This is a genomic window from Streptomyces pactum, assembly GCF_002005225.1.
Classification (GTDB): domain Bacteria; phylum Actinomycetota; class Actinomycetes; order Streptomycetales; family Streptomycetaceae; genus Streptomyces; species Streptomyces pactum_A.
The window spans coordinates 686953-798861 of sequence record NZ_CP019724.1 but is presented as its reverse complement, the minus strand read 5'-3'; the positions used below and the strand labels follow the sequence as shown (position 1 = coordinate 798861).

Below are 111909 nucleotides of genomic sequence, written 5' to 3'. Positions count from 1 at the left end.
CGGCGGGACCAGCAGGCGGGCTCGGTGCGTCCACTGCACCGCGGCCGCCACCGCCCCCGTGACCAGCAGCGTCCAGGCCATCGCGGACAGCACCCGGCGCGTGAGCAGCCCGGCGAGGGTGCCCACGGTCAGGCCGAACAGCGCGGCGGCCACGGTCGCGGGGCCGGAGCCGGTCAGCGCGGGGGCCTCGTACCAGAAGACGCCGTAGCTGCGGTTGACGGCGGGTTCCCACCACCACCGGAACAGCAGGGCCAGGCTCCCCGAGAGCGCCACCGTGCCCACCGCCGCGAGGGCGAAGCGGGAGGCGAACCACTGGGCCCGGCTCACGCCCTGGGTCAGGACCATCCGGTGGGTGCCCAGTTCCCGGTCGCGGCCCAGCAGCGGCGCGCCCCAGAACATACCGACGAGGACGGGCAGGGCGATGTTGAGCCCGCCGAGCAGCCTGAGCGGCTCGACGTCCAGGAACCGGGGCAGCCCGTCCCCGGGCCCCGAGCAGTACAGCGGTCCGGGGCCGCAGTGGTCGAACAGCCCGCTGCGCAGGTCGTCGAGCATGCCCGAGCGGAAGTACGCGGCGAGCGCGGCGGCGGCCACGAGGACGGCGGCGCCGCAGACGACCAGTACCCGCTGCTGGCGCCAGGCCAGCCACAGCGTGCCCTTCACGCCGCCTCCTTCGTGCTCTCGGCACCGGAGCGGAGGTGACCGAGCAGGATCTCCTCCAGGCCGGGCCGCTCCACGTGCCAGTCACCGCCGAGCGGGCCGCGCGGCCGCACCAGGGCGGTGAGCTGCCGTCCGTGTGTCCGGCGGTGCACCACGGCGTGCTCCCGCAGGGACGGCTCCCCGTCGATGTGTCCGGTGACCAGGGTGTGGCCCTCGCGCAGCGCGTCGGTGTCCTCGCTCAACTCCACCCGGCCGGCCCGCAGGAGCACCACCCGGTCGCAGGTCTGCTCCAGGTCGGGCAGGACGTGCGAGGACAGCACGATGCTCACCTCGCGGTCCGCCGCCTCGGCCATCAGGGTCGCCATGATCTCCGCGCGCACCACCGGGTCGAGGTCGGCGAGCGGTTCGTCCAGCAGCAGCAGTTCCGGCCGCTTGCCGAGGGCCAGGGCGAGCGACACCCGGGTGCGCTGCCCCGGGGACAGTTCGCCGACCCGGGCGGTCAGGGCCGTGCCGCCCTCGCGCACCACCCGCTCGGCGACCGGGTGGTCCCACGCGGAGTTCAGCTTGCCGCCCATGCGCAGGGTGTCGGCCACGGTGAAGCGGGGGTAGAGCGGTCTGTCCTGGGTGAGCAGGGCGACCCGGGTGCGTGCCGCGGCCGTGTCCGGCGCGGTGTCCAGCACCCGGATCTCCCCGTGCGTGGGCCGCAGCAGGCCGCCGGCGAGGTGCAGCAGCGTGCTCTTGCCCGCGCCGTTGCGGCCGACCAGGGCGGTGATGCTGCCCCGGGGCACCGTGAACCCGCAGTCCCGCAGGGCCCAGTCGCCGCGTGCCCGGTAGCGGAACCCGAGGTCCGTGGCGTGCAGCGCGGCGGGCACGTCAGGCCCGGTCATGCGTCCTCCTGTTTCCGTCCCCGGTCATCCGGGTCGTGCTCGTGTCGTTGGTGCTCGTGTTCGTCCAGGGCCGCCGTGACCAGGGCGAGGACGTCGTCCCGGTCCAGCCCGGCGGACCGGGCCCGTGCCACCCACTCGGCGAGATCCGTACGCAGGGGCGAGTCGTCCTCCGCGCCTGGCCGCGCCAGCGACCGGGTCACGAAGGTGCCGAGCCCGCGCCGCGACCGGACCAGGCCGGCCTGTTCCAGGTCGCGGTAGGCCCTGAACACGGTGTTGGGGTTGATGGCGGTGGCGGCGACGACCTCTCTGGCCGTCGGGAGCTTGTCCCCGACCCGCAGCACACCCATCCGGAGTGCCTGTTCGGTCTGCCGCACGATCTGTACGTAGGCGGGGACGCCGCTCTGCCGATCGATCCGGTACTCGACCACGTCACCTTCCATGCTTTCATTAATTCATTAGTAGAAGCATGATCAGGTGGTGCGCGGAAGTCAAACGCGGAGACCGGATTGGACTGTCAGTCCAACTGCTGGACGTGTAGTCTCGGACTCTCCGACGCCGAGCAGGGAGGCCGCTGGTGAGCGAACCGAAGCTGGACGCCGAACGCGACGCCGTCCTCGCCGCGCTGCGCCCGGTCGTCGACGGAATCGCCGCGACCTTCGGCCCGGTCTGCGAGGTGGTGCTGCACGACTACCGGCAGCCCGACCGGTCGGTCGTGTCCGTCGCCGGCTCGGTGACCGGGCGGACGGTGGGCGGGGCGATGAGCGAGATCGGCCTGCGCGTACTGGCCCGCGGCGACGAGGCGCGGGACGAGCTGAACTACGTCACGCGGACGGGCGACGGCACCCTGCTGAAGTCCTCCACGATGGTGCTGCGCGACTCCACGGGCGCGGTGTTCGGCGCCCTGTGCGTCAATCTCGACGTGACCGCCGTGGACCGCGCCCAAGCCCTGCTGGGTGCCCTCGCCGGATGCGCGAGCACCTCCGCCGACCCACCGGCGACCACCTTCGGCGACGACATCGACGCCGTGGTCGACGCCATCGTGGAGGCCCACCCGCTGCGCCGGGACCGGAGCTGGGCGGCGCTGGACCGCGCACAGCGCCTGGAGCTCTTCCGCGACCTGGACGGGCGCGGCGTGTTCGCCGTACGCCGCTCGGTCGAGCAGGTCGCTGCCCGGCTCGGCATCTCCCGGGCCTCCGCCTACAACTACCTCTCCCAGGCCCGCAGCGCGGCCGCCCCGGCCGCCGGCTCCGACTCCGCTGGAGGACACGCGTGACGACCACCACCCCGCCGGTCACCCTCGACGACGTCCGCTCCGCCGCCGCCCGCCTCCGGGGCGTCGCGCACCGCACCCCGGTGCTGCGCTCGCGCACCCTGGACGCCCTGGCCGGCGCCGAGGCCCTCCTCAAGTGCGAGAACCTCCAGCGGGTGGGCGCCTTCAAGTTCCGCGGCGCCTACAACGCCGCCTCCCGCCTCACCCCGGAGCAGCTCTCCCGGGGCATCGCCGCCTACTCCTCCGGCAACCACGCCCAGGCGGTCGCCCTCGCCGCCCGCGAGCTGGGCACCACGGCCGTGATCGTCATGCCCGAGGACGCGCCGCCCTCCAAGCGGGCGGCCACCGCCGGCTACGGCGCCGAGATCGTCACCTACGACCGCTACACCGGCGACCGCGTCGCCGTCGCCGAGGCCCTGGCCGCCGAACGCGGGCTGACTCTGATCCCGCCCTACGAGCACCCGCACGTCATCGCCGGACAGGGCACGGCAGCCCTCGAACTCGTCGAGGAGACGGGGCCGCTGGACGCGCTCATCGCCCCGGTCGGCGGCGGCGGACTGATCGCCGGGAGCGCCACCGCCGTCAAGGGCCTGCACGCCGGCACCCGGGTGATCGGCGTCGAACCGGAGGCCGGCGACGACACCAAGCGCTCCCTGGAGGCCGGCCGGCGTGTCACCGTCCCGGTCCCGCGCACCATCGCCGACGGCCAGGCCCTGCACACCCCGGGCGAGCTGACCTTCTCCCTCAACCGGCGGCTGCTCGACGGGATCGTGCTGGTCTCCGACGACGAGATCCGGGACGCGATGCGCTTCGCCTTCGAGCGGCTGAAGACCGTCCTCGAACCGAGCGGCGCCACCCCGCTGGCCGCCCTCCTCACCGGCCGAGCCGGCCCGTTGCCCCGCCGGGTCGGCGTGATCCTCTCCGGCGGCAACGTGGACGCCGAACGCTTCGCCCGTCTGTGCGGCACGCCCCGCTGACCCCGCGTGTCCTCCCGATGGCGGCCCCGAGTTGACAGGGGGACGATGGGGTGGTGGGGCAGGGAAAGGAGGAGCGTCATGCTCGACATCAAGACGCTCGACAAGCCGGACGAGCGGCGCGATTTCCCCCGTGGACACCTCGAGGCCGTGCACCTGGCGGGCCTGGACTTCGCCGTGGCCACCTTCGAGCCGGGCTGGCGCTGGTCGGAGTCCGTGGCGCCGCTCGCGGGCACCGACAGTTGCCAGGTCCACCACAACGGTTACGTCGTCCAGGGCCGCATGCGCATCCGCATGGACGACGGTGCCGAGAGCGAGGTGGGCCCCGGCGACGTCTTCGTCTGCTCGCCCGGGCACGACGCCTGGGTCGTGAGCGACGAACAGTGCGTGGTCCACGACTTCGCGGGCGGTATGGCCAGGGAGTACGCCAAGGCCGAATAGCGTCACACCGGCAGCAGCCGGGTCACCAGCGCGCCGAGCCGGCGTACGTTGCGGCACTCGTGCATCTCCACCAGCTCGGCGTACGCGGGCGCCGCCGAGTCGCCGGTGCCCCATCGGGAGTGCTGCTCCGGGTTCAGCCGGCACCGGTGTCACGTGAACGGCGAAGAGCGGGAGGCACGGAGCGGGGAGAGGCGGCTGCCTCCTCCCCGCCTCCGTACCTCCCGAGCCTCCTCCGCCTTGCGCTCACGCGGCCGGCGTCACCGCCCCGACCGCCGGCGTGCGCAGCACCCGCCGCGCCGTCCCCAGGCTGGTCCCCAGCGTCACCGCCGCCGACACCGACACCATGGCGAGCCAGACCCCGGGGAACGGGTCCGGCAGCACCTCGTCGGTACGCACGACGGTGAACGGCACCACCCCGGCCAGCGCGGCCACCGTGCCGAAGAACACCCCGGTGAGCGTGAGGATGACGCCCTCGGCGCCGACCACGCGCAGCACCTGTCCGGGCGTCGCCCCCGCCAGCCGCTGCTGACCGAACTCACGGGAGCGGTACGTCGTCGCCGCGTACAGCGAGTTGACCAGCATCACGCAGACGAACACCGCGATGATGCCGACCACCGTGAGGTTGAGCGTCTCCAGGTTCTTGGCCTCGACCGACTTGACCAGGCCGGAGGCCTCCACGGCGTCGCTCTCCACCGCCTGCATGGTGACCGTCGCCGTGGACACCGCGGTGAACAGGATGAGCGACACCAGGATCCCGGCGATGTGATCGGCCCGCTCGCGCAGATTGCGCACGGCCAGCCAGCCGCTCGCACCGTTCAGCGGCAGCCGGTCCAGCACGCCCTTCAGCAGCCGCGGCGCCATCAGCGCGAAGCCGACCGACAGCAGGATCGCCCCGTAGGCCGGCGGCGCCATCAGCGCCTCGTCCGTTGTGGACAACAGGAGGGTGGAGCAGGCACCCGCCGCACCGGTGACCAGCGCGGCGTACGTCAGGATCCGCCGGGCCCCCGCCCGTTCCCTGCTGCCGCGCGTCACCCGCCGCACCGCCAGGAACGCGGCGCCCGCCGACGCGAGCAGCGTGATGTCCACGCCGCTCAGCAGCGCGATCGGACCGAAGGAGTACTCGACGGACCGCGCCACCTGGCCGCCGTCCTGGAACATCCCCAGCAGTGCCCGGCCACCGAGCATCGCCGGACCGATCGCCAGCGCCGCGCCCACCAGTGCCACGGCCACCGCCTCACCCACGACCATCCGCCTGATCTGGGCGGGAGTCGCCCCCGAGCAGCGCAACAACTCCAACTCGGCGGCCCGCTGACGCACGTTGACCGTCAGCGTCGAGGCCACGGCGAAGAACACCAGCAGGGTCCCGTAGCCGCCCACGACCCCCGCCGCCGTGCCCAGCGTCTCCGAGCTGACCGGGTCCACCCCGTCCTGTCCGGCCGTGTCGTGCATCGAGTTGAACATCATGATGACCACCGCGCCCAGGAACGCGGACAGCAGCGTCGCGAGGAACCGTCCGGGACGTCGCCGGATCGACCGCAGGGCCAGTGCGAACATCGTTCACACCCCCGTCGGCACGTCGTCGCCCAGGTGCGCCAGCCGCTCCGCGACCGCGTCCGGCGTCGGGGCGTCCATCCGTCCGGCGAGCCGGCCGTCGGCGAGGAAGACGACCGAGTCGGCGTAGGAGGCGGCCACCGGGTCGTGCGTCACCATCACCACGGTCCGGCCGTGCACCCGCACCGCCTCCCGCAGCAGCAGCATCACCTGCCGCGCGCTGCGCGTGTCCAGTGCGCCCGTCGGCTCGTCCGCGAAGATCACCCGGGGTTCGGTCACCAGGGCACGGGCGATCGCCACCCGCTGCCGCTGACCGCCGGAGAGCTGGTCGGGCCGGTGACCGAGCCGGTCCCCGAGACCGACGGAGGCCAGCACCTCCCGGGCCCGCCTCCGGTCGACGCGGCGGCCGGCCAGCTTGAGCGGCAGCACCGTGTTCTGCGCCACCGTGAGCGTGTCCAGCAGGTTGTACTGCTGGAACACGAAACCGACCCGGCCGCGCCGGAACTTCGTCAGCTCCGCCTCGCCGCCCCCCGTCAGCTCGGTGCCGTCCACGCACACGATGCCGCTGTCCGGCCGGTCCAGACCCGCCGCACACTGCAGCAGCGTGGACTTGCCGGAGCCCGATGGACCCATCACCGCGGTGAACGTGCCGCGCCCCAGGCTCAGCGTCACCCCGTCCAGCGCGGTCACGGCGTTCTCCGCGGTGCCGTAGGTCCTGGTCACCTTGACGAGGCGGAGCGCCTCGGGGGCGGGGCCCGGGTCGTGGTCGCCTCGTGCGCCGGTGCGAAACATCGTCATCACCTTCCGTGCGGCACGCCCTGTGCGGTGCCTCGCCGACGACGCTACGGAGCCGGGGGCCGGGCCACACTGGGCGCAGGACCCGTATCGGGGGGTGTACTCAGTGACACCCCGCCCCGGCATGCGTCACGATGATCGCCATGACCGACGGAATAACGTGGCTCGCCGAATCCAAGTGCGTCGACTTCAGCGGCCACAGTGTGCACGCGTCCCGCGAACTGGCCCCCGAGGAACTGGTGTCGCGGATCGCCGAGAGCGCCTTCGACGCGAAGTACACGGCGCGCCACATCGGCGAGCTGACCGGACGCCAGGTCAATGACCTGCTGGACGACCTCTACGGCGACGTCTGGGACGGGCTCGCCCTGCGCTACGGACGGGACGGCGACTGGTCGTTCGCGGTCTGCTACGGCGGCTGGATGGGCGAGATGGTGAACCAGGCGGCGGTCTCGCACGGCGGAGCCCACGTCTTCCACCTGGAGTACGAGGAGGAGAACGGCAAACCCGTGCCGCCGCACTTCGCGTACTTCCACGACGGGGAGTTCGCATGCGGCTTCAACCTGCACCTGGACCGCTCATGGGGCTACGCCGGCGTCGACGGAAAACCCGAGTGGGTGCGCCGCGTCGAACCGCTGCTGACTGCCGTCGGACTTCCCGACGAGGACGCCGACCGTCGGCTCGTGCGGCGCACCGCACTCGACATCCTCGGGCAGGTCTTCGGGCTCGCGCTGCCCCGGCACCGGATCGTGGAGGGCACTCTCGACTCGGTGGTCCTGGAAGACGCCGACTGACCTCTTCGCTCAGTCCTCCACCAGCACCACCTCCAGCGTGCGCGGACCGTGCACCCCCTCGACCCGGTCCAGCTCGATGTCACTCGTCGCGGAGGGACCGGAGATCCAGGTCGACGGGCGCGACGGATCGAGCCGTTCGAGGGCCTGGGGCACGGACGAGACCACCTGGTCCGGCACCCGTACGACGCAGACGTGGTGGTCGGGGACGAGGGTGATGCGGCGTCGGCCCTGGTCGGGGGAGCCGTCCAGGACGATCGTCCCCGTCTCGGCGACGGCGACGGCGCAGCCCGTGACCACGCTGTCGACCCGGTCGAGTTCGTGCGCAGTGCTCTCCGCGCGGTCGTGGACCCGGGTCGCGTCGACGGCCGCCAGCCAGCCGGGCGGCAACCCCGGCGGCACCACCACGCTCCGCGAGCCGCGAGCGGCCAGGAGCCGCATCAGCAGGTCGGGCAACTGCCCGTCCGCGCACCGGTGCACGGTCGCCCGGTAGTCCGCCAGGTTCTCGGCGAGCAGCTCCACCGTCTCCGCGACGGTCCGCCGGCCGTGCTCGCGCGCATAGCCCCGCGTGACGGCCCGCTCGTACGGCGGGTCGTCGTCCGGCACGTCCGCGAGGGCGCGGCGCACCCGCCCCAGGATGCGCTCCCTGCTGCTCATTTCGCCCCGTCCTTGCCACCGTGCGTGCGTTGCCACCAGTCCCGGAACGGTTCAGCGGGCACCTCCGGGAGGTCCCGGCTGCCGCTCCACGCGCGGCCCGGTCCCGGAAGGGTGCGCGGATGGAGGCGGCGGGTGCGCGACGCCAGCCGCTGGCCGGTCCGCAGCGCGCCGGGGTGCGTGAACGCCCACTGTGCCGCCCGCATCGCCGCCCGCTCGGCGGCATGCCCCTTCGCCGGTTTCAGGACGACCTTGTTGCCCTGCCGGACGGCAGGCCCGCCCTGGACCACCCGCTCCCGCAGGTGCACCAGCACCTCGGGGATGTCGATGGCGACGGGGCACACCTCGTAGCAGGCACCGCACAGCGAGGACGCGTACGGCAGGGAGGCGTCGATCTCGCTGCCCGTGCCCCGGAGTTGAGGGCTGAGGATGGCGCCGATCGGGCCCGGGTAGACCGAACCGTAGGCGTGTCCGCCCGCCCGCTCGTAGACGGGGCAGACGTTCAGGCACGCCGAGCAGCGGATGCAGCGCAGCGCCTGGCGGCCGACCTCGTCGGCGAGGGTGTCGGTGCGGCCGTTGTCCAGCAGGACCAGGTGGAAGGTGCGGGGGCCGTCCTCGTCGGTGGTGCCGGTCCACATGGACGTGTACGGGTTCATGCGCTCGGCCGTCGAGGAGCGGGGGAGGGTCTGCAGGAAGACCTCCAGGTCCTGCCAGGTCGGCACGATCTTCTCGATGCCGACGACGGAGATCAGGGTCTCGGGCAGGGTCAGGCACATCCGGCCGTTGCCCTCGGACTCCACGACGACGAGGGTGCCGGTCTCGGCGACCATGAAGTTGGCGCCGGAGATGCCGACCTTGGCGCGCAGGAACTTCTCCCGCAGGTGCAGCCGGGCCGCCTCGGCGAGTTCGGCGGGCGTGTCGGTCAGGTTCTCGGGTGCCGGGCGGCCCCACTCGCCCATCTCGGAGCGGAAGATGTCCCGGATCTCGCCGCGGTTGCGGTGGATCGCCGGGACCAGGATGTGCGAGGGCCGGTCCTTGCCCAACTGCACGATCAGCTCGGCGAGATCGGTCTCGTAGGCGCGGATGCCCTCCGCCTCCAGCGCCTCGTTGAGACCGGTTTCCTGCGTCGCCATCGACTTGACCTTGACGACCTCGGACTCGCCTGTCGCCTTCACCAGGTCCGCGACGATCCGGTTGGCCTCTTCGGCGTCGGCGGCCCAGTGCACCGTCCCGCCGGCCGCCGTGACCGCCTCCTCCACCTGCACCAGATACCGGTCCAGATGACGCAGCGTGTGGTCCTTGACCTGTTTCCCGGCCTCGCGCAGCGCCGCCCAGTCGTCCAGCTCCGCCACCGCGCGGGCCCGCTTGTCGCGGATGGTGTGCGTGGCGTGGCGCAGATTGCCGCGCAGCGTCGAATCGCGCACGGCGGTGCGCGCGGCCTCCGGAAAGGCCGGCATTCCCACGAACATCCCGCTCATACGGTCACCGCCTCCTCCGTGCCGGCCAGGATCTCCGCGATGTGCACCGGCCGCATGCCCGTCCGCAGCCGCGTCATGGTCCCGCCGATGTGCATCAGGCAGGAGTTGTCGGCCGCGCACAGCACCTCGGCGCCGGTGGACTCGGCGTGGCGGACCTTGTCCGCGCCCATCGCCGCCGACACGTCGGGGTTCTTCACGGCGAAGGTGCCGCCGAAGCCGCAGCACTCCTCGGCGCCGGGCAGCTCGACCAGCTCCAGCCCCTTCACCGCCTCCAGCAGCCGTCGGGGCCGGTCGCCGAGGCCGAGGCTCCGCAGCCCGTGGCAGGTCGGGTGGTACGTCACCGTGTGCGGGTAGTACGCCCCCACGTCCGTGACCCCCAGCACGTCCACCAGGAACCGCGTCAGCTCGTACGTCTTCGGCACCACCGGCGCCAGCGTGGCCGCGAGCGTGTCCCCGCGCCCCTCCGCCCGCGCCCGCTCGCCCATCCGCGGATACAGCTCCCGCACCATCGCCCCGCAGGAACCCGACGGCGTCACGATCGCCTCGTAGTCCTGGAAGACGTCCGAGAAGTGCCGGGCCAGCGGCTCCGCCTCGTGCCGGTACCCGGTGTTGTAGTGCGCCTGCCCGCAGCAGGTCTGGGCCATCGGGAAGTCGATCTCGACGCCCAGTCTGGTCAGCAGCTTCACCACGGCACGGCCGGTGTCCGGATACAGCGTGTCGTTGACACAGGTCAGGAACAGGGCGACACGCATCGCGGCTCCTCGTGATCGGTCGGCTCGAACGTCGTGATCATCGGATGAACCGCAGGGTAGTCGGCATGACGGGGCCGGGGGAGACCCCGTTCACCGGTCGGCGGGTCGGGCCGGGGCCACTCGCCGGCTTCCGCCTGCCCGCCTGACGGGGACCTTTGTGCGGCGGCGCGGGTAATGTGAAGTGCTCCCGGCCGCCCCGCGTCCCTGATGCGTTCCCCAGCCCGACCCTGGAGGTCCCTGCCCGATGGCCCATTCCGTGGGTATCAAGGACGTCGCCCGCGCCGCCGGAGTATCCGTGGGCACGGTCTCCAACGTCATCAACCGCCCCGACACCGTGGCGACCGAGACACGCGCGCGCGTACTGGCCGAGATCGACCGGCTCGGCTACGTCCGCAGCGAGTCCGCGCGCCAACTGCGCGCGGGCCGCAGCCGCATCATGGGGCTGCTCGTACTGGACATGGGTAACCCCTTCTTCGTCGACGTCGCGCGCGGCGCCGAGCGGGCCGCGCGCGACGCCGGGCTCGGGGTGATGGTCTGCAACAGCGCCCAGAACCCGGCCGAGGAGGCCGAGTACCTCTCGCTCTTCGCCGAGCAGCGGGTCCGCGGTGTACTGCTGACCCCGGCCGACGCGACCGGCCGCAACATCGAGGGCTTCCGGCGGCACAGCATCCCCTTCGTGCTGGTCGACCGTGTCGCCGAGGGCACCACCGAGTGCTCCGTCTCCGTCGACGACGTCGCGGGCGGCGCCCTGGCGGTACGCCACCTCGTGGACGCCGGACACCGCTCCATCGCCTACGTCAGCGGCCCGCCCGCTCTCCACCAGGTGCGCGACCGCCGCACCGGCGCCCTGCGGGTGCTCGACGAGGCCGGACTCGGTCCCGGCGCGCTGCGCGAACTGCCCACCGAGCGGCTCGACGTCGCCGCGGGCCGGGACGCCGGTGCCCGCCTCCTCGGCCTCTCCGACCGGCCGACCGCCGTCTTCTGCGCCAACGACCTGCTCGCCCTCGGCGTTCTCCAGGCCGTGTACGCCGCCGGGGTCGCGGTCCCCGACGACCTCGCCATCGTCGGCTACGACGACATCGAGTTCGCCGCCGCCGCGGCCGTCCCGCTCACGTCCGTGCGCCAGCCGGCCGTCACCATGGGCGCCATGGCCGCCGAACTGCTCCTGGAGGAGACGGAGGCGGAGGGCGGGGACCGGCCCCACACGCACCGGCGGGTCGTGCTCCAGCCCGAACTGGTGGTGCGCCGCTCCAGCCTCGCCGCCCGCTGACCCGTCGTTCAGCACGATTTTCCCATCCCGGGGGTCGGTGGCCGCAGAACCATGTGCTGAACTGGGACACGGCCGAAAGATCCGTCCGCATGGTCCATCCGCCCCGGGAGCCCCGTTGAGCGTCAGCTACCGCCAGCCCGGCGTCGTCCTCACCGACCGCCGTTTCACCGTGCCCCTCGACCACGCGAACCCCTCCGGGGAGACGATCGAGCTGTACGCCCGCGAGTGCGTCGCGAGTGACAGGACGGGCCAGAACCTGCCGTGGCTGGTCTACCTCCAGGGCGGCCCGGGCTTCGGGGCGAACCGTTTCATCGGACGCCCCGCCTGGCTCGGCCGGGCCCTGAAGGACTACCGGGTGCTGCTCCTCGACCAGCGCGGAACCGGCGCCTCCACGCCCGCCAACCGCCAGACGCTCCCGCTGCGCGGCGGCGCCGCCGCACAGGCCGACTACCTCACCCACTTCCGCGCCGACGCCATCGTCCAGGACTGCGAGGCGATCCGCCCCCAGGTCACCGGGGGCGCCCCCTGGGCCGTCCTCGGCCAGAGCTTCGGCGGCTTCTGCACCGTCGCCTACCTGTCGCTGGCCCCCGAAGGGCTGAGCACCGCCCTGATCACCGGCGGCCTGCCCTCCCTCGACGCCCACGCCGACGACGTCTACCGGGCCGCCTTCCCCCGCATCGAGCGCAAGGTCGTCGCGCACTACGCCCGCTACCCGCAGGACGTCGAGCGCGCCCGGCGCATCGCCGACCACCTGCTCACCCACGACGTGGTCCTGCCGAACGGCTACCGGCTCACCGTGGAGGCCTTCCAGTCCCTCGGCATCCTCCTCGGCGGCAGCGAGGGCAGCCACCGTCTGCACTTCCTCCTGGAGGACGCCTTCGTCCGCACCCCGAGGGGACACGAGCTGTCCGACGCGTTCCAGGAGCAGGCGCAGGGTCTGCTGTCGTACGCCGGCCACCCCCTCTACGCCCTCGTCCACGAGGCCATCTACGGCCAGGACGCGCGCCCCACCGACTGGTCGGCCGAGCGGGTACGCGCCGAGTTCCCGCGCTTCGACGCCGCCAAGGCCCTCGCCGGCGACGAACCGCTGCTGTTCACCGGCGAGTCGGTGCACCCCTGGATGTTCGACTGCGACCCGGCGCTGCGCCCGCTGCGGGAGACCGCCGAGCTGCTCGCCGCCCGCACCGACTGGACGCCGCTGTACGACCCGGCCCGCCTCGCCGCCAACGAGGTCCCCGCCGCCGCGGCCGTCTACCACGACGACATGTACGTCGACACCGGCCACGCGCTGACCACCGCCCGTGCCATCCGAGGCCTTCGCACCTGGGTCACCGACGAGTTCGAGCACGACGGCGTACGGGCCGGCGGCCCCAGGGTCCTGGACCGGCTGCTCGCGCTCGCCCGCGACGAGGCCTGAACGGCGGCGCGCGAACGGCGGCGCCTGAATGGCGGCGCCTATGGCGGCGCCTGAACGGCGGCGCCTGAAGAACGGGTGGGATGTCAGTGGCACGCGTTAGTGTGCGGACATGACGGAGCCGACGACCACGCGACTGGAGCCCATGCCCGGCGACTGGCGGCGCGCCCTGGCCGTCGTCGCCCACCCGGACGACCTGGAGTACGGCTGCTCGGCGGCGATCGCGGCCTGGACCGACGAGGGACGTGAGGTCGCCTACGTCCTCGCGACCCGTGGCGAGTCGGGCATCGACACACTGGCGCCCGCCGAGTGCGGCCCGCTGCGGGAGCGCGAGCAGCGGGCGAGCGCGGCCGTCGTCGGGGTGAGCGAGGTGGAGTTCCTCGACCACCGGGACGGCGTCATCGAGTACGGCACCGCCCTGCGCCGCGACATCGCCGCGGCCATCCGCCGGCACCGGCCCGAGCTGGTCCTCACCCTCAACCACCGGGACACCTGGGGTGGTGTCGCCTGGAACACCCCGGACCACGTCGCCGTCGGCCGGGCCACGCTCGACGCCGCGGGCGACGCCGGCAACCGGTGGATCTTCCCGGAGCTGACCGAGCAGGGCCTCGAACCCTGGGACGGCGTGCGCTGGGTCGCCGTCGCCGGGTCCTCCTCGCCCACGCACGCCGTGGACGCCACGCCGGGGCTGGAGCGCGCGGTCCGCTCCCTGCTGGAGCACCGCACCTACATCGGGGCGCTGACGGACGAGGACCCGGAGACGTACGTGCGCGGCTTCCTCGTCGGCTTCGCCGAGTCCGCGGGGAAGCGGTTCGGCGGGAAGCCGGCGGTGACCTTCGAAGTCTTCGGACGGTAGCGGCATGGCGGGGGGCCGAGGGAGCCAGGAGGAGCGCAACGTGCAGGGGGAGCAGGGCGTGCAGCAGGAGCGGGACGTGCGGGGGCACCAGCGACTGGCGGAGCGGTTCGAGGAGCACCGGGGGCAGCTCAAGGCGGTGGGCTACCGCATGCTCGGTTCACTGACCGAGGCGGAGGACGCGGTGCAGGAGGCGTGGCTGCGCCTCGACCGCACCGGCGCGGACGGCATCGACAACCTCGGTGCCTGGCTGACCACGGTGACCGGCCGGGTCTGCCTGGACCTGCTGCGCTCACGCACCGCGCGCCGCGAGGAGCCGATGACCGAGGGCTTCGACACCTTCGTCCCGGATCCCGTGCTGAGGGCACTGCCGCAGGGCGATCCGGAGCAGGAGGCCCTGCACACCGACTCGGTGGGGCTGGCCCTGCTGGTCGTACTGGAGACCCTGGAGCCGGCCGAGCGGCTGGCGTTCGTGCTGCACGACATGTTCTCCGTGCCCTTCGACGACATCGCGACCATCGTGGAGCGCAGCCCGGCCGCCACCCGGCAACTGGCCAGCAGGGCCCGGCGCCGGGTCCGGGAGGCCACGCCCGCGGCCGACCCCGATCTCGGCCGGCAGCGGCAGGCCGTCGAGGCGTTCCTGGCCGCCAGTCGCGCCGGCGACTTCGAGGCTCTGGTGTCCGTCCTCCATCCGGACGTGGTGCTGCGGGCCGACGCCGGCGCGCTGGCCTCGGGAGTGGCGGCGTCGAAGGTGGTGCGGGGGGCGCGTACGGTCGCCACCGGGGCGTTCCACTTCCGCCACCTCGCCGGTCTCGCCCGTCTCGTCCTGGTCAACGGCACCGTCGGCACCGTCGCCGTGTCCGAGGGGCGTCCCCGTTCGGTCACTTACGTGACCGTCGCCGACGGACTCATCACCGGCCTCTACATCCTGTCCGACCCGGAGCGGCTGGCCCGACTGGACCTGCCCGGCCTGGAGGCCTGACCGGCGCCGCTCACCGGGCCGGGGGCCGCCGCGGCGCCGTTCACCGGGCCGGGGGCCGCCGCGGTGCCGATCCGCCGGCCGGGAACCGCCGCGACGCCGACCCCGTCGGCGCCCGTCCAAAGGGTGCCGATCCGTGCGGGGCCCACCCCGTCGCCGCCGGCCTCACCGGTGCGGATCCGCGGGGCGCGGACCTCATCGGCGCGGACCCGCGCGACGCCGACCTCCGGGGGCACGGGCCTGGACGGTGCCTTCTTCCCGGCCCAGCGGCGACTCACCGCGGCCCGGGGCGGCGCCGGAACCAGGCTGCCGGCGTCGGTCAGTCACCCCTGCCGTGCACTGGACAACGGGGTTGCGAGACGGGGGCCTCGGCGACGGGGGCGCGGTCCGCGGTCGCCCCGGGCCGGCCGGCCGGCGCCCGCCGGTCCAACCGCAGCCGCAGCCCCTCCGGCATCAGCGTCAGCCGCTCGGTCACCCGCAGCCGGTAGTCCGGCTCGGGCCGCAGCTCGTAGCGGCGCAGCAGCAGCCCGAGGACCAGCGTCGCCTCGTGCAGCGCGAACTGCCGCCCGATGCACGCCCGCGCACCCGTCCCGAACGGCTTGTAGGTGTGCGGGGCACGCGACCGTACGGCCCTGGCGTCGAAGCGGTCCGGGTCGAACCGCTCGGCGTCCGGCCCCCACACCTCCGGGTCGCGGTGCAGCATCCCCGTGAGCACCAGCGCCCAGGCACCCCGCCGCATCGGATACGTCCCGCCCAGCACGGTGTCCCGGCGGGCCTCCCGCGCGAAGGCGGGCGCGGTCGGCCACAGCCGCAGTGCCTCGTCCAGCACCCGGCGCACGTAGCGCAGTTTGGCCACCCGCTCGTACCCCGGCGCCTCGGTGCCGTCCCATACGCGGTCCACCTCGGCGCGGGCCCGGGCCGCGACCTCGGGGTGCTGCGCCAGGTAGTGCAGGGCGAAGGAGAGCGCGCCCGAGGTGGTCTCGTGCCCGGCCACCAGGAACGTGATGACCTGACGGCGGACGTTCTCCGGCGACAGCCGCTCACCGGTCTCGGGATGGGCCGTGTCCAGCATCCGGTCGAGCAGGTCGCCGTCCCCGTGGGACGCCCGGCGGGCCCGGACCAGGTCGTCCACCGTGCGGTTGAGGTAGGCGATGTCGGCGGTGTTGCGGCGGTTCGCGCCGCGCAGCAGCCAGGGGGCCAGCGGGGCCGGCACGGTGTTGAGGCGCTGCGCGTAGGTGAGCGTGCCCACCATCGCGGTCACGAAGGGATGGAGCCGGGCACGCTCGAAGGACCCGAAGTCGTGCCCGAACCCGGTGCGCGCGATCGTCTCCAGCGTCAGCTTGGTCATGTCACCGGGCACGTCCACCGCCCGGCCCGCCTCCAGGGCCCGGTCCCAGTGGTCCGTGAGCCGGCCGGCGACGTCCAGCATCATGACGTGGTAGCCCGCCATGGCCTCGCGGCTGAACCCCGGTGCCAGCACGTCGTGTGCGAGCTGCCAGTTGGGTTCGTGGTGGTAGGCCGTGAACAGTCCGTCCCCGGCGACCGGCCGCAGATTGGCCACACCGAGCCCCACGTGCTTGGCGAACCGCTCCTCGTCCGCGAGGTCGGCCACCAGCCCGGCGCCGCACACGAACACGAACTCCTTGCCGAAGGCCCGTCGCCGGAATATCGGCCCCAGCCGCCGGGCGTAGCGCAGCGAGTCCTGCATCGGGGTGCGCCTGCCGGCCTCGACCACGTCCCCGAGCAGGGGGAGCCGGTACGGCGGACGCGGGATGCGGCGGAGTTCGGGCCAGCCCAGCTCGGCGCTGCGGAACCCCTTCGGCAGTCCGTCGCGTGCCGTTCCCTTCGTCGTCTCCGCCATGACGCGATCTCCCTTGACGCAGCGGCGTGTTGCACGTGCCGAGGCGAGCGTGTTGTACATGGATTCAATAGCGCGCCTCAGTCTCGTCCCGTTGTTGAACCGACGTCAAGTAAGGTGCGGGCATGGCCGCGAACCAGGGGGAGCGCACCCGCCGCCGGCTCAGCACCGGGGAGCGACGGGAGCAGTTGCTGTCGGTGGGCGCGCGGCTGTTCTCGGAGAGCCCCTACGACGACGTGTGGATCGAGCAGGTCGCCGAGATCGCCGGCGTCTCCCGCGGGCTGCTGTACCACTACTTCCCGACCAAACGGGACTTCTTCGCGGCGGTCGTCGAGCGCGAGAGCGCGCGCATGCTGCGGATGACGGCGGCCGTGCCCGGCGTTCCGGTCCGGGAGCAGCTCGCGGACGGACTCGACGCGTACCTGGAGTACGTCCGGGCCCACGCGCACGGCTACCGCGCCTTCCACCGCGCCGACGCGACCGGGGACCGGGCGGTGCGCCGGATCTACCGGCAGGCGCTCGCGGCACAGGAGCGGCAGATCCTCGAAGCGCTGTCCGCCGACCCCGAGTTCGGCCCGGCCTTCGAGGAGCGGACCGACGTACGGCTGGCGGTGCGCGGCTGGCTGGCGTTCACCACCGCGGTCTGCCTGGAGTGGCTGCGGGATCCGGAGTCGCCCCGTGAGCAGGTGCGCGACCTGTGCGCACGCGCTCTGCTGGGTGCGATCGCGCCGTGAGCGCCCCCGTTGCACTTCGAAACACGCTGTCAGGCCGCTGAAGTGCGCTCTCCGGTGCGCTGAAAAAGTCTCGCGAAGATCGGGCGTCCTGGTTGGCGCGCGGTCCGATCTCCGCTAGGTTAGGTGAGCCTTACCTAATGAATCCTTGCCCAACGAACTGACGAAGGAGGTCGGGGATGGGTGACAGTCACGCCTGGACGGCCGCGCCCGCCGCGGCGGAGCAGGCCCGCTCCGTACTCGCCGCCGCCTGGTCCTGTGCGGTGACCGCGGAGGGCGGCCGCGAGGAGTTCGTCGGCGCGCACTCCGTGGCCGAGGACGGCCGGGTGCTGCTGCACGTGCCCGAGGACAGCGCCCTGCTCGCGGCGGCGGTCTGCGCGCCCCGGGGCGAGCCGTCCGCCGTGCTGGAGTTCGCCGACGTGGCGCCCGTCCCGGTGCGGGGCCGGATCAGGGCCCGGCTCTGGCTCGCGGGCTGGTTCGCCCTGGAGGACGGCCACCTGGCGTTCACGCCCACGCGCGTGGTGCTGCGTCAGCCGTCCGGTGCCGTGGTCGTCGGCCTCGACGAGTTCGCCGCCGCCGGGCCCGACCCGCTGGCCCTGGCCGAGGCCCGGCTGCTGACCCATCTCGCCGACTGCCACGGGGACGCGGTGGAGCGGCTGAGCCGGCTCGTCGACGCCGACAGCCTGTACGGCGCGGTCCGGGTGCGGCCGCTCGCGGTCGACCGCCACGGACTGACGCTGCGCATCGAGCGCGCCCGCGCGCACGGCGACGTACGACTGCCCTTCCACGCGCCCGCCGACGACATCGCGCAGCTCACGGAGCGGATACACGTGCTGCTGGCGCAGGCGGGCGCCGCCTCCTGCCCGCGGGCCCTGCAGCGGCAGCGCACAGACGGCGACGGGTGAGGCCGGGGGCCTTGCCGGCGCCGGCCGGTGGGCGACCGGGTGCCGCGACCCGCGCCTCCCGGCGGCCCCGTGGCTACCAGTCCCCGTCCTCCACCGGTGCGCCCGGTGCGTCCTTGAGTGGCCGGACCTGCTGCGGTGCGGGCGCCTGCCACGGCTCGTGGTCGTCCCCGACCCAGTCCCCGACCGGCTTGACCTCCTGGAGCGGCTCGGTGGGCGCGAGATCGAGGGCGTCCTGGTCGAAGTAGTCGTACCAGGGCAGTCCGGCCCGGGTGTAGGCGGCTCGGTCCACGGGGGACGGCGGCGGCGCCTCGCCGGTGATGCGCCGCCATTCCGGGGGCGTCACCAGATGTACGAAGACCCGGCCGGCGGGCCGCTCGGCCCAGTCCGTCAGCGGCCGTTCGTCGCGGTAGACCTCCTGCCGCATGGAGCCGCCGACACCGAGCCCCATGGCCGGCGCGGACCGGGGGCGGGCCGCGCCGCGGGCGGCCGCGCCCGGCGCGGCGGGGGCCGACATCGGCATCGGCGCGCCGAATGCGCCGCCACCGCCCGACCGGGCCGCCCTCCGCGCCATCTCGGCCCGGCGCCGCTCCTCCTCCCGCCAGCGGGCCAGCTCGGCGTCGCCCAGCGGGAAGGCCTGCAACTGGACGCCTCCCCAGACCTCCTCGCCGGTGACCTGGCCCTCGACCGTCGCACCCATGCCGAGCGGTACCGCCACGAACTGGCGGACCGTGCCCGTCCCGGAGTTGATGCCGTCCAGCCAGGGCTGGCGGGGGAGCACCACGTAGTTCTGCGGGTCGCGGGCCAGCCGGTCGCTCCAGGGCTTGCCCGAGACCGCGCACACCTTGCCCACCCCGACCTGGAGCGCGGCGGGCTCCGTGGTGCCGGCGAAACTCAGCCACATGGCCTCGCGCAGGTACACCGGCAGCAGCACGCCGCCGCGCGCCCGCCACGCCTCGGGCACGGTGCCGGCGTAGTCGGCGACCCGCCGGACCGGGAACTCGCCGAGCCCCGGCGGCAGCGGGTGGGTGCCCGTCTCCGGCAGTCGCAGGGTGCGGATGAAGCGGACCGACGCACCCCCTGGCAGCAGCAGCCGGTTCCCGTCGATCCGCACGCTGGTGTCGGTCATCCGTACGCCCCCACTTCCGGTTCTCACTGTCCTCGGCCTGTCCTCGGCCCGTCCTCAACGAGAACGACGCGCGGCGGCGCCGCGGTTCCGCCTCCTGAGCCGCGCCCGTACCCGGTCCCGCAGCCGGGTCAGCCGGGGCATGCGTTCGCGCTGCTCGCGGGTGTGGTGGTCCAGCTCCTCCAGGAGCCGGCGCGAACGGTGCTCGGTGTCCATCTCGTCGATGATGCGGTTGACCTCGGTCAGCACGGCACCCTGCAACTGCCACTGCCGGGCGTCGCGCTGGACCTCCTCCAGGAGGAGCTGGGCCAGCTTGTCCCGGGTCGCCGCCGCCTGTCGCAGCTCGGTGGTGAGGCGCTCCTCCGCGGACTCGGCGTTGGCGCTGGCGCTGGTGGTGACCAGGACGGCGAAGCTGACCACGGCGTCGGCGATCTCGGACAGGAGCTGCTGGAGGGTGGTGCCCGTCTCGGGCGGGAACAGCGGCTCCGGTTCACGTTCCTTCGCGAGGTCGGTGAAGGTGCGGGCGAGGACCCGCATCACCACCGTGCAGATCTCCAGGGTGTCCAGACCCGTGCGCAGCACCACCCGGTGGAGCAGCCCCTCGCGTACGCGGGGGTTGAACCGCAGGCTGTCCTCGGCCTGCCGGAGGTCCTCGTCCACCTCGCCGATGTCGTGGTCGAGGCGGCGCGCCTCGTGCAGCCGGGCCGCCGCCTCGTGGAACGGCGTGCTGTTGGCGGCCTCCTCGCCCATGCGCAGCATCAACTGCCGCACCCGCCGGGCCAGCCCCTCGATCGACTCGCCCGCCTGCTCCACCCACACCGGAGGCGCGAGGAGCAGGTTGAAGGAGAGTCCGACGATCGCCCCGATCAGCGTCTCCACCACCCGGGCCCACGCCAGGCTCCCGTGCGAGGTCACACCGAGCACCAGCATCGCGCTGATCGCCACCTCGGCCACGAACTCGTGCGCCCGCACCAGATGCCCGACGCCCAGCGCCGCCACGATGAGCAGGGCCAGGCTCCACCAGCTCAGCCCGACCAGTTGGCTGAAGGCGATGGCGACCAGGACACCGGCCACCACGGCGTTCACCCGGCGGAAGCTCATCTTGAGCGTGGCGTACAGGGTGACCTGGACGACCAGCAGCGCGGTCAGAGGCGCGGTGAGCGGTGCCGCCGACTTGTCGGGGGTCAGCCGCACCGCGATCACATAGGCGATCGAGGCCGCCGCGGCCGAGCGCAGCGCCTGCACGACCATGGGGTCCCGGAGCCACTTCACCCGCCGCAGCGCCGTCACCGCGGTCTCACGTACATCCCGCATCCTCGGGCTGTTCCCCTTCCCCAGGCGCATCGAACGTATCCGGACAGGACGGTAACCGGACAAAGGGGGTGGGAGTGCTTCTCACGCGCCGTACGGCGCCGTGCATCCGAGATCTTCAGGCGGTCACCTTGGAGACGAAGGCGGACAGATTGCCGAGCGTGCGGGCGATCTGTTCCTCCAGGCTGAGGCTCTCCTCGAAGCGGCGGCCGCTCTCCGGTGCCTTCTTGCCCCGCAGATAGAGGGAGCAGGCGAGGTCGGTGCACATGTACAGGCCGACCGAGTTGCCCTCGCGGCCGGCCGGGCCCGCCTTGTTCGCGGTCATCAGCGACACCCCGCCCCGGGGGTGGGTGGTCAGGCACAGCGCACACATGCTGCGCTGGAGGAAGCCGCGTCGGACCGGCTGGAACCGCAGGGCCACACCGGTGAGGCGTTCACCGTGTTCGGTGACCAGATAGCTTCGGTCGGGCGCCCCGGGATCCCGCCACCCCAGGAAGTCGAGATCGTCCCAGGGGTGCTGGCCGAGGTCGCGGGGGACGGTCAGCCGTTTGGCCTCGCCCTTCGAGCAGTTGACGAAGGAGCCGCGGATGTCCTGCTCGGTGAGTGCTCTCATGGGGGTCTCTCATGGTATGGGGAGGCGTCCGGAACCTAGGGGCCCTAGGTTTTCGCCTAGCGTAGATAGCCGGAAGGCGGAGAGGCCAGTGGATTTCGGCGAACGCGAGTTCATAGCATGAATTAAGGAGAGAGGGAAGTCGCCGTCGGTGGCCCGGCGGGGGTATGTTGCAGACAGACCGGGCACGGCAGGGGAGGAGCCACATGGCGGGGCGGAACGGGCGCACGGTGCGCGACCTCAGGAGGGCCAACCGTACGGCCGTGCTGCAACGGCTCTACTTCGACGGCCCGCTCAGCCGCTTCGAGCTGGGCCCGGCGACCGGCCTGAGCTCCGGCTCCGTCAGCAACGTCGTCGCCGACCTGGTCGCCGACGGCCTGGTGGAGGAGGCCGGCAGCGTCGACTCCGACGGCGGCCGGCCCCGCACCCTGCTGCGCGTGTCCCCCGGCAGCGGCCATATGATCGGCGTGGACGTCGGCGAGACCCGGGTCCGCGTCGAACTGTTCGACCTGACGCTCACCGAACTGGCCAGGGCCGAACGTCCGCTGACCCAGCAGCGGTACGACGTCGAGGTGATCGTCGGCCACATCCGCGACGGCATCGCCGAGGTCCTGGCCACGGCCGGGCTCGCGCCCGAGCGGCTGCTCGGCGCCGGGGTCGGCGTCCCCGGCATCGTCGAGCAGACCCCGGACCGGGGTGCCGTCGTGCACGGCCAGACCATCGGCTGGGACGCCGTCCCGCTGGAGGCCCTTCTCCGCGCCGGTTCGCCGCTGCCGGACACCGTCCCCTACCTCATCGACAACGGTGCCAAGACCCTCGGCCAGGCCGAGATGTGGTTCGGTGCCGGACGCGGCGCCCGCAACGCGGTCGTGGTCCTCTTCGGCTCCGGCGTGGGCGCCAGCCTCGTCACCCCCGAGGCCGACCACGGCCGGGCGGTGGAATGGGGGCACCTGACGGTCCGGGTCAGAGGCCGCCGCTGCCGCTGCGGCGCCCTCGGCTGCCTGGAGGCGTACGCGGGCGCCGAGTCGCTGCTGGCCCGCTGGCGGGAGGAGGGCGGCCGGGTGCCCTCCGGGACCGACGAGGAGACCGCCCTGACCGCGATGCTCGCCGCCGCCTATCCGGCCGGCGACGAGGCGGCCGACCCGGTCGCGCTCGCCGTCCTGGAGGAGACCGCCGAGTACCTGGGCGCCGGCCTGTCCGATCTGATCAACCTCTTCCAGCCCGAGCGGATCCTCATCGGCGGCTGGGCCGGTCTCCAGCTCGGCACCCGCTTCCTGCCTGCCGTACGCCGCCACGCGGTGTCGTACGCGCTGCGCCACCCCGCCGGCAAGGTGACGGTCGACCTGGGGCTGCTCGGTCCGGACGCGGTCACCGTCGGCGCCGCGATCCTGCCGCTGGCCGACTTCTTCTCACGCGGCGGCCGACGCCCCGAGCCGGCCCCCGAGTACCCGGTCGCCGCCTGGCGTACCGCGCTCGCGGAGCGGGCGCCGCACTGAGGTTTCGCCGGTCGCCGCGGAGGTACCCGACACCGCTCGGACGACCATGAGGACCGCGGAAAGGGAGTGCGCCGTGACCGACCACCGCCTCGAAGGGCCGGGCGAGAACGGTGCCGCCCCCGTCCCGCGGGACATGCCCGACCAGCAGGCCGGCACCGGCGACGACCCGTGGGAGGCCGCCGCGCCCACGCGTGAGCAGCGCGAGCAGGGCCAGCGCCCCGAGGGTGACGAGGACGCCGGCGGCACCGACGACACCGGCGACGGCGCGAGGGGACCGACGGACGAGACGGCGCAACCGACGAGCGGCGGGGCGGAACCGGCGGCCGGACCCGCGACCGACGTTCCCGACACGGACGAGGCGGGGACCGGCCGGCAGGGCGCACCGCACTCGGGCGCCGTACACCCCGAGCATCCGGTGCCCGACGAGTCCTCGGGCTGAGCGCGCGGCACGGACGGCGTCGCGGGCCAGGTGGCGGGGCGGGGCGGGCCTGTGCCCGCCCCGCCCCGCGTCGCCACCTGGCCCGCGACCGCCTCCCCGCGCTCAGCCGACCTTGCGCCCCCGCAGCGGTTCCGTGGCCGCGCCCGCGCCCTCCCGGAAGCCTCGCAGGAACTCCTCCAGCACCTCCGTGGACTCGTGCTCCGGGCGCCAGCCCAGCTCCGCCCGCGCCCGCGTGCAGTCCATCAGCGGCAGCCGCAGCACGGCGTCGAACAGGTGCGGGGAGGCGGGCAGCAGATGCAGGCCCCACGCGGCGGCGATCGCCGAGCGGGCCGCGGTGCGGGGCAGCCGCACCGGACGCACACCGAACATCTCGCCCAGCAGTTCGGCGTCGACGGGCGGCTCGGCCGCGAGGTTGAAGGGCCCCCGGGCGTCCTCGGCGCGCGCCGCCAGCCGGTAGGCGTTGGCCGCGTCGTCGGTGTGCAGGGCCTGCACGCGCAGCCCGGGGACGTCCGGCAGGAAGGGCAGGAGCTCCGGACGCGCCAGCGGACCCGGCAGGAACTTGCCGCCGAAGATCCGGCGCTGCTCGCTGGCCGACTCCCGCTTGAAGAGGAAGGCCGGCCGCATCCGCACCACCCGGATCCCCGGGTGGTCGCGCTCGAAGGTGTCCAGGGCGCGCTCCAGATAGGCCTTCTCGCGGCAGTACGCGGCGTCCGGCCAGCCGTGCGTCGGCCAGGACTCGTCCACCGCGTGGTTCTTCGGACCCGGCGAGTACGCGCCGACCGACGAGGCGTGCACCAGGGCCGGCACCCCGGCCGCGGCCACCGCCTCGAAGACCCGGATGGAGCCGAGTACGTTCGTGCGCCAGGTCGTCGCCGGATCGTGCGTCGGCTGGAACGCCCAGGCCAGATGCACCACGGCGTCGGCGCCGGCGAAGTGCCCGGCCAGGTCGGCCCGCTCGGAGGCCAGGTCGACCGCGGCCCACTTCGTCTTCGGGGGCGACCACTCGGGAAGGCGCCGGGCCAGCCCCGTCACGGAGGCCACCGAGGAATCCTCCGACAGAAGCCGTACCACGCTGGTGCCCACGTTGCCGGTGGCACCCGTGACCACGATCCGACTGCCCGTTGCGCTGCTCACCATGCGCTCCTCTCGGCCGCTTGCCCGCAGGGACGTGACCGGGTACCCGCCTTGTCGCCGGGGCACGCAGGAAGAAGCCCCGATCGCGACGGGGGAATCACGATCGGGGCGGTACGAGGTGGATACGGACGGCGGTCGCCTCTCGGCGAAAGGCTCCACAGGGCTTCAGCCGAACGATCGTCCCTGTGGGCAATAGGTGAGGCCCGGGGACACTGTCCCGTCCGTATCCACGCCCTTTTCAACGGGGGAGGGGCTGCCGGTGTTCCACCGTCTGTCGTGTTTTGGGGTGATGTGGGTCACTGCTTCTGGGGCTCGGGCACGATCTCGGCCCACAGGTTCTCGGCCTGCAGCAGCAGCGTGCCCAGGACCGCGGCCGGGGCGGCCCCTTGCCCGGCGTGTTCGCGCAGCCCTTCCTGCAAGCGCTGGTGGAGTTCCTTCATGGTCGCCTCCGTCGCCTCCTCCGGGCGGGCCTCACCGATCTTGCCCAGCAGCCGGTCGGCCTCGGTGAGGCAGGCGTCGCCGATCAGGTACAACAGGCGCGCGCACAGGTCCAGCACCGGTCCCTCGGGCGGAGTCGGCGTTCGGTGTTCGTCGGCCGCGACCGCCAGCGTCCGGGTCAGTGCCGTGATGTGGCCGGTGACGCGATTCCAGCGCTGGTCCTCCTCCTGGGGCGGAACGGCGGTGGGCGCACGGTTGAGCATGCGCAGCGGGCCGTAGGTCAGGCGCAGGCTCTCCTGGCTCCACGACCGTGCCGACTCCAGTGCCTCCACCCGCCGCTGGAGTCGCGTGGAGGCGCTCGACCAGCCGCTGGCGGTCTGCGCGTCCCACTCGCTCTTGCACATGTCGTCCGCCACGGAGCGCAGGACGTCGCCCGCCTCCCGCGCCAGAGCCGACAGGTTCTCCCGTACGTCACGCAGATGGATGGGCGGCAGCACGAGGGCGTTGACCGCCACGCCGATGAACGCCCCGAGCGCCGCCTGCCCCAACCGGTGCCCGACCGCCGAGGCCGACACGGCTGTTCCCGAGACCAGGACGAACACCGCGGTGGTGGCCGCGTAGATGCCCTGCTGGCCGAAGCGGGACCAGTTGGCGATGAGCATGAGCACCGGCAGCGACAGCGCCAGTGCCCCCGTGTTGTCGTCGGTGAGGACCTGCGCCCCGGACGCCAGCAGCGCCCCCGCGCAGATCGCCGCGAACTGCTGCGCGGCCAGCCGGACCGAGCTGTAGACGGTGGCCTGGACGAGGACCAGCGCCACCCAGGGCGCCATCAGAGCCATCGGGTCGTCCATCCAGACCCCGGCCACGAGCCACGCCAGCAGCGCCGCGCCGGCGGCCTTCAGCGACTGGACGACAAGGTCGCGTTCGCGCCCCGGTGCCCGCAAGGCGGCACGGGCGGCCCGTCCGACCGAACAGGTCTCCCGCCACACCGCGTCCCAGGGTCGCCAACCCCACAGGCGCTGCCTGCCCGTTTCTGTCACTGCGGTCATGCGGTACCGGGTGTCCACGTATCGGGCCGGCACAGCCGGGTGTGACCTACGGCTCGGCGGCTCATGCGAACGGGCTCTCCTCGAGCGAGGCCAGCAGGGCGGCCGGGTCGGCGTAGACCGCGTCGGCGCCCGCCTCCACCAGGTCGGCACGGGGCAGACCGCCGCAGAGCACCGCCACACAGCGCACCCCGGCCCGGCCGCCCGCGCGCATGTCCCACACGGTGTCGCCAACGAAGACCGCCCGCTCGGCCGGCACCCCGGCGAGTTCCAGGGCGTGCTCCACCGGCTCGGGCGCCGGTTTCCCCGCGTCGACGTCGTCGGCGCTCGCGGTGGCGGCGATCGCGTCGTCCGCGTCGATCGCCCGCCGCAGCGCCTCCAGCTCCGGGCCGCCCGCCGAGGTGGCGAGGACCACCTTCCAGCCGTCGCCGGCCAGGCGGCGCAGCAGCTCACCGGCGTCCGGCAGCGCCGGCAGACGGTCGAAGTACTGCCCGTACAGCGCCTTGTGGGCGGCGCTCAGCCGCTCGTCCTGGTCCGTGTCCCGGTCCTCTCCCAGCAGGTGCCCGATGAGGTCGGTGGAGGCGAGGCCCACCGCACGGTGTATGGCGTGCATCGGCACCCGGTGACCCGCCTGCCGGAACGCCTCCCACCAGGTCGCCACATGCAGGTGATTGGTGTCGACGAGGGTTCCGTCGACGTCGAACACGGCCGCCCGTTCCATGCACTGTTCCCTTCCTGGTCCGTGGATCGCCCGGCGGGTACCACGTCAGCGGCCCGTCACTCCGGCCGGTGTACGGCCCTGGCGGGTCCAGGCCAGCAGCTCGTCCGGGGACCACGTGGTGACGACCCGCTCGGCGGGCACGCCGCACTCCTCCGCTCGCGCGCACCCGTGGATCTGCCAGTCCAACTGGCCGGGCGCGTGCGCGTCGGTGTCGATGGAGAACAGCACGCCCGCGTCCACCGCACGGCGCAGCAGCCGACGCGGCGGATCGAGCCGCTCCGGCCGGCTGTTGATCTCGACGGCCGTGCCGGCCTCCGCGCAGGCGGCGAACACCTCGTCCGCGTCGAACTCCGACTCCGGGCGACCCCGCCCGGTCACCAGCCGCCCGGTGCAGTGCCCGAGGACATCCGCGTGCGGATCGCGTACGGCGGCCACCATGCGGCGGGTCATCGCGCGGGCGTCCATCCGCAGCTTGGAGTGCACCGACACCACGACCACGTCGAGCCGCTCCAGCAGCTCCGGCTCCTGGTCCAGGGAACCGTCGTCGAGGATGTCGCACTCGATGCCGGTCAGCAGCCGGAACGGCGCCCAGGTCTCGTTGAGCGCGGCGACCACGTCCAACTGCTCGCGCAGCCGCTCGGGGGACAGGCCCCGCGCCACCGTCAGCCGCGGCGAGTGGTCGGTCAGCGCCGCCCACTCGTGCCCGAGCGCCGCCGCGGCCCGGCCCATCTCCTCGATCGGGCTGCCGCCGTCGGACCAGTTGGAGTGCAGGTGGCAGTCGCCGCGCAGTCGCTCCCGCAGCCGCTCACCGCCCCGGGCGAGCGGGGCCCCGGCCTCGCCCTCCAGCTTCTCCAGGTAACCGGGCACCTGCCCGGCCAGGGCCTCGCGCGCCACCTGGGCCGTCCTGGGTCCGACGCCCTTCAGCGACTCCAGCGAAGCGGCCCGCTCGCGCAGCTCACCGGCGGGCAGCTCACCGAGCACCCGGGCCGCGGTGCGGAAGGCGCGTACGCGGTACGTCGGCGCCTGGGACCGCTCCAGAAGGAACGCGATCCGCTCCAGCGCTTCGACGGGCTCCATCGCCACCTCCTCCTTCGGCCTCTCCGGCACGTCCAGGGTTCCCCAGCAACCCGGGGCCCGCACCACGGGCCGAGCGGTTTGCGCGTACCGCACCCGGGTACTGCGATGCCCGCGCGCAACGCTCCGTGGAGCCGCAGGCCGGGGAGCGGCGGATCCGGGAGTGCCGAGGAGTGCCGAAGAGGAGGCCGTTCATGCCCAGCCCCAGCTCGTCCGACCGAAAGGTGGCCGTCATCACCGGCTCCGACTCCGGCATCGGCCGCGCCACCGCCGTACGCCTGGCCGAGGCGGGCATGGACGTCGGCGTCACCTGGCACACCGACGACGAGGGCGCCGAGCGGACCGCCGAGGAGGTCCGTGCCCTGGGACGCCGGGCCGAGACCGCCCGGGTGGACCTGGCCCGGCTGCCCGAGGCCGCGGACACGGTCGACGAGCTGTTCGAGCGGCTCGGCCGGATCGACGTCCTGGTCAACAACGCCGGGACCGGCACCGCCACGCCCTTCCTCGACCTGCGCCTGGACGACCTGCGGCACGTCCTGGACGTCGACCTGGCCGGCCCGTTCCTGTGCGGGCAGCGGGCGGCCCGGCGCATGATCCGGCAGGGGGAGGGCGGCCGGATCGTCAACGTGACCTCCGTCCACGAGCACCAGCCGCGGGTGGGCGCCGCCCCGTACTGCGCGGCCAAGGGCGGCCTCGGCCTGCTCACCCAGGTCATGGCGATCGAGCTCGCCGAGCACGGCATCACGGTCAACGCGGTGGCGCCCGGCGAGATCGCCACGCCGATGACCGGCCAGGAGGACACCGACCCGCACACCGAGCGCCGGCCCGGCGTACCGCTCGGCAGGCCCGGTGACGCCCGGGAGGTCGCCGCAGTGATCGCCTTCCTCGCCGGTCCCGACGCCTCGTACGTCACCGGCGCCTCCTGGAGCGTCGACGGCGGCATGCTCCGGATGGGCCCCATGGCCGGGTCCCATCTGACGGGCGACGACTGGCGGCGGCCCTGAGGGACCGCCGCCGCCCGCCCGCCCGCTCACCCGGCCACCACTGCGGATTGCGGCCTACCCTCGAGGCATGACCGAAATCGAGAGCCCGCACATCGGCAGCCCGCGGATCCTCGTGCTCAAGGTGCAGCCGGGCACGCCGCCGTTCCGGATCGTGGAAATCGACGGCCAGGTGGTCGGTGAGGCCAGGGCCGTCACCGACGTACTGGAGGCCGCCGCGGCCTTCGGTATCACGGTCCACGACCTGGACGACCCGGACGTGGTCCGCTGGGTGGGCGGGGACAAGTTCACCTGGATGCCGCACTAGGCGCCCGCGGGTGCCTCAGGCGACCGTCCACTTCTGGTTGGCGCCGCCCGTGCAGGTCCAGATCTGCAGCCGGGTGCCGTTGGCCGAGCTGTTGCCGGCGGCGTCGAGGCACTTGTCGGCCTGTGGGTTGACGATGTCGCGTGCCGCGGTGACGACCCACCGCTGGGCGGCGCTGCCATTGCAGTCCCACAGTTGGACGACCGTGCCGTCCGCCGTGCCTCCGGCGTTGACGTCCAGGCACTTGCCGAGCGCCCGGATCGTGCCGTCGGAGCCCACCGTCCACCGCTGGGCCGCGGTGCCGTTGCAGTCGTAGAGCTGTACGGGCGTGCCGTTGGCGGAGTTCGCCGCGGCGACGTCCACGCACTTGCCGCCGAGGCCCGTGATCGCGCCGCCGGCCGACGAGTCGCCCGTCGTCACCGAGACGTGGTCCACCACCAGCGACTGCGGGAAGACCGTGGAGGCGTCCGGGTCGCCGGGCCAGTAGCCGCCGACCGCCAGGTTGAGGATCAGGAAGTACGGCTTGTTGAACACCCACTGCTTCCCGCCCAGGTCGGCCGGGGTGCGCCGCTGGTAGACGTTGCCGTCCACCGACCAGGTGATCGAGTCGGGCGCCCAGTCCACGGCGAAGGTGTGGAAGCCGTCCGCGAAGGCCTGGCCGTTCGGCAGGGTGTAGCCGGCGCCGATGCCGCCCGCGCCGGAGTAGCCGGGGCCGTGGATGGTGCCGTGCACGGTGGAGGGCTCGAATCCGACGTTCTCCATGATGTCGATCTCGCCGGAGTCCGGCCAGTTCACCGGGGTGCCGAGCATCCAGAACGCGGGCCACATGCCCTGCCCGCGCGGCACCTTCATCCGTGCCTCGACGTGCCCGTACTGCGCGGTGAACTTCCCGGAGGTGTTGAGCCGGGCCGAGGTGTACTGGCAGGTGCCGTACCAGCACTGGTAGTTGGCCGGGTTCTCCTTGCGTGCCGTGATGACCAGGTGGCCCTGGCCGTCGAGGGCCGCGTTCTTGTTGCCGGAGGTGTAGTACTGCCGTTCGTGGTTGTTGACGTTGTCGCCGGTCTCGATCTGCCACTTCGAGGAGTCGACGGCCGCACCGGCCGGTCCGTCGAAGGTGTCGGAGAACGTCACGGCCGCCGCCGAGGCGTCGGCGGCCCCGGCGGTCTCCGGCTCCGCCTGGGCGGGGCCGCTGACCAGGGACGCGGCCAGCCCGGCGGACAGGGCGGCGGCGAGGAGACATCTGCGGAGCAGGCGTGGACGGGCCACGGCTCTCCCTTCCGTACGGCGTCCGGGGACGCCGACCGAGTGGGGGGGTAGGGGTGTCTCCTCTTGATTTAAGTAGTGAGCTAAGTGACGGTCAATACCCTGGTACGGACCATGTGTTCCCCTCTCTCAGGTGCGGGGCCGTCGCGCGTGCACCGCGCGGCTCATCCGCCGGCCCAGGAGCAGGTAACCGACCAGTGCGCCCGTGGTGTTCAGGATGACGTCGTCGATGTCGAAGGCCCGCCCGGTGACCAGGGCGCCCTGCGCGCATTCCACCAGCAGCATCACGACGGCCGTCAGCAGCAGCACCCGCAGCAGCCCGCGGGTGCGCGGGGCGACGACCGGGACCAGCACGCCGAACGGCACACCCAGCGCGATGTTGCCGCCGATCTGCTTGACGGCGTCCCGCAGCGCGGGCTGGTCCAGATAGGCCTGCAGCGAGCGGCCGGGACGCATGTTGGTGTGCGTCAGCGCCTCCGACGCGGGGGAGGGGTGCAGGGTCAGACGCGCGAGGACGACCGCGAAGGCCACCATGAAGGCGAACGCGCAGACCATCGCCAGCAGGCGCAACACGAGGGCGAGCGGACGTCGTTCGCGTGGGTCGGCCTCAGCGGCCTTGGCGGTGCGGGGGCGCAGCAGGGAGCGCGGCCCCGAGGCGGCACGAGCCATTCGGTCCTCCAGTCGTCAACTTCCCCGCGTGCTAGGGCGGTTACCCGTGAAGCCGTCGAGGATGCCGGGTAGCCGTTCAGGGCCCGTAGACCACCCGCACCTCCTCGAAGCCGAGGGAGTGCAGCAGCCCCCGGAGCATCGCCGTCGTGTTGTTCTCGGCACGCTCCTTCAGCTCGCTGTCCTTCGCCGCGTCGGCGATGTGCCGGGCCGCGAGCTTCTGCACGGCCTGCTCGCCGTTCGGGTTGTCCGAGAACAGGTCGCCGAGGCGGTCGAGGAGCCCCCGCTGCTTGGACACCGCGTAGGAGCGCTCGGGGTCGAGGGCCGGCTCGCCGAGTGCCGCGTGCGGCAGCCGGAGCGTGGCCGACGTGCGGTCGCCGTCGACCCGCACGTCGGCCTCGTCCACCCGGCCGAGGTCCACGAAGGCGTCGACGGTGCCCGCCCCGACGTACAGGGTGCGGGTGCCGCGGATCGCGTCCGGCAGGAGCTTGGCGTCCTTCTCCAGGTCCACGACGACCTGGAAGTTGCCGGAGGCGGCTTCGTAGCGGCTGATGTCCTGGACGGACTTCAGCAGCGCGGGGCCCGAGCGGTCCTGGGTCTCGGTGCCGAAGAGGTCCTTCAGCCCCGGTACGAGGCTCAGCCGGAGCCCCGCGAACAGCACGACGAGGACGAGCACGATGGCGCTCAGCACCTTTGCCCAGCCGGGCATGCGCCGCGGGAGGTTGCTGATCGGAGTCGTCATGGCGTCGGCCCTCCTTTCTACTGTCCTGATGCCCTCCATCTCCCGGGCCAGGCAGGGCGGTTGACGGAAGGTGGCGGGTGAGGGAGCGCGAAGGGGGCGTGCGACGGTTCAGCGCGGCGGCCCGAGCGGACGGTCCTTCGAAGGCCGGGACGACCACACGGCCTCCCCGCGGGTGAGGCCGGGCAGCCCCAGCTCGGCCTCCCGCACCCGCCGGGCCGGCAGCTCGCCCGCGATCAGCCAGACCGGGTCGCCGCCCGTCGTACCGGTGAAGACCGCGCCCAGCGAGGCGAGCCGGCCCGTCACGGCGGCGAGCGCGTCCGGCGGGACCTCCGCCTCGAAGGCGTGGTACGGCTCGTACAGCAGCGTCCCCGCCCGCCGCAGGGCCCGGCGCAGCACGATCGGGGTCAGCCCGCGGAAGTCGGCGGCGGTGCTCACCGGGGAGCTGAAGCCGGAACGGATCAGCGTCACCCGGTAGTCCGTGACCTCGGCGCCGGTCAGGCCGCTCAGCAGGGTGGCGTGCACCGTCTCCTCGACGGCCTGGTGGAAGGCGCGGGGGAGCGCGCCGAGTTCCGTCTCGTAGGCGAACACCCCGCCCGAACCGCGCGGCCCGGGGTCGACGCGCAGCCCGATCGTCGCCCAGTACCGGGTGCGCTCGAGCCACGGCATCTCCTCCACGGCCTCGCCGGTGCCGGCCGGGCGCTCCAGGAACCGGACCCGGCCCGGCGCGAACTCCGCCTCGACGCCGAAGTCCTCCGCCAGCGTCGCCGCGAGCACCTCCATCTGGACCTCGCCGTACAGGAGCAGCGCGGTGGCGCCCGACGCCGCCGGGCGGGCGTGCAGCAGCGGGTCCTGGTCGGCCAGCGCCAGCAGGGCGGAGCGCAGCGGCGCCGCCTGTTCGGGACGCCGGGCCCGCACCACGGTCTCGAGGGTCGGCGGTGCGAACTGCGGGGCGCGGCCGGTAAGGTCGCCGAGCCGGTCGCCGACGCGCAGGCCGCCGGGAACGGTGAGCGCGGCGATGTTCCCCGCGGTGAGCGTCGCCGCCCCACCGACCACGTCCAGACGCGTCACCCGGCCGGGGACCTCGGTGGTCCGCCCGTCGGCCTCGCGCCGCAGGAACGTCAGCCGCCGGCGCGGGCGGACCTCACCGGCGTACAAGCGCAGGTACGCCGTCCGCTCGCCGCCGGGTCCGGGGCGCACCGCGAAGACCGTGCCGCGCGGTGCCGTGGGGCCCGCCGTGGCGGGTGCGGCGGCCGGGACCATCCGGACCAGACCCTCGACCAGCTCCGAGACACCCTGGCCGCCGAGTGCGGAGCCGTGGTACAGCGGGTGGAACGAGCCGTCGGCGGTGCGGGCGGCGAGCGCGGCGAGGAGGTCCCCGGCGGCCGGCTCGGGGCCGTCCACCAGCGCCGCCAGGAGGTCCGGGTCGACCTCGGCGAGCGCCTCGGCGGTCCGCTCGTCCGGCGGGCGGGGTACGACGCGGGCGTGCGCGGTGCCGGCGCCCGTCACCCGGGTCAGCGGCGCGACGTGCGGCGTCAGCAGCCGGCGGATGTCGGTGAGCAGCTCCTCGGTGCGCGCGCCGGCCCGGTCGATCTTGTTGACGAACACCAGGGTGGGCAGCCGCAGCCGCCGCAGGGTGCGCATCAGCACGCGGGTCCGCGCCTGTACGCCCTCCACTGCGGACAGCAGCAGCACCGCGCCGTCGAGGACCTCCAGGGCGCGCTCGACCTCGGCGACGAAGTCGGAGTGTCCCGGGGTGTCGATCAGGTTGACCTGGGTGTCGCCGACGGTGAAGGCGGCGACGGCGGAGCGGATGGTGATGCCGCGGCGGCGTTCGATCCCGCCGTCGTCCGTACGGGTGTCGCCGGCGTCGACGCTGCCGAGCCGGTCGATGGCGCCGTGGTCGAACAGGAGCCGTTCGGTGAGGCTGGTCTTACCGGCGTCGACGTGGGCCAGGATGCCGATGTTCAGGGTGTTCGGAGTGTCCGGGGTGTCCGGGGTGTTCTGAGTGTGCATGCGGGGTCGAGTCCTCGATGACCGTGAGCCGGAAGGGGCGCTGGGCGATGTCGAGGAGTCGGCGCATGCGAGGGGGTCCTGACCTGAGGAAACACGGACGGCGCCATCATGGCCCCACCCGCCGGGCCCGCCGCAACCGGATATCCGTAAGCTGAGGTCCCCCGGCCGGTAAGGATCATGCTAGGAGCGGTCCGTGCGAGACATCGCCGTGTTCAGCGGTAGTGCCCATCCCGAGCTGGCCGAGGAGGTCTGCGCACATCTGGGCGTCCCGCTGAGCCCCACCCGGGTCAGCCGGTTCGCCAACGACTGCCTGGAGGTACAGCTCCAGGCCAACTGCCGAGAACGGGATGTCTTTCTGGTCCAGCCGCTGGTCAAGCCGGTCCAGGAACATCTCGTCGAGCTGTTGCTGATGTGCGACGCGGCCCGCGGGGCGTCGGCCGGCCGTATCACCGTCGTCATGCCCCACTACTCCTACGCCCGCTCCGACAAGAAGGACGCGCCCCGCATCTCGCTGGGCGGGCGCCTGGCGGCCGACCTGCTGGTGGCGGCGGGCGCGAGCCGGGTGCTCGCCATGACCCTGCACTCGCCGCAGGTGCACGGGTTCTTCTCGGTCCCGGTCGACCACCTGCACGCCCTGCGTGAACTGGCCGCGCACTTCGGTCAGTACGACCTGTCCCGCACCACGGTCGTCTCGCCGGACCTGGGCAACGCCAAGGAGGCCGCCGCGTTCGCGCGGATGCTCGGCGCCCAGGTCGCGGCCGGCGCCAAGCAGCGGTACGCCGACGACCGGGTCAGCATCAGCGCCGTGATCGGGGATGTCGCCGGGCGCGACGTCATCGTGCTCGACGACGAGATCGCCAAGGGCAGCACCGTCCTCGAACTCCTCGACCGGCTGCGGGAGGCGGGGCCGCGCACGATCCGGGTCGCCTGTACGCACGGGCTGTTCGCGGCCGGGGCGCTCAAGCGGCTCAGCGAGCAGCCGGACGTGCTGGAGATCGTGTGCACCAACACCGTGCCGGTGCCGGCCGACGACCACACGGAGAAGCTGCGGATCCTGTCCATCGCTCCCGCGCTCGCCGAGGCCGTGCGGCGCATCCACAACGGGGAGTCGGTCAGCGCCCTGTTCGACGCCCCGCCGGCCGGCTGACGCCGAGGACCTCCTCCAGGGCCGGCCGCGGCGGCAGTAGTTGTGCCAGGCCGGTGATCCGCAGCATGCGCAGGGTCAGCGGGTGGGTGCACACCAGGTGCACCCGCCCGCCCCGGTCGAGCACCCGGTGCCGCGCCCGGTACAGCAGCCGCAGTCCGGAGCAGTCGAAGAACTCGACCCCGCTCAGGTCGAGCACGACCAGGGCGTCGGGGCGCTCCGTCTCCCGGTCCAGGTGCGGGGCGATCTCCGCGGCCGACGCGATGTCGATCTCGCCCCGGAACTCCAGCACCGTGTGCCCCCGGTCGCGGCGAACGCGCAGATGCCGGGTGGGCGACGCGGATTTCTGCCGCACGACGACCGTGCCTCCAGCCTGTTCCGGGGGCTCAACTACCTACTCTGCTCGGAAAGTTACCCCGATCGAGCGAGTTTGAGCATGTTCGATTGACATATGTCATCGAAATCTCACACCCGGCGGTCAGTCGACGACGAGGACCAGCTTGCCCGTGGTGCGGCCGGTCTCGCCGAGCGCGTGTGCCTGTGCCGCGTCGGCCAGCGGGAACGTCTGCGCGACCGTGGCCCGCAGCTTCCCCGACTCGACCAGGCCGGCGATCTCCCGCATGTCCGCCCGGTCCGCGTCCACGAGCATCCGCACCGCGCGCACGCCCAGCCGTTCGGCCTCCGCGTAGAACTCGTCCGTGCCCACCGGCAGGATCGACACCACCACCCCGCCCGGCCGCAGCACACGCAGCGAGCGCAGGGACGTGTCGCCGCCGATCGTGTCCAGGACCACGTCGACGTCCTTCACGGCCTCGGCGAAGTCCGTCTCCCGGTAGTCCACCGCCTCGTCCGCCCCGAGGGAGCGCAGGAACGCGTGCTTGCCCGCGCTGGCGGTGCCGATCACGTGGGCGCCCCGGGCCTTGGCGATCTGCACCGCCACATGGCCGACACCGCCGGCCGCCGCGTGGATCAGCACCCGCTGTCCCGGCTGGACGTCCGCCCGCTCCACCAGTGCCTGCCACGCCGTCAGTGAGACCAGGGGGAGCGCGCCCGCCTGGACGTGGTCGATTCCGGCCGGCTTGTGGGTGAAGGTGCGCGCGGGAGCGGTGACGTACTGCGCGTGGGAGCCGTGGCCGAACGGGTACGACAGCATGCCGAACACCTCGTCGCCGGGCCGGAAGGCGGCGACGCCGATCCCCACCGCCTCCACCACGCCCGAGACGTCCCAGCCCAGCACGAACGGCGGCTCGCCGAGGAAACCGCCGTTCGCCCGGTGCTTCCAGTCGGTCGGATTCACGCCGGCGGCACGCACCCGGACCAGCACCTCGTTCGGGCGCGGCTCGGGACGCTGTGGCCGTACTTCCTTCAGGACCTCGGGACCGCCGAGGACGTCCTGGCTGATGGCTCGCATGGTGTTCACGTCGCTCATGGTCACCCAGCTTGCCTTGCTCCGCCCGTCGGCGAAACAGCGCGGTCTCCTCCTGGCGGACCGTGACGGAATCCTCACTTCCGCAGGGCCGTGGAATTGATCTTTTAACCATCCCAACCGATAAGCTCCCTGTCGGCGCTGCGAGTTGACACGATCCGACGGGTCGGCTCGCGTTGCGGACTCATGAGTGCGGTCCCCTTGCACGCCCACCCCCCCCGTTCGATCGTTTTGCTTTCGAAGGATGCAGATGGAACTCGCCACTCCGCCACCGGCGGCGCGGGCCCCTGTCGCCTGGTATAGCTGGTGGCTGATGCCACTGGGCCTGGGAGGCGGGACGGTAGCCGCCACGTTCATGAGCTCGGAACGAATATCCGCGGCCGCCGCCGGTGTCGTCGCGACGGCCGCCGGTACCGTGTGCGTACGCCTCCTCCTGCGCACCCGGGCGCAACTGCGCCGGAGCGAGGACGCCCACCGCGCCGCGCAGACCGAGCACTCCCGGCAGTGGCAGCAGCACGTGGCCGGCCTGGAGCGCAAGTCCTCGGCCGAACGCGCCGGGCTGGAGGCACAGCTCACCGAGCAGGCGCGGACACACGAGGCGCGGCTGGCCGAACACGGCCAGGCCTACGAGGACCGGCTGGCCGAGCAGGCCACCACGTACGAGACCCGCCTCGCCGAACAGAACGAGCTCTGGCAGGAGCGGTTGAGCCACCAGCTCGCCGCGGTCGCCCGGCTCGCCGACGAGCAACTGCCCGACGCGATGCGCAGGCTGCGCGCCGGGGACGCCATCGACGACATCCTGCCGACCGTCGAGCAGTGCGCCAAGGTCGGTGCCGACCTCCAGGCCGAACTGCGCAAGGTGCTCAGGACCGCGCTGATCGGCGTGGAGGCTGAGTTCGACCGGTCGACCTCCGCCGAACAGGCCGTCATCGGCGTGGGTAACCGCATCCACGTCCTGACCAGCAAACTCCGTGGTCGGCTGCACGAGATGCAGGGTGAGCACGGGCGGCTGCCGGCCGTCGCCCGGGGCCTGATGGAACTCGACCAGGCCATCGGTCCCGCCGACTGCCTCGCCGCCAGCATCGGTGTGCTCGGCGGCTCCGACCGCCCGGGACGGCAGTGGCAGGAGCCGCAGCGCCTGCTGAGCGTGATGCGCGGCGGCATCGGCCGGATCAAGGACTTCCACCGCGTCCAACTGCGCCATCTGCCCGAGCTGGGTGTCGACGGCGGCCTGGTGGACCACCTCACGCTGGTCTTCGCCCACCTGCTGGACAACGCCGCGCGCTACTCACCGCCCACCGAGCCGGTGATCGTCTCCGGCAAGGAGGTCCCCAACGGTGTCGGCATCGAGATCCAGGACTCCGGCAAGGGCCTGAGCGAGGAGAAGAAGCGCGAGGCCGAGCACGCCCTCGCGGGCACCTCGCCCGGCCCCGGCCTCGGCGGCATCTCGGAGGACGCCAACATCGGTCTCCGCGTCGTCGGCGCCCTCGCCCGCCGTTACGGCATCCGGGTGACCTTCGCCGACTCGCCATGGCTGGGTACCTCTGTCGTAGTCGTTGTGCCGCACAAGTACTTCGGTCCGCTGCCGGTGGCCACCGGCGCCACCGCGCCGGAGGCGCCGGCCGCCACGGCACCACCCGCCGCCGAGACTCCCGCACCGGCACCGGCACCGGCACCCGCGCCCGCCGCCGTTCCGGCCCTCACCGCCGACGGCTCCGGCGCCGTGGAGACCACCCCGGGCGGACTGCCCCGCCGCCGGAGCAGGCGCGGCGAGCCGGCCGCCGGACAGGCCCCGGCCCCCGCGCCCGCCGCACCCACCGACGGGACCGGTCCGGCCGAACGGGGCCCCGTTTCCGCCGTTCCGCCGGACGCCTCCTTCGCCGGCCTCGCCGCGTTCGCCACCGCCGGACGCGGATCCGGCGTGGTGGCCGGCGTCCTGCCGCCACCGGAGACCGCCGACGTCCGTGACACGACCACCGGTGGCGCGTCCACCGAGCACCGCACTGAAGAGAGCGACTAGTCCCCATGACGCACCAGGGAACCGACGTGAGCTGGGCGCTCCGCGACCTTGTGGAGAGCATCCAGGAGATCCGCTTCGCCCTCGTGGCCTCCAGCGACGGCAAGGCGATCACCTCCTACGGGGCCGAAGACCCCGACGACGTGGACCGTTTCGCCGCCGTGGTGGCCGGACTGCAGGCGCTGGCCCAGCCGGTCGCCGAACAGTTCCCGCAGCACGCGGGACAGTTGCGGCTCGCGATGATCGAAGTGGACGGCGGGCACCTCTTCGTCGTCCGCGCGGGCCTGGAGACGTATCTCGGCGTCCTCGCCCGCGAAGGCCTCGACCAGGGCCTGCTCGGCCATCAGATGCGCGACCTGGCCCGCAGGATGGGTGAACTCCTCGGCACCACTCCGCGCCAGGAGGAGCACTCTGGATGAGTGCTCCCCGCCGACCGACCGATCCGTCCGGTCTCGAGCGCTACTACGTCCTCACCGGAGGGCGCAGCGGGCCGGGCGGTTCGGCGTCGACCCTCGACGTGGCGACCCTCGTCGTCTCCCGCGCCGTTCCCTTACCGGGCATGCAGCACGAGCACGAGGAGATCCTCCGGCGTTGCCGTGAACCGCTGTCGGTGGCCGAACTCGGCGCCCACCTCCACCTGCCCTTCAACATTCTCGCGGTGCTGCTGTCCGACCTGCTCCAGGCAGGCCGCATCGAAGCCCGTGATCCCATCCCGGCACTCGACGCCGGCCGCGGGCCCGACCTCGCGCTCCTTGAGGAGGTACTCAGTGGACTTCAAAGGCTTTGACCAACCGGGGTCACCGACGGCCGGGGACACCCGCTCGGTGAAGGTGATGATCGCCGGCGGATTCGGCACGGGCAAGACCACCATGGTCCGCTCCGTCAGCGACATCAAGCCGCTGACCACCGAGGAGACCCTCACCCAGGCCAGCGCCGGCGTCGACCACCTCATCGGTGTCGCCGACAAGACGCAGACCACCGTGAGCCTGGACTTCGGCAAGATCAGCCTCAACGACACGCTGATGCTGTACCTGTTCGGCACCCCTGGCCAGGAGAGGTTCTGGTTCCTGTGGAACGGCCTGTTCAAGGGTGCGCTCGGCGCGATCGTCCTGGTGGACACGAGGCGGCTGGCCTCCAGTTTCCGGGCGATCGAGGAGATGGAACGGCAGAAGGTCCCCTTCGTCATCGCGCTCAACGTCTTCCCCGACTCCCGGGACTACCCCGTCGAGGAGATCCGGGACGCCCTCGACATCCCCCCGCACACGCCGGTCGTCGCCTTCGACGCCCGCGACCGCGCCGCCAGCCGCGACGTGCTCGTCACCCTGATACGGCACCTGAAGGACCGCTCGGCCGCCGCCCTGGAGCCACGATGAACGACGACCAGACCCCGTCCGGCGCCACCGGCGGCGGCTGCCCCGTCGCGCACGGCCCGGGTGTCACCCGGCTCTACGGGCCCGAGGCGGCGACCGACCCGCACGACATCTACGAGCGGCTCCGCAAGGAGCACGGCTCCGTCGCGCCGGTGCTGCTGGAGGGAGACGTCCCCGCGTGGCTGGTGCTCGGGTACCGGGAGAACCGGCGGGTGCTGGACAACCCCCTGCAGTTCAGCCGCGACTCGCGGATCTGGCGGGACTTCCGGGACGGCCGGGTCGAGGAGACGTCCCCGCTGGTCCCCATGGTGGGCTGGCGTCCCGACTGCGTCTCCCAGGACGGCGAACCGCACCGCCGGCTGCGCGGGGCGGTCACCGACAACCTGTACGCCGTGGCCGGGCGCGGGATCCGCAGGCACGCCACGCACTTCGCCAACAAGCAGATCGACGCCTTCGCCGACACCGGCCGCGCCGACCTCGTGGCCGACTTCGCCGAGTACCTGCCCATGCTGGTCCTCACCCGCGTCTTCGGCCTCGCCGAGCAGGAGGGGCGCGACCTCGCCGAGTCCAGCGCACAGGTGCTCAAGGGCGGTGCGGACGCCCTCACCCACAACGAGCGCATCATGGGCATCCTCGGCGAACTCGCGTCGCGCAAGCGGCGGGAACCCGGGTCCGACTTCACCTCCGGGCTCATCGAACACCACTCCGGTCTCGACGAGGACGAGATCGTCAACCATCTGCGCCTGGTGCTGATCACCGCCCACACCATGACCAGCAACCTGCTGGCCCGGACGCTCCAGCTCGTCCTCACCGACACCGCGTGGCTCTCCGGCCTGGTGAGCGGGCAGCTCAACCTGTCCACGCTGGTGGAGGAGGTGATGTGGAACCACCCGCCGCTCGCGGTGCTGCCGGGCCGGTTCGCCACCGCCGACCTGGAACTCGGCGGCTGCCCGGTCAAGGAGGGCGACCTGCTCGTCCTGGGCCTCGCGGCAGGCAACCACGACCCCGAGGTCCGCCCCGACAGCGCCGTGTCGGTCCAGGGCAACGCCTCGCACCTCGCCTTCAGCGCCGGCCCCCACGAGTGCCCGGCGCAGAACATCGGCCAGGCCATCATCGAGACGGCCATCGACGTGCTGCTGCACCGTCTGCCGGGCCTCCGCCTGGCGGTTTCCCCGGCCGAACTCACCTCCACGGCCTCCACCTGGGAGTCACGGCTGGACAGCCTGCCGGTCGAGTTCGCCGTATAGCGTCCGCCGGCGCGGACCGCGTCGCACGGCGCCGCCCGCCCGGCCGGGAGCGTCCGGCCGGGCGGCGCGCCCGTCTCACACGGCCAGCAGGTCGTCCACCGAACCCCGCCCGGCCAGTTCGGCCGTGGCGACCGGGCCCTCCTTGGCCGCCGCGTACCGGCCGGTGGTCAGCGCCCACTCGTAGTTGCCGTTGATCCAGTGCTGGATCGCCTCGACGCCCATCGCCACCCGGGACCGCTCGTCGGCGTCCAGCCCCAGCTCGTCGCACATCAGCGGCACGCGGCCCTCGAGGGCGACGTACTCCTCGAGACAGGCGGTCGTCATGCGGTACGCCTCGTCGGCGGCCTCCTGCCAGGAGCAGCCGCGTTCCCGGTGCAGCACGGCGATGAGGTTGTGGCCGTCCCCGCGGCGGCGTTCGCGCTCGAAGGAGTGGATGTCGTTCATGAACCCGATGGTGTCCGCGGCCAGGTCCCGCATCCGCTCCATCAGCGGATGCGCCATCGCCGCGGCCGGCACCTCGAACCCGCGGCTGCGCTCGCCCGCGTCGATGCTGTGGTGGATGCCGACCGTACGGCGCCGGAAGACGGTGTAGTCGTCCAGCGTGAGCGTCCCGGCCCGGCCGTGGGCCGCCAGGTCGACCTCCTCGCAGTGCGCCACCAGGAAACGCCCCCAGGAGGCGGCGAACCGCGACCTCCAGGTCAGGGACATGCCATCCGAGAGCCGGTCCCAAACCTCTGACCAGGCCAGGGTGATGGGGCATGCCACCCGTGGCGGGGTACCCGCCGGACGCAGCGGTGTGGCGATGAGTTCCCGCGCCACCTCCGCTATGCGCTCCGCGCGGTCCGGCCGGCCGGCGTCGAACTGGTCGTCGAAGAGGAAGGCGAGGGAGAACCAGTTCATCAGGACGACCATGTCGTCCGCCGACGCGTGGGGGTACGTGCGGGCCGCGGCCTGAGCGAGGTCCCACGACTGGTACTCCTCGAACCCGGCCCGGCTGCGCACCAGCCCCCGCTCGCGCACCCATCGCAGATGACGGTCACGTGCCTGGCTGAGATGCGGGCTGACGGGAGTGTCGAAGGGGAGGTCGAACCGGACGTCCTGAGGCATGTGCATCCTTTCGGGAGACGGAACGCGGAGTCCCCCCGTGCCCTGCGAGCGGGCGCCCGCCGGGCCACCCGCGCACTCGAACTGGGCTTCCCGATACGAAAGTTGAACCGAGAAGCAGTACGAGGCTGCCCCGACTGTAAATGATCTACACGGCGCCCGTTCGTGATCTTGGTAACTGCCCATGTCTCATGAGCCGCGTACACTCGCCGGCCCCCGCCGCGGACGTCAGTGTCGTCCGCGTGGCCGCCGCGACCGGACCGGGTGGATCGCGGTCACCGCACTCCTCGGAGCAGTCGTGCCGCCGGCTACCTTGTCTGATACGCAGGGAGTCAGGGGACCCGGGTCCGCGTCGGTATCGGGCTTCGACCCGGGCGCCCTCGCCACGCCCCACCTGTGCTTCCGGGTCCATCCGCAGCGGATCCAGGCGTGGTGCGAGGCCGACGGGCTCGCAGGGCGCGAGCCGATGCGCGACGGACGGTGGCTGCCGACCGAGTGAACCGGCCGGGCCGGGATATCCGCAAGGTACAGGGCGCGGGGCACGACCGCCCCGCACCCCGAATCCTTCGGAGGAGACATGGCACTGGTCAACGCGGGCGTCGTGGTGCTCGACTGCGCCGAGCCCGAGAAGCTCGCCGAGTTCTACAAGAGGCTGCTGGGAGCGGAAGAGAGCGAGGCGACCGCCAACCGGATCGAGATCAGGTCGGCGGACGGCTTCCGTATGGCGTTCCGACGGGACGTCAACGCCACCCCGCCGAGCTGGCCCCGGCCCGAAAACTCCCTCCAGGCACATCTGGACTTCTGGGTGGATGACCTGGACGAGGCGGAACGCGGCGTCGTCGAACTCGGTGGGCGCCCCGTGGACGCGAAGGACGCACTCGGGGTGCACGAGGAGCGTGGCTACTCCGACCCGGCGGGCCACTCCTTCACCCTGCGGCGTACCGCGCCGACGGCACCCAAGCAGGGCTAGCGAGCGCCTGCCGGGTGCCGTCGGTGACGGGGGAGGGGCGGTGCCGCCGGTGCGGTCAGTCGCGTCCGCCCTTCCCGCCGACCGGCCAGACACCGGTCGAGCGTTCGATGGCCTTGGCGCCGGTCCGGTCCACGGCACTGCGCACCGCGGCGAAGATGGCGCCCTGGATCGCGGCGGCGAGCAGGATCTCCCCCCAGCCGCGGTCCGGGTCCAGCGCGTCGGGCGCGTCGTCCTCGTGCCGGACCACCTTCCATGTCTTCTGGAACGCCAGCCCTGCCAGCGTGCCGCCCACCCAGCCCAGCGCGAAGCCGACGGGCTTGTAGGCGAGGGGGAGCTTCTGCTTCTTCTTCTTGGCCACGTGGGACTCCTTGTGTGTGCGGTGATCGGATGGGCGGCGGGGCCGGTCGTGGGGTCAGGGCCTGCCCCGCACCAAAACCGCCTCGCCGGCGGGGACCGGCCCCGGCGGTGTGCCCTCGCCGAACGGCCGGCCGCCCAGTTCCTGCCGGTGGTGGGGCGTGAGCCAGCCGGACAGGTCCGGGCCCATGGGCACGATGGCGGTCGGGTTGATGCCGGTGTGCACCTGGTAGTAGTGGCGTTTGATGTGGTCGAAGTCGACGGTGTCGCCGAAGCCGGGCGTCTGGAACAGGTCGCGGACGTACCCCCACAGCACCGGGTTCTCCGTCAGCTTCCAGCGGTTGCACTTGAAGTGGCCGTGGTAGACGGCGTCGAAGCGGACCAGTGTCGTGAACAGCCGGATGTCCGCCTCGGTGATCGTGTCGCCGACCAGGTAGCGCTGCCGCTCCAGCCGGGGTGTCAGTTGCTCCAGACGCCGGAAGACACCCGCGCACGCGGCCTCGTACTCCTCCTGGCCGGTCGCGAAGCCCGCCCGGTACACACCGTTGTTGACGTCCTCGTAGACGCCTGCCATCACCTCGTCGATCTCGTCGCGCAGCGCGACGGGATACAGGTCGGGCGCGCCCGGCCGGTGCAGGGACGTCCACTCGGTCGCCAGGTCCAGGGTGATCTGCTGGTAGTCGTTGGTGACCAGCTCTCCGCTGGTTACGTCCACGATCGCGGGCACGCTGACCCCGCCCGGATAGCCGGTCTCCCGCCGGTCGTACGCCTCGCTGAGGTAGCGGATGCCGAGGACCGGGTCGCGGCCGTCCGGATCCAGGGTGAAGCGCCAGCTTCGGTCGTCCTGGACGGGATCGGCGACCGCGAGGGACAGGGCGTCCTCCAGACCGAGCAGCCGCCGCGAGACCAGGGCGCGGCTTGCCCACGGGCAGGCACGGCTCACCACCAGCCGGTACCGGCCGGGCGCCACCGGCCAGCCGTCCCGGCCGTCCGCGGTGATCCGGTCCGCGAAGTGGCTCCTGGACCGCTTGAAGGACTTCCTGCCGTAGCCGCTGTTGCCGGGCGTCCCGCCGTCACCGCTCATGGACCTGCCTCCCAGTCGTTCGTGTGCCCTGGTGGACGCGTTCCCCGTTTTCGGCCGTCGGCACTGGTGGGCCACCCACAAGGAGGTGTGAGCCACGCCGGCCGGGGGCATTCGGCCCCTCGTGAGTGGGACAGACCAGGAAGAGAAGCCGGGCCTGAAGACCGGCCCCGACAGCGAACACGACACCGAAGGCGGCATTGCGGGCGGCGTTGCGGGCGGTACTGAAGGCGGCGCCGCACGCGAGGCCGATCGCGAGGCAGGCGGGAAGGCCGACCGCAGGACACGTGTCACCGTGCTGGTGGCCCTGGCGGCCAACCTGGTGATCGCCGTCGCCAAGGCGGTGGGCGGATTCGTCGCGGGCTCGCCCGCGCTGCTGTCGGAGGCCGCGCACTCGGTGGCGGACAGTATGAACGAGGTCTTCCTCCTCGCCGCACTGCGCCGCAGCCGCCGCCCCGCCGACCGGCGGCACCCCTTCGGCTACGGCAAGGAACGGTTCTTCTGGTCGCTCCTGGCGGCCGTCGGCATCTTCGTCATGGGCGGCTGCTTCTCCTTCTACCAGGGCGTCGAGGCCCTGCGCACGGGCGCTCAGGAGGACCTCGGCGGCTACGTGGCCGGGCTGGTCGTGCTCGGTGTCGCCCTGCTCGCCGAGGGCGGCTCCCTGCTGCGGGCCCTGCACCAGGTGCGGCGCCAGGGCGGTGTCGCCACCGGGCTGCGCGACCCGGCCCTGCGTACGGTCGTCGCCGAGGACGGCACCGCGGTGCTCGGCGTGACGCTCGCCATGACCGGCATGGTCCTGCACATGGTGACCGGACAGGTGGTGTGGGAGGCATGCGCCTCGCTCGCGATCGGCGCGCTGCTCGTGTTCGTGGCCTACCGGCTGGGCCGCGAGGCCCGCGACCAGCTCATCGGCGAGGCCGCCGATCCGGAGGCCAGCGGCCGGATCCGGTCGCTGCTGCGGGCGCAGCCGGAGATCGACAGTGTCGAGGCGCTGTTCACGATGAAGACGGGCCTCGACTCCGCTCTGGTGGCCGCGCGCGTCGACCTGGTGCCGGGCCTGGACAGCGAACGGGTGGAAGAGGTCGCGGTACGCATCAAGAGGTCGATCGCGCGTACCGTTCCCGAGGCGCGACAGATCTTCCTCGACGTCACCGACCGGCCCGCCCGGGAGGCGGACGAAAGCCCCGCCGCGACGGGGGAACGCGGCGGGGCCTGAACGACGTGTTCCCCTCCGGTGCCGGTCCATGCACGCGGATCCGGGAAACTTCCGTTCAGCTCTCTTCGGCCGCTTCCAGGACGAAGACCGGGATATCCCGGTCCGTCTTCTTCTGGTAGTCGGCGTACGGCGGATACGCCGCGACGGCACGCTCCCACCACTCGGCCTTCTCGGCGCCGGTGACCTCACGGGCCGTCATGTCCCGCTTCACCGGGCCGTCCTGGAGCTCCACACGGGGATCCGCCTTGACGTTGTGGTACCAGACCGGGTGCTTGGGCGCCCCGCCCAGGGAGGCGACCACGGCGTAACGGCCTTCGTGCTCGACGCGCATCAGCGGCGTCTTGCGCAGCTTGCCGCTCCGCGCGCCCAGCGTGGTCAGTACGATCACGGGCATCCCCGTGTCCATCAGGGTCGTGCCCCGCGTGCCGCCCGAGCTCTCGTAGAGCTCGACCTGTTCACGCACCCACTGCGTCGGGCTGGGTTCGTACTCGCCCTCAAGAGGCATGGCATCCGTCCCATCGTCGCGTCTTCTGCGTCGGACTCACACCGCGGTGCAACACCGGGCGGTGCGGGTTCCATCCCTACCCCATCCGGCCCGTCCGCTTCCGGCAGCCGCGCAATCGCCCCGCGCGTCATCGCGCCGCCGGACGCCCCGCGACACGGTCGTCGCCGTTCGCACGACGACCCCCGCCACCGGAGGCCGGCGGCCCACCGAGATCCCGGCGGTGCGGACACCCGGGCCGAGCGCGTCCCGGCCGACGGGGAGACACCGTGGTGCTCGGCGAGATCCGGCAGGCCGCCGAGGCCGCCGGGCGGCCCTATCGAGCCATGTCCGCCCTGCACCGACCGTGCGGGCCGGTCTCGCCGTCCGGCACCACGGGTACGGGGACAGCCCCGCCGTGGCCCGGGCGTTCAGGGCGGAGGCGTCGGCAGGCCGTCGCGGCGGCGATCCCCGGCCAGTCCGCCTCCGTCGCCGATCTGGCCGAACTTGGCGTCGCCACATAGGTGCCCAGGGCATCTAATGAAGATCGGCACGACGCACTCTTCGTCTGCGAGGTCTTCCATGCCGGACACGGACGCAACGCTGAAAGCGGGTCCGACGCCGGACCGGGAACCAACGCCCGGCCGGAACGCGACGCCGGACCGGAACGCGACGCCGGACCGGGACGCGACGGAGGCCGTCGCCTTCCCGCAGGACCGGACCTGCCCCTACCACCCTCCCGCCGCCTACGACCCGCTGCGCGCCGCCCGGCCGCTGGCCCGGATCACCCTCTTCGACGGCCGTCCGGCCTGGTTGGTGACCGGCCACGCCGCCGCCCGCAGGCTGCTGGCCGACCAGCGGCTGTCCACCGACCGCACCCGCGACGGCTTCCCCGCCACGTCGGCGCGCCTGGCGGCGGTACGCGGCCGAAAGACCGCCCTGCTCGGCGTCGACGACCCCGAACACCGCAACCAGCGCAAGATGGTGCTGCCCGACTTCACCCTCAAACGCGCCGCCGCCCTGCGCCCGCACATCCAGCGGATCGTCGACGAACGGCTCGACGTGATGACCGCGCAGGGCCCGCCCGCCGATCTGGTGACGGACTTCGCGCTGCCCGTGCCCTCGATGGTGATCTGCGCGCTGCTCGGCGTCCCCTACGCCGACCATGACTACTTCGAGGAACAGTCCCGTCGGCTGCTGCGCGGTCCCCGCCCCGCCGACACCCAGGACGCCCGCGACCGACTGGAGGCGTACCTGGGCGAGTTGATCGACCGCAAGCGCCACACACCCGGCGAGGGCCTGCTGGACGACCTGGTCCGGCGGCAACTGGGCGAGGGTGCGGTCGACCGGGAACTGCTGGTCGCGCTGGCGGTCATCCTGCTGGTCGCGGGCCACGAGACGACCGCCAACATGATCTCGCTGGGCACCTACACCCTCCTGAGCAACCCCCGGCGACTGACCGAACTGCGCGAGGACCCCTCGCTGCTGCCCGGCGCGGTCGAGGAGTTGATGCGCGTCCTGTCCATCGCGGACGGGCTGCTGCGCATGGCCACCGAGGACATCGACGTGGACGGGCAGACCATCCGGGCCGGCGACGGGGTCGTCTTCTCGACCTCCGTCATCAACCGCGACGAGACCGTCTACCCCGAGCCGGACGCCCTCGACTGGCACCGCCCGGCCCGCCACCACGTCGCCTTCGGGTTCGGCATCCACCAGTGCCTCGGCCAGAACCTGGCCCGCGCCGAACTGGAGATCGCCCTGCACACCCTCTTCGAGAGGCTGCCCTCGCTGCGCCTGGCCGCCCCGCCTCAGGAGATCCCCTTCAAACCCGGCGACACGATCCAGGGGATGCTGGAACTCCCCGTGTCCTGGTAGGAGGCTCGGCATGGACATCGGCATCGACAAGGACACCTGCATCGGCGCGGGCCAGTGCGCCCTGACCGCTCCCGACGTGTTCACGCAAGACGACGACGGCTACAGCACGGTCCGGCCCGGCCGGGAGGACGGCGGCGGCAGCGCCCTGGTGCGGGAGGCGGCCCGGGCGTGCCCCGTCGGCGCCATCACCGTGTCGCAGACGGTGCGCTGACGCCGGCGGCGTCCGGCGCCGGGAAATCCGCCCCGGCGGCGTCCAGCAGCACCCGCGCCGCCTCACGCGCCGACCGGGCCGGTTCCGTACCGCCCGTGACGCCCGCCGTCACCATGGCACCCTCGGCCAGCAGGAAGAGCTGCCCGCCCACCGCGGCGGGCAGTCCCGCCTCGCCCGCCAGGCCGTCGAGAAACGCGCGAAACGCCCCCTTGTGCGCCCGCACCCGGTCCGCCACCGGGGCGGAGGTGGCCCCCAGTTCGCCGTACGCGTTGATCCACGCGCAGCCGCGGAAGTCCGGCTCGGCGAACCACTGCCCGAGCCAGTCGAAGACGGCCAGGATCCGGGACCCGGGCTCCTCGTACCGGTCGACGTGCTCCGCCAGCCGCCCGCGCCAGCGCACGTCGCGCCGTTCCAGACAGGCCACCACGAGCTGCTCCTTGGCCGGGAACAACTGGTAGAGGCGTTTGAGCGAGACGCCGGAGGCGCCCCGGACGTCGTCCATGCCGACGGCCTGGACGCCCCGCCCGTAGAAGAGCCGCTCCGCCGCGTCCAGTGCCCGCTCCCGGGCGGCCTCGCTGTCCATGGGGACCTCTTTCCGACGTGTGCCTCGAAGCGTTCCTTGACGTGAGAACGGTCGTTCTCCTACGGTAGCAGCCACCTGGAGAACGGTCGTTCTCCATCTGTCCGCACGGAGGTTCAGCCATGACGACCGACCGGCCGCCCCTGCCGCCGTTCACCCGTGAGACCGCCGCCCGAAAGGTGCGGGCCGCCGAGGACGCGTGGAACACCCGCGATCCGCAGCGGGTCGCGCTCGCCTACTCCGAGGACTCGGTCTGGCGCAATCGCGACACCTTCCTCGAGGGCCGTGCCGCCATCGTGGAGTTCCTGACCGCCAAGTGGGCGCGCGAGCACGAGTACGCGCTGCGCAAGGACCTGTGGGCCTTCGACGGCAACCGCATCGCCGTCCGCTTCCAGTACGAGTCCCGCGACGCCGACGGCCGGTGGTGGCGCTCCTACGGCAACGAACTCTGGGAGTTCGACGAGCACGGCCTGATGACCCGGCGGGAGGCGAGCATCAACGACGTACCCATCGAGGAATCGGACCGCCGCATCCACGGCCCGCGGCCCGTTGAGTAGGGTTCTGGGGTGAGCGAACAGGCCCGGAACGCCGAGCAGTCCGAGACCGCGGAGAAGCCGGACGACCCGGAAACGCCGGAGAAGCCTGCCATGGCGGAAGCGGCGGAAGCGGCGGAGAGCCCGGGGAAGCCCTTTCTCTACGTCGTCGTCTGTGCGGCGGGCGTGGCCGACGGCGTCAGCAAGCTGATCACCGCGGCGCAGGAGCGCGACTGGGAGGTCGGTGTCCTCGCCACGCCGGTCGCCATGGGCGGCTTCTTCGACACGGCCGCCGTCGAGGCGCAGACCGGCCGTCCCATCCGCTCGGCCTGGCGCCGCCCCGAAGACCCGCGGCCCTTCCCGGCACCGGACGCCGTCGTGGTCGCGCCGGCCACCTTCAACACGGTCAACAAGTGGGCCGCCGGCCTGGCCGACACCCTTGCCCTGGCCACCCTGTGCGAGGCGTGCGGCCTCGGCGTACCCGTCGCCGTCCTGCCGTGCGTGGGCGACGCGCTGGCGTCCCATCCCGCGTACCGGGAGAGCCTGGACCGGCTGCGCGGGATGGGTGTGCGCTTCGGCGACCCGTACGCCGGGGAGGCGGGCGAGGACGGCGGCCGGCCGGAGTTCGCCTGGGAGCGGGCGCTGGACCTGCTCGAACAGCGCTGACCCGCCCCGTTTTCGAGCCCGCACGAAGACGTACGCTCGCCCCTGTACCGATGATCCCGAAGACAGGAGCAGCAACGATGCAGTACGTGAAGCTCGGTTCGACGGGCCTGGACGTGTCGCGGATCTGCCTGGGCTGCATGACCTACGGCGATCCCGGCCGCGGCGCGCACGTGTGGACCCTCGACGAGGAGGCCTCGCGTCCGCTGATCCGGCAGGCGCTGGAGGCCGGCATCACCTTCTTCGACACGGCCAACGTCTACTCCGACGGCACCAGCGAGGAGATCGTCGGCAAGGCGCTGCGCGACTTCGCCCGCCGCGACGACATCGTGCTCGCGACCAAGGTGCACGGCCGGATGCGGCCCGGACCCAACGGCGCCGGACTGTCCCGCAAGGCGATCGTGACCGAGATCGACCACAGCCTGCGACGCCTGGGCACCGACTACGTCGACCTCTACCAGATCCACCGCTTCGACCCGCACACGCCGGTCGAGGAGACGATGGAGGCGCTGCACGACCTGGTGAAGGCGGGCAAGGTCCGCTACATCGGGGCCAGTTCGATGTACGCCTGGCAGTTCTCCAAGATGCAGTACACCGCCGAGCGGCACGGCTGGACGAAGTTCGTCTCGATGCAGAACCACTACAACCTCCTCTACCGCGAGGAGGAGCGCGAGATGCTGCCCCTCTGCGCGGACCAGGGCGTCGGCGTGCTGCCCTGGAGCCCGCTCGCCCGCGGTCGGCTCACCCGGGACTGGGACACCGCCACCGAGCGCAGCGCCACCGACGACTTCGGCGGCACGCTCTACCAGGACGGTGACCGTTCCGTGGTCGAAGCCGTCACGCGCATCGCCGCCGACCGCGGCCTGCCGCGGGCGCAGGTGGCCCTCGCCTGGCTGCTGCACCAGGACACGGTCGCCGCGCCGATCATCGGTGCGTCGAAGCCGGGGCACCTCGAGGACGCCGTGGCAGCGGTCGAGGTGACGCTCGGTGAGAAGGAGACCGAGGAGCTGGAGCTGCCCTACGCGCCCCACCCGATCGCCGGGCACTGATGCCCGGCTCCGCGTGTCACGGGCCCGTTCCGGGCTCCAGGGCGGTGACGGAGACCGACGACTCGTGGCCGCCCACCGGGACCTCACCGGCGGTCCACTTCACCTTGAGCGGGTCGTGTTCGTCCGGCGGGGTGACGAGCAGCGCCGCCGGAGTCGCGGTGCGGGCGCCACTGATCTGAGGGCTGGAGAACGACAGCCCGGCCCACGCGCTCTCGCCGGCTGTCAGCGTCACCGTCCGCGGCGACGAGGGCGCGCGTTCGGGGTCCGGGCCCAGTTGGCTGCCGGACGCGTCGACGAAGGCGGCGCCCGGATAGCCGTACAGGGTGCAGGTGCGGTCGGAGGTGTTGGTCAGCACGACCGGGAAGTTGCGCTGTCCGGCCCCCGGGTCGACGCGGCCGACGGCGGCGCGGAGCTCGGAGGTGTGGCAGCGGCCGTCGGTGCGGGCGGAGGCGGAGGCTGATCCGGCGGTGTCGCTGGGCGCGGTGGTGACCGCCGGCGCGGTGGCCGTGCGGGTGACGGTGCCCGTGTCCGGACCGGTCGAACGCGGGGCCTTGGTGGGTTGTGGGGCGCTCGACGTGCTGCTCTCGCTGCCGCAGGCGCTCAGCAGACCGAGAAGCGCGACCGCGCTCGCGACCAGGGCCGTGCGGTGTACGGGCTGGGACGTGTTCGGCATCGCTTCTCCACACTCCCGTCAGGTTCTCGCGCACGGTCCGCACCGCGAGGCGGGGCCGTACGCCGTGTGTTGTCGAGTGTCCCGCCCTACGGCCCCGGAAACGGCGGGCGCGCTCCGGACCGGGGTGCAGTCCTCCGGGTCACTTCCCCGGCGCACTCCTGCGGCGCCCACCTCCGGCTCACTCCTCGTCGAGCAGCCCCGGCCCCGCCCACCTCCGGCTCACGCCTCGTCGAGCAGCCCCAGCTCCGCCCAGATCGTCTTGCCCTCGGTCGTGTGCCGGCTGCCCCATCGCTGGGTGAGCTGGGCCACCAGCAGCAGCCCGCGGCCGCCCTCGTCCCAGGTCTTGGCCCGGCGCAGATGCGGCGCCGTGTGGCTGGTGTCGGAGACCTCGCAGATCAGCGTGGCCGTGTCGTGGATCAGGCGCAGCCGGATGGGCGGGGAGCCGTACCGGATGGCGTTGGTGACCAGCTCGCTCACGACGAGTTCGGCGGTGAAGGAGGCCTCCAGCAGAGTCCAGGCGGACAACTGCTCGACGACCTGCTTGCGGACGGGTGCCACCAGCGAGGGGTCGGCCGGGATGTCCCAGGTCGCGACCTGACCGGCGGGCAGGCCCCGGGTACGGGCCAGCAGCAGGGCCACGTCGTCGGCGGAGCTGCCGGACGGGAGCAGGGCGTGCAGCACCCGGTCGCAGGCCGCGTCCAGCGAGTCGGCGGGGGCCGCCAGGGCCTCGCGCAGCAGCGCCTGACCGGCATCGGCGCCCCGTTCCCGGGTCTCGACCAGTCCGTCGGTGTAGAACGACAGGACGCTGCCCTCGCGCAGTTCCAGCTCGGCCGACTCGAACGGCAGCCCGCCCACCCCCAACGGAGGGCCCGAGGGCAGCTCGACCTGTCGGGGCGGGCCGTCCGGCGGGACCAGGACGGGCGGCGGGTGCCCGGCCCGGGCCAGGGAGCAGCGCCGCGACACCGGGTCGTACACGGCGTACAGGCAGGTGGCGCCGACCTCGCCCGCGCCGTCGTCGCCGGACTCCTCGGACAGCCGGACGACCAGGTCGTCGAGGTGGGTGAGCAGCTCGTCGGGCGCCAGGTCGATGTCGGCGAGGGTGCGGACGGCGGTGCGCAGCCGGCCCATGGTGGCCGAGGCCTGGATGCCGTGGCCCACGACGTCCCCGACGACCATGGCGACCCGCATCCCGGACAGCGGGATGACGTCGAACCAGTCGCCGCCGACCCCCGAGCGGGCCGCCGGGAGGTAGCGGGAGGTCGCCTCCACCGCGGCGGTGGGCGGCAGCCAGCGGGGGAGCAGGCTGCGCTGCAGGGTCAGTGTGGCCTCGCGCTCGCGGGAGTAACGCCGGGCGTTGTCGATGCAGACGGCGGCGCGGGCGGTGACCTCCTCGGCCAGCAGCACGTCGTCGTGGGTGAACGGGTAGGGCCGCCGGAACCGGGTGAAGACCGCGACGCCGAGGGTGGTGCCGCGGGCCTGGAGCGGCACGGACATCGTGGAGTGGATGCCGTACTCCTTGACCCGCCGGAGGCGGACGGGGTCCCACTCGAGCCACCGGTCGAGGTCGCCGAAGGCTTCCGCGGCCACGATCGCCTGCCCCGAGAGCAGGCACTCGGCCTGGGGCGAGCCGGCCGGGTACACGTCCAGCTCGCCCGGTTCGGCCACCGCCTCCAGGCCGCCCGGATCGACCGACCGGTGGGCCGTCCTGCGCAGGCCGACCGGCGGTTCGAGCACCACCGCGGGCTCACCGCCGTGCTCGAGCGGGTCCAGCAGGTCGACGCTCACGAAGTCGGCGAGCGCGGGCACGCACACGTCCGCCAGTTCCTGTGCCGTACGGGTGACGTCGAGCGTGCTGCCGATGCGCACGCTGGCCTCGTTGACCAGTTGCAGCCGCTCCCGGGCGAGGTGCTGCTCCGTGAGGTCGTGGGCGCTCACACACACGCCGCGCACCTGACCGCCGGCGTCGGTGAGCGGTGCGATGCGGGCGCTCCACGCGTGGGCGCGGCTCTCGCCGACGGCCCTGAGATGGGTCTGCATGTCGTACCGGCGGCCGGAGGCCAGTACCCGGCGCATGTGCCGTTCGAGCTCCACGTTCTGCGGGCGGCTGCTGATGTCGGTGGCCCGCAGACCTCGGACGCGGTCGGGCGGGAGGCCGACGAGCTGGGCCATGGCGTCGTTGACCCCGCGCAGCAGGAGCTGGTCGTCGAAGATCATCATGGCGCAGGGTGCCTGCGTGAGGGCGGCTCTGACCAGCGGGTCGTCCACCGGGTCGGGACCGCGCTGCAACGAGGCGACGGCGAGCCACGTGCCCGGCGCGCCGTCCCGCGCCGGTCTGCGGTGGGCGAGCACCCACACGGGCACGGTGTGCCCGTCGCGGTGCCGCAGTGCGAGGGTGCCGCTCCAGTGCTCGTCGCCGGGCCCGGGACGCGTGCCGTCGCCGCCGTCGGCGGCCAGCAGTCCGGCGGCGGGGCGTCCCACGACGTCGGCGGCCGGGTGGCCCAGTAGCTGACGGGCGCCCTCGTTCCACTTCAGCACGGTGCCGGAGTCGTCGACGACTGCGCGGGCCGTGGCGGCATCGTCGAACGGGTTGACCGGACTCATCGTCGCCACTCCATTGCGCACACCCTCAGTGAACAGCGCGTCACCTGAGCCCCAGCCTAGTGTGTCCGGGCCCCGTGCGGACCCGAACCACGGGGCTCGTGGCCGCCACGTGGCCACAGTGGCCGGGGAGCGGCCGGGCCGCCCGGGACAGAAAGAGCTTTCCGTACTCTTGACGGCCGCGTGTGGCACGACGTCAGAATCTGTTTGTTCACGATTAGTTGTGAGTACTTCTGAGCCCTGATGAGTCCGATGAGGGAGATCCGTCATGACGGTCACGCGCAGAACGGTCCTGATCGCCTCCGCCGCCGCCCCGGCGGCCGGGGCGGCGCTGGGCGCCCCGTCGGCGTGGGCCGCGGACGCGGCGGGGGAAGGCGCGGGCCGCGGCACCATCCCCCTGCGCGACGGCTGGCGCTTCCTGCTGGTCGACCCCGACGGGTCCGCCGACGACACCACCGGCGCCGCCGACCCCGCCCACGACGACTCGGCGTGGCGCGAGGTCGCCGTCCCGCACGACTGGAGCATCGAGCAGACGCCCACCACGGAGCACGGCACCACCAGCGGCACCGGCTTCCTGCCGGGGGGCCTCGGCTGGTACCGCCTCGCCTTCACCCTGCCGCCCGCCCTCGCCGGCAAGCGGATATCGGTCGAGTTCGACGGCGTCTACATGGACTCCCGCGTCCACTGCAACGGCCGGGAGGCCGGCCGCCACCCCTACGGTTACACCGGCTTCGCCCTCGACCTCACCGACCTCGTGCACACCGACGGCCGCACCGAGAACGTCCTCGCGGTCCGGGTGCGTAACCGACTGCCGAGCAGCCGCTGGTACTCCGGCAGCGGTATCTACCGCGAGGCCCGCCTGGTCGTCACCGAGCCGGTGCACGTACGGCGCTGGGGCACGTACGTCACCACGCCGCGGGTGAGCGAGGAGAGCGCCGTCGTCCGGGTGGCGACGTCCGTCGTGAACGCGTCGGGCACCGCACGCGAGGTCGAGGTCCGGTCGACGGTCGAGGACGCCGACGGACGCACCGTGGCCCGTGCCGCCTCCACGGCGGATGTCGCCGACGAGGCGAGCGAGGTCCACGAACTCACCGTCGCCCGCCCCCGGATGTGGGACTTCGCGTCCCCGCACCGCTACACCCTGCACACCGAACTGCGCGTCGGCGGCCGGACCGTCGACACCTACCGCACGCCGTTCGGCATCCGCACCTTCCACGTCGACCCCGAGGAGGGCTTCCACCTCAACGGCAGGTACGCCAAGATCAAGGGCGTCGACCTGCACCACGACCTCGGCGCCCTCGGCGCCGCCGTGAGCATCGACGCGATCCGCCGCCAGATGACCATCATGAAGTCGATGGGCGTCAACGCCTTCCGCACCTCGCACAACCCGCCCGCGCCCGAGATGATCCAGGTCTGCGAGGAGATGGGCATCATCATGCTGGTGGAGGCCTTCGACTGCTGGCGCACCGGCAAGAACCGCTACGACTACGGCCGGTTCTTCGACGAGTGGTGCGACAAGGACGCCACCGAGATGGTGCTCGCCGCCCGCAACTCGCCCGCCGTCGTCATGTGGTCCATCGGCAACGAGGTCCCCGACTCCACCGCCACCGCCGGCCTCGCCATGGCCGACCGGGTCATCGACGCGATCCGGGCCGCCGACGACACCCGCCCGCTCGTCATCGGCTCCGACAAGTACCGCCGGATGCCCGCCAAGGGCTCCGCGGCCGACCTGATGCTGGCCAAGCTGGACGGCCTCGGCCTCAACTACAACACCGCCAAGTCGGTGGACGCCCTGCACGCGGCCTACCCGCACCTGTTCCTCTTCGAGTCCGAGTCGTCGTCCGAGACCTCCACACGGGGCACCTACCAGGAGCCGGAGCACCTGAACACCGGCGAGAACCAGACGCCCGGGAGGCGCGCCACCTCGTCCTACGACAACAACCTCGCCTCCTGGACCATGAGCGGCGAGTACGGCCACAAGAAGGACCGGGACCGCAAGTGGTTCGCCGGCCAGTTCCTGTGGTCCGGCATCGACTACATCGGCGAGCCGACGCCGTACGACGTCTTCCCGGTGAAGGCGTCCTTCTTCGGGGCGGTCGACACCGCCGGATTCCCGAAGGACATGTACCACCTGTTCCGGAGCCAGTGGACCGACGAGCCGATGGTCCACCTGCTGCCGACGACCTGGAACCACCGCGAGGGTGACACCGTCGAGGTCTGGGCGTACACGAACGTCGACACCGTCGAGCTGTTCCTGAACGGGACGTCCCTCGGCACCCGGGCGTTCGACACCAAGAAGACCGTGGACGGCCGGACGTACCTGGAGACCACCGAGGCCACCGGCGACGACAAGACCTTCACCGACGGCCCCTACCCCGGCAGCTACACCAGCCCGAACGGCAGTGCGGGCAAGCTGCATCTGACCTGGCGGGTGCCCTTCGAGCCGGGTGAGCTGAAGGCCGTCGCCCGGCGGGACGGCAGGGCGGTCGCCACCGACGTCCTGCGCACCGCCGGGGCGCCGCACGCCGTCCGCCTCACCCCGGACCGCGAGAGCGTCGCCGCGGACGGCCGCTCCCTGGTCTTCGTGACCGCCGAGGTGGTCGACCGGCGCGGGGTGGTGGTACCCGGCGCCGAGCACCTGATCTCCTTCGCGGTCACGGGAGGTTCCCTCGCCGGACTCGACAACGGCCGTCAGGAGAGTGCCGAGCGCTACCAGGCCGGTACCCGAACCGCCTTCCACGGAAAGGCCCTCGCCATCGTGCGGTCCGGCACCCGGCCGGGGCCGGTGCGGGTGACCGCCCGTGCGGACGGGCTGCGTACGGACACGGCGACCGTGCGCGCCCGGCGGGCCGCGTCCCGTGCGACCACACCGGCGCCGGAGTTCCGGCCCGAGCACCCGGCACCCGTGGACCACCCGTACGCCGACGCGAGCTACTCCGGGCGGCCCGACACGCTCCCCGCCGCCATGCTCGACGGCGATCCGGCCACCGGCTGGTCCAACGGCTTCCACAAGGCGGCCACCGCCCTGCTGCCCGCCTTCCACGGGGCCCGCGCCGAGGACTGGGTGTCGGTCGACCACGGCCGCCGGCGCACCTACGACCGCGTCGAGGTCTCCTTCACCGTGGACGCCACGCACAGCCTGCCCGCCGCGGTCGAGGTGTCGGTGTGGGACGGCCGTGCCTGGCGTGCCGTCGAGGGGGCCGGGACCGAGTGGGCCGCCGCCTCCGGCGCTCCCACCGTGATCACCTTCGAGAAGGCGCGCGGCTCCCGGGTCCGCCTCACGCTGACCAGCCGTCACCCCGGTGAGGCGCGGGGAGCGATCCGCGTCAGCCGTCTGGAGGCGCCCGCCGCCTGAGCGCCGCGCAGGGGTCCGGACGGGAAGCAGTCCCGTCCGGACCGTTGACGGGCTGTCATGTCTGCCACAAGCATGGCCCCCGACCGCTTTTGGGAGCGCTCCCATCATGGGAGTGCCGCGTCCCCCCGAGGAGCCCGGACGTGACAAGACGCCTGACGCAACGCCTGACACGACGCAGAACAGCCCTCGTCTCCCTGACGGCCCTGCTGGCGGCGGCCGTCACCGCGCTGCCCGCCGCACCGGCCGGAGCCGAGGAGACCGAGCAGGTCGAGAACGGCACCTTCGACAACGGCACCGACTCCTGGTGGACGAGCAGCAACGTCACCGCGGCCGTGTCCGACGGCCGGCTGTGCGCCGACGCCCCCGGTGGCACCGCCAACCGCTGGGACGCCGCCGTCGGCCAGAACGACATCACCCTCGTCGCGGGGGAGTCGTACCGTTTCTCCTTCACCGCGACCGGCACACCCGCCGACCACGTGGTCCGGGCGATCGTGGGCCTGTCGGTGTCCCCGTACGACACCTACCACGAGGTCAGCCCGCAGCTCAGCGTCTCCGGCAACACCTACTCCTACACCTTCACCTCACCCGTCGACACCACCCAGGGCCAGGTCGGCTTCCAGCTCGGCGGCACGCCGGACGCCTGGCGCTTCTGCGTGGACGACGTGTCCCTGCTGGGCGGGGTGGCGCCCGAGCCGTACGAGCCCGACACCGGGCCGCGGGTCCGTGTCAACCAGGTCGGCTACCTGCCGTCCGGCCCGAAGAACGCCACCGTCGTCACCGACGCGACCTCGCGGCTGGGCTGGCGGTTGAAGAACGACCGCGGGCGGGTCGTCGCCCACGGCTGGAGCGTGCCGCGCGGCGTCGACGCCTCCTCCGGGCAGAACGTCCACTCGATCGATTTCGGCCGCTACAAGAAGCGCGGCGAGGGTTACACCCTGGTCGCCGACGGAGAGACGAGCCGCCCGTTCGACATCGGCACGGCCGCCTACGAGCGGCTGCGCACCGACTCCGCGAAGTACTACTACACGCAGCGCAGCGGCACCGCGATCGACGGTGACCTGCGTCCCGGCTACGCCCGCGCCGCCGGACACGTGGGCGTGGCACCCAACCAGGGCGACACCGAGGTGCCCTGCCAGCCGGGCGTGTGCGACTACACCCTCGACGTCTCCGGCGGCTGGTACGACGCCGGGGACCACGGCAAGTACGTCGTCAACGGCGGCATCTCGACCTGGGAGCTGCTCAGCACCTACGAGCGCTCGCTGCACGCCCGCACCGGGGAGCCGCGGAAGCTCGGCGACGGCACGCTCGACATCCCCGAGAGCGGCAACAGGGTGCCGGACATCCTCGACGAGGTGCGCTGGGAGCTGGACTTCCTGCTGAAGATGCAGGTGCCGGACGGGCAGCCGCTGGCCGGCATGGCCCATCACAAGATCCACGACGAGCAGTGGACCGGGCTGCCGCTGCTGCCCGGCGACGACCCGCAGAAGCGCGAGCTGCACCCGCCGACCACCGCGGCCACCCTCAACCTGGCGGCGACGGCCGCACAGGCGGCGCGCCTCTACCGCCCCTACGACCGGGAGTTCGCCGCGAAGGCGCTCGACGCGGCCCGCACGGCCTGGGCGGCGGCGCTGGCCCACCCCAACGTGCTCGCCGACGAGAGCGACGGCATCGGCGGCGGCGCCTACCCGGACGCCCGCGTCGACGACGAGTTCTACTGGGCGGCGGCCGAGCTGTACCTGACGACGGGGGAGCGGGACTTCAGGGACTACGTGCTGGACTCCCCGGTCCACACCGCCGACATCTTCGGTCCGCTCGGCTTCGACTGGGCCCGCACCGCGGCGGCGGCCCGGCTGGACCTCGCGACCGTGCCCAACCGGCTCCCCGGCCGGGACAAGGTACGCCGCTCCGTCGTCCAGGGCGCCGACCAGTACCTGGCCACGCTCAAGGCGCACCCCTACGGCATGCCCTACGCCCCCGAGGGCAACGTCTACGACTGGGGTTCCAGCCACCAGATCCTCAACAACGCGGTCGTCCTCGCCACCGCCTACGACATCACCGGCGGCTCGAAGTACCGTGACGGCGCCCTCCAGAGCATGGACTACATCCTGGGCCGCAACGCGCTGAACATGTCGTACGTCACCGGCTACGGCGAGGTCAACGCCCACAACCAGCACAGCCGCTGGTACGCCAAGCAGCTCGACCCGGCGCTGCCGGCCCCGCCCGACGGCACCCTGTCCGGCGGCCCCAACTCGAACATCCAGGACCCCTACGCACAGAGCAAACTCCAGGGCTGCGTCGCCCAGTTCTGCTTCATCGACGACATCCAGTCCTGGTCGACCAACGAGCACACCATCAACTGGAACGCCGCGCTGGCCCGGATGGCCTCCTTCGTGGCGGACCAGAGCTGACCGCATCCACCGTCCCGCCCGCCTCCCGCGGTACCGCCGTGACACTGCTCTGACCTGCGGCTATTTACGGGTCAGTACCCGCGCGGTACCGTGGGAGGCATGCCAGCCCTGAACGTGGAGTTCAGCGACCGCGAGCTCGAGGACCTGCGCCAGATCGCCAAGGAACGCGGTACGTCGATGAAGGCGCTCGTGCGGGATGCCGCCGCCGCCGACATAGCCCGGCACCGGGCGCTGCAGGAGGGTGCGGAGGCCTTCCGCCGGTTCTTCAGGGCCCACGCCGACGAGTTCGCCGCCGCGTTTCCCGACGACGAACCACCGCCCGTCAGGGGCGAGGGGCGGGTCGCCTGATCCATGGCCCAGGTCCTGCACATCGATGTGCCCTGGCTGCTCCAGCGCCACGAGGAAGTGCTGCCGGAGCAGCCCACCATCAACGACTTCTCCGCGCTGGTCGCCGCCGTCGCCCGGCACCGCGTCGACCCGCCCCGCCTCGGGGTGGACTCCGACCCGGCCTGGCGGGCGGCCGCCCTGCTGCACACACTCGCCGTGCTCAGGCCGCTGCCCTCGGCCAACGCCCGCTTCGCCTGCGCGACGGCGGTCGCCTACATGTACGCCGGCGGGGCCGGTATCGACCCGCCCTACGGGGCCCTGGTCGACCTGGCCCGTGACCTGATGTCCGGCGAGGCCGACGTCTACGGCGCGGCCGACCGGTTGCGTTCCTGGCAGATCTGAGGCCCCGGGCGGCCGGAGCGGTCCCTTCTCGGGGCCACCGACCGAGGGCGGGGGGAACGGGGTCGGCGGCCCGCTCGCGCAGGAGAGCCGCCGTCCCGCGCGGGGCCTTCCGAGAAGGGCCGCAGCCAGTCCACTACGCCGGGGCGTGCGCTGGGAGCGTGCGCGGCGCACCGGCGCGTGCACGTGTTTCACACGGGGCGCGTGGAGAATGCCGAAAGCCGGTGCCGGCACCATGAGTTGCCGCGGAATCTGACCTTCTTTCAAAGGCGGGCCCAGGTTGCCCGGTCGCCTTGTTGACCATGAGTGGTTTGTGCGAGAGTGAAGCACCCGTGCGGGGGGTAAAGGCCGGGTCTCGCACGCGTCTTGAGGAAACCAGGTCCGATTTCGCCGTGGCGAATTCACGCTCCCCACACCGCGCCCAAAAGGTACACACCAATCAAGGGCTCCTTTTCGGCGATCAGAACTTCTGAGTCACCTGCGCGTGGGAAGGAAACATCTCAGTGCCCACCCCCCACCCCCCTCGACCCGCGTACCCGCCCTCCGGCGGGGACCCCGGGGAGTCCGACGAGTCCCTGGCCGCGCGGCTCAGGGACGGCCCGGAAAGCGAGGCCGCCCGGACCGCCGCGCTTTTGATGGCGCGCCACTGGCAGCCCGCCCACGATTACGCGACCATCTGCCTCGCCACGTCGGCCCAGGTCACCGCCATGGTCACCGCCGCCGCCTGGCATCGGGTCCTGGACCGGCTCGCCGAGGGTGAGCCCGCCACGGCGCTGCGACCGCGGCTGCTGGTGGCCGTACGGGACACGGTCCGGCAGTGGTCCGCCGACGACGGGATATCCGGCGTTCTCCCGCAACTGCTCAAACCCGCCGGCGGACGTGGTATGCGGGCGGCGAAGTCCCTGACTCCGGAAAACCGCACGCTGGCCGCACGGGCATTCGCTTCCCTTCCCGGACCGGCCCGTTGTTTGCTGTGGCACACGGAGGTCGAGGGCGAGTCCATTAGCGTCCCGGCGGGGCTGCTCGGCATGGATACCGACACCGCGTCGGCCACGCTCGAACAAGCGCGTGAGAAATTCCGCGAGGGTTGTCTGCACGCACACCGGCAACTCGCCCCGACTCAGGACTGCCGCTTCCACAGCCGTCTCCTGGACGTCCCGATCCGCCGCGGCGGCGCCCTGCTTCCGGACGTCCGCAAGCATCTGGCGGAGTGCCGCCACTGCCGGCACGCGGCCGAACAACTCAGTCACTTCGAGCGCGAGTTGGGGACGCTGATCGCCGAAGCGGTGCTCGGCTGGGGCGCCCGGCGCTATCTCGACTCCCGCCCGGGGCGCGCGACGCTCGGCGCGCTCGCCAAGGGCGCCGCCCGGCACCGCGGCGGACGCCCCGGCCTGCTGGCCCGCATCCCCGTGCCCGTGCGCGGGGCCCCGGGCCGGCCGCGCTCCGGCCGGTCGGCGCTCAGGCAACTCGGCGCCGCCTCGGCCGGGGTGCTCGCGATCGTGCTCGTGGTGAGTGTGTGGTCGTACGACGGCGGCGGCGCCGATCCGGCCGCCTCCACCAGCGCCGTCGGCGGTGACGGCAACACGTCCGGGACCAGCCGTCCGAAACCGCCCGGTACCGCCGGGCTGCCCACGGCGGCGGACCGGACGCGGCTGCGCAACGTCGCCGCGGACCTGTGCCTCGACGTGCGGGGCGAGCCGAAGGCCGGCGCGGGCGCCCGGCTGGCGGGGTGCTCCGAGGCGTGGACCCAGCAGTGGACCTACGAGGACGACGGGCTGGTGCGCAGCGTCGCCGACCCGGGGCTGTGTCTGGACTCGCGGGCGGACGCCGGAGTCGTCATTCTCGGTACCTGCGCCGACGAGGGCACCGAGCGGGGCGACGACGTGCGCTACGGCCTGACCGAGCGCGGGGAACTGGTGCCGCGCTGGCAGCAGCAGCTCGCCCTGTCCGCCACCACCGTCACCACGGACGCCGACATCGTGGTGAAGGTGCGTGACGGATCCGACGGCCAGCGCTGGCGGACCGACCCGGTACCGACGGCGGAGGGTTCCCTGTCCAGCGCCGGCACTCAGGCCCCGAACGCGCGGCGCGTGGAGCTGCCGGGCGGCTGAGCGGGGCCCGGCGATGCCCGTCCGGTGACGGCACCCCTGAGGGAGCACGGGGCCGTGGGGTCGGGCGGCTGCCCCCGTGCGGGGGACCGGCCGTGACGGACCCGCGGACCCCGCGTCGGGCATCGCCGATGTCGCACCACGTCCGCGCGGCCCGCCCGCAGGGGCATCGGCCGTTCGGTCACGCGGGGTCCTCGACGAGGTCCGCGGGGCCGGGCGTGGCCGGGCAGGCGTGCCCGGACAGGGCCAGCGTGAGGTCGAGTTCGGCGAGCAGGCAGCGGATGACGTGCTCGACTCCGGCCTGGCCGTCCAGGCCCAGCCCGTAGACGTAGGGGCGGCCGAGGAGCACCGCCCGCGCGCCGAGCGCGAGCGCCTTGAAGACGTCGTCGCCGGTGCGGACGCCGCTGTCGAACAGCACGGTGAGCCGGTCGCCCACCGCCTCCGCCACGCGCGGCAGGGCGTCGGCCGCCGCGACGGAACCGGCCACCTGACGGCCGCCGTGGTTGGAGACCACCACACCGTCCATCCCGGCGTCGGCGGCGAGCCGGGCGTCGTCCGGGTGCAGGACGCCCTTGAGGACGATCGGACCGTCCCAGTTCTCCCGCAGGAACGCCAGGTCCGGCCAGGACTTGGCGGGGTCGGAGAACATGCCGACGAAGTGCGTCACCGCCGCGTTCGGATCCTCGTGGACCGGCTTCGCCAGCCCGGCCCGGAACGCCGGGTCGGAGAAGTAGTTGGCGGTGCCCACCCCGTGCAGGAACGGCAGGTACGCCTGGTCCAGATCGCGCGGGCGCCAGGCCAGCAGCGGCGTGTCCAGCGTGACGAAGAGCGCGCTGTACCCGGCCGCCCTGGCGCGGTCCAGGAAGCTGCGGGCCACCTCGCGGTCCTTCGGCCAGTAGAGCTGGAACCAGCGCTCGGCGTCGCCCATCGCCTCGGCGACCTGCTCCATGGGTGTGCTCGACGCCGAGGAGAGGATGTACGGCACACCCTGCGCGGCGGCGGCCCGGGCGGCGGCCGGCTCCGCGTCCGGATGCATGATCGACAGCACACCGACCGGTGCCAGCGCCAGCGGAGCGGGCAGCGGACGGCCCAGCACCTCGACCGAGAGGTCGCGGTCGTGCACGTCCCGCAGCATGCGCGGCACGATCCGCCGCCGGTCGAGGGCCGCCCGGTTGGCGCGCGCGGTGCTGCCGTCACCCGCGCTGCCCGCGACGTACCCGACGGGACCGGGGCCGAGGCGCCGTTCGGTGAGTTCCTCCAGCCGGGTCAGGTCGGTGGGCAGCCGCGGCACGGCACCCGTCATCCCGTTCAGATAGATCTCGTACTGGAAGTCCGCCCAGTGCTTCGCCATCCCCGGGTACCGCCTCTCGTCGTCGGGCTCGCGCCGCCAGCACCGTACCCGCGAGGGTGCCGAGGGCCGCGCCCAGGGGGAACGGGCCTGTTTCAGGGGTGTTTCAGGCCTATTGGCGAACCTGCGGATCACGCCATCCGGCCAGTTCAGGTCTCAATAACCGATCAAGAATCGCCCAGTTCCAGACTTGGAACGTTCGAATTCCGTGACTTCACGCCACTGATTCAATACGCAAGGTTACCGAAAGTCGTGGGGTCGAAGTGAGTTTCGGCGCCGGACTCGGCAGACTCGCGCTCGCCGTTCCGGCACCGACCGAGCCGGGCCGGCGACACCCTCATATCGAGCGGAAGGATGCACACAATGCGGAACACCGCGCGCTGGGCAGCGACTCTGGGCCTGACGGCAACCGCCGTCTGCGGGCCCCTCGCCGGGGCCTCCCTCGCCTCCCCGGCCACCGCCCCCGCGTCGCTCTACGCCCCCTCGGCCCTCGTGCTGACCGTGGGGCACGGAGAGAGCGCTGCCACCGCCGCCCCGGTACGCGCGGTCACCCTGACCTGCGCCCCGAAGGCCTCCGGAACCCACCCCGCCGCCGAGACGGCCTGCGCGGAACTGCGTGGCGCGGGCGGCGACTTCGACGCCCTGACCGCCGACTCCGGCGTGCTGTGCACCCGGGAGTACGCCCCCGTCGTCGTCACCGTCGACGGGGTCTGGCAGGGCCGGCACGTCTCCTACGAGCGCACCTTCGCCAACGAGTGCGTGAAGAACGCGGGCAGCGCGAGCGTCTTCACGTTCTGAGGACCGGGACCGCCCGGCCCGTGCGGTGTGACCGGCGGCTCGCTACTGGGGAGTGCGAGCGCCGCCGCACGGGACGTGCGGTCCCGCACCGGGGACGGCGGACGGAGTGGGGCCGTCCGCCGTCCTCCCCGGACCGCACTGTCAGTCCTTCGCCGCCGGTCCGGCACCGTCACCGGTGCCGGACGACCTGGCGCGGTGGCTGGTGTCGCACCAGGGGTAGCGCCGACTGCGGCGACAGGTGCACAGCGCGACCCGGAACCGGTCGGACGACACCGTCGTCCCGTCCTCCAGCTCCACCTCCACCGGACCTTCCACCAGCAGCGGCCCCCGGCGCTGGACCTTGACCCGGCGCGGGGAGCCGGAGCCGGAGGGGTGAGGGACGTCAGACGGGGAGTTCGGCACGGACGACCACCAGCTCCTCCTCGTTGTCGGCCGGGGGCAGCAGCCCGCGTTGCCGCAGCCAGCGCTCCCGGCCGCGCACCACGGGACCGAACGCGATCCGCTGCCGCCTGGTCACCGCCGCCTTCAGACCGGCCTCGCGCAGACACCCGACGGTCCGCTCCGGATCGCTGAGCGCGGACTGCACCAGCAGCAGCACACCGCCCGGACGCAGCATCGCCGGCACCTCCCGGCAGATCCGGTCCAGGACCAGGCGGCCGTCGTGACCCGCGTCCCACGCCCGCGCCGCACCCCGTGGCCGGCGGCCACCGCCCGGCGCCGGAACGTACGGCGGATTGGCCAGCACGAGGTCGAACGACTCACCGCGTACGGGCGTGAAGAGGTTCCCGTGCCGGACGCGTATCCGCAGCCCGGCACGCGCGGCGTTCACCCTGGCCGCGCACACCGCGCGCCACGACACGTCCACCGCGGTCACCCGGCCGCCCCGCCGTGCCGCCGTCAGGGCGAGAGCGCCCGTGCCGGTCCCCACGTCGAGTACGGCCGCGCCCGGCGGGAGTGACTCGTCGGACAGCGCCCCGGCCAGCAGGGCGGTGTCCTCCTGAGGGGCATAGACGCCCGGTAGCACCATGAAATTCACGGACCCCACGTACCCCGGCCGTCAAGAAATATGGGAGGTTTCGGAAGTCTCGTGGGACTGGTCGGGCAGCGGGGTGCGCAGGGACGACCGGCCGGCCCGCCAGTCGGCGAGCAGCCGGGCGCCGAATCGGTCCTCGACGTAGCCGGTGGCGTCGATCCCGAAGGCGACGTCCGCCGCGAGGTGCGGTTCCTGCTCCAGCAGACCGTCGATCACCTCGTGCCGCACGATCTGCTCGTGCACCGCGTCGGCCTCGACGTGCTCGTCGTAGAAGTGCTCGGCGGCGGACCCGGCGCCCGTCCGGCGCATGGCCTCGGCGAGCCGCCGGGAGCCGGGCGACGAGGTGATCTCGACCGCGGCGAAATGGCCCACCAGGGCGCCGCGCAGGGCCCGGTGCAGGCCGAACAGGGACATCATGTTCACCGTGACCAGGCACTCGGCGGACGCCGCGTCGAGATGGGCCCCGTAAGTCGTCTCCAGGCCCAGGTCCGCCATCAGGCCGGCGAACAGGCGGGCGTGCACCCGGTCGGGCCGGCCGCCGCCGTACTCGTCGAACTCCACCGCCGCCATCGCCGCCTTCGGACGCCCCCACAGCCGCGGCAGCACCCAGGCGTGCGGGTCGGCCTCCTTCAGGTGGTACAGGGAGCGCTGGGCCGCGTACTCGCGCAGGTGCCACAACTCGCCCTCGTCCCGCAGGAAGTGGCTGACGCCGTATCCGTCGACCGGCTCGACGAGCAGGGCGCCGACCGCGTCCCGCACGCTGTCGTGGACCTGGGTGTCGGCGCGCAGCGCGGACAGGAAGCGCTGCTCCAGCGCCGCCCGGGTGCGCAGCAGGCCGGGGTCCCACTCGAGGCCGGGGGAGACACCGGCGAAACCCCGGTAGTGCAGCTCGTAGCACTGGTACAGGGCGAGCTGGAGGTCGTCGCCGTACGCCTGCGCGGCCGCGGCGTCTCCCGCGCCGGGCAGCGGGCCCTTTCCGAGCAGATACGCGCCGACGGCCGCGGAGAGGGGGCCCCGGGCCGTCGGCAACCGTGGTCCTTCGAAGTCGTACTCCATGGTGTCGCGAGTACCCGGACACCCCCGCGGCACCCCACGCTCGCGTTCAGTCCCGCCTCACTCGCGCTCGGCGTCCTTCCGGGCCCCGGTGTCGGGCGAGGTGGCCTCGCCCGCCTCGCCCGGGCGCGGGCCCCGCCCGGACTCCGCGTCGCGGGGCCTGGCCTCCTCGATCTCGCGCAGAACCTTGTCGATGGCCGTCTCGGGCTGCTTGTGGTCGCGGTTGTTCTCCTGGGACACGAAGGTCTCCCTTCCTCGTACGGTCGTTCGTACCCGGCTCGGGCAGGCCCGTTCGCGCGGTCAGCCGGGCGTGGTCGCGATGCGCAGGGGCACCGGGGCCGGCACCTGTGCCTCGTCGCTGCGGCGGGTGACCTCCGCCCACCAGGACGGGCCGTCCTCGATGTGGCGCAGCAGGACGCCCTCGCGGATCGCCCAGGGGCAGAGCGTGACCGTTTCCAGTCCGGTCAGCTTCATCGCGGTGTGGCCGACCACCGCGCCGGCCAGGCTCTGCGCCGCCCGCGGCGCGGAGATGCCGGGCAGCCGGGCCCGCTCGGCGGAGGTCAGGGCGGCCAGCCGTCCGGCCGCCTCGCCCAGGTCCGAGCAGCGCATCCGTCGCTCCTCGAAGGGGCCGTGCCGGCCGGGCGAGGCCCCGCACAGCCGCCCGAGCTGCTGGAAGGTCCGCGAGGTGGCCACCGCCGTACGCGGTCCCTCCCAGCGGATCCGCGCCGCGACGTCCCGCAACTGGTGGCGGACCTTGCGGCGCAGCGCCCGCACCTGTTCCGGCTCCGGCACTTCCTCGCCGCCCGCGAGGAACTCGTGGGTCAGCCGTGCCGCCCCCAGCGGCAGCGAGGCCACGAAGTCGGGCAGCCGGCCGCGGCCGAAGGCGATCTCCAGCGAGCCGCCGCCTATGTCGAGCAGGGCGAGCGGTCCCGCCCGCCAGCCCATCCAGCGCCGGGCCCCGAGGAACGTCAGCTCGGCCTCCACCTCGCCCGGCAGGGTGCACAGGGCGATGCCCGTACGGGCGCGGACGGTGCGCAGCACCTCCCGGCGGTTGGGCGCGGCACGTACCACGGCGGTCGCGAAGGCCAGCGGCCTTGACGAGCCCCAGCGGGCCGCGGTCCGGTTCGCGTCGGCGACCGCCTCCACGAGCCGCTCCACGGCCTCCTCGGGCACCGGGTCACCCGGCCTGACCTGCTCGGACAGCCGCAGCCGCCACTTCGCGGTGTGGACCGGCAGCGGCACCCCGCCCTCCGCGTCCGCCACCATGAGCCGGACCGTGTTCGATCCCACATCCACCACGCTGATACGCATGAAGGCCCAGGTACCCATTCTGGCGCCGGTCAGGCGGCCGCCGGGCCACTACGGCCGGAAACCGGACGGTCCCGAGCACGGGGCGCCCACCGTCCGCGTCCCCGTCAGGCCAACTGCCGCCGCACCAGCTCGTGCAGCCGGCCGCCGGTGTCCGCGAGCAGCTCGGCGGGCGGGCCCTGCTGGGCGATCCTGCCGTCCTCCATCACGATCACCCGGTCGGCGTCCAGCACCGTGGACAGGCGGTGGGCGATGACGATCCGGGTGGCGTTGAGGGCCTTGGTGGACTCGATCACCGTGCGTTGAGTCTCGTTGTCCAGGGCGCTGGTCGCCTCGTCGAAGAAGAGGATGCGCGGCCGGCGGATCAGCGCCTGAGCGATCATCAGCCGCTGCCGCTGGCCCCCGGAGACCGCCCCGCTGCCCGAGACGATGGTGTGCAGGCCCATCGGCATCCGCCTGATGTCCTCCGCGAGCCCCGCCATCTCGGCCGCCGCCATCGCCTCCTCCGGCGTGTACGGCTCGGTGCCGCAGATGACGTCCAGGATCGAGCCGGTGAACGGCTGGGCGTGCTGGAGCACCACCCCGCACTGGCGGCGCACCGCCGACTGGTCGAGCGCGGCGAGGTCCTGGCCGTCGTACAGGACGCTGCCCGACAGCGGCCGGTCGAAGCCGATGAGCAGCCTCAGCAGGGTGGACTTGCCGCAGCCGCTGGGACCGACGACGGCCACGAACTCGCCCGGCCGGATCGCGAAGGACACGTCGTCCAGGACCAGCGGCCCGTCGTCGGTGTACCGGAACGACAGCCGCCGCGCCTCGATCGCCCCGGACAGCGGCCCCGGCCGGGTGCTCGCCGTGCGCACCTCGGGCGTGGCGTCCAGGACCGGCCTGATCTCCTCGAACAGCGGCAGCGCGGCCACCGCCGACACGAACGCGCCGGTGAGCTGGGTGACCGAGGTCAGCAGCATCGTCACCGACGCGTTGAAGGTGAGGAACTCCGCCGCCGACATCGAACCGCGCGCCGGACCGGCCAGCAGCATGAACATCAGCAGCGTGCACAGCGGCAGGTACACCGCGCCGAGCACCGCGTTCAGGTTCTTGACGCGTCCCGCCTGCTGCTGGAGCTCACGGCTGCGCGCGAACTGCTCCGCCCACGCCGCGTACGCGTAGTTCTCGGCCGCGGCGACGCGCAGCTTGGGCAGCCCGCGCAGGGTCTGGAAGGCCTGGTTGTTCAGCTTGTTGGTGAGCTTGACCAGCCGCCGCTGCCAGCGCACCTGCCACAGGCCGAGCGCCAGGAACACGGCGGCGACGACCACCAGCATGCCGATCGCCGCGAGTGCCATCGGCACGCTGTACCAGAGCAGCAGGCCCAGGTTCATCGCCCCGACGGTCACCGACTGGGCCACCGTCGGACCGACGCCCGCCAGCAGCCGGCGGATCGCGCTGATGCCCATGGCGGCGCTCGCCAGCTCACCGGTGGAACGCTCGGTGAAGAACCTCGTCGGCAACCGCAGCAGCCGGTCCCACACCGCGGGCTGCAGGGTCGCCTCGACACGGCCCTCCAGCCGCAGGATGGTGAGGTTCTGCAGCAGCATGAAGGCCGCCGCGACGACACTGCTCAGCATCACCGCGAGACAGACCTGCACGATCAGCTCGGTCTGCGCCTTCGGCACGAACTCGCCGAGCACCTTGCCGGTGGCGATCGGCACCAGCGCGCCGATCGCCACGGTCACCAGTCCGGCGAGCAGCAGCCCGGTCAGATCACCGCGCGTGCCCGCCATACAGAAGCGCAGCAGCCGCAGCGGACTGAGCCGGCGTTCGGGCAGCGGCCGGTAGAACATCACCGCACGCGGCTCGAACTCCTCGGCGTTCGCCCTCTCGACCGGCGTCTCCCGGCCGGTCGCCGGATGGACGGCCGCATAGCCGCCGCGCCGCCACAGCAGCGCCACCGGCGCGCCCGACAGGGCCCGGTGGCCGACCAGCGGCCCGACGTCGTCCCGCCACCAGCGGCCCTCCAGCCGCACGGTCCGGGTGCGCACGCGCGAGGCGACGGCGATCCGCTCCACCGGGTCGAGCCGGTCGCTCTCCGTGCCGCTTCGGGCGGGCTCGGCGAGCGGGATGCCGGCGGCGCGGGCGACCAGTTCGCAGGCCGCGTACGTGGCGTCGGCGTCGGCGGCCGTGGCGCGCCGCCCCGACCGCTTGCCGATGGACGCCAGCAGCGTCCGGTCGGCCTGGGCGCGCACCGCCTCACCGGCCTTGATACCGGCCGCCGTACGGGTCTCGTGGGTGCGCTCGAGCTGCTCGATCCAGCGGTCCAGCGTGGTCAGCAGCCGGTACTGCTGGTCGACCATGCTCTGCCACAGCGACGGGTCCATCAGCAGGTCGGCGGCCGCCTCCTCGCCGTACACCGCCCCGTACTGCACGCTGCCCGGCGGGACCTGCATCCAGAACACGTCGTCGTCCGTGGGTGCCGCGGCCCGCTCGGTGGCCATCGGCGCCTGGAAGAGCACGGTCAGGCTGCGGCCCACCCCGAGGGCGAGGGCGTACTCCAGCGGGCTCGTCGTGGGCGGTACGTACTGGGGGGTGCCGTACTCGTCGTACGACCAGGTCTGGGTGTGCGCCGGCTGGTACAGCTCGCGCAGTCCGATGCGGTGCACCACGCAGTCCCGCAGCGGACGCGCGACCAGCGTGTGCTGGGGCCCGGTGACCGGGCCGAGCAGGACCGAGCCCGCCTCCAGGCGGCCCAGATGGTGCCAGTGGCCCTGTTCCCCGGCGTCGACCGCGAACAGGTCCACCGCGCCGGACGCCACCAGCCACAGCACCTGCGGACCCTCCAGGTCCAGGCGGCCGAACCCGGCGCAGTCGACACGGGTGCCCAGCGAGCCGAGGGCCCCGAGGACGAGGTCGCCCTGTCCTTCGTGTACGGCTCTCATCTCAACGCTCCCTGACCAGCGCCGCGTAGGCGCCGCCGTGCGCGACCAGTTCCTCGTGCCGGCCCCGCTCCACGACCGTGCCGTGCTGGAGCACCACGATCTCGTCGCTGTCCCGCACGGTGCTGAGCCGGTGCGCGATCACCACACAGGCGCAGCCGCGCCGGCGCAGGTTGTCCATGACCACCAGTTCGGTCTCCGCGTCCAGGGCGCTGGTCACCTCGTCGAGGACGAGGATGCTGGGCCGGCGCACCAGGGCCCGCGCGATCTCCAGGCGTTGGCGCTGCCCGCCGGAGAAGTTGCGGCCGTCCTGCTCGACCCGGCTGTGGACGCCGCCCGGGCGGCGCATCACCACGTCGTACAGCGCGGCGTCGCGCAGGGCGTCCACCACCGCGTCGTCCGGGACCGACGGGTCCCACAGCGCCACGTTGTCGCGTACGGAGCCCTCGAAGAGGAACACGTCCTGGTCGACGAAGGAGACGGAGGACGCCAGCGCCCCACGCGGGATGTCCTCCAGACGCTGCCCGTCGATGCGGATCACGCCGTCCCAAGGGGCGTACAGCCCGGAGATCAGCCGGGACACCGTGGACTTGCCGCTGCCCGAGCCGCCGACCAGGGCCACCTGCTGCCCCGGGCCGACGGTCAGGTCGAAGCCGGTGAGCAGGGGCTTGTCCAGCGGGTTGTAGCCGAAGGAGACGTTCTGCAGCTCGACGTGGCCGTGCAACCGGCGGGTGGAGTCGATCCCGGCGGGACGGTCGTAGAGCGGGTCGGCCCGGAAGTTCTCCACGTCCTTGAGCCGCGCGACGTCGGCCGCGAAGTCCTGGATGCGGCCCGCGACACCGTTCAGCCGGGTCAGCGGGGCCGTGAAGCGGACCACCAGCGCCTGGAAGGCGACCAGCAGACCGACCGAGATGTGTCCCTCGACCGCGCGCATGCCGCCGATCCACAGGATCAGCCCGCTGTTGAGCGTCGCGAGGGTCGGCGCGACCACGCCCAGCCAGGCGCTCGGCACCCCGAGCCGCTGCTGCTCCTCCAGGGTCGTGGCGTGCTGCCCCGCCCACTTGCGGAAGTAGCCGTCCTCGCCGCCGGTCGCCTTCATCGTCTCGATGAGCTGGAGGCCGGTGTACGCGGTGTTCGTCAGCCGGGCCGTGTCCGCCCGCAGCTTCGCCGTGCGGGTCGCGCGCAGCCGGATGACGATCCGCATCGCGAGGATGTTGAGCAGCGCCACGCCGATCCCGACGAACGTGAGCTGGGGGTCGTACGTGTACAGGAGTACGGCGTACAGGACCACGACGATCGCGTCCACGCCCGCCGCCGCGAGGTCACGGGCCAGCGTCTCGGCGACGGCGTCGTTGGACTGGAGGCGTTGCACCAGGTCGGCCGGGCTGCGCTGGGAGAAGAAGGTCACCGGCAGCCGCAGCAGATGGCGCAGGAAGCGGGCGCTGGAGAGGGTGGAGGAGATGATGCGGCCGTGCAGCAGGTTCGCCTGTTGGAGCCAGGTCAGCACGATCGTGAGCAGTACGCAGGCGGCCATCGACGCGAACAGCACGCCGAGCAGCGAGGTCTGCCCCCCGATGAGGAACATGTCGATGTAGGTGCGGCTGAGCGCGGGCACCGCCGCGCCCACCGCCACCAGCAGCAGGCTCGCCAGCAAGGCGGCGGGCAGGGTGCCCGCGGTGCCGCGCAGCCGGGCCGGCATCGCGCCGAGCACGCCGGGCCTGCGGCCGCCCCGGGTGAAGTCCTCGCCGGGCTCCATGGTCAGGACGACGCCGGTGAAGGACCCGTCGAACTCCTCCAGGGACACGAAGCGGCGTCCCTTGCCGGGGTCGTTGACGAACACCCCGCGGCGGCCGAAGCGGCGCCCCATGCCGTCGTAGACGACGTAGTGGTTGAACTCCCAGAACAAGATGGCCGGTGCCGTCACCTCGGCGAGGGCGGCCAGGTCCATCTGCATGCCCTTGGCGGTGAAGCCGTAACCGCGCGCGGCCTTGAGCAGGTTGCTGGCGCGCGAGCCGTCGCGGGAGACGCCGCAGGCGATGCGCAGCTCCTCCAGCGGGACGTGCCTGCCGTAGTGGCCGAGCACCATCGCGAGGGAGGCGGCGCCGCACTCCACGGCCTCCATCTGGAGGACGGTGGGGGTGCGGACGCTCTTCGTCCGGCTCCCGGGCACCCTGCGCTTGGGCGGGGCGGCGCGGCGTCTGCCCCGGGTCTCCTGTGCGGTGCTCACGGCAGCAGCCAATCGACGGGTCGCTGGTCGGCCAGCCGGATGGAACCCTGGGCCATGGTCATGGAGGTCAGCTCGAACGGCGGCCCGTCCGCGGACGACCAGTCGTAGCCGCTCTTCGTGGACTTCGAGGTGTCCAGCCGGACCGTCACGGCCACCGGCCTGCCCTCCTTGGTGAACTGCTCGCCGAGCTGGCTGTCGCCGAGGAAGGCGGCGATCGTCTGCGCCGACTGCACCGAGCGGTCCACCGACTTCACCTCCCCGTGCAGTACGCCGTACTGCTGGGTCGGCACCGACTGGACGGTCAGGTCGACGGAGGCGTGCGCGGGAATGGCGGCGGCGTTCTCGGCGGGGACGTAGACGGTGGCGTAGAGCGGGTCGTCCGCGTGGGCGACCTTCTCGACCGCGGCGACGTTCGCGCCGGTCTGGATGATCTGCCCGACGGTGGCGGCGAGCGCGCTGACCCGGCCGGCGTCGACCGTGCGGACCACCGTCTCGCCCTCGCTCGTACGCACCTTCAGCACCGGGGCGTCGGCGGGGAGCCGCTCGCCCTGGCGCGCGAGGACGGCGGTGACCTGGCCGGAGACCGGGCTCTGCAGAAGGTAACTGCCCTGGCCGTGCGTGAGGATGGCGGGCGCGCCGACCGTGGAGGCCACCGAGCCGCTCACCGCCCACACGGACGCGGCGGCCATCGCGACCACGGTCACGGACAGCACCAGCCAGCCCTGCGGGCGGGCGAAACGCACCGGAAGGTCGAGCTCTTCCGGTGACTGGAGTTTTGTGAGGGCCTGTTGGCGGAACTGCACGTCGGACGTATCCCAGATTTCCCGGAGGAGCCGCGGAGGAGAACCCGCGGAAGAACGGCCGATAAGCCCCGGAACCTGGATGGCTCCGGGACTCAGCGGCACATGAGCGCGATCAGAGACCGGCGACCAGGCCGGTGACCGGGGCCGTGTTCAGGCCGGTGACACCCTCGACGGTGCCGACGGCCGTGTTGACCAGGCCGGAGACCGGGGCGATGCCGTCCACCAGGCCGGTGACGGTACCGACGGCGTTCACGGACAGACCGCCGGAGACGTTGTCGAGGTCGGCGTCGGAGATCTCGACGGTCTCAACCTGGGGGGTGGAGTTCATGATGGAACTTCCCTTCGTATAGCCATTTCACAAGGGGGGAGCGGCCCCCTCTGGGGACAGATGACGGCCGCGACCGCAGGTGCCCGGCGCCCCTTTCCGGAGCCCTCGCGGCCCCTGCGGTGCGATGGATCAAAGCACGCGGCCGGTCCGCGCTTCCAATCAATCACCCCGTCCCACCAGGGAACTTGCGAGGTCCGGGCGTCCAACCGTGCAGGTGCGCGCACGTCTTCGCGGCGACTTCTTCACATGAGGGTGGACATCGTCCCGTGCTACCCCTTGCCCGTACGCAGGCGAATCCGGCACACCCGCCCCAAAGACGTGCGGCGCGCTGCGGACTTGTGCAGATCCCCCAACGAGGATGACCGGGTTGGGCATTCGATGTGCAGATTCACTGAAGCAGGGATTCCGCTCGGTGATCGGAACAGAGCGTCGCCGACCGAACGCGGAGTGTGTTGATCCGGTCCGATTGAACGGCCCGTCCGGCCCGTGCGTACCAACAGCCATCCAGGCGCCCCCCGACAGCCGCCGGACCGGCGGCACGGACCCCGTCCCAGGAGGTCGAGAAGGTTGAGTCACAAGCGAATCCCGAAGCGCAGGGCCGCGATGGCGGCAGGCGGTGTGGTGGCGCTCGGCGCGGCCGCCATCCTGCTGCCGAACGCCAACGCCTCGCAGGACGGCGGGTCCTCGGACGACGCCGCGGCGGCGCCGAGGACACTGAAGGCGGGGGACGCCTCGGATCTCGCCTCGCAGCTCGCCGGCCTGCTCGGCGACGCCTTCGCCGGCTCCTACTACGACGCAGGCGAGCAGCAGCTCGTCGTCAACGTCGTACCCGGTGACAACAACCAGGTCATCGTGCAGGCGAAGAAGGCGGGCGCGGAGGTCCGCGAGGTCGACAACAGCATGGGCGAGCTGCGGACCGGCGCGCGGACGCTGAAGTCCGAGGCGACCATCCCGGGCACCTCGTGGGCGATCGACCCGCGCACCAACAAGATTCGGGTGACCGCCGACAGCACCGTCACCGGCGCCGAGTGGGACCGGCTGGAGTCCACCGTCGACAGCCTCGGCTCCGGCATGGCGACCATCACGAAGTCCACCGGCACCTTCAAGACCTTCGTGTCGGGCGGCGACGCCATCTTCGGCGGCGGCGCGCGCTGCTCACTGGGCTTCAACGTCACCGCGGGCGACGGCTCTCCCGCCTTCCTGACGGCCGGTCACTGCGGCGTCGCGGACGACCAGTGGTCCGACGCGCAGGGCGGGCAGCCGATCGCCACCGTCGACCAGGCGGTCTTCCCCGGCGAGGGCGACTTCGCGCTCGTCAGGTACGACGACCCGGCGACCGAGGCGCCGAGCGAGGTCAACCTCGGGAACCAGACCATCCAGATCAGTCAGGCCGCGGAGGCGACGGTCGGTCAGCAGGTCTTCCGCATGGGCAGCACGACCGGACTGGCCGACGGGCAGGTCCTCGGCCTGGACGCCACCGTCAACTACCCCGAGGGGACGGTCACCGGCCTCATCCAGACCGACGTGTGCGCCGAACCCGGCGACAGCGGCGGCTCCCTCTTCACCCAGGACGGCCTCGCGATAGGTCTGACCTCGGGCGGCAGCGGCGACTGCGCGGTCGGCGGCGAGACCTTCTTCCAGCCGGTCACCACGGCTCTGGAGGCCGTCGGCGCCACCCTGGGCGGCGACGCGGCGGGCGGCGCGGGCGACGGGGCCGGCGGCGAGGAGGCCGGCGCGGGCGACCAGGCGGGCGGCGAGGAGGCCGGCGCCGGTGACCAGGCCGGCGGAGAAGAGGCCGGGGGCGGCGACGCCGTCGGCGGGGGTGACGAGCCGGGCGGCGAGCAGGACGGCGCCGGCGGAGCCGGTACCGGTGCCGGGGGTGCCGGTGACGGCACGGGCGTGGGCGGCGGGGACGGCTCCGGCCTGACCGGCTGACCCCGGAACTCCCTCCCCGTACCTTCCGCACCGGCGCGGAAACCACCGGCCGGCCCCCCACGGGGCCGACCGGCGGTCGGCGGTCCGGCCCTCCGGCGGGAGGACCGGACCGCCGCACTCTCCGCAGCGGGGGCCTGCGCCGTACGCGAGGGGGCGTACGCGGGGGCTCCGCGCCGCGGTTCCGTGCCCGGGCTGTGCATCGCCGTACACCTCGGCTCCGCACCGCGGTCCCGGGCCGTCGCCCCCGCTCGCCCCGTCTGCCTCCGACCGCGCCCGGCCCCCGGCCCACGCCCCCGTCCCGTCGGCCGGGCGCCCCGCGTCAGTCCCGAGCTCGCAGCAGCATCAGTGCGATGTCGTCGAGGCGTTCTCCCGCGTCCGCCTCGTGCCGCACCAGGTGGTCGGCGAGCTCGTCCAGAGCCAGGTCCCCGGCCTCGGACAGCCGGTGTGCCAGGTCGGCGAGGGCGTCCTCGAAATCGACGTCGGGGGACTCCACCAGGCCGTCGGTGTAGAGGACGAGCAGGGAGCCGGGGGCGAGGGCGACCTCCGTGCGGGGATACTCGGCCGAGGGGTCGATGCCCAGCAGGGGCCCGCCGGGAACCTCCAGCACCCCCACCCGCCCGTCCGGACGGCGCAGCAGAGGCGGCGGGTGACCCGCGCGGGCCAGCACCGCCCGCCCGCGCCCCGGGTCGAGCCGCAGGTACAGCGCGCTGGCGAACAGTTCGGTGCCCAGGTCGATCAGCAGCCGGTTGGTGCTGCGCACCACCTCCTCGGGCGTCTGGCCGACGGCCGTGTACGCGCGGACCGCGGTGCGGACCTGTCCCATGAGCCCGGCCGCCGTCACGTTGTGGCCCTGGACGTCCCCGATCACCGCGGCCGCCCCGCCCCGGGCCGGTACCAGGTCGTAGAAGTCTCCGCCGATGTCCATGCCCCGGGTGGCGGGCAGATAGCGCGCGGCGGCCTCGATGCCGGACAACTCGGGCAGCGAGTGCGGCAGCAGGGCCTCCTGCAGTCCGTGTGCCAGCCGGTGTTTCGCGTCGTAGATCAGGGCCCGGTCCAGGGCCTGCGCGACCAGCCCGGCCAGGCTGGTCAGGATCGCCCGCTCCTCCGTCGTGAAGGAGTGCGGCCGCTCGTAGGCGAGCACGCAGGTGCCGACCGTCCTGCCCGAGGCGATCAGCGGCAGGAAGGCCCAGGCCGCGAAGCCGTCGTGCGTACCACGTCGCGCCGGGTACAGCCGCTCCAGTTGGTCCCAGGACTCGAAGAAGGCGGGCACCCCCGTCCGCAGGACCTGCGCGCTCGGGATCCGCTCGGTGAGCGGCGTGCCGTCGAAGCGTTCCGCGGTGAACGGGTCCGGATATCCCCGGTGCCCCAGGACGTGCAGCCGCCCCGCCCGCGAGGCGAGGACGATCAGACCCTGGCTGCCCACGGTCGGGGCGATCTCGTCCGCGATCAACTGCACCACGTCCCGCACGCCCACCGCCTCGGACAGCGCGCCCGTCAGACTGACCACCTGCGAGATGGTCACCAGCCGGGGCGGCGCGGCCTCGTCCGGCACCGGCTCGGCCGGACCCGGCCGCGACACGCCCCGCGCCCGGCTGATGCGGACGCTGAGCCCGGTCCTGGTCGGGTACAGCCGGAACGACAGCCAGTCGCCGGGCGGGCGCAGCGCGACGAAGGAGGTCGTCTGCTGGCTGAGCAGCGCGGCCCGGTACCGGTCTTCGTAGACCGGGTCGTTCAGCCACGGCACGGACGTCCACAGGTGGGTGCCCAGCAGCCTGCTGACCGGTATGTCCATGAGCTCGGCAGCCGCCGGATTGGCGAAGCCGACCCGGCCGTGCAGGTCCAGGGAGCACAGGCCGTAGGGCAGGCGGCCCACCATCCGCACGGCCTCCAGTGAACCGAGAGTGCCCGGCACGCCCCCCACCACCGGGGCGGCCAGCAGATCGGGTTCGGGTTGTATGGGCAGGCTCGCCGCGGTCGCCCGCTCCAGGCGGAGCGCGAGCCGTGCGCAGGCCGCCGTCAACTGCTCGCGCTCACGGTCGGACAGCTCCGCGGGGCGGGTACCGGGCCAGGTCAGGAAGACCGCGCCGTACGTCGTGGACTCGGTCGCGACGGGCAGCGCGACCAGGGCGAACGGGTAGGGCAGGACCACGGCGACGCGAGGGTAGCGCCGGGCCATCTCCTCCCCGTCGCCGACCCAGACCAGCCGTCGCTCACGTACGGCGTCCGCCACCGGGATCGGCGCGTGCAGGGCGACCCGTTCCCAGGGCGCCGCGAACGCCCTCGGCAGCCCCGCCATCACCGCCATCTCCAGCAACGGGGGATCCGCGCCGAGCAGGTACACGGCCCCGGAGTGCGCGTGGACCTCCTCCATCATCGAGGCCAGCGCCAGCGACAGCACCGGTTGGCCGCCCGATTCCCTCGCGGCGGGGGGCGCCGGTGACGGCGGCCGATCGTCGGACACGCCGACCACCTCCTCGTACGGTCGCGCGGTGCGCCGGGCCCCGGTTCAAATCTCCTCCCCGTGGGCCCACCGCGCACGGCGAGCGTCACATCGGCACGTTCCCGCGGGGGTGGAGCGCGTTGTACCGCCGACCGGGGTCCGTACCGTGTCCGCGAGCCCCTTCCAGGCCTCTGGTCGTCGAGTTCCCCGCCCGCAGGGGCTGCGCAGGTGTCCCATAAGCGCTGTAATGGCGGCGTGGTCAGTGAGGGCGCTGCGGAACGCGAATCGAGAACGCCGCGTGCCAAGGGTGCCCTGAGGGCGATCGCGTCCGGCCCGGACCCGGACGAGCGGCTGCGCCGCGTCCTCGAACAGGCGCTGGTCTTCGCGGGTGCCTCCTTCACCGCCCTCTACACACCCGGCGAGAACCGAGAGCTGCTCTGCCTGGCCGAATCGGTCGGCGTGCCGCGAACCCTGTACGGCGTGCGCGACAGCTATCCCGCCGCCGGCGGTTCCCCGGTCGCCGACGCCCACCGGGGCGGGAGGCCGGTGTGGCTCGGGCCCGAGGAGTTCGCCGGATCGGCCGAGTCGCGCCGCGTGCCGTCGAGCGGTTTCTCCCTCGCCGCCGTTCCCGTGCGCGGCAACGGCGGCGGGTGCCTGCTCGCCCTGACCGAACGCCCCGAGGGATTCGACGCCGACGACCGCGCCTGCCTCCAACTGATCGCCGACGCCGTGACCTCCCCCGTCCCGGCCGCGGCCGGCGAGGGCGACGCGCTGCAGCCGGGTGCCTTCACCCTGGCCATGGACACCGGCCGGGTCGAGATCGGTGACGACATCCTGCGACTGTTCGGTCTCGCTCCGGGCGAGTTCGACGGCAAGGTCGAGACGCTGCTCGGACTGACCGTGCCCGAGGACCTTCCCTCGCTGATGTCGGTGACGGAGGCCGACCACATGTCCATCGGCGATCGCGAGCTGGAGTTCCGGGTGCTCCAGCCCACCGGCCCGCCGAAGTGGCTCCGGCTGAGCGGGCGCCTGCTGCCCGGCGGCGAGGGCAGGCCGGCCCGCCTCGTCGGTACCGTCGCCGACGCCTCCACCCTGCGCCCCGACGTGACGGACGTGGCCCGCATCCAGCGTCTGGCCGCCGCGCTGGCCACCGCCGGCACCGTCCGCGACGTCAGCCACGCCGTGGTCGCCGCGCTGCGCAAGCCGTTGCGCGCCGACCGGATCGCGCTGGCCGAGCTGGAGAACGACCGGCTCGTCGTCACCGTCCTGGACCCGCCCGAGCCCGAGTCCTGGCCCGAGCTGTGGCGGCTGGAGTGGCGCACCGAGTGGCCCGACGCGCCCGTTCGGGCCATGCCCACCCTCGCCGCCGCACTGCGCGAGGGCCGGGCCCGGATCTGGCCCGCCGGCACCGGCGGCGACCTGGAACCCGCCCTCGCCGACGTCGGCCCCGGCGGCCTCGCCGTGCTGCCGCTGCCCGCCGGCGGGCGGATGGCCGGTGCCTGTCTCATCGGCTGGGACACCCCGCACGACTTCGGCCCCGACGAACGCGCCCTGCTCACCGCCTCCGCCGGCCTCGCCGGGCAGGCTCTGATGCGCGCCCACGCCTTCGACGCCGAGCACGAGCTCGTCGGCATGCTCCAGCGCCAACTGCTGCCGCGCCGCCTGCCCAAACTGCCCGGCGCGGTCGCCGTCGCCCGCTACCTGCCCAGCACGGCCGGACTGGAGCTGGGCGGCGACTGGTACGACGTGATCCCGCTGCCCGACCACCACGTCGCCCTCGTCATCGGCGACGTCCAGGGCCACAGCGCCGGCGCCGCCACCCTCATGGGCCAGATGCGCACGGCCCTGCGCGCCTACGCCGTCGAGGGCCATCCCCCGGACGTGGTGGTCTCCCACGCCAACCGGCTGCTGATGGACATGGAGAGCGACCTCTTCGCCACCTGCGTCTACGTCGACCTCGACATGGAGGCGGGTTCCGCCTGGTGCGTCCGGGCCGGTCATCCGCCGCCGGTACTGCGTCACTCCGACGGCACGACGGAGATCGCGGAGGTGGAGGGCGGCCCGCCGCTGGGCGTGATGACCCAGGCCGACTTCCCGATGAGCCCGCTCGGGCTGCGGCCCGGCACGCTGATCGGCCTCACCACGGACGGCCTCGTGGAGTCCCACGACGCCGACATCGACGAGGGCATGCACCGGTTCGCGCACGCCCTGGCCGCCTCCGACCCCGCCCACCTCGGGCTCGTCGCCGACGCCCTGCTCGGCAACGCCCGCCGCAGCGACGACGTCGCCCTGCTCCTGGTGCGCTACGACGGCATGGCCCTGCGCCCGCTGCGGGAGAGCTGGTCGGTGTGGCGGCTGCCCGAGGCCGTGCGGCACGCCCGCCGCTTCACCCGCCGCACCCTGCGCTCCTGGGGGGTGCCGGACGACGACATCGACGGCGTCCTCCTGATCGTCTCCGAACTGGTCACCAACGCCCTGGTGCACACCGACGGCAAGGTCCGCCTCGACCTCACCCTGATCAGCGGCCGGCTGCGCCTCGCGGTCGCCGACGCCTCGCCCCGGACGCCCGCCAAGCCGACCAGCATCGGCTGGGAGGCGACGGGCGGACGCGGCATCCTCCTGGTCGAGGCGATGTCGGCGGCGTGGGGGACGCTGCCGGTCAGCGGGGGCAAGCAGGTCTGGAGCGAGGTCCAGGTGGGCGGCTGAGCACCGGCGCCTGCGAGGACCCTCCGACCGGCACCGGCTCCCCGGCACGGCGCCTCGCGGATCGGCACCGGCCCTCCCCGGTACGGCGCCGCGCGAATCCACATCGCCGACGAGGTGCCGGCCCCGTCGCGCCGGGTACCCGGGCGTGCCACACCACGAGCGAGCGAGGAAACGAGGGACCACGACATGACCCAGTACGTCCGCGACATCATGACCGGCGACCCGGTGACGGTGGAGCCGCAGACCTCTGTCACCGCGGTGGCCCGCATCATGCGCGACCGGGATCTGGGCGCCGTGCTGGTCACCGACGGCGACCGACTGCGCGGACTGGTCACCGACCGTGACCTGGTGGTCCGGTCCGTCGCGGAGGGCGGCGACCCGGAGCAGACCACCGTGGCCGGCGCGTGCAGCGACGAGGTGGTGACCGTACGGCCCGACGACGAGCTGAACCACGCCGTCGAGCTGATGCGCGAGCACGCCGTACGCCGGGTCCCGGTCGTCGACGACGGGCGCCCCGTCGGCATCGTCTCCCTCGGCGACCTGGCCATGGAGCGCGACCCGGAGTCGGCGCTGGGCGACATCAGTGTGGCCAGGCCGAACCCGTAGCGGCATCGGCGCCCGGTGTTTCGCGCCGACACCGCCGGGGACCCGCACGGCAACGGCACCGGACGCAGAAGGAAGATGATGCCTCGTGACCACGGACACCAGTGAGAAACCCGTTGTCCGTCGCCTGGAGACAGGCTGGTCGAAAGCCCGCCGCCTGCGGAGCAAAGGTGCCCTGCGCACCTGGATACCGGCCGTCGAGGACGGCGGCGTCGCACGCGCACCGCAGGCGGGCCAGGAGTCCAACATCGTCAGGGGCGAGGACTGACCGCCTCCCGAGGGTGACGGAAGACCCCAGCGCGCCGGCCATGTGCCGGCGCGGTGCGCGTCCGGGCCGGTCGCGGACCACGAAGCGTACGACGGTAACGTCGCAGGCGTCCCGTACCCCGGGCCCCTTCCGACCGCGGCAAAGCACAGAGCAGCAAGGCACACCACCGTCAATGAACCTCCTGGTCACCGGCGCCGCCGGATTCATCGGCTCCCGGTACGTCCGGACGCTCCTCGCCTCCGAAGCGCCCGAGCCCCCGAGGATCACGGTGCTGGACGGACTCACCTACGCCGGCACCCTCGACAACCTCGAGCTCGGCCACCCCCGCCTGGACTTCGTGCACGGCGACATCCGCGACGCCGCGCTCGTCGACAAGCTGATGGCCGAGGCCGACCAGGTGGTGCACTTCGCCGCCGAGTCCCACGTGGACCGCTCGATCCACGAGGCCGCCGAGTTCGTCCTCACCAATGTCGTCGGCACCCAGACCCTGCTGGACGCGGCCCTGCGCCACGGCGTGGGCCCCTTCGTGCACGTCTCCACCGACGAGGTCTACGGCTCCGTCGACTCCGGTTCGGCCACCGAGGAGCACCCGCTGCGGCCCAGCTCCCCGTACTCCGCCTCGAAGGCGTCGGGCGACCTGCTGGCCCTCTCGTACCACCGCACCCACGGCATGGACGTACGGGTGACCCGGTGCTCCAACAACTACGGTCCGCACCAGTTCCCCGAGAAGCTCGTGCCGCTGTTCGTCACGCACCTCCTCGACGGCCGGCGGGTCCCGCTCTACGGGGACGGGCGCAACATCCGCGACTGGCTGCACGTCGACGACCACTGCCGGGGCGTCGACCTCGTGCGCACCCGGGGCCGGGCCGGCGAGGTGTACAACCTCGGCGGCGGCACCGAGCTGAGCAACCGGGACCTCACCGGCCTGCTCCTCGGCGCCTGCGGTGCCGGCTGGGACCGGGTCGTGCACGTCGAGGACCGCAAGGGTCATGACCTGCGCTACTGCGTCGACTGGAGCAAGGCCCGCGACGAACTGGGCTACCGCCCCCGCCACGACTTCACGGCCGGGCTGGCCGAGACCGTCGCCTGGTACCGCGACAACCGGTCCTGGTGGGAGCCGCTCCGCCGGCGCACCGCCGCACAGGTGCCGTCGGCGGGTGCCGGTCGGCACACACGCCACATCAACCCCTCCCATTAGCCTGGACCCGTGCGCCTGCTGCTGATGTCCGACACCCACCTGCCGAAGCGGGCCAGGGAACTGCCCGCGCCGCTCCTGGCCGAGATCCCCCGGGCCGACGTCGTCCTGCACGCGGGCGACTGGGTCGACACGGCCACCCTGGACCTGCTGGAGAGCCGCAGTCGCAGACTGGTCGGCGTGTACGGCAACAACGACGGACCCGGCCTGCGCGCCCGGCTGCCCGAGGTGGCGTACGCCGACCTCGGCGGCCTGCGCTTCGGGGTCGTCCACGAGACGGGTGCCGCCCAGGGGCGCGAGAGACGCTGCGCCGCCCGCTACCCCGATCTCGACGTGCTGGTCTTCGGGCACAGCCACATCCCGTGGGACACCACCGCCGACACCGGCCTGCGCCTGCTCAACCCCGGGTCACCGACCGACCGGCGGCGTCAGCCGTACTGCACCTACATGACGGCCGCGGTCGCCGACGGCCGGCTCGCGGACGTCCGGCTGCACCGGCTGCCGCGACGGTAGGCGACCACTCCGGCGAGGGCCGGGAGGGGCGGCCGGAGGGGCGAGGAGAGGAGACGGGCAGCGCCCGAGAGGACGCTGCCCGGTACTGCCCGGGACGCTCCGTGTCGGAGGAAGCGGCCCGGGCGCTTCTGGAATGCGCTGTCACGGACCTCCTTCCGAGGGGAGTAGTGCCGAGGACATGCATGCCTCATCCGTTGCCGGGCGACTACCCCTCCCGGGCGGACTCACACACGCGAACCGGACGAGATGTCCGGTGGGCCGCCCGGCGCCTCAGCCTGCCGACGGTCCCGTCCAGTCCGCCGCCACCTGCCCGAGACGGACGCGCTGGGGGTGGTCGCCCACGGGGACGGACACCGACTTCTCGCCGGTGGCGAAGTCGATGGCGGTGACCTGGTCGGACCCGCTCTCGGAGACCACGCAGTGGGTGCCGTCGCCGCTGACCGTGGCCCAGTACGGCTTGGCGGCGGTGACGAGCGGGCCCTCCTGGAGCGTCGTGCGGTCGACGACCGTCGCGTAGTCGTCCATCGTGCCCGCCACGCACAGCTTGGCGCCGTCCGGGCTCATGGAGATGCCGTGGTGCCGCGAGTCGTTGACCCAGGTGGTGCGGTCCTCGCTGGTGGCCGGGTTCTTCGGGAGGGTCTTCGTACGGGTGATCCGGTCGGTGGCGATGTCGTACTCGAAGAAGCCGTTGAAGAACGACACCTGGAAGTACAGCTTGGACTCGTCGGGAGAGAAGACGGCGGGCCGGACGGCGTCGGAGTGGTCGCCGAGGCCGATCGCGTCGAGGCGCTCGCGCATGTCGATCACCTTGACCTGTTCGTACGTCCTCGCGTCCACGACCGTGATGCGCCGGTCGCCCTTCGTCCAGTCCAGCCAGGGGGCGTCGAGCGCGGTGTTCACCTCGCCGATGGACATGTTCCAGATGTACTCGCCGTCGCGGGTGAAGATGTTCTCGTGCGGCTTGTCGCCGGTGCCGAACGATCCGAGTTCCTCGCCCGTCCGGATGTCCAGGACGTGCACCTTGTTGGAGGTCGAGGCCGACACCGCGACCCGGGTGCCGTCGGGGGAGACGGCCATGTGGTCGGAGCGGTAACCAGAGACGGGGAAGCGCCAGTTGACGTCACCGGTGGCGAGGTCGATGGACACGACGTCGGCGAAGCTCGGCCGGGAGACGACCACCGACCCGCCGTCCGGCGTCGAGTACATGTCGTCGACGAACTGGTCGTGTCCCTCGCCGACGCTGTTGCGGATGGCCTGGAAGTAGATCCACTTGATCGGATCGGCGTTGATCTCGGCCATCCGCTCCTCCCTGTCCGGGATGACGTCGATCCGGCCGATTCTCGCGAAGTCGCCGGTGGACCGGATGACGTCGGCGGTGCCGTCCCAGTTGTTGCCGACGAACATCACCTCGCGCAGTCCGGCGGGCGAGTCTGGGGCGGCCGCGGCGGTGGCCGCGGGGGCGGTGACGGTGAGGGCGAGGGCGGCGGCTACGGCGCAAAGGTGCCTGGTACCGAAGGCAGGCATGCTGCTCTCCTCTGGCAGTGGGCGTGGTGGGGGCGGTGGAGCGCGAATTCTGAACACAGCCGCTTTCAGAGTGAACTTACTGCAAAGTAAGGAAGGGGTGCCCTTTTCCACAAGACCGCGTACACGACAAAATCGGCCGTGGGGTGAGGAGTTGGCGGGGGAGGGGGAGGAGGGGGAACGGGTGGCGGGCAGGCTCAGGGCGCCGACGGGCCGCTACGGCGGCAAGTCCGCCGCGCAGCGGCAGGCGGAGCGGCGCGGTCGCTTTCTCGACGCCGCGCTCCGACTGTTCGGCGACACACCCGGTTACCGCGCCACGACCGTGGCGGCCCTCAGCGAGGCCGCGGGCCTGTCGACCCGGCAGTTCTACGAGGAGTTCCGCACCCTGGAGGACGTGCTCGCCGCCCTCCACCTCCAGGTCAACGCCTGGGCCGAGGAAGCCGTGCTCGCCGCGGCGGCCGACGCGCGGGAGCTGCCGCTTCCCGAACGCGCCGCCGCGATCTTCCGTGCCTACGCCGCCGACGTCACCTCCGATCCACGCCGCGTCCGCATCACCTTCGTCGAGATCATCGGCGTCAGCCCGCGCCTGGAGGAACAGCGGCTGGCCCGCCGCGCCCGCTGGGTCGACCTCATACGTGCCGAGGCCGAATCGGCCGCCGCACGCGGGGAGGCGGCGCCCCGCGACTACCGGCTCGCCGCCACGGCGTTCATCGGCGGCGTCAACGGCCTGCTCCACGACTACAGCGCGGGCTGGGTGGACGCGACCCTGGACGAGGTCGTCGACGAACTGGTCCGCCAGCTCCTGGCCGTCCTCCGCCCGCCGGGATGGAGCCCCGCCGCCCCGGTGAGCTGACTACGCACGTGCCAGGGCGAGCACGCCCGCGCAGCCCAGCACGGCGCACCACCCGAGCAGCAGACCGAGCAGCAGTTGGCGCCGCAGCGCCCGGGTGTGGTGGGCCCAAACTGCTGCGCGAACCACCGCCCGGCCCGACGCCGAGGCCGCCGCCCGGCCTGGCGTGCCGCCCGGCCTGGGGCCTCGCCGCCACCGCCGGCGTCGCCGTGACCGCGCTGGCGACGCTGCCCGGCGGCCCGACCACCACCCCGGCCATCGCCGCACCCCGTCCCCTGGTCGTACGGACCGACTCCGCCCCCGTCCCACTGGACCGGCTCGCCCACCGTGCCGGACAGGCGGCGGCGGACGGCGGGCCCGGACTGCGCAAGGGCACGCACGTGCGGTCCTGGAGCCTCGGCATGTCCGACGACGAGCCGCCGATCACCCTCCCCGAGGAGCGCGTCGTGCGCTGGACGGCCGACGGCCGCCACACCGAGCTGGTCGTGGCCACCGACCCGCGGCACCCGGGCCGCCCGGTCCTCGGCGAGGACGAGGACGGCACCCCGCGCCCGGTCGAGGACGGCCACGTCATCAGCCGGCAGACCAACCCGCCGAGCTGGAGCGACGCCCCGCCCGAGTCCCGCCCGCCGCACGACACCGGACGACTGCGCGCCTACCTGGAGGAGGCCCGGCGCACCGGCGCACCGGCTCACCGGACACGCCCCAGCTCGACGCGACCAAGGGGCTGCTCGACCACTGGACCCTGGGCGCCCGGGAGTCGGCCGCGCTCGCCCGCCTCCTCGCGGACGCCTGCGGACTGCGGCCCGCGGGACAGGTCACGGACCGCCTCGGCCGGCGCGGCCAGGCGTACGTGTACGAGGAGCCCGGCGTGCGCCGCATGCTGATCACGAACTCGGCCACCGGCGCGGTCCTCGGCCTGCAGACGACGTTCACCGAGGACCGGCCCGAGTACGGCGTCAGGGCGGGCGACGTCATGGAGTACAGCGCCTGGACGCGCTGACCTGTCCCCCGCGTAGCGGCCCCGGGGAGACCGGGCCGCGCTACTCGTCCCAGGCCTGGATCGTGGTCTGCTCGACGATCCTGCCGTCCCGCAGCGACAGCATCGACTCGGCGAGGACCCGCACACCGTCCGGATACGTGCACTCCTCGGTGAACGCGACGTGGTCGCCCTGGACGACGCAGTGCTCGAGCCGGTGCGTCATGTCGCGGCTGTACACGTCGTCGAGCATCTCGGCGATCTCCTGCCGGCCGTGCAGGACCTTGGGACGGCTGGGCTGGTCGTACCGGTCGACGATGCGGACCTCCGCGTCTTGCGCGTAGAGCGAGACGAGGGGTGCCGCCGTCTCGCCTTCGATGCCCCGGCGCAGTGCTTCGGTGTCGAAGCCGGGGCGTGCCGTGGTGCCCATGACGACCTCCTTCGAAGGCCGCGGCCCGAGGAAGGGGGACGGGCCGTCGTGGCCCTCTCCTTCAAGCCTCCTCCGCTCGGACGCCCACGGCAATCCCGGCCGGGCCACTGGTCCGCGCGAGTGAGCGGCACTCCACGCCCGTGTCCGCGCCCGGCCCGCGCGCGTTGCTCCGAGCATGATCTCAACACGACGTATCGTCGTCGCCGTCGCTCTCGCCGCCGGCGTCACCGGCCTCGCCGCGCCGATGGCGAGCGCGGCCGAGGGAGGGGCGCTGGGCATGGACAAGCTCAGCGCGACGCGGACGCTGGACTCGCTCGCGGTCGGTGACGTGCCCGCCGAGGACCCGGCCCTGATGCCGAGCCCCTCCCAGCGGTTGAACCGGCCGCACGACCTCAATCAGCTCCAGCAGGTCACCGGCCTGGTCTCGCCGCTGTTCGGCGCCGTCCCCGCCCTGGGCTGACAGCCGGACCGGCCCGCCGTCGAGGGCCGCCCGACCGCGGGCGGCCCTCACGCACGCCCTCACGCACGCCCTCACGCACGCCCTCACGCACGCCCTCACGCACGCCCTCACGCACGCCCTCACGCACGCCCTCACGCACGCCCTCACGCACGCCCTCACGCACGCCCTCACGCACGCCCTCACGCACGCCCTCACGCACGCCCTCACCCACCCCGGCGCGGCTCAGCCGCCGGTGGCCAGGAACTGGGTCGCCGCCAGCTCCGCGTACAGCGGATCGGCGGTCACCAGCTCCCGGTGCGTACCCACCGCGCGGACCCGCCCCGCGTCCATCACCACGATCCGGTCGGCCATCGTCACCGTGGACAGCCGGTGGGCGACGACCAGCACCGTCGTCGTCCGGGCCACGTCGGCCACGGTGTCGCGCAGCGCCGCCTCGTTGACCGCGTCGAGCTGCGAGGTCGCCTCGTCGAGCAGGAGCAGCCGGGGGCGGCGCAGCAGCGCGCGGGCGATGGCGACCCGCTGGCGCTCACCGCCCGACAGCTTGGTGCCGCGGTGCCCGACCAGGGTGTCGAGGCCCATGGGCAGCCTGGCCACCAGACCGTCCAGCCGGGTCGTCTTGAGCACCCCGGCGAGCGTGTCGTCGTCCGCCTCCCCGTTGCCCAGCAACAGGTTGTCCCGCAGCGACCCGGACAGCACCGGGGCGTCCTGCTCCACGTAGCCGATGGCGGCCCGCAGCGAGGACAGTTCCCAGTCCGCCAGGCTCCGGCCGTCCAGCGTGATCTCTCCCGACTCGGGGTCGTAGAACCGCTCGACGAGCGAGAAGACGGTGGTCTTGCCCGCACCGGACGGGCCGACGAACGCCGTCATCCCCCTGGCCGGCACGTCGAAGGTCACCCCGTGATGGACGTACGGCAGATCGTCCGCGTAGCGGAAGCGGACGTCGTGGAAGGCGAGGGCGGCGGGCCGGTCCCCGGGGGAGGGCAGCGGGGCGGCGGACCGCACCGGCGGCTCGGCGGGCAGCCGCAGCGCCTCCTGGATGCGAACCAGCGCCGCCGCACCCGTCTGGTACTGCGCCACGGCGCCGATCACCTCCTGCAACGGGGATATCAGGAAGAACACGTACAGCAGGAACGCGACCAGCGTGCCCACGTCCACGGCCCCGGTCGCGACCCGGGCCCCGCCCACCGCCAGCACCGTGATGAAGGCGATCTGGATCGCCAGCCCCGCCGTGTTGCCCGCCGCCGCGGACCACTTGGCGGCCCGCACGCTCTGCCGCCACGACTCCTCGGCGGCGTCGTGCAGCGCCCGCTCCTCCCGGTGCTCGGCACCCGACGCCTTCACCGTGCGCAGGGCCCCCAGCACCCGCTCCAGCGCGGCCCCCATCACACCGACGGCCTTCTGGGCCTCCTTGCTCGCCCGGTTGATGCGCGGCGCGATCAGTCCGATCACCGTGCCCGCGCCGGCGATCACCGCCAGTGTGACCCCGAGCAGCACCGGATCGACCAGCCCCATCATCACGATCGTCGCCACCAGCGTGAGCCCGCCGGTGCCGAGGCCGACCAGCGACTCGGAGGTGACGGCGCGCAGCAGCGTCGTGTCGGAGGTGATCCGGGCCATCAGGTCACCGGGCTCGGTGCGGTCCACGGCGGCGACCCGCAGACGCAGCAGGTACGACGACAGGGAGCGCCGCGCGTCGAGCACCACGGACTCGGCTGTGCGCCGCAGCACGTAGACACCGAGGGCGCCCACCATCGCGTTGGCCACGACCAGGCCCGACATGGCGAGCAACGCACCGGTGATGGCGCGGTCGTGCGACAGGTCGTCGATGAGGCCGCGGGCCACCAGCGGCAGCAGCAGGCCCGTCAGCCCGGTGAGCAGCGAGAGCAGCGCACCCCCGAACAGTGCCCGGCGGTGCGGCCGTACGTAACCCAGCAGCAGCCGCCAGGCGGGTGGACCGGTCTCCGTCTCTGCGATGCTCACGGTGCTCCTTCGTGGACGGACGGACGGGCGGGCGGAGGACTCAGGTTATGTCGCCCTGTCATCGGCCCGTACCGATCAGTTGCGCGTAGGCTCGGACGGATTCATCGAGTGGCCGAAGAAGGGTTTCAGACCATGGCGCAGGAAGTACGCGGCGTGATCGCACCGGGCAAGGACGAACCGGTGCGGATCGAGACGATCGTCGTGCCCGATCCCGGACCGGGAGAGGCCGTGGTCACCATCCAGGCCTGCGGGGTGTGCCACACCGACCTGCACTACAAGCAGGGCGGTATCAGCGACGACTTCCCCTTCCTGCTCGGCCACGAGGCGGCGGGGGTGGTCGAGTCGGTCGGTGCCGGCGTCACCGACGTCGCCCCCGGTGACTTCGTGATCCTCAACTGGCGCGCGGTGTGCGGCAAGTGCCGGGCCTGTCTGCGCGGCCGCCCCTGGTACTGCTTCGACACCCACAACGCCGAGCAGAAGATGACCCTCGCCTCCACCGGCCAGGAGCTCTCCCCGGCCCTGGGCATCGGCGCCTTCGCCGAGAAGACGCTGGTCGCCGCCGGACAGTGCACCAAGGTCGACCCGGACGTCTCCGCACAGGTGGCCGGCCTCCTGGGCTGCGGCGTGATGGCCGGCATCGGCGCCGCCATCAACACCGGCAACGTCGGCCGCGGCGACACCGTCGCCGTCATCGGCTGCGGCGGCGTCGGCGACGCGGCGATCGCCGGCTCCCACCTGGCCGGGGCCGCGAAGGTCATCGCCGTGGACATCGACGACCGCAAACTGGAGACCGCCCGCTCCATGGGCGCCACCCACACCGTCAACTCCCGCGAGAACGACCCCGTCGAGGCGATCCGCGAACTGACCGGCGGCTTCGGCGCCGACGTCGTCATCGAGGCGGTCGGCCGCCCGGAGACCTACCGGCAGGCGTTCTACGCCCGGGACCTGGCCGGCACCGTCGTCCTCGTCGGCGTACCGACACCCGAGATGAAGCTGGAGCTGCCACTGCTCGACGTCTTCGGACGCGGCGGCTCGCTGAAGTCCTCCTGGTACGGCGACTGCCTCCCCTCCCGGGACTTCCCGATGCTCATCGACCTCCACCTCCAGGGACGCCTGGACCTGGACAAGTTCGTCACCGAGACCATCCGGCTCGACGAGGTCGAGAAGGCCTTCGAGCGGATGCACGCCGGTGACGTGCTGCGTTCGGTGGTGGTGCTGTGATGACCGCCCGCATCGAACGCCTCGTCACCTCCGGACAGTTCAGCCTCGACGGCGGCACCTGGGACGTCGACAACAACGTCTGGCTCGTCGGCGACGACCACGAGGTGATCGTCATCGACGCCGCCCACGACGCCGACGCGATCGCCGAGGCCGTCGGGGACCGCCGGCTAACCGCCATCGTGTGCACCCACGCCCACAACGACCACGTCAACGCCGCGCCGGCCCTCGCGGAGCGCACCGGCGCCGTCATCTGGCTGCACCGCGACGACCTGCCGCTGTGGCAGCAGACCCACCCCGACCGCGACCCCGACGCCTGGCTGACCGACGGCCAGGTCATCGAGGCCGCCGGCGCCGACCTGACGGTCCTGCACACGCCCGGACACGCGCCCGGCGCGGTCTGCCTGTACGACCCGGGCCTCGGTGCCGTCTTCACCGGCGACACCCTCTTCCAGGGCGGACCCGGCGCCACCGGACGCTCCTACTCCCACTTCCCGACCATCATCGACTCGATCCGCGACCGGCTGCTGGTCCTCCCACCCGAGACGAAGGTGCACACCGGCCACGGCGACGCGACCACCGTCGGCGCCGAGGCCCCGCACCTCGAGGAGTGGATCAGGCGCGGGCACTGACCCGCCGCGGGAACACGCGTAAAAGGTGACAGCAGATGTCCGGCTTCCCGGGCACTCTCGATCACGACATCGCTCGTACGTGAGAGGAACGGGAGCCGGACATGGCTGGATCACTGGCAGCGTCACCGAAGAAGCCGCTGGCAGGCCGGGTCGCATTGGTCGCCGGGGCGACCCGGGGCGCCGGACGCGGCATCGCCGTCGAACTGGGCGCGGCCGGCGCCACCGTCTACGTCACCGGCCGCAGCACCCGCGCCCGGCGCTCCGAGTACGACCGCCCCGAGACCATCGAGGACACCGCCGACCTGGTCACCGAGGCCGGTGGCCGGGGCATCGCCGTACCGACCGATCACCTCGACCCGGCGCAGGTCGCCGTGCTCGTCGACCGCGTCGCGCGGGAACAGGACCGCCTCGACGTCCTGGTCAACGACATCTGGGGCGGTGAGAACCTCTTCGAGTGGGACAGCCCCGTCTGGGAGCACGACCTGGACAAGGGGCTCAAACTCCTGCGGCTCGCGGTCGAGACCCACGCCGTCACCAGCCACCACGCCCTGCCGCTGCTGCTGCGCCGCCCCGGCGGACTGGTCGTCGAGGTCACCGACGGCACCGACGACTACAACCGCGACCACTACCGCAACTCCTTCTTCTACGACCTCGCCAAGACGTCCGTCCTGCGCATGGCCTTCGCCCTCGGGCACGAACTCGGCCCGCGCGGCGCGACGGCCGTCGCGCTCACCCCCGGCTGGATGCGCTCGGAGATCATGCTCGACCAGTTCGGCGTACGCGAGGAGAACTGGCGCGACGCCCTGGACCGCGTCCCGCACTTCGCCGTCTCCGAGACGCCCCGCTACGTGGGCCGCGCCGTCACCGCCCTCGCCGCCGACCGGGACGTGGCACGCTTCAACGGCCGGTCCCTGTCCAGCGGCGGCCTCGCCCAGGAGTACGGCTTCACCGACCTCGACGGCAGCCGCCCGGACGCCTGGCGCTACCTCGTCGAGGTCCAGGACGCGGGCAAGCCGGCCGACGTCACCGGTTACCGCTGACGGGCGGCAGCGGCCAGCGGGCCGCGTGCCCCGGTGGCAGGGCCAGGTCCTCCCGTACGGCCCTGTAGTAGCCCTCGCGTCCGGCGCGCTGTCGCTCCAGCAGGGCCTGCCAGGCCTCCGGGTCACGCGTCTCCTCGCGCAGGAAGCGCTCCATCTCCATCACCGCCACCACCCAGGCCCGGGCCTTCTCCACCACCTCACCGCTGCCGAGCAGCAGCAGCGCCTCCCCGGCGGGGTCCCGGGCCTGGGTGGCCTCGGCCTGGGCGGGCGCGGCCTCCTCGGGGCTCAGCGGGTGCGGGTGCGGGTCGTTGCCGAGGTGGGCGGCGATTCGGTACGTCAGGGTGACGGAGGTCTTGAGGGTCCGCGCGTAGTCGGCGTAGACCGCGAGCCTGCGCTCCTCCCAGCGGGCCGCGGTCTCACTGCGCAACCGGGCCCGGTCGCTGCGGACCACGGCGAGATACGAACCGAGGGCGCCGATGACGACACCTATGAGCGCGGGGAGTTGCTGCAAGAACGCGGACATGGAGGCACGTTATCCACCCGGCTGATCGTCGCGGCAGTACGGTCGGACCATGACGGAACCAGGGCGATTCACCGACCACGGAGTACTGATCACGGGCGCCGCCCGGGGCATCGGCGCGGCCACCGCCCGCCGGTTCGCCGCCGAGGGGGCACGGGTGCTGCTGACCGACGTGGACCTCCTTGCCGCGCGGCGCACGGCCGCGGAGCTGATCCAGCAGGGCCTCACCGCCGAGGCGTTCGCCTGCGACGTGGCCGACCGGGCGTCCGTCGAGGCGGCCGTCACCCACGCCGTGGACACCTTCGGCGCCCTCGACGTGCTGGTCAACAACGCCTACGCCTGCGCGCCCGACGCCCCGCTCTTCGAGGACGAACCGGACGAGGTCTGGGCCCGCGACCTCGACGTCACCCTCACCGGCGCCTACCGCTGCTGCCGCGCCGCGCTGCCCCACCTCGCGGCGTCGGGGCGCGGCGCGATCGTGAGCGTCGGCTCGGTCAACGGCGTCCAGGACTTCGGCAACCACGCGTACAGCGCCGCCAAGGCGGGACTCGCCTCCCTGACCCGCACCCTCGCCGGGCACGCCGCGCCGCGCGGCGTCCGCGTCAACCTCGTGACGCCGGGCACCGTGCGCACCACGGCCTGGGAGGACCGGGAGGACGACCTCGCGGCGGTCCGGCGGCTGTACCCGCTGGGGCGGGTCGGCGAACCCGAGGACATCGCGGCGGCCGTCGCCTTCCTCGCCTCGCGCGACGCCACCTGGATCACCGGCACCACACTGGTCGTCGACGGCGGCCTCACCGCGGTCAACACGGGGTTCCGGCAGGCGTTGCGGGAGTGGGAAGACGCGGACTGAGGGCCGGCCGGCGAGCCGACGGCGCTCGACGGCGTTTGTCACGGTTCGGTCGCGACGTGGGCGCGGCAGGCAACCGATGCCCCCGGACGGCGGTCTGGCAGTCGGGAGCACACCACGGGCGGCCTTCCGCCCGGCCGACCGATTCCGCCGCTTCGACGCGAAAGGCTGACCGGCCATGGGGGACATACGCAGACGGGGAGCCGTCGCACTGGGAGTCACCGCACTGGTGGCACCGCTCACGCTCGCGCTCGGCGCCGCGCCGGCCCAGGCGGCGAGCTGCACGACACAGGCGGGCCCGTACCAGAAGAAGGTGGAGAAGTTCCTCGGCCGTCCGGCCGACGGCAAGCAGTCCACCGCCGACTGCAAGGCGATCCGCGCCTTCCAGACCAAGCACGGCATCAAGCCGAACGTCGGCTACGCGGGCCCCGTCACCTGGGGTGTGATGGACCTGATGCAGAAGCAGAAGGCCGTCGGGAAGAATCCGAACAAGTCCGGTAAATGCCCTGTCAACAGGGGCCGTATCGCCTGTGTGAACCTCACCCTGCAACTGAGCTGGATCCAGGACGGAAAGAAGCTGGTGTACGGCCCGGTGCCGGTCCGTACCGGCCGTGACGGACACGAGACCCGCACCGGCCTGAAGAAGGTCTACTGGCGCAACATCGACCACCACTCGACCCTCTACGACGTGCCGATGCCCTACAGCCAGTTCTTCGACGGCGGCCAGGCCTTCCACTCGGCCGGCGTGAGCATGTGGAACCCGCCGGGCTCGCACGGCTGCGTCAACATGACGAAGACCGTCGCCAAGAAGTACTGGTCGCTGCTGAAGAAGGGCGACGACGTCTACGTGTACGGCCGCAAGCCGGGCACCTGACGGTGATCGGGCACCCGGCTCGCGCGGCCGCGTCACATCTGGGGCGCGGCCCCGAAGTCCGGGATCTCCAGCCTGGCCCCGCCCTGCCGCGCGGACTCGTGCGCGATGATGCCCGGCAGGGTGTAGCGGGCCGCGACCCACGCGTTCACGGACGGCAGGGTCCCGGAGTTCACCGCGGTCACGAAGTCGTCCACCAGGAAGTGGTGACTGCCCTCGTGCCCGTTGTGCATCTCGTCGAACGCCCGCGGCAGCCGCGCCCGGTCGTGCACGGGCGCCGAACCCGAGGTGAAGGCGGCCCGCAGCTCCGGCGCGACGTGCTGGAGGGACGGGTCGTCGGGGGAGGTGGCGGGCTTGGGCTCCAGCAGCTCGCTGATGTCCTCCACCCCGTTCTTGTCCTGCCACAGGGCCACCGTGGCGAGCTGCTCCATGCTCGCCTCGGTGCCGAAGAAGCGGAAGCGTGACTCACGGATGTGCGAGGGATAGCCGACCCGCCGGAACTCGTTCGTACGGAACGACCCGCCGCCGGCCACCTCGAACAGCGCCGTGGCGTTGGAGACGTCGTTGTCGAACCGGCTGACGGACCGGTCGAAGACCCCGTCCCCGCGCTCGTCCACCACCCCGAGCGCCGAGACGCTGACCGCGTGCGTCCGCCAGGCGCCCAGCACCCCGCCCACCGAGTGCGTCGGGTACAGCAGCGGCGGATAGCTGGCGGTGGCCTTCCACCCCTCGCCGCCGCTGTACCGGTACGCCTCGTAGAAGCCCAGGTCCATGTCGTGGACGTAGTCGCCCTCGGCGTAGAAGAGCCGCCCGAAGGCGCCCTCGGCGACCCGGTTGCGGGCGTGCACGGTGGCCGGGTTGTACTGGCTGGTCTCGCCCATCATGTACGTCAGTCCGGTCGCCCTGACCGCGTCGATGATCTCCGCGATCTCCCGCGTGGTGATCGCCATGGGGACCGCCGAGTACACGTGCTTGCCCGCGTCCAGTCCCTGGAGCACCAGCGGGCCGTGGGTCCAGCGCTGTGTGAAGATCGCGACGGCGTCGACCGTCCGGGACTCCAGCATCGCCTCGTAGGTGGGGAAGGTGCCGGCGAGGCCTTCGGCGGCGGCGAGCCGCTCGGCGCGCTCAGGCAGCAGGTCGGTGACGTACACGTCGCTCACACCTGGGTGGGCCAGGAACAGCCTGGCGAACTGGCCGGAGAACTGGCCGGCACCGACGATGCCGAGGGAGAACGTCATGGATGGCGTGCCCTTCACTGGTCGCGTCACTGCTCGAGGGTGAGGTCGATCTGGTCGTTGGTCTCGTCGAGGCTGCTCACCGGTTCGCCACCGCCGTAGACGTCCCGCATGGCCGGCCACATGAGCGCCGGCACGCCGGCCGCGTGGTCGGTGACGGGGTACGTGAAGGTCCGGAACTCCGTCGTGCCGCCGACCGGCCGGATGACGGCCGAGACGTCGATGCCCGTCTTCTCGCAGGCCGCGACGGCCGCCTCGGTGCCGCCGGGCGTGGCCGGGAAGACGATGCCGGCAGGCGTCAGCCGCTGGTGCGGCACGGCGACGGTCAGCGCCGACACCGTCTGCACGCCGATGTTGACGACCACGTGGACGACCGTGGTCCGCAGCGAGTCCCAGAAGATGGGGTCGTGGACCATCCGCACGTGGTTGTCCAGACCAAAGACCGCGAAGCCCAGAAGTGCCGGTGCCACGAACACCGCGGCGAGACGTCCGTCACCCCGGTTCCCGGCACGGCTGCTGGCGGGGGTGGTCATCGGGAGACTCCCTCGCATGCGGCGGCTTGCTCGTCCTACTTACTTTTGGCGTGGAATAAACCACCCGTCAAGGGGTAGCGCACACCTCTTTCTGTTGGAGGCCGAGAGGCTTAGAGTGGCCTTATTCTTTCTGGCTTGGAAGAAAGTGGGGCTCGACCGTCATGCCGACCAGTGTCGAAGGCTGGCCCCCGCTGAGCCCCGGCGAACGCTCCGTGGCGATCGAGGTGCTCGTGAACGGACCGCTGTCCCGTACCGAGATCGCCCGGCGGCTCGCTCTCTCCCCGGGCAGCCTCACCCGGCTGACGAAGCCCCTCGTCGAGTCCCGGCTGCTGGTCGAGGTCCCGGAGGCGGGCGCACCGGCCGGAGTGCGCCAGGGCCGTCCGTCACAGCCGCTCGACGTGGTCGCCGACTCCCGCTACTTCCTCGGCTTCAAGATCACCGGCGACATGGTGTACGGCGTGGTCACCACCCTCAGGAGTGAGATCGTCGCCCGCCACGACCGGCCGCTCACCACGCACGACCCCGCCGAGGTGGCCGACCTGCTGGCCCGCATGACCGGGGAACTCTCCCGCGTCCGCCCCCGGGTCGCCGGCATCGGCATCGGCGTCGGCGGACTCGTGGAGGACCGGGCCGTCGTCGGCGAGTCCCCCTTCCTGGGGTGGCGGGGCGTTCCGCTGGCCGCGCTCGTCCAGGAGCGCACCGGTCTGCCGGTCGTCGTCGAGAACGACACCGCCGCCTTCGTGGAGGCCGAGACCTGGTTCGGGGCGGGACGCGGCCTGGACCGCTTCGTCGTCCTCACCATCGGGGCCGGCGTCGGCTACGGTCTCGTACTCGGCGGCGAACGGGTGCCGTACTCGGGCGACGAGGACCGCGGCTTCGGCCGCCACTGGATCCTCGACCCCTACGGCCCGCTCACCCCCGACGGCCGACGCGGCAGTGCCGTCTCACTGCTCACCATCCCCAACATCCGCTATCAGATCCGGGCCGCCACGGGCCGCGACCTGAGCTACGAGGAGATCCTCGCGGCCGCCGCCGAAGGGGAGCCCATGCCCGCCCGGGTCGTCGAGGAGGCCGGCCGGGCCCTGGGCACCCTGGTGGCGCAGATCGCCAACTTCGTGATGCCGCAGAAGATCCTGCTCGCCGGGGAGGGGGTCGGTCTGATGGACGTGGTTGGCGATGTGCTGGAGGACACCATTCGCGGCAACCGGCATCCGCGGGCGACGCCGGTCGCCCTGGAGACCAGGGTGTCCGACTTCCACGACTGGGCGCGCGGTGCCGCCGTGCTGGCGATCCAGGTGCTGGTGCTGGGGGCGGCGCAGATGTGAAGTGCCGGGCCGTGTGCGGCAGAACACAGTCGTTGTGGACGAACTCGCCGGTAGGCCTTGACAGATGGGAAGATCGACGTGACCAGTAACACGGTCCGATATGTCCGTTTGGCTCGTCATTACTCACATCGCCTTCACGCCGGGCGCCGTATGCTTCACAGCATGTCCACCACTGTTGAACCCTCCTCCGAGCGATCGGCTGCCGAGGTCAACGAGGAGATCCGGGCCCTTTGGCTCCGGTCGGGCGGGACACTGAGCGTCGAGCAGCGTGCGGAGTACCAGCGGCTGGTCATGGAGTGGGCCAACGCGGCTCCCGAGTCCGTGAAGGCCGCCTGACCGGCGCCTGAGGCTCCTCGGCGCATCGGAGCTCCGGCCCTCGGCACCCCCCACGGGATGGGTGCCCTTCTCGCACTGGCCTCGGCCGTCCGCTACGGCGTCGTCGTCCCCCGGCTCCCGGCTTCCCTCGGAGCCGGGAGGTGCCCCCACCGCCGGCGGCCTGCTGTCCCGGCGCGTCCACTTCGCCGTCACCTTTCCCGGCCAGGCCCGCGGTCTCGCGCTCGCCTGCCTGGCCGCCCTCCTCGTGACCGCCCCCGGCCGTCCGCTTCGCGGACCCGCTGTGGGGCGCCCTGCCCGGCGTGGGCAGCGGCGCCGCCATGTACTTCCTCAACCGGGGCCTGAGCCGCGGGGCGAGGAGCGTGGCGGTGCCGGTGAGCGCCGTCACAGGCGTCGCGCTCTCCGTCCTGTGCGGGGTGCTCGTCCTCGGGGACCGGCCCGGTGCCCTCGCCGGGCGTGCCCGGCGGCTCATCCCCACGTCGCCGAGTAGTGCCGTCGGTAGGCCTTGCGGTCCTGTTCCGCGCGGATCCACCGGGTGGCCACCAGGGCGATCAGACTGCCCGCGACGACGAGCATGCCCGGGCCGACGTTGCGGCGGTCGGTGAGCCGGGACAGCAGGGTCGAGGCGTCGACGCCCGTCACGGGAGCCGTGGCCCCCGGTGCCGCGGCGCCCGGCGCGGTCGCACCGCCACCGGTGGCCGCCGGCGCGGAGGGCGCGGTTCCCGCCCCCTCCCGCGCGGAGACGATCAGCTCCACGCCGAGCGACTCCATCGCCTCCGACAGTGGCTGGAAGAACGTCGTGCCCCCCTTGGCGCAGTCGCCGCTGCCGCCCGACGTCACGCCGAGCGCGAGGCCTTCGGAGAACATCGGCCCCCCGCTGTCCCCGGGTTCGGCGCACACGTCGGTCTCGATGAGGCCGGTGACCGTGCCCTCCGGGTAGTTCACCGTCGCGTCGAGGGCGGTCACCCGGCCGTCGCGCAGTCCGCTGGTACTGCCGCTGCGGAACACCCGCTGCCCGACGGCCGGTTCACCCGTACCCGTGATCCGCACCCCCTTGCCCTCGCCGACCGCCACCACGTCGGCGCCCTCGCCCGCCTTGCCGTTCGCGTACTCCACCAGGGAGAAGTCGTCCCCGGGGAAACTCCCGGCGACCGTCCTGCCGACCTGCCGGTCACCCCCGTCGTCGCCGAACCAGACGGACCCCGTCGGCCCGCAGTGACCGGCGGTCAGGATGAAGTCGCTGCGTCCGTCGGTCACGTTGAAGCCCGCCGAGCAGCGCCCCGTCGTGGACAGGATCGGTTCCGCGCCGTTCAGCCGAGTCGTGAAGGTGCCCGCGGTGCGCTCCATGCGGACGAAGCCGCCGATGCCCTCGGCGACGCCCGTCAGCCGGGACCAGTCGGATTCGGTGACCGTGCTGTCACCCCGGACCACGACCTCGTTCGACCGGTAGTCGAGGGCCCATGCGGTACCGGCCACCCGGGGCGCCGAACGCAGCGTCGACGCCGCCGACTTCAGCTCGGACATGCTGTGCCGTACGAGCTTCGCCTCGGCTCCGGCCCGGCGCACCTCCCCGGCCGTGCTCTCGTCGGTGACCGCGACGACCGGCCGCCCGTCGGAGCCGACCCAGTGGCCCGCCGTACGGGAGGTGCCCAGCCGTGACACGAGGCCGGCGCCGGTGCCGGTGCCGGACGCGGGCCGCGCCGAGGTGTGCGGCGCGGCGGACGTGTCGGGGGGTTCGCTCGCCACGGCCCGGGTCACCATCGTGCCCCCGACCAGGAGTCCGCCGACGGCCGCCAGCCGTGCCACTCGCCGGACGATGCGTCGTCGTCGTGCGTGCCTCATGCGTGCGCTCCCGAACCCGGACACACGGCGTCGCCGCCGCGGGGGCCTCCGGACGTCGAGTGCCCTCCTCCCATACGGGAACGGGCCCGCCCGTGTTCACCGGGCCCGCGGTCCCGTCCCCGGCGGGTCCCGGCTGCGCCTGGTCCACCGGACGCGGCGCAGTGGTCCCGCGGTCGCCGTGGCCGCCGACCGCGTCGTCGACACCACCGGGGAGATCACCACCGGCGGCGAGAGCAACGCCGACGTGGCCCGCCTGACCATCGGACGTCTTCCTCCGCCGCGGACGGGTGGCCCTCAGCTCAGGCATCCCCTTCGGCACCGGCGGGGCCGGGCACGTACGGCTCAACCTGGCGACCTCACCCGGGGTGTTCAGGGAGGCGGTGCGAAGGACGGCGGCGGCGCCGGCCTGAGGCGAGGGGCGCGACACGGCCCGGCACCTATACTTCCGGACCATGGACGACGCGTCACTCGCCCAACTGGGCGCCGGCAAGTACCTGCTGGTCACCACCTACCGGAAGAACGGTACGCCGGTCGCCACCCCGGTGTGGGTCGTACGGGACGAGGACACTCTCGGCGTCTGGACGGCCGCCGACTCCTGGAAGGTCAAGCGCGTGCGCAACCGCGCCGACGTCCTGGTCGGCCCCTGCGACGTGCGCGGCAGGCCGAGCGGCGCTCAGGTCCCGGCGACGGCGGAAATCTGCGACCCGGCCACGACCGGCCGCTACCGCCGGCTGATCGCCCGCAAGTACGGCGTCGTCGGCCGGCTCACCCTGTTCGGCAGCCGGCTGCGCCGGGGCCTGGACGGGACCGTGGGGATCCGCATCACGCCCGTGTCCTGAACGGCCGTCGGGCTGACCGGCGCTCAGGTCCAGGCCCGGTACGGCTCGTCGACCAGTTGGAAGACCGGCTCGCCCCGCACCGGGTCCTTGGCCGTGGACAGCCGCACCCGGTCCCCGCTGTGGATGCCGATGAGCGGGCCCATGACCCGGCCGCGCAGCACGAAGCCCTCGGCCATCTCGATCAGGGACACGTTGCGCGCGGCGGGGGTGTTGCGGTGCACCACCGTGGCGTGACGCACCGTCCCCGCGCCCTCGCTGCGTTCGGTCCGCAGGTCACTGCCGCGACAGACCGGGCACAGCACCCGGTGGTACATGGCGGTGCCGCACCAGGTGCAGCGCTGGAAGAAGATGGCCTCGGCCTCCGGGGCCTTGGGGTCGAGCACGCCCGTCGCGGAACCGACTGCCTGCCGAGCGACGTTTCCTGAGTGGTGGTACACGCTGGTCAACTCCCTGCACTCGGGCCGGAATCCCACGTGCGCGGTCGCCCGGGCACGCGCATGCGCGGCTCGTCGTGCCACCGTGCACGCACCACAGCGTATGGCACTGAGTGTCACGCGTAAAGGCACTCCGTACCCTCGATTTCGCACCCTCGTTTTCGCACCCGTGACTCCGCGGCCGCCGGCCGTCAGTCGCGGGCGAACGCGGTCTCGACCTCCCGCACCACCTGCCACAGGGGTGTCCCGCGCCGGGAGACCACGACCACCACGTCCTCGGGCGCCTCGTCGCGGAGCGGAACCGGAACACCGCCGAACGCGGACTGCGCGTACCCCAGCGCGTGGTCCACCGCGGCGCCCGCGTCGTCCCGCCCGTCCGAACGCAGCCAGGACCGCAGGGCGTTGTTGTGCGCCGCGACCACCGCGGCCGCGATCACGTCGGCGTGCAGGATCCCGTCCGGCCGCCCGCCCAGGCGCCCGCGCAGGTACTCGGCGAGGGCGCGCTCGTAGCGCCACACCACCGACAGCTCGTACGCGCGCAGCCCGGGGACCTTCTTGGTGAGGTGGTAACGCTGCACCGAGAAGGCCGGGTTCTCGGCGTACATGCGCAGTACGAGCCGGGCCGCGTCGCAGACCCGGGTCACCGGGTCGGCGTCCTCGGGGGAGGCGGTCAGGAAGGCCGTCATGTCGGCCAGGCACCGCTCGTGGTCGGGGAAGACCACGTCCTCCTTGGAGGGGAAGTAGCGGAAGAACGACCGCCGTCCGACTCCGGCGAGCGCGACGATGTCGTCGACGGTCGTCTGTTCGTAGCCCCGTTCGAGGAACAGCCGGAAGGCCGCCGCGACCAGTGCCTCCCGCATCGGCGGCCGGGTGCCCGCCGCGTCCGTCCGGTCCTCGCGGCGGGGCGCCGCACTGCTGGAGCTCATGAAGGGGAACGTAGCAGCTCACCGGCGGCCGTGACACTCAGTGCAGGGTAGGCGGGGAACCGAGTACCCCGCTGTTCCGCTGCCCGGTCGCATACGATCGCTTCCGGTCAGCCCGAGGAGTGCCGCATGCCGTTCACCCGCCCCCGCGTTCTGTACGTCACCGACCTCGCCTACGAGGCGCGCGGGCGGCGCTACTGCGACGAGGACATCTTCCTGACCTCCCGGCTGCGCGAGGACTTCGACCTGGCCCTGTGCCACCCGCGCGACGCCGCCGCGCTGCTGGACGCGTTCGACGCGGTCGTCGTCCGCAACAGCGGTCCCGTACTGGGGTACCGGGCGGCCTACGACGCCTTCCGCGAGCGCGCGGCCGAGCGCGGTACGCGCGTCTACAACCAGCTCACCGGCCGGGCGGACATGGCCGGCAAGCAGTACCTCCTCGACCTGACCGAGGCGGGGTACCCGGTCATCCCCACCGTCGGCCGGGCGGAGGACCTGCACCGGCTGCCGGCGGCGGACCAGTACGTCGTCAAGCCCAAGCTCGGCGCGGACTCGACGGGCCTGCGGTTCGTGCCCGCGGACCGCGTACGGGCGACGGTGCGCGCCGACGCCGGGGACGTCCTCGTCCAGCCGCGCGTCGACTTCGCCCACGAGATCTCCTTCTACTTCGTCGACCACGACTTCCAGTACGCCCTGTACGCACCGCACCCCGAGCGGCGCTGGCGGCTGGAGCCGTACGACGCGACCCCGGAGGACCTCGACTTCGCGCGGCGGTTCGTCGAGTGGAACGGCGTCGACCACGGCATCCAGCGCGTCGACGCCTGCCGCGCGCCCGGCGGTGAGCTGCTCCTGGTCGAGCTGGAGGACCTCAACCCCTACCTGTCGCTGGACGCCCTCGACGAGGCGGGCCGCGACTCCTTCGTCACCGCGCTGCGGGCGGCCCTGCGGCGCCTCCTGGAGGCCTGACCCGAGGGGGAACGGCACCTAGCATGACCGTCATGGACGTGTTTCTCGGCCGGCTCGACCCGGACATGTGCGTGGTGACGGCCGCGGCGGACGGGGAGCGGGCGGGCTGTCTGGTCGGCTTCTCCTCGCAGTGCTCCATCGATCCCGTGCGTTTCGTCGTATGGCTCTCCGAGGTCAACCGGACCTTCCGGGTGGCGCGGTCCGCCGACGTGCTGGCCGTCCATCTGCTCGCCCGCGACCAGCGCGGGACGGCCGAGGTCTTCGGGGGGCGGACCGGCGACCTGGTGGACAAGTTCCACGAGGTCCGCTGGCGTGCGGGGTACGGCGGGGCGGTGGTGCTGGAGGACGCCGAGGCGTGGTTCGTCGGCCGGGTGGTGGAGCGGGCCGCCGGGGGCGACCACGTCGGTTTCGTCCTCGAACCGGTCGAGTGGGGCGGGCGGGAGACGTCGGGCGGACGGCTGCTGCGGCTCGCCGACGCCCGCACCATCCGGCCCGGCCACCCGGTGGACTGACCGGGAGCTCGCGGTGATCGGGCCGGCGCGTCCGGCACCCGTACGGTCCCGTGCGGGTCAGCGACCGGCAGCTCCCCGCTCGACCAGCGCCTCGGTGACCGCACGCACGCTGCGCGCGATGTGCTGCAACTGCAGGACCTCCGCCGCGTACAGCTTGACGGTGTGTTCGATGACCGACTCGGCCAGACCGAGCCGGGGCAGGTCCGCCCGGGCCGTCTGCAGGGCGGTGCGGGCCACCCGGATCTCGTGTTGGACCTGGATCTGCGCATGGCGGGCGAGCAGCACCGGGTGGCGGATCAGCGTCGGGTATCCGGCGTAGCGGGCCGGCACCAGCTCGCGCAGCCACTTGACGGCCGAGCGTTCCCAGTCGTAGCTGCCGGGTGTCTTGACCTGGCACGGCCAGTCGGGGCTGATGCGCGTCGTCGTCAGGTGCATGATCATCGCTTCCGGGTGTGCGGCGTCGGCGGGGTGGGGCGACGGTTGGGGCGGTCCCGGTCCAGGGGACGACCGGGACCGCCGCGGGCGCTCGCGCAGGCGATGCCCGACGGAACACCCGCGGCGCGCCGGAGCGGGTAGGAGTCGGCGGCCAGGGTGTTCACGCAGGTGCGGACGCGCTCCGGGGCGGCCGGGTCGCGATCCGTGAGCAGTATTTATATATGCCATCCGCTTTGCAAGACGTATGAAAACATTCATGTCTGCTTTGACGGGGATGGCACCCCTCTGCGCCGACCAATTCGCCGCGCCCGCCCCGGGAAAGCGGGAACGGTTCAGTCCCGGAGAAAGAACTGGTGCTGGTCGGCGACCTGCTCGTACTCCTCCAGCCGGGCCTGCGTCCGCTCGGGATCGGCGTCGGTCATGGCCTGGAGCAGCGCCGCGCACATCACGCCCGGCGCCGCGTAGGAGTCGAAGACCAGCCGCGACCCCGTGCCGGTGGCGAAGGTGACGTCCGCCTCGTCGACGAGGGGCCCGAGCGCCAGGTCGGTGATCAGCGCCACCTTCAGTCCGGCACCGCGCGCCACCCGGACGGCGCCCAGGGTCTCGTGGGCGTGCCGGGGCATGGAGAAGGCCAGCACCCAGGTGCCGCCCGCCTCCCGGGACTGGAGCAGCGCGTCGTAGGCGACGGTGCCGCCCCGGGTCACCAGGCGTACGTCGGGATGGACGCGGCGGGCGGCGTAGGCGAAGTACTCGGCGAGCGAGACGGAGATGCGCAGCCCGAGCACGGTCAGCGGCGCGGAGGCGGCCAGCTTGCGCCCCACGTCGATCACCCGGTCCGCGTCGGCGAAGTCGCGCCGCAGGTTCTCCAGGTTCTCGATCTCGGCGTCGACGGCCGCCTGGAGTTCGTTGCCCCGGTTCTCCTCGGCCGGGGCCCCGCCGCCACGGGTGCCCAGCGCGATCGACTGGAGCTGCTCCCGCAGCGCCGGGTAACCGCTGAAGCCGACCGCCGAGGCGAACCGCGTCACCGACGGCTGGCTCACACCCGCCCGGTCGGCGAGGTCGGTGATCGACAGGAACGCCGCCTCGGTGAGGTGCTCGATGAGGTACTGCGCGATGCGCCGCTGGCCCGGGGAGAGACGGGGACGGTCGAACAGCGTCCTGAGCCGGGACGTGGGCGAGGCCTCCGTCTCCGGCACCGCCCGTCCCGAGGTGATCGCCGATGCCTGCGCGCGTGCCTGCTGTGGCGATGACACGGGTGCGCCTCCTTTGTCTCCCACGGAGGTCAACATAGCTCACCCCCCGTGTCCGGCAGGACGGTGTCACGGGCCGTCCCGGGGCCGTTCCGGGGCCGTTGCAGGGACGCCCCCGGGCCGCTTCGGGCCGGAGACCGCCCTGCACGGAACCGGCGTCCGCGGCCCGCGTGGATAGCACGGCGCGGTCCGGGAACCCGCCGCCACGGAAGTAGCCACAGCACGGACGAGGAGCCGCCGTCATGACCGTCCCGGAAGAGAACCGGCCGAAGACCGACACCACCGACGACGTTCTCGACCAGCGCGAAGAGGACGCGTCCCGTCCGCCGGGCGGTACCGGCCGGACCATGCGCGAGGCCCTGGAGGAGGCGCACGTGCGCCCCGACGACTACGACGAGGAATGACCGTCCGGTAACCGGCCGTGCACCTCGCCAGGCCGGACGACGTGCCGGGCGGACGCTCCCGTGCGGCGGGCGGCGCGGTGCCGCCCGCGGGCGTCGACGGCTTCCCGCACGCGGGATGCCGGCCGGACGTGGCCGGGGCCCGCGCGTGCCGCCGCGTCCGGCCGGCGGTCGGCTGATGGCCGGGCGACCGGCGTCGTCGACCGGGCCGCACCGACGGCCTGGTGAGCGGTGCCCGTGACGCTGGGCCGGAGACCGCCCGAACGGAGCCGCCGACAGCCACGGGCGAGCGGCGCGACCACCGACGCCGCTATCAGTGGTATCCCGCCCTCGGCGGTGTCCCCTCGGCGGTGTCCCCTCGGCGGCGTCCCCGGCAGCGCGCCGCGAGCCGCTCCGGCCCGAGGCGGGCCGGGGGCGGTGACGCCCCACTCCTGCGGGGAGGCCGGCCCGTCCGACGGACCAGGGCATGGGACGGCCGCGGATCAGGACCGGACCGTGCGGGCTCGGGACGCGGGACCGCGACGATCGCGACCGGCACCGGTGAGCCGGGCGACACGGGGCGCCGTGCGCGAGGAAGGCCGCAGGCGGGGGAGCCCGAACCCCTGCGGGTCAGCGCACCCGGTCGTCCGCGCCCGGCATCGCCCCCGCCGGTACCACGAGGTCGGCGCGGTCCCGGGTCGCGGCGACCAGGTCGGCGTTGCGCTGGTCGGTGCCGAGAGTCCAGGCGACCGCGTCCTCACGGGACTTGCCGAACCGCTCGTGCCGCGCCACCAGCCGGCGGACCCGCTCGGTCTCCGCCGCCTCGCAGAACCACACCTCGTCGAGCCGGGAGCGCACCCGTGCCCACGCCCCGGTCTCCAGCAGCAGGTAGTTGCCCTCCGTCACGACCAGCCGCGCCGACGGCGGCACCGGCACCGCCCCGGCGACCGGCTGCTCCAGCACCCGCTCGAAGCCGGGCGCGTACACGGTCTCGCCGTCCGACTCCGCGCCGTCCGCCTCCTCGCGCAGCCGGCGCAGCAGCGCCGCGTACCCGGCCGCGTCGAAGGTGTCCGGCGCGCCCTTGCGGTCCCGGCGGCCGAGCCGGTCCAGTTCGGCGTCGGCGAGGTGGAAGCCGTCCATGGGGACGTACGCGACCCACGGCTCACCGTTCCCGTTCAGCTCCCGCACCAGATGCCCGGCGAGCGTCGACTTTCCGGCGCCGGGGCTTCCGGTGATGCCGAGGAGCGCTCGCCGCCCGCCCTTCGGGAGGGAGCGGGCACGGATGAGGAGGTCGTCGAAAGTCAGCGGCACACCGCAGAGTGTGTCACCTGATCGGACCCGCCCCCGCGGGGAACTGTGTCGGGTATGACGACGCAGCTAGGACTTCCCGAGGGCATCCGGGCCTGCCTCTTCGACCTCGACGGGGTCGTCACCAGGACGGCGGTGGTGCACGCGGCCGCCTGGAAGGAGACGTTCGACGCCCTTCTGCGCGAGCGGGACGGCGCGGACTTCCGCCCCTTCTCCGACTCCGACTACGACGAGTACGTCGACGGCCGCCCCCGCGCCGACGGCGTGCGCTCCTTCCTCGCCTCCCGCGGCATCGAACTCCCCGAGGGTGATCCCGACGACCCGCCGGACGCGCGCACCGTCAACGGCGTCGGCAACCGCAAGAACGCATCGCTCCTCGAGAGGATCCGCACCGACGGTGTCGAGCCGTACGAGGGCACCCTGCGCTACATCGACGCGGTCCGTGCCGCCGGCCTCGCCACCGCGATCGTCTCCTCCAGCGCCAACACCCGCGACGTGCTGCGCTCCATCGACGCCGAGCGCCTGTTCGACGTAAGGATCGACGGCGTGGTGGCCAGGGCGCGGAAGCTGCCGGGCAAGCCACGCCCCGACACCTTCCTCGCCGCCGCCCGCGACCTCGGCGTCGAGCCGTCCCATGCCGCCGTGTTCGAGGACGCGCTGGCCGGCATGGACGCCGGCCGCTCCGGACACTTCGGCTACGTCGTCGGCGTCGACCGCGTCGGCCGGACCGACGCCCTCTACGCCCACGGCGCCGACCGCGTCGTCAAGGACCTCACCGAACTGGGAGGCCGGGCGTGATCACCAACCGGACGTACGCCGTCGAGCCCTGGTCGGTGCGCGAGACCGCCCTCAACCTCGACCTCCTCGCCCAGAGCGAGTCCGTCTTCGCCCTGTCCAACGGGCACATCGGCTGGCGCGGCAACCTCGACGAGGGCGAACCGCACGGCCTGCCCGGCAGCTACCTCAACGGCGTCCACGAACTCCACCCGCTGCCGTATGCCGAGGCCGGCTACGGCTACCCCGAGTCCGGCCAGACCGTCATCAACGTCACCAACGGCAAGCTGCTGCGGCTGCTCGTCGACGACGAGCCCTTCGACCTGCGCTACGGGCGGCTCGTCAAGCACGAACGCACCCTGGACCTGCGGCGCGGAGTGCTGGAGCGGACCTGCGAGTGGACCTCCCCGGCCGGTACGACCATCCGGGTGCGCTCCACCCGGCTGGTCTCCCTCACCCAGCGGGCCATCGCCGCCGTGGAGTACGAGGTCGAGCCCGTCGACAGCCGGACCCGGGTGGTCATCCAGTCGGAGCTCGTCACCAACGAGAGCCTGCCCGAGCCCGACGGCGACCCCCGCACGGCCAAGGCGCTGCAGTCCCCGCTGGAGCCCGAGGAGGACATGGCCGACGGGTCCCGGCTGCGCCTGGTCCACCGGACGCGGCGCAGTGGTCTCAGGGTCGCCGTGGCCGCCGACCACGTCGTCGACACCACCGGGGAGATCACCACCAGCAGCGAGAGCAACGCCGACGTGGCCCGCCTGACCATCACCTCCGTACTGGCGCCGGGACAGCGGCTGCGCGTGCAGAAGACGGTCGCCCACGGCTGGTCGGGCGCCCGCTCCCGGCCCGCGATGAGCGACCAGGTCGAGGCGGCGCTCGCCGCCGCCGCGCACAGCGGCTGGGACGGTCTGGTGGCGGAGCAGTGCGCCTACCTCGAAGACTTCTGGGCGCGGGCGGATGTCGAGGTGCACGGCGACGAGGAGATCCAGCAGGCCGTGCGCTTCGCCCTGTTCCACGTCCTGCAGGCCGGGGCGCGCGCCGAACAGCGGGCGATTCCGGCCAAGGGACTGACCGGCTCCGGTTACGACGGACACGCGTTCTGGGACACCGAGATGTTCGTGCTGCCCGTGCTGACCTACACCGAGCCCAAGGCCGTCGCCGAGGCGCTGCGCTGGCGCCGGGACACCCTGCCCGCGGCCCGGGACCGCGCCACCCAGTTGGGGCTGCGCGGCGCCGCGTTCCCGTGGCGGACCATCGACGGCTCGGAGGGCTCCGCGTACTGGCCGGCCGGCACGGCCGCCTTCCACGTGGCCGCCGACATCGCGCACGCCGCGGTGCGGTACACGGCGGCGACCGGCGACACCGACTTCGAACGCGACACCGCCCTGGAACTCCTGGTGGAGACGGCCCGGCTGTGGCGCTCGCTGGGTCACCACGACCACCACGGCGTCTTCCACATCGACGGCGTCACCGGCCCGGACGAGTACAGCGCCATCGCCTACGACAACACGTACACCAACCTCATGGCACGTTCGAACCTGCTCGCCGCGGCCGAGGCGTGCGAGCGCCACCCGGACGAGGCGGCCCGGCTGGGCGTGGACGACGAGGAGAGCGCCGCCTGGCGGGACGCCGCCGAGTCCGTGCACATCCCCTACAACGAGGAGATCGGCGTCCACGAGCAGCACGCGGGCTTCACCCGCCACCAGCGCTGGGACTTCGCCGACACCGGCGCCGACCAGTACCCGCTCATGCTGCACTTCCCCTACTTCGACCTCTACCGCAAGCAGGTGATCAAGCAGTCCGACCTGGTGCTGGCCATGTACACCTGCGGCAGTTGGTTCGACGCCCACTGCGACGAGGACCAGATCGCCCGCAACTTCGCCTACTACGAGCCACTGACCGTGCGGGACTCCTCCCTGTCCGCGTGCTGCCAGGCCGTCGTCGCCGCGCAGACCGGACATCTGCGGCTGGCCTACGACTACGCGGCCGAGGCCGCGCTGATGGACCTGGCGGACCTGGAGCACAACACCCGCGACGGACTCCACATCGCCTCACTGGCCGGTACGTGGATGGCGCTGGTCGCCGGCTTCGGCGGCACCCGCCGGGACGGCGACGGCCTCCGCTTCACACCGCGCCTGCCCGAGAAGTTCAGCCGCCTCGCCTTCCGGCTCCAGTTCCGCGGCCGGTGCCTGCGGGTGGAGATCGGCGCCGACAAGGCGACGTACACACTGCTGAGCGGCGCTCCCCTGACGATCCACCACCACGGGAGCGCGCTGACCGTGAACGGGGACGGCCCCGTCACCCGGGCCGTCCCGGCGCCCAAGCGGCGTCCCACCCCCGAACAGCCCCCGCACCGCCGCCCCAACGCCCGCTGACCGGCGGAACACGGGGGAGCGGAGGCGCGGGAGGGAACGAGCCAGCGCGACTGGCCGAGTTCCCCCCTGCGCTTCCGTGGCGCTCGGGTTAGTTTGACCTTGATTTCCGGGTTTTCCGGGCTCCCGCCACTGGCGTTGGAGGTGAGGACGAGCGGCCCCGCGACGAGCGGGGGTGAGGGGTGCACGATGGCCGACGGTGCTGGAGCCGCGCTCGCCGGCAGACGGCGGGACCCGGCGGCGACGACGTCCGGTATCCCACGGCGTCTGCGCGGTGACGTCCTGATCGCGGCGGTGGCCGCCGTCTTCACTCTGTTGCAACTGGCCTTCGTCCACCCCGGGATGGGCCTCGGCTGGGACGAGACGGTGTACGTCAGCCAGGTCACCGCCCACCACCCGGCCGCCTTCTTCAGCGCACCGCGCTCCCGCGGCGTGTCCCTGCTGGTCGCGCCCGTCGCGTCCTGGTCGTCGTCCACCGAACTGCTGCGCGTCTACCTCGCCGTACTGTCCGGCCTCGGCCTGTACCTCGCCCTGCGGGCCTGGAAGGGACTGTTCCCGGCCCGCGTCCTGGCCACGGCCGGCGCGTTCTTCGCCACCCTGTGGGTGACCCTCTTCTACGGTCCGCAGGCCATGCCCAACTACTGGGTCGCGATCGGCGCCCTGGTCTGCGTGGGCGCCTTCCTGCGCTGCCGGCAGGGACTGTCCGGCCGGGCCGCGCTGTGGGAGGTGGTGGCCGGAGCCGCGCTCATGGCGTGGATGCGGCCCACGGACGCCGTCTGGGTGAC

At 72.9% G+C, this 111909-nt stretch carries 110 protein-coding genes and 1 pseudogene (2 of these 111 cut by a window edge); 58 read left to right on the top strand and 53 right to left on the bottom strand.

Annotated elements, in window-relative coordinates:
- The 3 genes in view from B1H29_RS03560 to B1H29_RS03550 are tightly spaced (each overlapping or abutting the next) and all read right to left on the bottom strand, a layout consistent with a single transcriptional unit that may run on beyond the window.
- Positions 1 to 660, bottom strand: the 5' portion of a protein-coding gene (locus B1H29_RS03560; RefSeq protein ID WP_055421153.1) for a transporter. Its footprint begins 297 nt before the window's first position; only the first 660 of its 957 coding nucleotides appear in the window; its start codon is at positions 658 to 660; its stop codon lies beyond the left edge, outside the window.
- The gene (locus B1H29_RS03555) at positions 657 to 1544 is read right to left on the bottom strand and encodes an ATP-binding cassette domain-containing protein (protein ID WP_055421154.1); all 888 of its coding nucleotides are present in this window, start codon (positions 1542 to 1544) and stop codon (positions 657 to 659) included. The genes B1H29_RS03560 and B1H29_RS03555 overlap by 4 nt, the downstream gene beginning before the upstream one ends.
- Positions 1541 to 1984, bottom strand: coding sequence for a GntR family transcriptional regulator (locus B1H29_RS03550; protein ID WP_055421155.1), 444 nt, complete (start codon positions 1982 to 1984; stop codon positions 1541 to 1543). Before B1H29_RS03550 ends, B1H29_RS03555 begins: the two co-directional genes overlap by 4 nt.
- Positions 1985 to 2118: 134 nt before the next feature.
- Here B1H29_RS03550 and B1H29_RS03545 point away from each other — a divergent pair, with 134 nt between their 5' ends.
- The 3 genes from B1H29_RS03545 to B1H29_RS03535 all read left to right on the top strand — a co-directional run bounded on the left by B1H29_RS03545 (position 2119) and on the right by B1H29_RS03535 (position 4229).
- Positions 2119 to 2817, top strand: a complete 699-nt coding sequence (locus B1H29_RS03545) for a helix-turn-helix transcriptional regulator (RefSeq protein WP_055421156.1) — start codon at positions 2119 to 2121, stop codon at positions 2815 to 2817.
- A complete protein-coding gene (locus B1H29_RS03540) occupies positions 2814 to 3791 on the top strand; it encodes a pyridoxal-phosphate dependent enzyme (protein WP_055421157.1) in 978 nt (325 codons plus the stop codon). Before B1H29_RS03545 ends, B1H29_RS03540 begins: the two co-directional genes overlap by 4 nt.
- A 78-nt stretch (positions 3792 to 3869) precedes the next feature.
- Positions 3870 to 4229 (top strand): cupin domain-containing protein, encoded by a 360-nt coding sequence (locus B1H29_RS03535; RefSeq protein ID WP_055421158.1) that lies wholly within the window; start codon positions 3870 to 3872, stop codon positions 4227 to 4229.
- Positions 4230 to 4472: 243 nt separating this feature from the next.
- Here B1H29_RS03535 and B1H29_RS03530 read toward each other — a convergent pair whose 3' ends face one another.
- On the bottom strand, positions 4473 to 5783 hold the full coding sequence (locus tag B1H29_RS03530; RefSeq protein WP_055421159.1) for an ABC transporter permease: 1311 nt from the start codon (positions 5781 to 5783) through the stop codon (positions 4473 to 4475).
- A 3-nt stretch (positions 5784 to 5786) separates the two neighbouring features.
- Positions 5787 to 6572 carry an ABC transporter ATP-binding protein gene (locus B1H29_RS03525; RefSeq protein ID WP_199832432.1) on the bottom strand — a complete coding sequence of 262 codons (786 nt, stop codon included), beginning with the start codon at positions 6570 to 6572 and terminating at the stop codon, positions 5787 to 5789.
- A 146-nt stretch (positions 6573 to 6718) separates the two neighbouring features.
- Here B1H29_RS03525 and B1H29_RS03520 point away from each other — a divergent pair, with 146 nt between their 5' ends.
- On the top strand, positions 6719 to 7366 hold the full coding sequence (locus B1H29_RS03520; protein ID WP_055421161.1) for a DUF6461 domain-containing protein: 648 nt from the start codon (positions 6719 to 6721) through the stop codon (positions 7364 to 7366).
- Positions 7367 to 7375: 9 nt separating this feature from the next.
- Here B1H29_RS03520 and B1H29_RS03515 read toward each other — a convergent pair whose 3' ends face one another.
- Genes B1H29_RS03515 through B1H29_RS03505 form a run of 3 tightly spaced genes read right to left on the bottom strand, consistent with a single transcriptional unit; the run spans position 7376 to position 10247 of the window.
- On the bottom strand, positions 7376 to 8020 hold the full coding sequence (locus B1H29_RS03515; protein WP_055421162.1) for a LutC/YkgG family protein: 645 nt from the start codon (positions 8018 to 8020) through the stop codon (positions 7376 to 7378).
- Positions 8017 to 9495, bottom strand: a complete 1479-nt coding sequence (locus B1H29_RS03510; RefSeq protein WP_079159993.1) for a LutB/LldF family L-lactate oxidation iron-sulfur protein — start codon at positions 9493 to 9495, stop codon at positions 8017 to 8019. The genes B1H29_RS03515 and B1H29_RS03510 overlap by 4 nt, the downstream gene beginning before the upstream one ends.
- On the bottom strand, positions 9492 to 10247 hold the full coding sequence (locus B1H29_RS03505) for a (Fe-S)-binding protein (protein ID WP_055421163.1): 756 nt from the start codon (positions 10245 to 10247) through the stop codon (positions 9492 to 9494). Before B1H29_RS03505 ends, B1H29_RS03510 begins: the two co-directional genes overlap by 4 nt.
- 244 nt (positions 10248 to 10491) lie before the next feature.
- Here B1H29_RS03505 and B1H29_RS03500 point away from each other — a divergent pair, with 244 nt between their 5' ends.
- The 4 genes from B1H29_RS03500 to B1H29_RS03485 all read left to right on the top strand — a co-directional run bounded on the left by B1H29_RS03500 (position 10492) and on the right by B1H29_RS03485 (position 14766).
- The gene (locus B1H29_RS03500; RefSeq protein ID WP_055421164.1) at positions 10492 to 11517 is read left to right on the top strand and encodes a LacI family DNA-binding transcriptional regulator; all 1026 of its coding nucleotides are present in this window, start codon (positions 10492 to 10494) and stop codon (positions 11515 to 11517) included.
- A gap of 115 nt (positions 11518 to 11632) precedes the next feature.
- Positions 11633 to 12934 carry an alpha/beta fold hydrolase gene (locus B1H29_RS03495; RefSeq protein ID WP_055421165.1) on the top strand — a complete coding sequence of 434 codons (1302 nt, stop codon included), beginning with the start codon at positions 11633 to 11635 and terminating at the stop codon, positions 12932 to 12934.
- A 109-nt stretch (positions 12935 to 13043) separates the two neighbouring features.
- Positions 13044 to 13787: a PIG-L deacetylase family protein gene (locus B1H29_RS03490; protein ID WP_055421166.1), complete on the top strand. Its 744-nt coding sequence runs from the start codon at positions 13044 to 13046 to the stop codon at positions 13785 to 13787.
- 4 nt (positions 13788 to 13791) lie between these two features.
- Positions 13792 to 14766: a sigma-70 family RNA polymerase sigma factor gene (locus B1H29_RS03485; protein ID WP_055421167.1), complete on the top strand. Its 975-nt coding sequence runs from the start codon at positions 13792 to 13794 to the stop codon at positions 14764 to 14766.
- A gap of 316 nt (positions 14767 to 15082) precedes the next feature.
- Here B1H29_RS03485 and B1H29_RS03475 read toward each other — a convergent pair whose 3' ends face one another.
- The gene (locus B1H29_RS03475) at positions 15083 to 16624 is read right to left on the bottom strand and encodes a cytochrome P450 (RefSeq protein WP_055421168.1); all 1542 of its coding nucleotides are present in this window, start codon (positions 16622 to 16624) and stop codon (positions 15083 to 15085) included.
- Positions 16625 to 16746: 122 nt separating this feature from the next.
- On the opposite strand from B1H29_RS03475, the gene B1H29_RS03470 reads away from it, so the two are divergent.
- Both B1H29_RS03470 and B1H29_RS03465 read left to right on the top strand, forming a co-directional pair.
- Positions 16747 to 17355, top strand: a complete 609-nt coding sequence (locus B1H29_RS03470; protein WP_055421169.1) for a TetR/AcrR family transcriptional regulator — start codon at positions 16747 to 16749, stop codon at positions 17353 to 17355.
- A 176-nt stretch (positions 17356 to 17531) separates the two neighbouring features.
- Positions 17532 to 18257, top strand: a complete 726-nt coding sequence (locus B1H29_RS03465) for a DUF2470 domain-containing protein (RefSeq protein ID WP_055421170.1) — start codon at positions 17532 to 17534, stop codon at positions 18255 to 18257.
- A 73-nt stretch (positions 18258 to 18330) separates the two neighbouring features.
- On the opposite strand, the gene B1H29_RS03460 is transcribed toward B1H29_RS03465, so the two are convergent.
- From B1H29_RS03460 to B1H29_RS03450, 3 genes are all read right to left on the bottom strand, one after another.
- A complete protein-coding gene (locus B1H29_RS03460; protein WP_055421171.1) occupies positions 18331 to 19383 on the bottom strand; it encodes a hypothetical protein in 1053 nt (350 codons plus the stop codon).
- Between the two features lie 54 nt (positions 19384 to 19437).
- A complete protein-coding gene (locus B1H29_RS03455; RefSeq protein ID WP_055421172.1) occupies positions 19438 to 20694 on the bottom strand; it encodes an FUSC family protein in 1257 nt (418 codons plus the stop codon).
- A 115-nt stretch (positions 20695 to 20809) separates the two neighbouring features.
- Positions 20810 to 21304: an FBP domain-containing protein gene (locus tag B1H29_RS03450; protein WP_055421173.1), complete on the bottom strand. Its 495-nt coding sequence runs from the start codon at positions 21302 to 21304 to the stop codon at positions 20810 to 20812.
- A 203-nt stretch (positions 21305 to 21507) separates the two neighbouring features.
- On the opposite strand from B1H29_RS03450, the gene B1H29_RS03445 reads away from it, so the two are divergent.
- Together B1H29_RS03445 and B1H29_RS03440 are read left to right on the top strand one after the other, a co-directional pair.
- On the top strand, positions 21508 to 22797 hold the full coding sequence (locus B1H29_RS03445; RefSeq protein WP_079159991.1) for an ROK family transcriptional regulator: 1290 nt from the start codon (positions 21508 to 21510) through the stop codon (positions 22795 to 22797).
- Between the two features lie 73 nt (positions 22798 to 22870).
- A complete protein-coding gene (locus B1H29_RS03440; RefSeq protein WP_055421175.1) occupies positions 22871 to 23236 on the top strand; it encodes a hypothetical protein in 366 nt (121 codons plus the stop codon).
- Positions 23237 to 23338: 102 nt separating this feature from the next.
- On the opposite strand, the gene B1H29_RS03435 is transcribed toward B1H29_RS03440, so the two are convergent.
- From B1H29_RS03435 to B1H29_RS03420, 4 genes are all read right to left on the bottom strand, one after another.
- The gene (locus tag B1H29_RS03435) at positions 23339 to 24370 is read right to left on the bottom strand and encodes an SDR family oxidoreductase (RefSeq protein ID WP_055421608.1); all 1032 of its coding nucleotides are present in this window, start codon (positions 24368 to 24370) and stop codon (positions 23339 to 23341) included.
- A gap of 296 nt (positions 24371 to 24666) precedes the next feature.
- On the bottom strand, positions 24667 to 25857 hold the full coding sequence (locus tag B1H29_RS03430) for an FUSC family protein (protein WP_055421609.1): 1191 nt from the start codon (positions 25855 to 25857) through the stop codon (positions 24667 to 24669).
- Positions 25858 to 25918: 61 nt separating this feature from the next.
- Positions 25919 to 26575, bottom strand: a complete 657-nt coding sequence (locus B1H29_RS03425; protein WP_055421177.1) for an HAD family hydrolase — start codon at positions 26573 to 26575, stop codon at positions 25919 to 25921.
- A gap of 45 nt (positions 26576 to 26620) precedes the next feature.
- Positions 26621 to 27652: a PHP domain-containing protein gene (locus B1H29_RS03420; RefSeq protein ID WP_199832434.1), complete on the bottom strand. Its 1032-nt coding sequence runs from the start codon at positions 27650 to 27652 to the stop codon at positions 26621 to 26623.
- Positions 27653 to 27843: 191 nt separating this feature from the next.
- On the opposite strand from B1H29_RS03420, the gene B1H29_RS03415 reads away from it, so the two are divergent.
- Complete coding sequence (locus tag B1H29_RS03415; protein ID WP_055421179.1) at positions 27844 to 28653, top strand: SDR family oxidoreductase; 810 nt, start codon at positions 27844 to 27846, stop codon at positions 28651 to 28653.
- Between the two features lie 67 nt (positions 28654 to 28720).
- Entirely contained in the window at positions 28721 to 28957 is a 237-nt protein-coding gene (locus tag B1H29_RS03410; protein ID WP_055421180.1) for a hypothetical protein, read from the top strand.
- 15 nt (positions 28958 to 28972) lie between these two features.
- On the opposite strand, the gene B1H29_RS03405 is transcribed toward B1H29_RS03410, so the two are convergent.
- The 4 genes from B1H29_RS03405 to otr(A) form a co-directional block, all read right to left on the bottom strand.
- Positions 28973 to 30220 (bottom strand): glycoside hydrolase family 16 protein, encoded by a 1248-nt coding sequence (locus B1H29_RS03405; protein ID WP_055421181.1) that lies wholly within the window; start codon positions 30218 to 30220, stop codon positions 28973 to 28975.
- Between the two features lie 126 nt (positions 30221 to 30346).
- On the bottom strand, positions 30347 to 30886 hold the full coding sequence (locus B1H29_RS03400; protein WP_055421182.1) for a VanZ family protein: 540 nt from the start codon (positions 30884 to 30886) through the stop codon (positions 30347 to 30349).
- A 76-nt stretch (positions 30887 to 30962) separates the two neighbouring features.
- A complete protein-coding gene (locus B1H29_RS03395) occupies positions 30963 to 31625 on the bottom strand; it encodes a DUF4230 domain-containing protein (protein ID WP_055421183.1) in 663 nt (220 codons plus the stop codon).
- Between the two features lie 108 nt (positions 31626 to 31733).
- The gene (otr(A), locus tag B1H29_RS03390) at positions 31734 to 33638 is read right to left on the bottom strand and encodes a tetracycline resistance ribosomal protection protein Otr(A) (RefSeq protein ID WP_055421184.1); all 1905 of its coding nucleotides are present in this window, start codon (positions 33636 to 33638) and stop codon (positions 31734 to 31736) included.
- 193 nt (positions 33639 to 33831) lie between these two features.
- Between otr(A) and B1H29_RS03385 the strand changes: the two genes are divergently transcribed.
- Complete coding sequence (locus B1H29_RS03385; RefSeq protein WP_055421185.1) at positions 33832 to 34785, top strand: ribose-phosphate diphosphokinase; 954 nt, start codon at positions 33832 to 33834, stop codon at positions 34783 to 34785.
- Here the strand turns inward: B1H29_RS03385 and B1H29_RS03380 are convergent.
- Positions 34751 to 35137, bottom strand: a complete 387-nt coding sequence (locus B1H29_RS03380) for an anti-sigma factor antagonist (RefSeq protein ID WP_055421186.1) — start codon at positions 35135 to 35137, stop codon at positions 34751 to 34753. The genes B1H29_RS03385 and B1H29_RS03380 overlap by 35 nt on opposite strands.
- A gap of 123 nt (positions 35138 to 35260) precedes the next feature.
- Entirely contained in the window at positions 35261 to 36211 is a 951-nt protein-coding gene (locus B1H29_RS03375) for an NADP-dependent oxidoreductase (RefSeq protein ID WP_055421187.1), read from the bottom strand.
- 247 nt (positions 36212 to 36458) lie between these two features.
- Here B1H29_RS03375 and B1H29_RS03370 point away from each other — a divergent pair, with 247 nt between their 5' ends.
- Genes B1H29_RS03370 through B1H29_RS03350 form a run of 5 tightly spaced genes read left to right on the top strand, consistent with a single transcriptional unit; the run spans position 36459 to position 40842 of the window.
- Positions 36459 to 38228, top strand: coding sequence for a sensor histidine kinase (locus tag B1H29_RS03370; protein ID WP_055421188.1), 1770 nt, complete (start codon positions 36459 to 36461; stop codon positions 38226 to 38228).
- Between the two features lie 5 nt (positions 38229 to 38233).
- Entirely contained in the window at positions 38234 to 38644 is a 411-nt protein-coding gene (locus tag B1H29_RS03365; protein ID WP_019327713.1) for a roadblock/LC7 domain-containing protein, read from the top strand.
- The gene (locus tag B1H29_RS03360) at positions 38641 to 39012 is read left to right on the top strand and encodes a DUF742 domain-containing protein (protein ID WP_055421189.1); all 372 of its coding nucleotides are present in this window, start codon (positions 38641 to 38643) and stop codon (positions 39010 to 39012) included. Before B1H29_RS03365 ends, B1H29_RS03360 begins: the two co-directional genes overlap by 4 nt.
- Entirely contained in the window at positions 38993 to 39598 is a 606-nt protein-coding gene (locus tag B1H29_RS03355) for a GTP-binding protein (protein ID WP_055421190.1), read from the top strand. Before B1H29_RS03360 ends, B1H29_RS03355 begins: the two co-directional genes overlap by 20 nt.
- A complete protein-coding gene (locus B1H29_RS03350) occupies positions 39595 to 40842 on the top strand; it encodes a cytochrome P450 (RefSeq protein ID WP_055421191.1) in 1248 nt (415 codons plus the stop codon). The genes B1H29_RS03355 and B1H29_RS03350 overlap by 4 nt, the downstream gene beginning before the upstream one ends.
- A gap of 75 nt (positions 40843 to 40917) precedes the next feature.
- Here B1H29_RS03350 and B1H29_RS03345 read toward each other — a convergent pair whose 3' ends face one another.
- Positions 40918 to 41949 carry a 7-epi-alpha-eudesmol synthase gene (locus tag B1H29_RS03345; RefSeq protein ID WP_055421192.1) on the bottom strand — a complete coding sequence of 344 codons (1032 nt, stop codon included), beginning with the start codon at positions 41947 to 41949 and terminating at the stop codon, positions 40918 to 40920.
- A gap of 574 nt (positions 41950 to 42523) precedes the next feature.
- On the opposite strand from B1H29_RS03345, the gene B1H29_RS03340 reads away from it, so the two are divergent.
- A complete protein-coding gene (locus tag B1H29_RS03340; protein WP_055421193.1) occupies positions 42524 to 42916 on the top strand; it encodes a VOC family protein in 393 nt (130 codons plus the stop codon).
- A 55-nt stretch (positions 42917 to 42971) separates the two neighbouring features.
- Here B1H29_RS03340 and B1H29_RS03335 read toward each other — a convergent pair whose 3' ends face one another.
- Positions 42972 to 43274, bottom strand: a complete 303-nt coding sequence (locus B1H29_RS03335) for a DUF4235 domain-containing protein (protein WP_055421194.1) — start codon at positions 43272 to 43274, stop codon at positions 42972 to 42974.
- Positions 43275 to 43328: 54 nt separating this feature from the next.
- On the bottom strand, positions 43329 to 44354 hold the full coding sequence (locus B1H29_RS03330) for a glutathione S-transferase family protein (protein WP_055421195.1): 1026 nt from the start codon (positions 44352 to 44354) through the stop codon (positions 43329 to 43331).
- A gap of 292 nt (positions 44355 to 44646) precedes the next feature.
- Here B1H29_RS03330 and B1H29_RS03325 point away from each other — a divergent pair, with 292 nt between their 5' ends.
- On the top strand, positions 44647 to 45567 hold the full coding sequence (locus B1H29_RS03325; RefSeq protein ID WP_055421196.1) for a cation diffusion facilitator family transporter: 921 nt from the start codon (positions 44647 to 44649) through the stop codon (positions 45565 to 45567).
- A gap of 55 nt (positions 45568 to 45622) precedes the next feature.
- Here B1H29_RS03325 and B1H29_RS03320 read toward each other — a convergent pair whose 3' ends face one another.
- Positions 45623 to 46072: a nitroreductase family deazaflavin-dependent oxidoreductase gene (locus B1H29_RS03320; RefSeq protein WP_055421197.1), complete on the bottom strand. Its 450-nt coding sequence runs from the start codon at positions 46070 to 46072 to the stop codon at positions 45623 to 45625.
- 558 nt (positions 46073 to 46630) lie between these two features.
- Between B1H29_RS03320 and B1H29_RS03315 the strand changes: the two genes are divergently transcribed.
- Positions 46631 to 47923 (top strand): cytochrome P450, encoded by a 1293-nt coding sequence (locus B1H29_RS03315; RefSeq protein ID WP_234393165.1) that lies wholly within the window; start codon positions 46631 to 46633, stop codon positions 47921 to 47923.
- A 10-nt stretch (positions 47924 to 47933) separates the two neighbouring features.
- The gene (locus tag B1H29_RS03310) at positions 47934 to 48134 is read left to right on the top strand and encodes a ferredoxin (RefSeq protein WP_055421199.1); all 201 of its coding nucleotides are present in this window, start codon (positions 47934 to 47936) and stop codon (positions 48132 to 48134) included.
- Here the strand turns inward: B1H29_RS03310 and B1H29_RS03305 are convergent.
- Positions 48109 to 48717 (bottom strand): TetR/AcrR family transcriptional regulator, encoded by a 609-nt coding sequence (locus B1H29_RS03305; RefSeq protein WP_055421200.1) that lies wholly within the window; start codon positions 48715 to 48717, stop codon positions 48109 to 48111. The two genes, B1H29_RS03310 and B1H29_RS03305, sit on opposite strands and share 26 nt — an antisense overlap.
- A gap of 119 nt (positions 48718 to 48836) precedes the next feature.
- Between B1H29_RS03305 and B1H29_RS03300 the strand changes: the two genes are divergently transcribed.
- From B1H29_RS03300 to B1H29_RS03290, 3 genes are all read left to right on the top strand, one after another.
- Complete coding sequence (locus B1H29_RS03300; RefSeq protein ID WP_055421201.1) at positions 48837 to 49271, top strand: DUF1348 family protein; 435 nt, start codon at positions 48837 to 48839, stop codon at positions 49269 to 49271.
- A gap of 90 nt (positions 49272 to 49361) precedes the next feature.
- On the top strand, positions 49362 to 49913 hold the full coding sequence (locus B1H29_RS03295; RefSeq protein WP_055421610.1) for a flavoprotein: 552 nt from the start codon (positions 49362 to 49364) through the stop codon (positions 49911 to 49913).
- A gap of 77 nt (positions 49914 to 49990) precedes the next feature.
- Positions 49991 to 50959, top strand: a complete 969-nt coding sequence (locus B1H29_RS03290) for an aldo/keto reductase (RefSeq protein ID WP_055421202.1) — start codon at positions 49991 to 49993, stop codon at positions 50957 to 50959.
- A 16-nt stretch (positions 50960 to 50975) separates the two neighbouring features.
- On the opposite strand, the gene B1H29_RS03285 is transcribed toward B1H29_RS03290, so the two are convergent.
- Together B1H29_RS03285 and B1H29_RS03280 are read right to left on the bottom strand one after the other, a co-directional pair.
- Positions 50976 to 51632 (bottom strand): DUF4232 domain-containing protein, encoded by a 657-nt coding sequence (locus B1H29_RS03285; protein WP_055421203.1) that lies wholly within the window; start codon positions 51630 to 51632, stop codon positions 50976 to 50978.
- A 219-nt stretch (positions 51633 to 51851) separates the two neighbouring features.
- Positions 51852 to 54233, bottom strand: coding sequence for a SpoIIE family protein phosphatase (locus tag B1H29_RS03280; RefSeq protein WP_055421204.1), 2382 nt, complete (start codon positions 54231 to 54233; stop codon positions 51852 to 51854).
- Between the two features lie 265 nt (positions 54234 to 54498).
- Here B1H29_RS03280 and B1H29_RS03275 point away from each other — a divergent pair, with 265 nt between their 5' ends.
- The 5 genes from B1H29_RS03275 (at position 54499) to B1H29_RS03255 (ending at position 62830) form a co-directional block, all read left to right on the top strand.
- Positions 54499 to 57585, top strand: a complete 3087-nt coding sequence (locus tag B1H29_RS03275; protein WP_055421205.1) for a glycoside hydrolase family 2 TIM barrel-domain containing protein — start codon at positions 54499 to 54501, stop codon at positions 57583 to 57585.
- A 164-nt stretch (positions 57586 to 57749) separates the two neighbouring features.
- Positions 57750 to 59993: a glycoside hydrolase family 9 protein gene (locus B1H29_RS03270; protein ID WP_055421611.1), complete on the top strand. Its 2244-nt coding sequence runs from the start codon at positions 57750 to 57752 to the stop codon at positions 59991 to 59993.
- A gap of 99 nt (positions 59994 to 60092) precedes the next feature.
- The gene (locus tag B1H29_RS03265; RefSeq protein ID WP_055421206.1) at positions 60093 to 60341 is read left to right on the top strand and encodes a hypothetical protein; all 249 of its coding nucleotides are present in this window, start codon (positions 60093 to 60095) and stop codon (positions 60339 to 60341) included.
- A 3-nt stretch (positions 60342 to 60344) separates the two neighbouring features.
- The gene (locus B1H29_RS03260) at positions 60345 to 60722 is read left to right on the top strand and encodes a hypothetical protein (RefSeq protein ID WP_055421207.1); all 378 of its coding nucleotides are present in this window, start codon (positions 60345 to 60347) and stop codon (positions 60720 to 60722) included.
- Between the two features lie 500 nt (positions 60723 to 61222).
- Positions 61223 to 62830, top strand: coding sequence for an RICIN domain-containing protein (locus B1H29_RS03255; protein ID WP_055421208.1), 1608 nt, complete (start codon positions 61223 to 61225; stop codon positions 62828 to 62830).
- 178 nt (positions 62831 to 63008) lie between these two features.
- On the opposite strand, the gene B1H29_RS03250 is transcribed toward B1H29_RS03255, so the two are convergent.
- Positions 63009 to 64178, bottom strand: a complete 1170-nt coding sequence (locus B1H29_RS03250; RefSeq protein ID WP_055421209.1) for a lactate 2-monooxygenase — start codon at positions 64176 to 64178, stop codon at positions 63009 to 63011.
- A 360-nt stretch (positions 64179 to 64538) separates the two neighbouring features.
- On the opposite strand from B1H29_RS03250, the gene B1H29_RS03245 reads away from it, so the two are divergent.
- Entirely contained in the window at positions 64539 to 64973 is a 435-nt protein-coding gene (locus B1H29_RS03245) for a protease inhibitor (protein ID WP_055421210.1), read from the top strand.
- 141 nt (positions 64974 to 65114) lie between these two features.
- Here B1H29_RS03245 and B1H29_RS03240 read toward each other — a convergent pair whose 3' ends face one another.
- The 9 genes from B1H29_RS03240 to B1H29_RS03200 all read right to left on the bottom strand — a co-directional run bounded on the left by B1H29_RS03240 (position 65115) and on the right by B1H29_RS03200 (position 74652).
- Positions 65115 to 65375 carry a CDGSH iron-sulfur domain-containing protein gene (locus B1H29_RS03240; protein WP_055421211.1) on the bottom strand — a complete coding sequence of 87 codons (261 nt, stop codon included), beginning with the start codon at positions 65373 to 65375 and terminating at the stop codon, positions 65115 to 65117.
- Complete coding sequence (locus B1H29_RS03235; protein ID WP_199832435.1) at positions 65356 to 66000, bottom strand: HemK2/MTQ2 family protein methyltransferase; 645 nt, start codon at positions 65998 to 66000, stop codon at positions 65356 to 65358. Before B1H29_RS03235 ends, B1H29_RS03240 begins: the two co-directional genes overlap by 20 nt.
- A gap of 30 nt (positions 66001 to 66030) precedes the next feature.
- Complete coding sequence (locus B1H29_RS03230; protein ID WP_055421213.1) at positions 66031 to 67062, bottom strand: iron-containing redox enzyme family protein; 1032 nt, start codon at positions 67060 to 67062, stop codon at positions 66031 to 66033.
- Positions 67063 to 67119: 57 nt separating this feature from the next.
- Positions 67120 to 67299 carry a hypothetical protein gene (locus B1H29_RS03225; RefSeq protein WP_055421214.1) on the bottom strand — a complete coding sequence of 60 codons (180 nt, stop codon included), beginning with the start codon at positions 67297 to 67299 and terminating at the stop codon, positions 67120 to 67122.
- A gap of 60 nt (positions 67300 to 67359) precedes the next feature.
- Positions 67360 to 68370, bottom strand: a complete 1011-nt coding sequence (locus B1H29_RS03220) for a hypothetical protein (RefSeq protein WP_055421612.1) — start codon at positions 68368 to 68370, stop codon at positions 67360 to 67362.
- Positions 68371 to 68474: 104 nt separating this feature from the next.
- Positions 68475 to 71297: an NHLP bacteriocin export ABC transporter permease/ATPase subunit gene (locus B1H29_RS03215; RefSeq protein WP_055421215.1), complete on the bottom strand. Its 2823-nt coding sequence runs from the start codon at positions 71295 to 71297 to the stop codon at positions 68475 to 68477.
- A gap of 1 nt (position 71298) precedes the next feature.
- On the bottom strand, positions 71299 to 73521 hold the full coding sequence (locus B1H29_RS03210) for an NHLP family bacteriocin export ABC transporter peptidase/permease/ATPase subunit (RefSeq protein ID WP_055421216.1): 2223 nt from the start codon (positions 73519 to 73521) through the stop codon (positions 71299 to 71301).
- Positions 73518 to 74324, bottom strand: coding sequence for an HlyD family efflux transporter periplasmic adaptor subunit (locus B1H29_RS03205; protein ID WP_055421217.1), 807 nt, complete (start codon positions 74322 to 74324; stop codon positions 73518 to 73520). The genes B1H29_RS03210 and B1H29_RS03205 overlap by 4 nt, the downstream gene beginning before the upstream one ends.
- Before the next feature lie 112 nt (positions 74325 to 74436).
- Positions 74437 to 74652: a hypothetical protein gene (locus B1H29_RS03200; protein WP_055421218.1), complete on the bottom strand. Its 216-nt coding sequence runs from the start codon at positions 74650 to 74652 to the stop codon at positions 74437 to 74439.
- A gap of 567 nt (positions 74653 to 75219) precedes the next feature.
- On the opposite strand from B1H29_RS03200, the gene B1H29_RS03195 reads away from it, so the two are divergent.
- Positions 75220 to 76587 (top strand): S1 family peptidase, encoded by a 1368-nt coding sequence (locus B1H29_RS03195; RefSeq protein WP_055421219.1) that lies wholly within the window; start codon positions 75220 to 75222, stop codon positions 76585 to 76587.
- 319 nt (positions 76588 to 76906) lie between these two features.
- Here the strand turns inward: B1H29_RS03195 and B1H29_RS03190 are convergent, their stop codons facing one another.
- The gene (locus B1H29_RS03190; RefSeq protein WP_079160687.1) at positions 76907 to 79048 is read right to left on the bottom strand and encodes a PP2C family protein-serine/threonine phosphatase; all 2142 of its coding nucleotides are present in this window, start codon (positions 79046 to 79048) and stop codon (positions 76907 to 76909) included.
- A gap of 234 nt (positions 79049 to 79282) precedes the next feature.
- Between B1H29_RS03190 and B1H29_RS03185 the strand changes: the two genes are divergently transcribed.
- From B1H29_RS03185 to B1H29_RS03165, 5 genes are all read left to right on the top strand, one after another.
- Positions 79283 to 81733: a SpoIIE family protein phosphatase gene (locus B1H29_RS03185; RefSeq protein WP_234393166.1), complete on the top strand. Its 2451-nt coding sequence runs from the start codon at positions 79283 to 79285 to the stop codon at positions 81731 to 81733.
- 186 nt (positions 81734 to 81919) lie between these two features.
- Entirely contained in the window at positions 81920 to 82339 is a 420-nt protein-coding gene (locus tag B1H29_RS03180; protein ID WP_055421222.1) for a CBS domain-containing protein, read from the top strand.
- 85 nt (positions 82340 to 82424) lie between these two features.
- Entirely contained in the window at positions 82425 to 82604 is a 180-nt protein-coding gene (locus B1H29_RS03175) for a hypothetical protein (RefSeq protein WP_055421223.1), read from the top strand.
- A 172-nt stretch (positions 82605 to 82776) separates the two neighbouring features.
- Positions 82777 to 83802, top strand: a complete 1026-nt coding sequence (gene rfbB / locus B1H29_RS03170) for a dTDP-glucose 4,6-dehydratase (protein WP_055421224.1) — start codon at positions 82777 to 82779, stop codon at positions 83800 to 83802.
- 9 nt (positions 83803 to 83811) lie between these two features.
- A complete protein-coding gene (locus B1H29_RS03165) occupies positions 83812 to 84312 on the top strand; it encodes a metallophosphoesterase family protein (protein ID WP_055421225.1) in 501 nt (166 codons plus the stop codon).
- A 270-nt stretch (positions 84313 to 84582) separates the two neighbouring features.
- On the opposite strand, the gene B1H29_RS03160 is transcribed toward B1H29_RS03165, so the two are convergent.
- Positions 84583 to 85836: a YncE family protein gene (locus tag B1H29_RS03160; RefSeq protein WP_055421226.1), complete on the bottom strand. Its 1254-nt coding sequence runs from the start codon at positions 85834 to 85836 to the stop codon at positions 84583 to 84585.
- Positions 85837 to 86017: 181 nt separating this feature from the next.
- On the opposite strand from B1H29_RS03160, the gene B1H29_RS03155 reads away from it, so the two are divergent.
- Positions 86018 to 86686, top strand: a complete 669-nt coding sequence (locus B1H29_RS03155) for a TetR/AcrR family transcriptional regulator (RefSeq protein WP_055421227.1) — start codon at positions 86018 to 86020, stop codon at positions 86684 to 86686.
- On the opposite strand, the gene B1H29_RS39795 is transcribed toward B1H29_RS03155, so the two are convergent.
- Entirely contained in the window at positions 86687 to 86812 is a 126-nt protein-coding gene (locus tag B1H29_RS39795; RefSeq protein ID WP_267891995.1) for a hypothetical protein, read from the bottom strand.
- 80 nt (positions 86813 to 86892) lie between these two features.
- Here B1H29_RS39795 and B1H29_RS03150 point away from each other — a divergent pair, with 80 nt between their 5' ends.
- Both B1H29_RS03150 and B1H29_RS39790 read left to right on the top strand, forming a co-directional pair.
- Positions 86893 to 87570, top strand: a complete 678-nt coding sequence (locus tag B1H29_RS03150; protein WP_234393167.1) for a hypothetical protein — start codon at positions 86893 to 86895, stop codon at positions 87568 to 87570.
- Positions 87555 to 87686, top strand: coding sequence for a hypothetical protein (locus B1H29_RS39790; protein WP_267891996.1), 132 nt, complete (start codon positions 87555 to 87557; stop codon positions 87684 to 87686). Before B1H29_RS03150 ends, B1H29_RS39790 begins: the two co-directional genes overlap by 16 nt.
- Before the next feature lie 40 nt (positions 87687 to 87726).
- Here the strand turns inward: B1H29_RS39790 and B1H29_RS03145 are convergent, their stop codons facing one another.
- Positions 87727 to 88092 carry a nuclear transport factor 2 family protein gene (locus B1H29_RS03145; RefSeq protein ID WP_055421228.1) on the bottom strand — a complete coding sequence of 122 codons (366 nt, stop codon included), beginning with the start codon at positions 88090 to 88092 and terminating at the stop codon, positions 87727 to 87729.
- Positions 88093 to 88267: 175 nt separating this feature from the next.
- Here B1H29_RS03145 and B1H29_RS03140 point away from each other — a divergent pair, with 175 nt between their 5' ends.
- The gene (locus B1H29_RS03140; RefSeq protein ID WP_055421229.1) at positions 88268 to 88552 is read left to right on the top strand and encodes a hypothetical protein; all 285 of its coding nucleotides are present in this window, start codon (positions 88268 to 88270) and stop codon (positions 88550 to 88552) included.
- A gap of 222 nt (positions 88553 to 88774) precedes the next feature.
- Here B1H29_RS03140 and B1H29_RS03135 read toward each other — a convergent pair whose 3' ends face one another.
- Positions 88775 to 90532 (bottom strand): ABC transporter ATP-binding protein, encoded by a 1758-nt coding sequence (locus B1H29_RS03135; protein ID WP_055421230.1) that lies wholly within the window; start codon positions 90530 to 90532, stop codon positions 88775 to 88777.
- A gap of 132 nt (positions 90533 to 90664) precedes the next feature.
- On the opposite strand from B1H29_RS03135, the gene B1H29_RS03130 reads away from it, so the two are divergent.
- From B1H29_RS03130 to B1H29_RS03120, 3 genes are all read left to right on the top strand, one after another.
- A complete protein-coding gene (locus B1H29_RS03130) occupies positions 90665 to 91753 on the top strand; it encodes an S-(hydroxymethyl)mycothiol dehydrogenase (RefSeq protein WP_055421231.1) in 1089 nt (362 codons plus the stop codon).
- Positions 91753 to 92382, top strand: a complete 630-nt coding sequence (locus B1H29_RS03125) for an MBL fold metallo-hydrolase (protein WP_055421232.1) — start codon at positions 91753 to 91755, stop codon at positions 92380 to 92382. Before B1H29_RS03130 ends, B1H29_RS03125 begins: the two co-directional genes overlap by 1 nt.
- 101 nt (positions 92383 to 92483) lie before the next feature.
- Entirely contained in the window at positions 92484 to 93422 is a 939-nt protein-coding gene (locus B1H29_RS03120; protein ID WP_055421233.1) for an SDR family oxidoreductase, read from the top strand.
- Here the strand turns inward: B1H29_RS03120 and B1H29_RS03115 are convergent.
- Positions 93406 to 93945, bottom strand: coding sequence for a hypothetical protein (locus B1H29_RS03115; protein WP_055421234.1), 540 nt, complete (start codon positions 93943 to 93945; stop codon positions 93406 to 93408). The two genes, B1H29_RS03120 and B1H29_RS03115, sit on opposite strands and share 17 nt — an antisense overlap.
- Positions 93946 to 93994: 49 nt before the next feature.
- On the opposite strand from B1H29_RS03115, the gene B1H29_RS03110 reads away from it, so the two are divergent.
- Together B1H29_RS03110 and B1H29_RS03105 are read left to right on the top strand one after the other, a co-directional pair.
- Positions 93995 to 94795 (top strand): SDR family NAD(P)-dependent oxidoreductase, encoded by an 801-nt coding sequence (locus B1H29_RS03110; protein WP_055421235.1) that lies wholly within the window; start codon positions 93995 to 93997, stop codon positions 94793 to 94795.
- A gap of 175 nt (positions 94796 to 94970) precedes the next feature.
- A complete protein-coding gene (locus B1H29_RS03105; protein ID WP_055421236.1) occupies positions 94971 to 95666 on the top strand; it encodes a L,D-transpeptidase family protein in 696 nt (231 codons plus the stop codon).
- A gap of 32 nt (positions 95667 to 95698) precedes the next feature.
- Here B1H29_RS03105 and B1H29_RS03100 read toward each other — a convergent pair whose 3' ends face one another.
- Together B1H29_RS03100 and B1H29_RS40130 are read right to left on the bottom strand one after the other, a co-directional pair.
- Entirely contained in the window at positions 95699 to 96901 is a 1203-nt protein-coding gene (locus tag B1H29_RS03100; RefSeq protein WP_055421237.1) for a Gfo/Idh/MocA family protein, read from the bottom strand.
- A 26-nt stretch (positions 96902 to 96927) separates the two neighbouring features.
- Positions 96928 to 97431 (bottom strand): sugar ABC transporter permease, encoded by a 504-nt coding sequence (locus tag B1H29_RS40130; RefSeq protein ID WP_055421238.1) that lies wholly within the window; start codon positions 97429 to 97431, stop codon positions 96928 to 96930.
- Between the two features lie 161 nt (positions 97432 to 97592).
- Here B1H29_RS40130 and B1H29_RS03090 point away from each other — a divergent pair, with 161 nt between their 5' ends.
- Positions 97593 to 98756: an ROK family transcriptional regulator gene (locus B1H29_RS03090; protein ID WP_055421239.1), complete on the top strand. Its 1164-nt coding sequence runs from the start codon at positions 97593 to 97595 to the stop codon at positions 98754 to 98756.
- Between the two features lie 150 nt (positions 98757 to 98906).
- Positions 98907 to 99092, top strand: a complete 186-nt coding sequence (locus B1H29_RS03085) for a hypothetical protein (protein ID WP_003978128.1) — start codon at positions 98907 to 98909, stop codon at positions 99090 to 99092.
- 465 nt (positions 99093 to 99557) lie between these two features.
- Here B1H29_RS03085 and B1H29_RS03075 read toward each other — a convergent pair whose 3' ends face one another.
- On the bottom strand, positions 99558 to 100931 hold the full coding sequence (locus B1H29_RS03075; RefSeq protein WP_055421240.1) for a S1 family peptidase: 1374 nt from the start codon (positions 100929 to 100931) through the stop codon (positions 99558 to 99560).
- A gap of 257 nt (positions 100932 to 101188) precedes the next feature.
- Between B1H29_RS03075 and B1H29_RS39065 the strand changes: the two are divergent.
- Together B1H29_RS39065 and B1H29_RS03070 are read left to right on the top strand one after the other, a co-directional pair.
- Positions 101189 to 101341, top strand: a pseudogene (locus B1H29_RS39065) (pyridoxal phosphate-dependent aminotransferase); the annotation flags it as partial.
- A 42-nt stretch (positions 101342 to 101383) separates the two neighbouring features.
- Entirely contained in the window at positions 101384 to 101770 is a 387-nt protein-coding gene (locus B1H29_RS03070; protein WP_055421241.1) for a PPOX class F420-dependent oxidoreductase, read from the top strand.
- 23 nt (positions 101771 to 101793) lie between these two features.
- On the opposite strand, the gene B1H29_RS03065 is transcribed toward B1H29_RS03070, so the two are convergent.
- Complete coding sequence (locus B1H29_RS03065; RefSeq protein ID WP_055421242.1) at positions 101794 to 102207, bottom strand: Zn-ribbon domain-containing OB-fold protein; 414 nt, start codon at positions 102205 to 102207, stop codon at positions 101794 to 101796.
- Positions 102208 to 102395: 188 nt separating this feature from the next.
- Positions 102396 to 103130, bottom strand: a complete 735-nt coding sequence (locus B1H29_RS03060) for a TetR family transcriptional regulator (RefSeq protein ID WP_079159987.1) — start codon at positions 103128 to 103130, stop codon at positions 102396 to 102398.
- Between the two features lie 126 nt (positions 103131 to 103256).
- On the opposite strand from B1H29_RS03060, the gene B1H29_RS03055 reads away from it, so the two are divergent.
- Together B1H29_RS03055 and B1H29_RS03050 are read left to right on the top strand one after the other, a co-directional pair.
- Positions 103257 to 104093, top strand: a complete 837-nt coding sequence (locus B1H29_RS03055) for a hypothetical protein (RefSeq protein WP_055421243.1) — start codon at positions 103257 to 103259, stop codon at positions 104091 to 104093.
- Between the two features lie 23 nt (positions 104094 to 104116).
- Positions 104117 to 104605 (top strand): flavin reductase family protein, encoded by a 489-nt coding sequence (locus B1H29_RS03050; protein WP_055421244.1) that lies wholly within the window; start codon positions 104117 to 104119, stop codon positions 104603 to 104605.
- A 57-nt stretch (positions 104606 to 104662) separates the two neighbouring features.
- On the opposite strand, the gene B1H29_RS03045 is transcribed toward B1H29_RS03050, so the two are convergent.
- Entirely contained in the window at positions 104663 to 105046 is a 384-nt protein-coding gene (locus B1H29_RS03045; protein ID WP_199832436.1) for a hypothetical protein, read from the bottom strand.
- 326 nt (positions 105047 to 105372) lie between these two features.
- Positions 105373 to 106293: a MurR/RpiR family transcriptional regulator gene (locus B1H29_RS03040; RefSeq protein ID WP_055421245.1), complete on the bottom strand. Its 921-nt coding sequence runs from the start codon at positions 106291 to 106293 to the stop codon at positions 105373 to 105375.
- Between the two features lie 239 nt (positions 106294 to 106532).
- On the opposite strand from B1H29_RS03040, the gene B1H29_RS38370 reads away from it, so the two are divergent.
- Positions 106533 to 106694: a hypothetical protein gene (locus B1H29_RS38370; protein WP_167392508.1), complete on the top strand. Its 162-nt coding sequence runs from the start codon at positions 106533 to 106535 to the stop codon at positions 106692 to 106694.
- A 606-nt stretch (positions 106695 to 107300) separates the two neighbouring features.
- Here the strand turns inward: B1H29_RS38370 and B1H29_RS03035 are convergent.
- Positions 107301 to 107981 carry a nucleoside/nucleotide kinase family protein gene (locus B1H29_RS03035; protein ID WP_055421246.1) on the bottom strand — a complete coding sequence of 227 codons (681 nt, stop codon included), beginning with the start codon at positions 107979 to 107981 and terminating at the stop codon, positions 107301 to 107303.
- Positions 107982 to 108035: 54 nt separating this feature from the next.
- Here B1H29_RS03035 and B1H29_RS03030 point away from each other — a divergent pair, with 54 nt between their 5' ends.
- The 3 genes from B1H29_RS03030 to B1H29_RS03020 form a co-directional block, all read left to right on the top strand.
- The gene (locus B1H29_RS03030; RefSeq protein WP_055421247.1) at positions 108036 to 108776 is read left to right on the top strand and encodes a beta-phosphoglucomutase family hydrolase; all 741 of its coding nucleotides are present in this window, start codon (positions 108036 to 108038) and stop codon (positions 108774 to 108776) included.
- On the top strand, positions 108773 to 111127 hold the full coding sequence (locus B1H29_RS03025; RefSeq protein ID WP_055421248.1) for a glycoside hydrolase family 65 protein: 2355 nt from the start codon (positions 108773 to 108775) through the stop codon (positions 111125 to 111127). The genes B1H29_RS03030 and B1H29_RS03025 overlap by 4 nt, the downstream gene beginning before the upstream one ends.
- Positions 111128 to 111313: 186 nt before the next feature.
- Positions 111314 to 111909, top strand: partial view of a hypothetical protein gene (locus B1H29_RS03020; RefSeq protein ID WP_055421249.1) — the start only. Its footprint extends 883 nt past the window's final position; 596 of the gene's 1479 nt are visible here — the first part of the coding sequence; the start codon lies at positions 111314 to 111316; the stop codon falls past the right edge of the window.

Bases quoted from the DNA above. Each gene is read 5' to 3' on its own strand.
- B1H29_RS03555 (WP_055421154.1), bottom strand. From the start codon at position 1,544: ATGACCGGGCCTGACGTGCCCGCCGCGCTGCACGCCACGGACCTCGGG.
- B1H29_RS03550 (WP_055421155.1), bottom strand. From the start codon at position 1,984: ATGGAAGGTGACGTGGTCGAGTACCGGATCGATCGGCAGAGCGGCGTC.
- B1H29_RS03535 (WP_055421158.1), top strand. From the start codon at position 3,870: ATGCTCGACATCAAGACGCTCGACAAGCCGGACGAGCGGCGCGATTTC.
- B1H29_RS03530 (WP_055421159.1), bottom strand. From the start codon at position 5,783: ATGTTCGCACTGGCCCTGCGGTCGATCCGGCGACGTCCCGGACGGTTC.
- B1H29_RS03525 (WP_199832432.1), bottom strand. From the start codon at position 6,572: ATGTTTCGCACCGGCGCACGAGGCGACCACGACCCGGGCCCCGCCCCC.
- B1H29_RS03520 (WP_055421161.1), top strand. From the start codon at position 6,719: ATGACCGACGGAATAACGTGGCTCGCCGAATCCAAGTGCGTCGACTTC.
- B1H29_RS03515 (WP_055421162.1), bottom strand. From the start codon at position 8,020: ATGAGCAGCAGGGAGCGCATCCTGGGGCGGGTGCGCCGCGCCCTCGCG.
- B1H29_RS03510 (WP_079159993.1), bottom strand. From the start codon at position 9,495: ATGAGCGGGATGTTCGTGGGAATGCCGGCCTTTCCGGAGGCCGCGCGC.
- B1H29_RS03505 (WP_055421163.1), bottom strand. From the start codon at position 10,247: ATGCGTGTCGCCCTGTTCCTGACCTGTGTCAACGACACGCTGTATCCG.
- B1H29_RS03500 (WP_055421164.1), top strand. From the start codon at position 10,492: ATGGCCCATTCCGTGGGTATCAAGGACGTCGCCCGCGCCGCCGGAGTA.
- B1H29_RS03490 (WP_055421166.1), top strand. From the start codon at position 13,044: ATGACGGAGCCGACGACCACGCGACTGGAGCCCATGCCCGGCGACTGG.
- B1H29_RS03485 (WP_055421167.1), top strand. From the start codon at position 13,792: ATGGCGGGGGGCCGAGGGAGCCAGGAGGAGCGCAACGTGCAGGGGGAG.
- B1H29_RS03475 (WP_055421168.1), bottom strand. From the start codon at position 16,624: ATGGCGGAGACGACGAAGGGAACGGCACGCGACGGACTGCCGAAGGGG.
- B1H29_RS03470 (WP_055421169.1), top strand. From the start codon at position 16,747: ATGGCCGCGAACCAGGGGGAGCGCACCCGCCGCCGGCTCAGCACCGGG.
- B1H29_RS03465 (WP_055421170.1), top strand. From the start codon at position 17,532: ATGGGTGACAGTCACGCCTGGACGGCCGCGCCCGCCGCGGCGGAGCAG.
- B1H29_RS03460 (WP_055421171.1), bottom strand. From the start codon at position 19,383: ATGACCGACACCAGCGTGCGGATCGACGGGAACCGGCTGCTGCTGCCA.
- B1H29_RS03455 (WP_055421172.1), bottom strand. From the start codon at position 20,694: ATGCGGGATGTACGTGAGACCGCGGTGACGGCGCTGCGGCGGGTGAAG.
- B1H29_RS03450 (WP_055421173.1), bottom strand. From the start codon at position 21,304: ATGAGAGCACTCACCGAGCAGGACATCCGCGGCTCCTTCGTCAACTGC.
- B1H29_RS03445 (WP_079159991.1), top strand. From the start codon at position 21,508: ATGGCGGGGCGGAACGGGCGCACGGTGCGCGACCTCAGGAGGGCCAAC.
- B1H29_RS03430 (WP_055421609.1), bottom strand. From the start codon at position 25,857: ATGACCGCAGTGACAGAAACGGGCAGGCAGCGCCTGTGGGGTTGGCGA.
- B1H29_RS03425 (WP_055421177.1), bottom strand. From the start codon at position 26,575: ATGGAACGGGCGGCCGTGTTCGACGTCGACGGAACCCTCGTCGACACC.
- B1H29_RS03420 (WP_199832434.1), bottom strand. From the start codon at position 27,652: ATGGAGCCCGTCGAAGCGCTGGAGCGGATCGCGTTCCTTCTGGAGCGG.
- B1H29_RS03415 (WP_055421179.1), top strand. From the start codon at position 27,844: ATGCCCAGCCCCAGCTCGTCCGACCGAAAGGTGGCCGTCATCACCGGC.
- B1H29_RS03410 (WP_055421180.1), top strand. From the start codon at position 28,721: ATGACCGAAATCGAGAGCCCGCACATCGGCAGCCCGCGGATCCTCGTG.
- B1H29_RS03400 (WP_055421182.1), bottom strand. From the start codon at position 30,886: ATGGCTCGTGCCGCCTCGGGGCCGCGCTCCCTGCTGCGCCCCCGCACC.
- B1H29_RS03395 (WP_055421183.1), bottom strand. From the start codon at position 31,625: ATGACGACTCCGATCAGCAACCTCCCGCGGCGCATGCCCGGCTGGGCA.
- B1H29_RS03375 (WP_055421187.1), bottom strand. From the start codon at position 36,211: ATGAGCGACGTGAACACCATGCGAGCCATCAGCCAGGACGTCCTCGGC.
- B1H29_RS03370 (WP_055421188.1), top strand. From the start codon at position 36,459: ATGGAACTCGCCACTCCGCCACCGGCGGCGCGGGCCCCTGTCGCCTGG.
- B1H29_RS03365 (WP_019327713.1), top strand. From the start codon at position 38,234: ATGACGCACCAGGGAACCGACGTGAGCTGGGCGCTCCGCGACCTTGTG.
- B1H29_RS03360 (WP_055421189.1), top strand. From the start codon at position 38,641: ATGAGTGCTCCCCGCCGACCGACCGATCCGTCCGGTCTCGAGCGCTAC.
- B1H29_RS03350 (WP_055421191.1), top strand. From the start codon at position 39,595: ATGAACGACGACCAGACCCCGTCCGGCGCCACCGGCGGCGGCTGCCCC.
- B1H29_RS03345 (WP_055421192.1), bottom strand. From the start codon at position 41,949: ATGCCTCAGGACGTCCGGTTCGACCTCCCCTTCGACACTCCCGTCAGC.
- B1H29_RS03340 (WP_055421193.1), top strand. From the start codon at position 42,524: ATGGCACTGGTCAACGCGGGCGTCGTGGTGCTCGACTGCGCCGAGCCC.
- B1H29_RS03330 (WP_055421195.1), bottom strand. From the start codon at position 44,354: ATGAGCGGTGACGGCGGGACGCCCGGCAACAGCGGCTACGGCAGGAAG.
- B1H29_RS03320 (WP_055421197.1), bottom strand. From the start codon at position 46,072: ATGCCTCTTGAGGGCGAGTACGAACCCAGCCCGACGCAGTGGGTGCGT.
- B1H29_RS03315 (WP_234393165.1), top strand. From the start codon at position 46,631: ATGCCGGACACGGACGCAACGCTGAAAGCGGGTCCGACGCCGGACCGG.
- B1H29_RS03310 (WP_055421199.1), top strand. From the start codon at position 47,934: ATGGACATCGGCATCGACAAGGACACCTGCATCGGCGCGGGCCAGTGC.
- B1H29_RS03305 (WP_055421200.1), bottom strand. From the start codon at position 48,717: ATGGACAGCGAGGCCGCCCGGGAGCGGGCACTGGACGCGGCGGAGCGG.
- B1H29_RS03300 (WP_055421201.1), top strand. From the start codon at position 48,837: ATGACGACCGACCGGCCGCCCCTGCCGCCGTTCACCCGTGAGACCGCC.
- B1H29_RS03295 (WP_055421610.1), top strand. From the start codon at position 49,362: ATGGCGGAAGCGGCGGAAGCGGCGGAGAGCCCGGGGAAGCCCTTTCTC.
- B1H29_RS03290 (WP_055421202.1), top strand. From the start codon at position 49,991: ATGCAGTACGTGAAGCTCGGTTCGACGGGCCTGGACGTGTCGCGGATC.
- B1H29_RS03285 (WP_055421203.1), bottom strand. From the start codon at position 51,632: ATGCCGAACACGTCCCAGCCCGTACACCGCACGGCCCTGGTCGCGAGC.
- B1H29_RS03280 (WP_055421204.1), bottom strand. From the start codon at position 54,233: ATGAGTCCGGTCAACCCGTTCGACGATGCCGCCACGGCCCGCGCAGTC.
- B1H29_RS03275 (WP_055421205.1), top strand. From the start codon at position 54,499: ATGACGGTCACGCGCAGAACGGTCCTGATCGCCTCCGCCGCCGCCCCG.
- B1H29_RS03265 (WP_055421206.1), top strand. From the start codon at position 60,093: ATGCCAGCCCTGAACGTGGAGTTCAGCGACCGCGAGCTCGAGGACCTG.
- B1H29_RS03260 (WP_055421207.1), top strand. From the start codon at position 60,345: ATGGCCCAGGTCCTGCACATCGATGTGCCCTGGCTGCTCCAGCGCCAC.
- B1H29_RS03250 (WP_055421209.1), bottom strand. From the start codon at position 64,178: ATGGCGAAGCACTGGGCGGACTTCCAGTACGAGATCTATCTGAACGGG.
- B1H29_RS03245 (WP_055421210.1), top strand. From the start codon at position 64,539: ATGCGGAACACCGCGCGCTGGGCAGCGACTCTGGGCCTGACGGCAACC.
- B1H29_RS03235 (WP_199832435.1), bottom strand. From the start codon at position 66,000: ATGGTGCTACCGGGCGTCTATGCCCCTCAGGAGGACACCGCCCTGCTG.
- B1H29_RS03230 (WP_055421213.1), bottom strand. From the start codon at position 67,062: ATGGAGTACGACTTCGAAGGACCACGGTTGCCGACGGCCCGGGGCCCC.
- B1H29_RS03220 (WP_055421612.1), bottom strand. From the start codon at position 68,370: ATGCGTATCAGCGTGGTGGATGTGGGATCGAACACGGTCCGGCTCATG.
- B1H29_RS03215 (WP_055421215.1), bottom strand. From the start codon at position 71,297: ATGAGAGCCGTACACGAAGGACAGGGCGACCTCGTCCTCGGGGCCCTC.
- B1H29_RS03200 (WP_055421218.1), bottom strand. From the start codon at position 74,652: ATGAACTCCACCCCCCAGGTTGAGACCGTCGAGATCTCCGACGCCGAC.
- B1H29_RS03180 (WP_055421222.1), top strand. From the start codon at position 81,920: ATGACCCAGTACGTCCGCGACATCATGACCGGCGACCCGGTGACGGTG.
- rfbB (WP_055421224.1), top strand. From the start codon at position 82,777: ATGAACCTCCTGGTCACCGGCGCCGCCGGATTCATCGGCTCCCGGTAC.
- B1H29_RS03160 (WP_055421226.1), bottom strand. From the start codon at position 85,836: ATGCCTGCCTTCGGTACCAGGCACCTTTGCGCCGTAGCCGCCGCCCTC.
- B1H29_RS03145 (WP_055421228.1), bottom strand. From the start codon at position 88,092: ATGGGCACCACGGCACGCCCCGGCTTCGACACCGAAGCACTGCGCCGG.
- B1H29_RS03140 (WP_055421229.1), top strand. From the start codon at position 88,268: ATGATCTCAACACGACGTATCGTCGTCGCCGTCGCTCTCGCCGCCGGC.
- B1H29_RS03130 (WP_055421231.1), top strand. From the start codon at position 90,665: ATGGCGCAGGAAGTACGCGGCGTGATCGCACCGGGCAAGGACGAACCG.
- B1H29_RS03125 (WP_055421232.1), top strand. From the start codon at position 91,753: ATGACCGCCCGCATCGAACGCCTCGTCACCTCCGGACAGTTCAGCCTC.
- B1H29_RS03120 (WP_055421233.1), top strand. From the start codon at position 92,484: ATGGCTGGATCACTGGCAGCGTCACCGAAGAAGCCGCTGGCAGGCCGG.
- B1H29_RS03115 (WP_055421234.1), bottom strand. From the start codon at position 93,945: ATGTCCGCGTTCTTGCAGCAACTCCCCGCGCTCATAGGTGTCGTCATC.
- B1H29_RS03110 (WP_055421235.1), top strand. From the start codon at position 93,995: ATGACGGAACCAGGGCGATTCACCGACCACGGAGTACTGATCACGGGC.
- B1H29_RS03105 (WP_055421236.1), top strand. From the start codon at position 94,971: ATGGGGGACATACGCAGACGGGGAGCCGTCGCACTGGGAGTCACCGCA.
- B1H29_RS03100 (WP_055421237.1), bottom strand. From the start codon at position 96,901: ATGACGTTCTCCCTCGGCATCGTCGGTGCCGGCCAGTTCTCCGGCCAG.
- B1H29_RS40130 (WP_055421238.1), bottom strand. From the start codon at position 97,431: ATGACCACCCCCGCCAGCAGCCGTGCCGGGAACCGGGGTGACGGACGT.
- B1H29_RS03090 (WP_055421239.1), top strand. From the start codon at position 97,593: ATGCCGACCAGTGTCGAAGGCTGGCCCCCGCTGAGCCCCGGCGAACGC.
- B1H29_RS03085 (WP_003978128.1), top strand. From the start codon at position 98,907: ATGCTTCACAGCATGTCCACCACTGTTGAACCCTCCTCCGAGCGATCG.
- B1H29_RS03075 (WP_055421240.1), bottom strand. From the start codon at position 100,931: ATGAGGCACGCACGACGACGACGCATCGTCCGGCGAGTGGCACGGCTG.
- B1H29_RS03070 (WP_055421241.1), top strand. From the start codon at position 101,384: ATGGACGACGCGTCACTCGCCCAACTGGGCGCCGGCAAGTACCTGCTG.
- B1H29_RS03060 (WP_079159987.1), bottom strand. From the start codon at position 103,130: ATGAGCTCCAGCAGTGCGGCGCCCCGCCGCGAGGACCGGACGGACGCG.
- B1H29_RS03055 (WP_055421243.1), top strand. From the start codon at position 103,257: ATGCCGTTCACCCGCCCCCGCGTTCTGTACGTCACCGACCTCGCCTAC.
- B1H29_RS03050 (WP_055421244.1), top strand. From the start codon at position 104,117: ATGACCGTCATGGACGTGTTTCTCGGCCGGCTCGACCCGGACATGTGC.
- B1H29_RS03045 (WP_199832436.1), bottom strand. From the start codon at position 105,046: ATGATCATGCACCTGACGACGACGCGCATCAGCCCCGACTGGCCGTGC.
- B1H29_RS38370 (WP_167392508.1), top strand. From the start codon at position 106,533: ATGACCGTCCCGGAAGAGAACCGGCCGAAGACCGACACCACCGACGAC.
- B1H29_RS03030 (WP_055421247.1), top strand. From the start codon at position 108,036: ATGACGACGCAGCTAGGACTTCCCGAGGGCATCCGGGCCTGCCTCTTC.